The organism is Vibrio sp. B1Z05, assembly GCF_052955985.1.
Window position 1 is genome coordinate 634386 of sequence record NZ_CP130463.1, and the last position, 115343, is coordinate 749728.

101 protein-coding genes, 16 tRNA genes and 2 pseudogenes (1 of these 119 only partly in view) are annotated in these 115343 nt (G+C 42.6%); 49 read left to right on the top strand and 70 right to left on the bottom strand.

Going from position 1 to position 115343, the window contains the following annotated elements:
- On the bottom strand, positions 1–1444 hold the 5' portion of the coding sequence (locus tag QV280_RS03005) for a proline--tRNA ligase (protein WP_152821553.1). The gene continues 272 nt to the left of window position 1, outside the view; 1444 of the gene's 1716 nt are visible here — the first part of the coding sequence; the start codon lies at positions 1442–1444; its stop codon lies beyond the left edge, outside the window.
- 72 nt (positions 1445–1516) lie between these two features.
- The gene (gene tsaA, locus QV280_RS03010; RefSeq protein WP_152821555.1) at positions 1517–2224 is read right to left on the bottom strand and encodes a tRNA (N6-threonylcarbamoyladenosine(37)-N6)-methyltransferase TrmO; all 708 of its coding nucleotides are present in this window, start codon (positions 2222–2224) and stop codon (positions 1517–1519) included.
- Positions 2225–2648: 424 nt separating this feature from the next.
- Here tsaA and QV280_RS03015 point away from each other — a divergent pair, with 424 nt between their 5' ends.
- Positions 2649–4238 (top strand): AbgT family transporter, encoded by a 1590-nt coding sequence (locus QV280_RS03015; RefSeq protein ID WP_261823698.1) that lies wholly within the window; start codon positions 2649–2651, stop codon positions 4236–4238.
- Between the two features lie 379 nt (positions 4239–4617).
- On the opposite strand, the gene QV280_RS03020 is transcribed toward QV280_RS03015, so the two are convergent.
- Genes QV280_RS03020 through metN form a run of 3 tightly spaced genes read right to left on the bottom strand, consistent with a single transcriptional unit; the run spans position 4618 to position 7156 of the window.
- Positions 4618–5427 (bottom strand): MetQ/NlpA family lipoprotein, encoded by an 810-nt coding sequence (locus QV280_RS03020; protein WP_152821557.1) that lies wholly within the window; start codon positions 5425–5427, stop codon positions 4618–4620.
- Between the two features lie 27 nt (positions 5428–5454).
- A complete protein-coding gene (locus QV280_RS03025; protein ID WP_021714767.1) occupies positions 5455–6132 on the bottom strand; it encodes a methionine ABC transporter permease in 678 nt (225 codons plus the stop codon).
- Entirely contained in the window at positions 6122–7156 is a 1035-nt protein-coding gene (gene metN / locus QV280_RS03030) for a methionine ABC transporter ATP-binding protein MetN (RefSeq protein ID WP_152821559.1), read from the bottom strand. Before metN ends, QV280_RS03025 begins: the two co-directional genes overlap by 11 nt.
- A 182-nt stretch (positions 7157–7338) precedes the next feature.
- On the opposite strand from metN, the gene gmhB reads away from it, so the two are divergent.
- Entirely contained in the window at positions 7339–7893 is a 555-nt protein-coding gene (gmhB, locus tag QV280_RS03035) for a D-glycero-beta-D-manno-heptose 1,7-bisphosphate 7-phosphatase (protein ID WP_367869605.1), read from the top strand.
- Between the two features lie 150 nt (positions 7894–8043).
- Here the strand turns inward: gmhB and QV280_RS03040 are convergent, their stop codons facing one another.
- On the bottom strand, positions 8044–8643 hold the full coding sequence (locus QV280_RS03040) for a YitT family protein (RefSeq protein WP_152821561.1): 600 nt from the start codon (positions 8641–8643) through the stop codon (positions 8044–8046).
- 325 nt (positions 8644–8968) lie between these two features.
- Here QV280_RS03040 and glyA point away from each other — a divergent pair, with 325 nt between their 5' ends.
- A complete protein-coding gene (gene glyA / locus QV280_RS03045; RefSeq protein ID WP_152821563.1) occupies positions 8969–10219 on the top strand; it encodes a serine hydroxymethyltransferase in 1251 nt (416 codons plus the stop codon).
- A gap of 72 nt (positions 10220–10291) precedes the next feature.
- On the opposite strand, the gene QV280_RS03050 is transcribed toward glyA, so the two are convergent.
- From QV280_RS03050 to leuS, 16 genes are all read right to left on the bottom strand, one after another.
- Positions 10292–10783, bottom strand: a complete 492-nt coding sequence (locus tag QV280_RS03050) for a M48 metallopeptidase family protein (RefSeq protein ID WP_023405376.1) — start codon at positions 10781–10783, stop codon at positions 10292–10294.
- Positions 10784–11177: 394 nt separating this feature from the next.
- Positions 11178–11705, bottom strand: coding sequence for a hypothetical protein (locus tag QV280_RS03055; RefSeq protein WP_152821565.1), 528 nt, complete (start codon positions 11703–11705; stop codon positions 11178–11180).
- Positions 11702–13051 (bottom strand): nucleotide-binding domain-containing protein, encoded by a 1350-nt coding sequence (locus tag QV280_RS03060; RefSeq protein WP_152821567.1) that lies wholly within the window; start codon positions 13049–13051, stop codon positions 11702–11704. Before QV280_RS03060 ends, QV280_RS03055 begins: the two co-directional genes overlap by 4 nt.
- 486 nt (positions 13052–13537) lie before the next feature.
- Positions 13538–13867, bottom strand: coding sequence for a hypothetical protein (locus QV280_RS03065; protein WP_152821570.1), 330 nt, complete (start codon positions 13865–13867; stop codon positions 13538–13540).
- 257 nt (positions 13868–14124) lie between these two features.
- The gene (gene lipA / locus QV280_RS03070; protein ID WP_152821572.1) at positions 14125–15090 is read right to left on the bottom strand and encodes a lipoyl synthase; all 966 of its coding nucleotides are present in this window, start codon (positions 15088–15090) and stop codon (positions 14125–14127) included.
- Positions 15083–15730, bottom strand: coding sequence for a lipoyl(octanoyl) transferase LipB (gene lipB, locus QV280_RS03075; RefSeq protein WP_039971199.1), 648 nt, complete (start codon positions 15728–15730; stop codon positions 15083–15085). The genes lipA and lipB overlap by 8 nt, the downstream gene beginning before the upstream one ends.
- A gap of 222 nt (positions 15731–15952) precedes the next feature.
- A complete protein-coding gene (gene ybeD, locus QV280_RS03080; RefSeq protein ID WP_023405382.1) occupies positions 15953–16222 on the bottom strand; it encodes a DUF493 family protein YbeD in 270 nt (89 codons plus the stop codon).
- A gap of 173 nt (positions 16223–16395) precedes the next feature.
- Positions 16396–17577, bottom strand: coding sequence for a serine hydrolase (locus QV280_RS03085; RefSeq protein WP_023405383.1), 1182 nt, complete (start codon positions 17575–17577; stop codon positions 16396–16398).
- Positions 17578–17806: 229 nt separating this feature from the next.
- A complete protein-coding gene (locus tag QV280_RS03090) occupies positions 17807–18598 on the bottom strand; it encodes a septal ring lytic transglycosylase RlpA family protein (RefSeq protein ID WP_023405384.1) in 792 nt (263 codons plus the stop codon).
- The gene (rodA, locus tag QV280_RS03095; protein WP_152821574.1) at positions 18598–19719 is read right to left on the bottom strand and encodes a rod shape-determining protein RodA; all 1122 of its coding nucleotides are present in this window, start codon (positions 19717–19719) and stop codon (positions 18598–18600) included. Before rodA ends, QV280_RS03090 begins: the two co-directional genes overlap by 1 nt.
- Positions 19716–21614 (bottom strand): penicillin-binding protein 2, encoded by a 1899-nt coding sequence (gene mrdA, locus QV280_RS03100; RefSeq protein ID WP_152821576.1) that lies wholly within the window; start codon positions 21612–21614, stop codon positions 19716–19718. The genes rodA and mrdA overlap by 4 nt, the downstream gene beginning before the upstream one ends.
- Before the next feature lie 6 nt (positions 21615–21620).
- Entirely contained in the window at positions 21621–22091 is a 471-nt protein-coding gene (rlmH, locus tag QV280_RS03105) for a 23S rRNA (pseudouridine(1915)-N(3))-methyltransferase RlmH (protein ID WP_021713981.1), read from the bottom strand.
- Positions 22092–22094: 3 nt separating this feature from the next.
- Positions 22095–22412 carry a ribosome silencing factor gene (rsfS, locus tag QV280_RS03110; RefSeq protein ID WP_152821578.1) on the bottom strand — a complete coding sequence of 106 codons (318 nt, stop codon included), beginning with the start codon at positions 22410–22412 and terminating at the stop codon, positions 22095–22097.
- A 50-nt stretch (positions 22413–22462) separates the two neighbouring features.
- Positions 22463–23473, bottom strand: a complete 1011-nt coding sequence (gene holA / locus QV280_RS03115) for a DNA polymerase III subunit delta (protein ID WP_152821581.1) — start codon at positions 23471–23473, stop codon at positions 22463–22465.
- Between the two features lie 9 nt (positions 23474–23482).
- Positions 23483–24238 carry an LPS-assembly lipoprotein LptE gene (locus QV280_RS03120; RefSeq protein ID WP_447026272.1) on the bottom strand — a complete coding sequence of 252 codons (756 nt, stop codon included), beginning with the start codon at positions 24236–24238 and terminating at the stop codon, positions 23483–23485.
- Positions 24239–24363: 125 nt separating this feature from the next.
- Entirely contained in the window at positions 24364–26937 is a 2574-nt protein-coding gene (gene leuS, locus QV280_RS03125) for a leucine--tRNA ligase (protein ID WP_023405391.1), read from the bottom strand.
- A gap of 445 nt (positions 26938–27382) precedes the next feature.
- Here leuS and QV280_RS03130 point away from each other — a divergent pair, with 445 nt between their 5' ends.
- Positions 27383–27853, top strand: coding sequence for a zinc ribbon-containing protein (locus tag QV280_RS03130; RefSeq protein WP_023405392.1), 471 nt, complete (start codon positions 27383–27385; stop codon positions 27851–27853).
- 116 nt (positions 27854–27969) lie between these two features.
- Here QV280_RS03130 and lnt read toward each other — a convergent pair whose 3' ends face one another.
- From lnt to miaB, 5 genes are all read right to left on the bottom strand, one after another.
- Positions 27970–29493, bottom strand: coding sequence for an apolipoprotein N-acyltransferase (gene lnt, locus QV280_RS03135; RefSeq protein WP_172972826.1), 1524 nt, complete (start codon positions 29491–29493; stop codon positions 27970–27972).
- A gap of 53 nt (positions 29494–29546) precedes the next feature.
- Positions 29547–30443, bottom strand: a complete 897-nt coding sequence (gene corC / locus QV280_RS03140; protein ID WP_152821587.1) for a CNNM family magnesium/cobalt transport protein CorC — start codon at positions 30441–30443, stop codon at positions 29547–29549.
- Positions 30444–30502: 59 nt separating this feature from the next.
- Positions 30503–30967, bottom strand: a complete 465-nt coding sequence (gene ybeY / locus QV280_RS03145; protein WP_023405680.1) for an rRNA maturation RNase YbeY — start codon at positions 30965–30967, stop codon at positions 30503–30505.
- Positions 30968–32074: a PhoH family protein gene (locus QV280_RS03150; RefSeq protein WP_152821589.1), complete on the bottom strand. Its 1107-nt coding sequence runs from the start codon at positions 32072–32074 to the stop codon at positions 30968–30970.
- 150 nt (positions 32075–32224) lie between these two features.
- Complete coding sequence (miaB, locus tag QV280_RS03155; protein WP_152821591.1) at positions 32225–33649, bottom strand: tRNA (N6-isopentenyl adenosine(37)-C2)-methylthiotransferase MiaB; 1425 nt, start codon at positions 33647–33649, stop codon at positions 32225–32227.
- A gap of 329 nt (positions 33650–33978) precedes the next feature.
- On the opposite strand from miaB, the gene QV280_RS03160 reads away from it, so the two are divergent.
- Positions 33979–35136, top strand: coding sequence for an FAD-dependent oxidoreductase (locus tag QV280_RS03160; RefSeq protein WP_152821593.1), 1158 nt, complete (start codon positions 33979–33981; stop codon positions 35134–35136).
- 109 nt (positions 35137–35245) lie between these two features.
- On the opposite strand, the gene QV280_RS03165 is transcribed toward QV280_RS03160, so the two are convergent.
- From QV280_RS03165 to lolB, 20 genes are all read right to left on the bottom strand, one after another.
- Positions 35246–35330: transfer RNA gene (locus tag QV280_RS03165), tRNA-Leu, on the bottom strand.
- 200 nt (positions 35331–35530) lie between these two features.
- Positions 35531–35605, bottom strand: a tRNA-Gln gene (locus QV280_RS03170).
- Positions 35606–35640: 35 nt separating this feature from the next.
- Positions 35641–35725: transfer RNA gene (locus tag QV280_RS03175), tRNA-Leu, on the bottom strand.
- 125 nt (positions 35726–35850) lie between these two features.
- Positions 35851–35925: transfer RNA gene (locus QV280_RS03180), tRNA-Gln, on the bottom strand.
- Positions 35926–35960: 35 nt separating this feature from the next.
- Positions 35961–36045 (bottom strand) — tRNA-Leu (locus QV280_RS03185).
- A 54-nt stretch (positions 36046–36099) separates the two neighbouring features.
- A tRNA-Met gene (locus QV280_RS03190) sits at positions 36100–36176 on the bottom strand.
- 38 nt (positions 36177–36214) lie between these two features.
- Positions 36215–36299 (bottom strand) — tRNA-Leu (locus QV280_RS03195).
- A gap of 143 nt (positions 36300–36442) precedes the next feature.
- A tRNA-Gln gene (locus QV280_RS03200) sits at positions 36443–36517 on the bottom strand.
- 35 nt (positions 36518–36552) lie between these two features.
- A tRNA-Leu gene (locus QV280_RS03205) sits at positions 36553–36637 on the bottom strand.
- 143 nt (positions 36638–36780) lie between these two features.
- Positions 36781–36855, bottom strand: a tRNA-Gln gene (locus QV280_RS03210).
- Between the two features lie 35 nt (positions 36856–36890).
- Positions 36891–36975: transfer RNA gene (locus QV280_RS03215), tRNA-Leu, on the bottom strand.
- Positions 36976–37047: 72 nt separating this feature from the next.
- Positions 37048–37124, bottom strand: a tRNA-Met gene (locus QV280_RS03220).
- Positions 37125–37205: 81 nt separating this feature from the next.
- A tRNA-Gln gene (locus tag QV280_RS03225) sits at positions 37206–37280 on the bottom strand.
- Positions 37281–37288: 8 nt separating this feature from the next.
- Positions 37289–37373, bottom strand: a tRNA-Leu gene (locus QV280_RS03230).
- Positions 37374–37412: 39 nt separating this feature from the next.
- Positions 37413–37489, bottom strand: a tRNA-Met gene (locus QV280_RS03235).
- 384 nt (positions 37490–37873) lie between these two features.
- Positions 37874–38965 carry a redox-regulated ATPase YchF gene (gene ychF, locus QV280_RS03240; RefSeq protein WP_023402963.1) on the bottom strand — a complete coding sequence of 364 codons (1092 nt, stop codon included), beginning with the start codon at positions 38963–38965 and terminating at the stop codon, positions 37874–37876.
- 10 nt (positions 38966–38975) lie between these two features.
- The gene (gene pth / locus QV280_RS03245) at positions 38976–39566 is read right to left on the bottom strand and encodes an aminoacyl-tRNA hydrolase (RefSeq protein ID WP_023402962.1); all 591 of its coding nucleotides are present in this window, start codon (positions 39564–39566) and stop codon (positions 38976–38978) included.
- 231 nt (positions 39567–39797) lie between these two features.
- On the bottom strand, positions 39798–40745 hold the full coding sequence (locus QV280_RS03250) for a ribose-phosphate pyrophosphokinase (protein ID WP_023402961.1): 948 nt from the start codon (positions 40743–40745) through the stop codon (positions 39798–39800).
- Positions 40746–40771: 26 nt separating this feature from the next.
- Complete coding sequence (gene ispE, locus QV280_RS03255; RefSeq protein ID WP_023402960.1) at positions 40772–41665, bottom strand: 4-(cytidine 5'-diphospho)-2-C-methyl-D-erythritol kinase; 894 nt, start codon at positions 41663–41665, stop codon at positions 40772–40774.
- The gene (lolB, locus tag QV280_RS03260; protein ID WP_039970049.1) at positions 41662–42288 is read right to left on the bottom strand and encodes a lipoprotein insertase outer membrane protein LolB; all 627 of its coding nucleotides are present in this window, start codon (positions 42286–42288) and stop codon (positions 41662–41664) included. Before lolB ends, ispE begins: the two co-directional genes overlap by 4 nt.
- A gap of 114 nt (positions 42289–42402) precedes the next feature.
- Here lolB and hemA point away from each other — a divergent pair, with 114 nt between their 5' ends.
- From hemA to ybaK, 8 genes are all read left to right on the top strand, one after another.
- Positions 42403–43653, top strand: a complete 1251-nt coding sequence (hemA, locus tag QV280_RS03265; RefSeq protein WP_023402958.1) for a glutamyl-tRNA reductase — start codon at positions 42403–42405, stop codon at positions 43651–43653.
- Positions 43654–43670: 17 nt separating this feature from the next.
- Positions 43671–44759, top strand: a complete 1089-nt coding sequence (gene prfA, locus QV280_RS03270; RefSeq protein ID WP_023402957.1) for a peptide chain release factor 1 — start codon at positions 43671–43673, stop codon at positions 44757–44759.
- Between the two features lie 3 nt (positions 44760–44762).
- A complete protein-coding gene (prmC, locus tag QV280_RS03275; protein ID WP_367869606.1) occupies positions 44763–45629 on the top strand; it encodes a peptide chain release factor N(5)-glutamine methyltransferase in 867 nt (288 codons plus the stop codon).
- A complete protein-coding gene (locus QV280_RS03280) occupies positions 45620–46003 on the top strand; it encodes a SirB2 family protein (protein WP_152821595.1) in 384 nt (127 codons plus the stop codon). Before prmC ends, QV280_RS03280 begins: the two co-directional genes overlap by 10 nt.
- A gap of 3 nt (positions 46004–46006) precedes the next feature.
- Positions 46007–46816: a SirB1 family protein gene (locus QV280_RS03285; protein WP_152821597.1), complete on the top strand. Its 810-nt coding sequence runs from the start codon at positions 46007–46009 to the stop codon at positions 46814–46816.
- Positions 46817–46840: 24 nt separating this feature from the next.
- Entirely contained in the window at positions 46841–47692 is an 852-nt protein-coding gene (kdsA, locus tag QV280_RS03290; RefSeq protein WP_039970047.1) for a 3-deoxy-8-phosphooctulonate synthase, read from the top strand.
- Between the two features lie 115 nt (positions 47693–47807).
- Positions 47808–49454 (top strand): bifunctional UDP-sugar hydrolase/5'-nucleotidase UshA, encoded by a 1647-nt coding sequence (ushA, locus tag QV280_RS03295; RefSeq protein ID WP_023402953.1) that lies wholly within the window; start codon positions 47808–47810, stop codon positions 49452–49454.
- A 13-nt stretch (positions 49455–49467) separates the two neighbouring features.
- Positions 49468–49941, top strand: coding sequence for a Cys-tRNA(Pro) deacylase (gene ybaK / locus QV280_RS03300; RefSeq protein ID WP_152821599.1), 474 nt, complete (start codon positions 49468–49470; stop codon positions 49939–49941).
- 127 nt (positions 49942–50068) lie between these two features.
- On the opposite strand, the gene rluF is transcribed toward ybaK, so the two are convergent.
- Positions 50069–51091 carry a 23S rRNA pseudouridine(2604) synthase RluF gene (rluF, locus tag QV280_RS03305; RefSeq protein WP_023402951.1) on the bottom strand — a complete coding sequence of 341 codons (1023 nt, stop codon included), beginning with the start codon at positions 51089–51091 and terminating at the stop codon, positions 50069–50071.
- Between the two features lie 17 nt (positions 51092–51108).
- Positions 51109–51699, bottom strand: a complete 591-nt coding sequence (smrA, locus tag QV280_RS03310) for a DNA endonuclease SmrA (protein ID WP_373277880.1) — start codon at positions 51697–51699, stop codon at positions 51109–51111.
- Between the two features lie 409 nt (positions 51700–52108).
- On the opposite strand from smrA, the gene QV280_RS03315 reads away from it, so the two are divergent.
- Positions 52109–52185, top strand: a tRNA-Pro gene (locus QV280_RS03315).
- A gap of 248 nt (positions 52186–52433) precedes the next feature.
- A complete protein-coding gene (locus QV280_RS03320) occupies positions 52434–53429 on the top strand; it encodes a transporter (RefSeq protein ID WP_023402949.1) in 996 nt (331 codons plus the stop codon).
- A gap of 329 nt (positions 53430–53758) precedes the next feature.
- Here the strand turns inward: QV280_RS03320 and QV280_RS03325 are convergent, their stop codons facing one another.
- The 4 genes from QV280_RS03325 to QV280_RS03340 are packed head-to-tail and all read right to left on the bottom strand — an operon-like array spanning position 53759 to position 56071.
- Positions 53759–54301, bottom strand: coding sequence for a hypothetical protein (locus QV280_RS03325; RefSeq protein ID WP_023402948.1), 543 nt, complete (start codon positions 54299–54301; stop codon positions 53759–53761).
- Between the two features lie 8 nt (positions 54302–54309).
- Positions 54310–54993 carry a C39 family peptidase gene (locus QV280_RS03330; RefSeq protein WP_023402947.1) on the bottom strand — a complete coding sequence of 228 codons (684 nt, stop codon included), beginning with the start codon at positions 54991–54993 and terminating at the stop codon, positions 54310–54312.
- Between the two features lie 8 nt (positions 54994–55001).
- Entirely contained in the window at positions 55002–55325 is a 324-nt protein-coding gene (locus tag QV280_RS03335) for a hypothetical protein (RefSeq protein WP_023402946.1), read from the bottom strand.
- Between the two features lie 23 nt (positions 55326–55348).
- A complete protein-coding gene (locus QV280_RS03340; RefSeq protein WP_152821601.1) occupies positions 55349–56071 on the bottom strand; it encodes a hypothetical protein in 723 nt (240 codons plus the stop codon).
- 538 nt (positions 56072–56609) lie between these two features.
- Here QV280_RS03340 and QV280_RS03345 point away from each other — a divergent pair.
- The 3 genes from QV280_RS03345 to QV280_RS03355 all read left to right on the top strand — a co-directional run bounded on the left by QV280_RS03345 (position 56610) and on the right by QV280_RS03355 (position 61363).
- The gene (locus tag QV280_RS03345) at positions 56610–57254 is read left to right on the top strand and encodes a helix-turn-helix transcriptional regulator (RefSeq protein ID WP_023402944.1); all 645 of its coding nucleotides are present in this window, start codon (positions 56610–56612) and stop codon (positions 57252–57254) included.
- 206 nt (positions 57255–57460) lie between these two features.
- Positions 57461–58021, top strand: coding sequence for an outer membrane beta-barrel protein (locus tag QV280_RS03350; RefSeq protein WP_023402943.1), 561 nt, complete (start codon positions 57461–57463; stop codon positions 58019–58021).
- Between the two features lie 690 nt (positions 58022–58711).
- Complete coding sequence (locus QV280_RS03355; protein ID WP_152821603.1) at positions 58712–61363, top strand: beta-N-acetylhexosaminidase; 2652 nt, start codon at positions 58712–58714, stop codon at positions 61361–61363.
- Between the two features lie 167 nt (positions 61364–61530).
- Here the strand turns inward: QV280_RS03355 and QV280_RS03360 are convergent.
- Positions 61531–62002 (bottom strand): annotated as a pseudogene (locus tag QV280_RS03360) (IS30 family transposase); the annotation flags it as partial.
- 832 nt (positions 62003–62834) lie between these two features.
- Between QV280_RS03360 and QV280_RS03365 the strand changes: the two are divergent.
- The 4 genes and pseudogenes from QV280_RS03365 to QV280_RS03380 all read left to right on the top strand — a co-directional run.
- Positions 62835–63977 carry a porin gene (locus QV280_RS03365; protein ID WP_152821606.1) on the top strand — a complete coding sequence of 381 codons (1143 nt, stop codon included), beginning with the start codon at positions 62835–62837 and terminating at the stop codon, positions 63975–63977.
- A gap of 64 nt (positions 63978–64041) precedes the next feature.
- Positions 64042–64641: a YccT family protein gene (locus QV280_RS03370; protein WP_152821608.1), complete on the top strand. Its 600-nt coding sequence runs from the start codon at positions 64042–64044 to the stop codon at positions 64639–64641.
- A gap of 100 nt (positions 64642–64741) precedes the next feature.
- Positions 64742–65113, top strand: coding sequence for a DUF2799 domain-containing protein (locus tag QV280_RS03375; protein WP_152821610.1), 372 nt, complete (start codon positions 64742–64744; stop codon positions 65111–65113).
- Positions 65114–65233: 120 nt separating this feature from the next.
- Positions 65234–65512, top strand: a pseudogene (locus QV280_RS03380) (oligogalacturonate-specific porin KdgM family protein); the annotation flags it as partial.
- 100 nt (positions 65513–65612) lie between these two features.
- On the opposite strand, the gene QV280_RS03385 reads toward QV280_RS03380, so the two are convergent.
- On the bottom strand, positions 65613–66437 hold the full coding sequence (locus QV280_RS03385; protein WP_152821611.1) for a DUF2797 domain-containing protein: 825 nt from the start codon (positions 66435–66437) through the stop codon (positions 65613–65615).
- 631 nt (positions 66438–67068) lie between these two features.
- Here QV280_RS03385 and gltX point away from each other — a divergent pair.
- The 8 genes from gltX to QV280_RS03425 all read left to right on the top strand — a co-directional run bounded on the left by gltX (position 67069) and on the right by QV280_RS03425 (position 77880).
- Positions 67069–68496, top strand: a complete 1428-nt coding sequence (gene gltX / locus QV280_RS03390) for a glutamate--tRNA ligase (RefSeq protein ID WP_152821613.1) — start codon at positions 67069–67071, stop codon at positions 68494–68496.
- A 461-nt stretch (positions 68497–68957) separates the two neighbouring features.
- On the top strand, positions 68958–70259 hold the full coding sequence (gene tig, locus QV280_RS03395) for a trigger factor (RefSeq protein WP_023402930.1): 1302 nt from the start codon (positions 68958–68960) through the stop codon (positions 70257–70259).
- Between the two features lie 111 nt (positions 70260–70370).
- Entirely contained in the window at positions 70371–70994 is a 624-nt protein-coding gene (clpP, locus tag QV280_RS03400; RefSeq protein ID WP_023402929.1) for an ATP-dependent Clp endopeptidase proteolytic subunit ClpP, read from the top strand.
- Positions 70995–71065: 71 nt separating this feature from the next.
- Entirely contained in the window at positions 71066–72343 is a 1278-nt protein-coding gene (gene clpX, locus QV280_RS03405; protein WP_152821615.1) for an ATP-dependent protease ATP-binding subunit ClpX, read from the top strand.
- Between the two features lie 245 nt (positions 72344–72588).
- Positions 72589–74940, top strand: coding sequence for an endopeptidase La (lon, locus tag QV280_RS03410; protein ID WP_023402927.1), 2352 nt, complete (start codon positions 72589–72591; stop codon positions 74938–74940).
- Between the two features lie 184 nt (positions 74941–75124).
- Positions 75125–75400, top strand: coding sequence for an HU family DNA-binding protein (locus QV280_RS03415; RefSeq protein ID WP_021714028.1), 276 nt, complete (start codon positions 75125–75127; stop codon positions 75398–75400).
- A 156-nt stretch (positions 75401–75556) separates the two neighbouring features.
- A complete protein-coding gene (ppiD, locus tag QV280_RS03420) occupies positions 75557–77413 on the top strand; it encodes a peptidylprolyl isomerase (RefSeq protein WP_152821617.1) in 1857 nt (618 codons plus the stop codon).
- 158 nt (positions 77414–77571) lie between these two features.
- On the top strand, positions 77572–77880 hold the full coding sequence (locus QV280_RS03425) for a ComEA family DNA-binding protein (RefSeq protein WP_023402925.1): 309 nt from the start codon (positions 77572–77574) through the stop codon (positions 77878–77880).
- Here QV280_RS03425 and rrtA read toward each other — a convergent pair.
- Positions 77875–78420 carry a rhombosortase gene (rrtA, locus tag QV280_RS03430; protein WP_367869607.1) on the bottom strand — a complete coding sequence of 182 codons (546 nt, stop codon included), beginning with the start codon at positions 78418–78420 and terminating at the stop codon, positions 77875–77877. The two genes, QV280_RS03425 and rrtA, sit on opposite strands and share 6 nt — an antisense overlap.
- A 5-nt stretch (positions 78421–78425) precedes the next feature.
- Between rrtA and QV280_RS03435 the strand changes: the two genes are divergently transcribed.
- Positions 78426–79088, top strand: a complete 663-nt coding sequence (locus tag QV280_RS03435) for a tRNA-uridine aminocarboxypropyltransferase (RefSeq protein ID WP_152821619.1) — start codon at positions 78426–78428, stop codon at positions 79086–79088.
- Here QV280_RS03435 and QV280_RS03440 read toward each other — a convergent pair.
- The 3 genes from QV280_RS03440 to QV280_RS03450 are packed head-to-tail and all read right to left on the bottom strand — an operon-like array spanning position 79085 to position 82295.
- Positions 79085–80398 carry an anti-phage deoxyguanosine triphosphatase gene (locus QV280_RS03440; RefSeq protein WP_023402922.1) on the bottom strand — a complete coding sequence of 438 codons (1314 nt, stop codon included), beginning with the start codon at positions 80396–80398 and terminating at the stop codon, positions 79085–79087. The genes QV280_RS03435 and QV280_RS03440 overlap by 4 nt on opposite strands.
- A gap of 40 nt (positions 80399–80438) precedes the next feature.
- The gene (gene yfbR, locus QV280_RS03445) at positions 80439–81026 is read right to left on the bottom strand and encodes a 5'-deoxynucleotidase (protein ID WP_023402921.1); all 588 of its coding nucleotides are present in this window, start codon (positions 81024–81026) and stop codon (positions 80439–80441) included.
- Between the two features lie 54 nt (positions 81027–81080).
- Positions 81081–82295: a pyridoxal phosphate-dependent aminotransferase gene (locus QV280_RS03450; protein WP_023402920.1), complete on the bottom strand. Its 1215-nt coding sequence runs from the start codon at positions 82293–82295 to the stop codon at positions 81081–81083.
- Positions 82296–82520: 225 nt separating this feature from the next.
- Here QV280_RS03450 and QV280_RS03455 point away from each other — a divergent pair, with 225 nt between their 5' ends.
- The 6 genes from QV280_RS03455 to QV280_RS03480 all read left to right on the top strand — a co-directional run bounded on the left by QV280_RS03455 (position 82521) and on the right by QV280_RS03480 (position 89380).
- A complete protein-coding gene (locus QV280_RS03455) occupies positions 82521–83825 on the top strand; it encodes an isochorismate synthase (protein ID WP_023402919.1) in 1305 nt (434 codons plus the stop codon).
- Positions 83822–85552, top strand: coding sequence for a 2-succinyl-5-enolpyruvyl-6-hydroxy-3-cyclohexene-1-carboxylic-acid synthase (menD, locus tag QV280_RS03460; protein WP_152821621.1), 1731 nt, complete (start codon positions 83822–83824; stop codon positions 85550–85552). The genes QV280_RS03455 and menD overlap by 4 nt, the downstream gene beginning before the upstream one ends.
- Positions 85553–86425 (top strand): 2-succinyl-6-hydroxy-2,4-cyclohexadiene-1-carboxylate synthase, encoded by an 873-nt coding sequence (gene menH, locus QV280_RS03465; protein WP_023402917.1) that lies wholly within the window; start codon positions 85553–85555, stop codon positions 86423–86425. It abuts the gene before it with no gap.
- Positions 86426–86504: 79 nt separating this feature from the next.
- Entirely contained in the window at positions 86505–87500 is a 996-nt protein-coding gene (gene menC, locus QV280_RS03470; protein ID WP_023402916.1) for an o-succinylbenzoate synthase, read from the top strand.
- A gap of 3 nt (positions 87501–87503) precedes the next feature.
- Positions 87504–89021, top strand: coding sequence for an o-succinylbenzoate--CoA ligase (gene menE, locus QV280_RS03475; RefSeq protein WP_152821623.1), 1518 nt, complete (start codon positions 87504–87506; stop codon positions 89019–89021).
- Positions 89022–89179: 158 nt separating this feature from the next.
- The gene (locus QV280_RS03480) at positions 89180–89380 is read left to right on the top strand and encodes a hypothetical protein (RefSeq protein WP_152821625.1); all 201 of its coding nucleotides are present in this window, start codon (positions 89180–89182) and stop codon (positions 89378–89380) included.
- Between the two features lie 23 nt (positions 89381–89403).
- Here QV280_RS03480 and QV280_RS03485 read toward each other — a convergent pair whose 3' ends face one another.
- Entirely contained in the window at positions 89404–90330 is a 927-nt protein-coding gene (locus tag QV280_RS03485; RefSeq protein ID WP_152821628.1) for a YeiH family protein, read from the bottom strand.
- A gap of 242 nt (positions 90331–90572) precedes the next feature.
- Between QV280_RS03485 and QV280_RS03490 the strand changes: the two genes are divergently transcribed.
- From QV280_RS03490 to QV280_RS03500, 3 genes are all read left to right on the top strand, one after another.
- Complete coding sequence (locus tag QV280_RS03490; RefSeq protein WP_023402912.1) at positions 90573–91463, top strand: Tim44 domain-containing protein; 891 nt, start codon at positions 90573–90575, stop codon at positions 91461–91463.
- Between the two features lie 208 nt (positions 91464–91671).
- Positions 91672–91914 (top strand): GlsB/YeaQ/YmgE family stress response membrane protein, encoded by a 243-nt coding sequence (locus QV280_RS03495; RefSeq protein ID WP_023402911.1) that lies wholly within the window; start codon positions 91672–91674, stop codon positions 91912–91914.
- Between the two features lie 107 nt (positions 91915–92021).
- The gene (locus QV280_RS03500) at positions 92022–92330 is read left to right on the top strand and encodes a YkgJ family cysteine cluster protein (RefSeq protein ID WP_152821630.1); all 309 of its coding nucleotides are present in this window, start codon (positions 92022–92024) and stop codon (positions 92328–92330) included.
- Between the two features lie 98 nt (positions 92331–92428).
- Here the strand turns inward: QV280_RS03500 and pta are convergent, their stop codons facing one another.
- Together pta and QV280_RS03510 are read right to left on the bottom strand one after the other, a co-directional pair.
- Positions 92429–94561: a phosphate acetyltransferase gene (pta, locus tag QV280_RS03505; RefSeq protein WP_152821632.1), complete on the bottom strand. Its 2133-nt coding sequence runs from the start codon at positions 94559–94561 to the stop codon at positions 92429–92431.
- 96 nt (positions 94562–94657) lie between these two features.
- The gene (locus QV280_RS03510; RefSeq protein WP_152821635.1) at positions 94658–95854 is read right to left on the bottom strand and encodes an acetate kinase; all 1197 of its coding nucleotides are present in this window, start codon (positions 95852–95854) and stop codon (positions 94658–94660) included.
- 327 nt (positions 95855–96181) lie between these two features.
- Between QV280_RS03510 and yfbV the strand changes: the two genes are divergently transcribed.
- The 5 genes from yfbV (at position 96182) to malZ (ending at position 101718) form a co-directional block, all read left to right on the top strand.
- Positions 96182–96634 carry a terminus macrodomain insulation protein YfbV gene (gene yfbV, locus QV280_RS03515; RefSeq protein ID WP_039970079.1) on the top strand — a complete coding sequence of 151 codons (453 nt, stop codon included), beginning with the start codon at positions 96182–96184 and terminating at the stop codon, positions 96632–96634.
- 321 nt (positions 96635–96955) lie between these two features.
- Complete coding sequence (locus QV280_RS03520; RefSeq protein WP_152821637.1) at positions 96956–97921, top strand: ABC transporter substrate-binding protein; 966 nt, start codon at positions 96956–96958, stop codon at positions 97919–97921.
- A 91-nt stretch (positions 97922–98012) separates the two neighbouring features.
- A complete protein-coding gene (locus tag QV280_RS03525) occupies positions 98013–98930 on the top strand; it encodes an ABC transporter permease (protein ID WP_023402905.1) in 918 nt (305 codons plus the stop codon).
- The gene (locus QV280_RS03530) at positions 98927–99721 is read left to right on the top strand and encodes an ABC transporter ATP-binding protein (protein ID WP_152821639.1); all 795 of its coding nucleotides are present in this window, start codon (positions 98927–98929) and stop codon (positions 99719–99721) included. The genes QV280_RS03525 and QV280_RS03530 overlap by 4 nt, the downstream gene beginning before the upstream one ends.
- A 155-nt stretch (positions 99722–99876) precedes the next feature.
- A complete protein-coding gene (gene malZ, locus QV280_RS03535; RefSeq protein ID WP_152821641.1) occupies positions 99877–101718 on the top strand; it encodes a maltodextrin glucosidase in 1842 nt (613 codons plus the stop codon).
- Between the two features lie 132 nt (positions 101719–101850).
- Here the strand turns inward: malZ and dusC are convergent, their stop codons facing one another.
- On the bottom strand, positions 101851–102807 hold the full coding sequence (gene dusC / locus QV280_RS03540; protein WP_023402902.1) for a tRNA dihydrouridine(16) synthase DusC: 957 nt from the start codon (positions 102805–102807) through the stop codon (positions 101851–101853).
- 144 nt (positions 102808–102951) lie between these two features.
- Between dusC and QV280_RS03545 the strand changes: the two genes are divergently transcribed.
- Complete coding sequence (locus QV280_RS03545) at positions 102952–103554, top strand: YecA family protein (protein WP_152821644.1); 603 nt, start codon at positions 102952–102954, stop codon at positions 103552–103554.
- Between the two features lie 100 nt (positions 103555–103654).
- Here the strand turns inward: QV280_RS03545 and QV280_RS03550 are convergent, their stop codons facing one another.
- The 5 genes from QV280_RS03550 to QV280_RS03570 all read right to left on the bottom strand — a co-directional run bounded on the left by QV280_RS03550 (position 103655) and on the right by QV280_RS03570 (position 108319).
- Positions 103655–104626 (bottom strand): TRAP transporter substrate-binding protein, encoded by a 972-nt coding sequence (locus tag QV280_RS03550; RefSeq protein WP_152821647.1) that lies wholly within the window; start codon positions 104624–104626, stop codon positions 103655–103657.
- Between the two features lie 27 nt (positions 104627–104653).
- Positions 104654–105961, bottom strand: a complete 1308-nt coding sequence (locus tag QV280_RS03555) for a TRAP transporter large permease (protein WP_039970077.1) — start codon at positions 105959–105961, stop codon at positions 104654–104656.
- A gap of 47 nt (positions 105962–106008) precedes the next feature.
- Entirely contained in the window at positions 106009–106521 is a 513-nt protein-coding gene (locus QV280_RS03560) for a TRAP transporter small permease (protein ID WP_373277879.1), read from the bottom strand.
- A gap of 564 nt (positions 106522–107085) precedes the next feature.
- Complete coding sequence (locus QV280_RS03565; protein ID WP_367869608.1) at positions 107086–107577, bottom strand: RbsD/FucU family protein; 492 nt, start codon at positions 107575–107577, stop codon at positions 107086–107088.
- Complete coding sequence (locus QV280_RS03570; protein ID WP_023402896.1) at positions 107555–108319, bottom strand: SDR family NAD(P)-dependent oxidoreductase; 765 nt, start codon at positions 108317–108319, stop codon at positions 107555–107557. Before QV280_RS03570 ends, QV280_RS03565 begins: the two co-directional genes overlap by 23 nt.
- A gap of 705 nt (positions 108320–109024) precedes the next feature.
- Here QV280_RS03570 and QV280_RS03575 point away from each other — a divergent pair.
- The 3 genes from QV280_RS03575 to edd all read left to right on the top strand — a co-directional run bounded on the left by QV280_RS03575 (position 109025) and on the right by edd (position 112522).
- Positions 109025–110032 (top strand): substrate-binding domain-containing protein, encoded by a 1008-nt coding sequence (locus QV280_RS03575; protein ID WP_152821652.1) that lies wholly within the window; start codon positions 109025–109027, stop codon positions 110030–110032.
- Between the two features lie 197 nt (positions 110033–110229).
- Complete coding sequence (locus QV280_RS03580; protein ID WP_023402894.1) at positions 110230–110733, top strand: gluconokinase; 504 nt, start codon at positions 110230–110232, stop codon at positions 110731–110733.
- A 1-nt stretch (position 110734) separates the two neighbouring features.
- The gene (edd, locus tag QV280_RS03585; RefSeq protein WP_152821654.1) at positions 110735–112522 is read left to right on the top strand and encodes a phosphogluconate dehydratase; all 1788 of its coding nucleotides are present in this window, start codon (positions 110735–110737) and stop codon (positions 112520–112522) included.
- Positions 112523–112607: 85 nt separating this feature from the next.
- On the opposite strand, the gene dsbB is transcribed toward edd, so the two are convergent.
- On the bottom strand, positions 112608–113132 hold the full coding sequence (dsbB, locus tag QV280_RS03590; RefSeq protein ID WP_152821656.1) for a disulfide bond formation protein DsbB: 525 nt from the start codon (positions 113130–113132) through the stop codon (positions 112608–112610).
- Between the two features lie 142 nt (positions 113133–113274).
- Positions 113275–114870, bottom strand: coding sequence for a Na(+)/H(+) antiporter NhaB (gene nhaB / locus QV280_RS03595; protein WP_152821658.1), 1596 nt, complete (start codon positions 114868–114870; stop codon positions 113275–113277).
- Positions 114871–115343 lie beyond the last annotated feature (473 nt).

A 115343-nucleotide genomic window follows, 5' to 3' on the forward strand; every position in this document is an offset into this window, starting at 1 on the left:
TCATTGGCACAATCGCCACTTGGAACGGTGCAATAGCTTCTGGCCAGATGATGCCGTTTTGGTCATGGTTTTGTTCGATAGCCGCTGCTACTACGCGAGTACAGCCAATGCCGTAACAACCCATTTCAACGATAGCACTCTTACCATTAGCATCCAGAACTGTCGCGTTCATAGATTTAGAGTAGTTGTTACCAAGCTGGAAGATATGACCCACTTCGATACCGCGTTTTAGTTGGATAACACCTTTACCACATGGGCTTGGATCGCCTTCCACTACGTTACGTAAGTCTTCAACTTGAGCAAGCTCAACATCACGTCCCCAGTTGATGCCAAAGTAGTGTTGACCATCTACGTTTGCACCTGCGCCAAAGTCGCTCATTACCGCTACGCTACGGTCAACGATGAATGGCAGTTTTAGACCTACTGGACCTAGAGAACCAGGACCTGCACCAATGGCTGCGCGAATTTCTTCTTCGCCGGCCATTTCTAGTGGTTCAGCCACTTGTGGCAGTTTCTCAGCTTTGATTTCGTTGAGTTCGTGATCGCCACGGATAATCAGTGCGATGATCTCAAACTCAGACTCTTCAGAGGCTTTAACGAATAAAGTCTTCACTGTTTTTTCGATTGGCAGTTCAAATTGCTCAACTAACTCAGCGATGGTTTTCGCGTTTGGCGTATCTACCAAAGTCATTTCTTGAGTTGGCGCAGCCAGTTCAGTGGTTGGTGCAATAGCTTCTGCTTTTTCGATGTTAGCCGCAAAATCAGATTCAGTTGAGAAGGCAATTAAATCTTCGCCACTTTCAGCCAGTACATGGAACTCATGTGAAGCGCTACCGCCGATAGAACCTGTGTCAGCCAGTACTGGACGGAAGTCCAATCCCATACGGTTGAAGACATTGCAGTATGCTTGGTGCATTTCTGCGTATGTTTCATCTAGGCTGGCTTGGTCTAGGTGGAAAGAGTAGGCATCTTTCATGATGAACTCACGAGAGCGCATTACACCAAAACGTGGGCGAACTTCGTCACGGAACTTAGTTTGGATCTGGTACAGATTTAGAGGCAGTTGCTTATAAGACTTCACCTCGTTACGAATCATATCCGTGATTACTTCTTCGTGAGTTGGACCTAATACGAATGAACGTTGGTTACGGTCTTTAATACGAAGTAGCTCTGGTCCAAATTTTTCCCAACGTCCTGTTTCTTCCCACAAGTCAGAGGGTTGTACAACGGGCATTAGGGTTTCAACTGACCCTGCATTGTCCATTTCTTCTCGAACAATGTTTTCCACTTTACGCAATACGCGTAAGCCTGTGGGCAACCAAGTGTAAAGGCCTGAGGCCAATTTACGAATCATACCTGCACGAAGCATTAGCTGGTGGCTAACTACTTCTGCGTCGTTAGGCGTTTCTTTCAATGTAGAAACTAGGTATTTACTGGTACGCATTGATGCTTTCCGTTGTAGATTTATAGAGATGTTAGGGAGTTATTTCCCTAAAAATAGCCTCTATAATAACAGTCAATCGCCTTGTGCTAAAGGGGCAATGTTCTGCACTGCAATGCAATTATCAGTAGCGATAAAGCTAACGTTCCATTCAAATAAGCTCACTGCATACGTTTTGGGATCGGGTTTGCCTTTTTTATAAGCAGGTCTGGGATCTTGCGCCAAAATTTCACTCAACGCTTGTCTGCGATAGCGGCCGTCGTGGTGCTGTTGTAAAACCGCTTCTGCCGCAGTAGAAAAATGCACATCGACTGGGTTTGGCGCTGAATCGGCATAGCCTCCGATGGCATCAGGAATGCTATCTGAGTACGGAATATAGGGTTTGATGTCGATAATCGGGGTGCCGTCTACAAGGTCAACATTACCGAGTTTGATGACCACTTGTCCTTGTTGCAGTTCCACATCGATGAGCTCCACTGCAGACATGCCAATCGCGTTCGGTCTGAATGTTGAGCGACTGGCAAACACACCCACTCGTTCATTTCCCCCTAAGCGAGGTGGTCGCACGGTCGGCTTCCAACCGGATTCTATATTTTGGTCAAATAGAAACAGCAGCCATAAATGTGAAAATTGCTTTAACTCACGCACTGAGGCTTCGGTATTGGCTTCTCCGATAAGATGCAGCTCAGTGGTTACTGTTGGCGCAAGGTTTGGCTGTCTAGGAATCGCAAATTTCTCTTTATATGGGGTACGTATGGTGCCGATAGGCGAAATAGTGTGCATTGTTATTCATTCCTAGTCTTAATTTTATGCGCCAACAATGGCTTCTTTTGAGCGTTATTTTCCGCACAAGCACTGAGCTAGCACGACGTTCATATCTCGCAATGTAAGCTCTGCATCACTTTATTACAAACATATACTTTAAATGCTTCGTTAGTTTGTAACTTAATATAAATGGAGCTTACTCGTTAATTATTAAAGTTTTTTTGGCAATTAATCCCTTTGGATATTGTGATAAAAGCCACTGTTTAGTGGCTTAATGTAACTTGTCATAACTGCGTCATCTTTTCAATTTATAGCCACTCATGTATGTTTCCGCCTCCTTTTTGTCGCGCTCTAGGAATAACGCGTCATACGCTGCGTATAACAATATAAAGCAGCGCTTGAGAGCAAAAAGGGATATAAAAATAATTAAAGGAGAACTCAGGTGAATACATCTGCTTCACAGACACAACAACCGCCAAAAAAGCCGTTGTTTACCCGTTTTTTAGATACCGTTGAATACCTAGGAAACTTACTACCACACCCAATCACTTTATTTGCTCTTTTTTGTGTGGGTATTTTAGTCCTATCGGGCATTGCTGGATATTTTGATGTCTCGGTTATTGACCCTCGCCCAGAAGGAGCAGCAGGTCGTAGTGCCGATGGCATTATCGAAGTGGTTAGCTTGCTTAATGGTGAAGGGCTGCGCTTGATTGTGACTAACCTTGTCACTAACTTTACTGGGTTTGCCCCACTAGGCACCGTGTTGGTGGCAATGCTAGGTGTTGCTATTGCTGAGCACTCTGGCATGTTATCTGCGGCAATGCGTGGCTTGGTGATGAACGCATCACAGCGCATGGTGACCGTGACGGTTGTTTTTGCCGGTATCATCTCAAATACCGCCTCTGAGCTGGGCTATGTAGTCTTAATCCCACTTGCGGCAATGCTCTTTCACTCTTTAGGTCGTCACCCATTAGCCGGACTAGCAGCCGCATTTGCTGGTGTTTCTGGCGGTTATTCTGCCAATCTGCTGATCGGTACGGTTGATCCACTGCTGTCGGGGATTACCGAAACAGCGGCGCAGATGATTGATCCTAACTATTCGGTAGGCCCTGAATCAAACTGGTACTTTATGTTTGTTTCAACCTTCTTTATCTCGATCACAGGTGCATTTGTGACTGAGAAAATCGTTGAGCCTAAATTGGGCAAATACAATGATGAAGAAGCATCAGAAGATCTCTCCAATGACAGCATGGGCGCCCTAAAGCCAGAAGAGAAGCGCGGTCTTAAATTTGCCGCCGTTGCTGTGCTCGCCGTTAGTGGTTTGATAGCGCTGACCGTAGTACCTGAATGGGGCGCATTACGTCACCCTGAGACAGGCCTTGTGGCAGGCTCTCCATTTTTGAAGAGTATCGTAGCATTTATCTTTGTGTTCTTTGCCATCCCAGGTTTTGTATATGGGCGCGTAGTGGGCACGATGAAAAACGATCGTGATGTGATTGATGCGATGGCGAAGTCGATGTCGTCAATGGGGCTGTATATCGTACTGGTGTTTTTTGCCGCGCAATTTGTTGCCTTCTTTAAGTGGACCAATTTCGGGCAAGTGTTTGCCGTTGCTGGCGCGGACTTTTTACAAACCATTGGCTTAACAGGCCCAATGTTGTTCTTTGCGTTCATTTTGATGTGCGGCTTTATTAACTTAATGATTGGCTCAGCATCGGCGCAATGGGCGGTAACCGCGCCTATTTTTGTACCTATGTTAATGCTAGTTGGCTACGCTCCAGAGACCATTCAAGCGGCATATCGTATTGGTGATTCCACAACGAACATCATTACGCCTATGATGAGTTACTTTGGCTTAATATTGGCTGTGGCGACGCGTTATATGAAAAACTTAGGGATAGGCACTTTGATATCGACCATGTTGCCGTATTCGATTTGCTTCTTGTTTGGCTGGTCTATTTTATTCTACGTGTGGGTATTTGTATTTGGCCTACCGGTAGGGCCGGGAGCTGCCACTTTCTACACGCCTTAGGGTAGAGAGTGTCGAGATATTTAAACAGAAAGTCTAAACGAAAAAATGGTCAGCGATAGCTGACCATTTTCTTCTGGAGTTTAGCAACGAGCAACTACCAACATTCCTTATTGATTCCTTGTCGCAGCATTGCCCCAATAGATTATCCTATCTCGTATTCGCTGTGTTCCTTGCAAGATTAGATTTATCAATGTCTATTAAATTCAGTGCGTAAGCATTTGGTTTTATAGACATTTAACTATACTTAATTACCAACAGTTAGGGCGAAAACGAAAAAAGCGCCATTCAAAGAATGGCGCTTAAAAGGGGAGGCTTAAAGTAATTCTATTATTTCAAGAAAGATCTTATTTCAAGAAAAGGTATTACTTTAAAAAAGGTCTTACCAACCTTTAACTAGGCCACCTTTAAAGATTTCGTCAGCAGCTTTGTAAACTTCGTCAGTTTGGTACGCTTTAACGAAGTTTTTAACGTTTTCATCATTTACGTTTTCTTCACGAGCAACGATAAGGTTTACGTATGGAGATTCTTTGCTTTCTACAAAGATACCGTCACGTTGTGGAGTAAGGTCGATAGAGCTTGCGAATGTGTTGTTGATGATAGCAAGAGTCATATCGTCTAGAGAACGAGTTAGTTGCGCTGCTTCTAGCTCAACAATTTCGATTTTCTTAGGGTTTGCTGTGATATCACGAACTGTTGCTAGAAGACCTGCGCCTTCACGTAGCTCAATAATGCCTTGTTTTTGTAGAAGAAGAAGTGAACGACCTAGGTTAGTTGGATCGTTTGGTACTGCGATGCGATCGCCTTCTTTCAACTCATCAATAGATTTGATTTTTTTAGAGTAACCCGCGATTGGGTAAACAAATGTAGTACCTGCGATAGCTAGTTTGTAACCACGATCAGCAATTTGTTGGTCTAGGTATGGTTTGTGTTGGAATGCATTGATATCAACAGAACCATCATCAAGAGCAGCGTTTGGTGTAACGTAATCTGTGAAAGTTACTAGCTCAACATCTAGGCCGTATTTTTCTTTTGCTACTTTAGCTGCAATCTCAGCAACTTGTGCTTCAGCACCAGCCATAACACCAAGTTTGATTTTGTTGCTGTCTTGTTCTTTATCACCACAGCCTGCAAGGATTAGCGCTGAAGCCGCTACTGCAACCGTGAAAATTTGCTTTAGATTAAATTTCATGAGTTTCTCCGTGTAATATTTTGTTTCTTATCTGTGGTCAACTTTACTAACCAGTGCGTCACCCACAGATTGAATGATTTGCACTAATATAATGAGCATAACAATAGTCACAGCCATGATGATGATATCGTAGCGGTAGAAACCGTAACGAATGGCAACATCACCTAGACCGCCACCGCCAACAGTGCCTGCCATTGCCGAGTAGCTAACCAAGGTAACTAACGTAATGGTGACAGAGTTAATGATGGTTGGTAGCGCTTCTGGAAGCAGTACCTTAGTAATAATTTGCAGTGGCGTAGCGCCCATAGATTGCGCCGCTTCTACCAGTCCACTTGGAACTTCTAACAGTGCGCCTTCAATTAAGCGTGCCACAAATGGGATTGCGCCAATGGTCAAAGGAACGATTGCCGCTGTGGTACCGATAAAAGTACCAATTAGTAGTTTCGTTAATGGGATTATAGCTACCATCAATACAATAAATGGAACACTTCGACCAATATTGATGATTGCGCCTAATACAGAGTTAAGGCGCGGGCTTTCTAATAGACCACCACGTTTGGTGGTGTGCAGAATAACCCCTAGCGGGATGCCAACTAAAAAGCCAACAATGCCTGAAAACGCCACCATATAAAGTGTTTGCCATGTTGCCTTGAGCAAAAGGCTGTTATTTGCGCTGAACCAGTCAGCAAATACATCATAAGACATAGCCTAGAACCTCGACTTTAATTTTTTGTTCTTGAAGATAGTTAATCGCCGCATCGTAGGATTCTTCATCGCCATACACTTCTGCGACCATCATGCCGAACTTAACGCCGCCAGCATAATCAAGATCTGAACTTAGAATAGAAATATCAATATTGAATTTACGTGCAATTTGGCTGATAACCGGCGCATTCACACTGGCACCTGTAAACTCTAGGCGAACTAAAGCGTAGCTTCCTTCGCAGCGCTCTTTTTGCAGGCGTAACTCGTAATCTTCTGGGATAGAGAGATCTAAAGTGGATCGTATAAATTGGTGAGCCAGTTCTGTTTTAGGGTGCGCAAAAATAGTGCCTACAGTGCCTTTTTCGACCAGTTCGCCACCACCAATAATCGCCACTTCGTGACAGATGTTTTTCACTACATCCATTTCGTGGGTGATGATTAAAATGGTAATCCCCAGTTGACGGTTGATGGTTTTTAATAGCGCAAGGATAGATTGCGTAGTCGCAGGGTCAAGTGCGCTGGTGGCTTCATCACAAAGCAACACTTTAGGGTCACTGGAAAGCGCTCTCGCTATCGCTACACGTTGTTTTTGACCGCCACTTAGGTTGGCAGGGTAGGTATTACGTTTGTCAGCCAGTCCGACAAGACCTAATAGCTCAACCACTTTGTTTTCGATGTATTGTTTGTCTTTACCCGCAAGCTCTAATGGCAATGCGATGTTTTCGAACACAGTACGAGAAGAGAGCAAATTAAAGTGTTGAAAAATCATACCTATGTTGCGGCGTGCTTCTGACAATTCTTTTTTAGATAGCTTAGTCAGATCGATACCATCAACGATAACTTCGCCACTGGTCGGTGCTTCAAGCATGTTTACACAACGAATTAGAGTACTTTTACCAGCACCAGACGAACCAATAACACCAAAGATATTGCCTTTGGCGATGGTCAAATTGATATCTTTCAAGGCATTGATTGCGGTTTTGCCTTGGTAGAATACCTTGTTAACTTGCTTAATCTCTATCATCAAAAAGCCTGCTTGATTAGGGAGAGGATCTAAAATCTTTCAGAGATGCTAGATAGTTCACAGAATGAAGTCAATAGATATTTTTACGTCTAGACGTCTAAAGCTGAAAACGTAGGTGCGAGTGACCCCAAAGCGTGCGATAATTATCCCCATATCAAGCAAACAATGCAGAGTAATTTACCGTGTCTAAACCCGCTGTTTTTTTGGATCGTGATGGTGTCATTAATGTCGATCATGGTTATGTCCATGATGAGCATGATTTTGAATATATCCCTGGAGTTTTTGAAGCGACAGAGCAGCTACAAAAAATGGGTTATATGTTAGTGCTAGTGACCAATCAATCGGGCATTGCACGCGGTAAGTTCACCGAAGAGCGATTTGAATCGTTAACGCAGTGGATGGATTGGAATTTTTCTGATCATGGTGTGGAGTTTGATGGTATCTATTATTGCCCGCACCATCCTGAGCACGGTATCGGTGAATACAAACAAGATTGTGATTGTCGCAAACCTAAGCCGGGCATGTTTATTTCGGCGCGAGATTTTCTGAAAATTGATATGGAAAATTCGGTTATGGTTGGCGATAAAGCCGAAGATCTTATGGCAGCAGAAGCCGCTGGCGTTAAAACTAAGATTTTAGTGCGTACTGGTAAACCTGTTACCGACAGAGGCGAAGCGATTGCAACAGTTGTACTCGATAGCATTAAAGATGTACCCGCTTATTTATCGCAGCAATAAGGGGTAATTGGCGATTTAGTCGCTGAGCTTTTAAGTTGAAACTATGCTTCACAGGCTTTGACTATGTCAAAGCCTGTTTTGTATGTGCTTATATCTGACTACAGGTGTAAATCTTTCGCTGAGCGGTGAGTGCTTACCGTGAACGAAATACTATTGATAATGAACGGTATAGCGAGTGGGCTTATGGTTCATCCATAAAATCATATTGATAAAGACGGCGGCAACAATCGACCAAGCAATTAGCGTTAACGGAATAAAATACAGTGAGCAGATAAGGATAGTGATATCAAACAATAACTGACTCTTTCCAACCGACACGCCAAATTTATCCTGAATGACTAGGCACAATACGTTTGATCCCCCCAAACTCGCTCGATGACGAAATAGCACCAATAAGCCGAGCCCAATACACATCCCGCCCGCAATAGCCGCAAAAATTGGGGATAGAAATTCAAACTTAACCAAGTGATGCAGATTATCGGCCATTATTGAGACCAAAGAAACGCATATGACACTATTAATGGTGAAGCGTTTGCCTAATCGAAACCAAGCTAGAAAATAAAAAGGGATATTGACCAAAAAGTACATAGTACCGAAGCTGAGGTCGATAAACTGGGTAAACAGTAAGCCTAACCCTGCTGTGCCTCCCACGATCATTGATGATGACTTTAAAAAAAAGATCCCAATGGCAACCAACAAGGTGCCGGTAAAGATAGCTGCGCAATCTTCAAGAAAACTGTGTTTATTCATTGGAGTTAACCTCACAAAACCAGTCGCGAATAGTATAGGAAAAGTGCGCTTTATCGAATTGTTTCGGCAAAATTGTCGTTAACATCGTGTAATTTTTGATTTACACGGTGTAAAGTTGAAGGCCTCAAATAAGATAATCCCATATTAGACCTTTATTCTGTAGGAAAATTAGGTAAATATACCTATAAGAAACAGGGACAAAAAGAATTTGTGATACAAATTTATTTCGGTAAAATGCCGCCAATGCCGTGACGAAAACGTTTGCGTTTAGTCATTGTATGGCTTTTTTAGCTATTTACAGTTTAATCTGAGTCAGGAGATACAGATGCTAAAGCGTGATATGAACATCGCTGATTACGATGCGGATCTATTTGCCGCTATTCAAGAAGAGACAGTGCGCCAAGAAGAGCACATTGAGCTTATCGCTTCAGAAAACTATACAAGCCCACGGGTAATGGAAGCACAGGGTTCACAGTTAACTAACAAATACGCCGAAGGTTATCCGGGCAAGCGTTACTACGGTGGCTGTGAGTATGTTGATAAAGTTGAAACTTTAGCTATCGAACGTGCATGTGAATTGTTTGGTGCAGATTACGCGAACGTTCAGCCACACTCAGGCTCACAAGCCAACAATGCTGTTTATATGGCGCTGCTAAATGCTGGTGATACTGTTCTAGGTATGAGCCTTGCACACGGCGGTCACTTAACTCACGGTTCTCCAGTTAACTTCTCTGGCAAGCTATACAACATCATCCCTTACGGTATTGATGAGAATGGTCAAATTGACTACGAAGAAATGGAAGCACTGGCTGTTGAACACAAGCCTAAGATGATCATCGGTGGCTTCTCTGCTTACTCACAAGTGTGTGATTGGGCGCGTATGCGTGAAATCGCTGACAAAGTGGACGCGTACTTCTTCGTTGATATGGCGCACGTTGCAGGTCTTATTGCAGCAGGTGTTTACCCTAACCCAGTTCCACATGCGCACGTTGTAACAACTACAACGCATAAAACTCTGGCAGGTCCTCGTGGCGGCTTAATCCTTTCTAACGAAGGTGAAGCGCTGTACAAGAAACTGAATTCAGCGGTATTCCCTGGCGGTCAAGGTGGCCCTCTAATGCACGTTATCGCGGGTAAAGCGGTAGCCTTTAAAGAAGCACTAGAGCCAGAATTTAAAGATTACCAAGCTCGCGTTGTTGTTAACGCAAAAGCAATGGTTGCTGAATTCTTAGCGCGTGGATACAACATCGTATCTGGCTCTACTGAGAACCACTTATTCCTTGTTGATCTTATTGATAAAGACATCACAGGTAAAGAAGCTGATGCTGCTCTAGGCTCTGCGAACATTACTGTGAACAAAAACTCGGTACCGAATGATCCTCGCAGCCCATTTGTAACATCGGGTATTCGTGTAGGTTCACCTTCAATTACTCGTCGTGGCTTCACTGAAGAAGACGCGAAAAACCTTGCGGGCTGGATGTGTGACATCCTAGACAACCTAGGTGATGAGTCAGTTATTGAAGCAACTAAAGCTAAAGTACTAGAGATTTGTAAGCGTAAACCTGTTTACGCATAACGGGCAAAACAATAGTGAAAATGAAAGCGAGCCTTTAACGGTTCGCTTTTTTATTGCCAGCAAGATAGCGACTTAGCTTTCTAGATAGATCATAAACAAGCGCGCATCGAGCTCAAGTTGGTGATAGTTCGGTTCCATATGACAGCACAAAGCGTAAAACGCTTTGTTGTGCTCTTTTTCTTTGAGGTGTGCCAGTTCGTGCACGATCAACATACGCAATAAAGGCTCAGGCGCATTTTTAAATACGCTAGCGATACGAATTTCGTTCTTAGATTTTACTTTACTGCCTTGAACTCGTTGTACATAAGAGTGCAAACCCAGCGCATTGTTGATGAGATGAATTTTGTTGTCATAGATAACTTTACTCAGCGGCGCTGTTTTCTTTAAAAAACGGTTTTTAATTTGCATCGTGTACTCAAACAGGGCTTTTTCATGTTTGATACTATGTTGGGTAGGGTAGCGCTGCTCAAACCATTTTTTGAGATTGCCTGACTCGATTAGTTGGCTAACAGGCGTCACTATATGTTCGGGATAACCTTGAACATATCGAAGTAAAGGGTTCATCGTATTCCAATTGAAAGGCTAGAAGCGCTTTATTTTACCTGATTTTGTTACATGGCAAATAAAAAAAGTATCCACTTCATGCAAGGCATTGCGCATTTGTGGTGCTTTAACCGAGTAATTGCGCTCAAAACGCCTTAATGTATAGTCATCAGACTCATTGAGGCGTTGCTTTCTCGGACAGATATTTGTTCTAAGTCCCACTCTTTGGCACAGCTTTCTAATACATTATTGGACATAAATAATTTTGCTTAAAGACCAGTCAAGCCTAACGGCATTAGATTTAATTATGAATATTGCAGCGATAAGCACAGACTTTGAATGAAAACATGCATAGACATTCAAAAGGTAAGATATTCAGTTCAAAGAATTTCGCAGAAAACAAAGCCCCCTTAACTTAACTAAAAAATGTGGAATAAAAGGCCAGTATTGCCAAACCAAGCACAGAACTACCCAGAGCAAAAAATAGCCAAAGTAAACTAGATTTGAACGCCAACATTTTAGTGTTACAAATTTCAGCGCAGATCCAGTAGTTTTCTAGCAAATCTTTATCTAGATCAAAATTATCCTTCTTTAAGGATTCATAAGAACAAAAACAATCTAACATATCGTCGTGGTTATTAATCATTGAAGCGTATGAGATCACGGACTTACCCCCAGAAGATTTAAGTCGGGGTGTGAAAACAGTTTTTATTTTATAAAACCATACTGACCATATCACTAATAAAACACCAATAACCGATAATGTTAATTCATTTGGTATGGCTAAACTTTCATCTGAGAGAAATCCATAAAATAGTGAAGTATATATTCCAAGATAAGTCACCCCTGCTACTAATAAAAACGAAGCTTTTTGGTCTGCTGAAACAATGTATGAATCCGTTCTTTTTAAGGCTTCAAACAAAACCTGTTGGTCACTATTCATTTTATCATTACCCCAATCCAATCCCTAAAAACAAGGTCATTATTTTTATCATAAACCTCGCATTTCATCGTATGTAAGCCTCGATAGCTAGTTGACTCTGTCTCTTCAATTTTTACATATGGTGGAGTTATATGGCTAAATTTCTCACGACTAACAGTCAAATATTGAGGGCTCTTTATTTGCTCTTTACCATCTTCTAAATCAGGAACATCTGGCCCGAAATTAGTTTTTACAAGTTGAACCATTAAAGGGAACTGCAACCGAGTTCGTGTTGATGCTTTGATTTCAAACGTGAGGCCTAAATGTTTATCTAAATATCTTGATGCAGATATATATTTATTTTTAATACCATCCTCAATCACAAAGCATTCGAAATCTATATCTGGATTATGCCTTATGTTATTGTTCACCAATGCTCTGGATTGCCTAGGTAACGCACTTACTTCAATAAAATGCTCAAAGTTTAGTTCTTTCATGCGATAGTTGAGCGGTTGACCTTCAGCAGTAGTAATATTCGGTACTACAACTGGCTCATTTTGAAGGTTGCCAGAGACAGCCCTTTGCTTGAGTTTAGAATAATAATCTGGCCAAAAAACGTGATCTAATAAACCTTGCCCTAACATTGTACTATTTTTGCTAGCTCGACTTTGAAGTTTTGAGGCCATATCAACAGATAAACCAGTGGCAGAGACTTCACCAACAGAAGAATAACCAAAGCTTCCCCAGAGGACGTCCTTTTCTTTACCAAAGTCAATTCCGACACGAAACCCAAAATCTTTCGCATCAAAGCCATGACTTTCCATCCAAGGCTTAATTCCCTGTTCAAGCAATATCTTTAACGTTGCCGCACAATTAACCGCATCTGCAATAGAATCTTCTGTTGATTTACCTTTGCTCCCAAAGAAAGACATCACAGCATCACCCATTAGACGGTGCACATATCCATCAAAAGAGCGAACAACTTCAACACATGTTTGAATTACAGCATTTTTAAATCGAAAGACATCATCGAGGTCGTAAAGGAGAGAGAGCCTTGTGGACCCTTTTATATCCATAAACATCGTACAAGAATAATGACGAATTAAATCATTTGTTCCCTGCAAAGACAAAAAATCAGGATGTGTACCTATTTGAGATGTATTTAAATGCTGTTTACCGTAAATGGGGCGAATATATTTCTGTAATATATATTCTTCTTGAGGGCCTATTAGCGAAGTTGAAGCTGACTCTTGCGACCACGAGTCTTGAAATGATTCATTGCCAACTCTGCTTTCAGCATTTTTTTGAATGACAGAACTTGAAGGGGGCTGATTATAAACATCCTCGAATAAATCTTTAAAATTCATATAACCTCAGATACTGGGTACCAATAAGAAAGTGCCAAAACAATCATAATCAATTAGAATCAAACCATCAACGGCAAGTTATTGATACTATTGTTAATTCACTATAATAAAGAAGCTATTTGCAAAGGAAAGAACGAATCGATTAGGTTGAGAACACCAAGGTGCATTGGATATAAATTCATTTTATTCACATAAAGAGCATGCATTAGCATGAAGAATATTTGAGTGAAAATCACCACTAATCACGAGCTAGTTTGTTGCCCGAAAATGATAATGAGGCAAAGATGAGTTAGCGCTAGTCACCCCAACATGTCTCTGAATAAAAGTGAGCTTGCTAACATCCCCTATCTGTAGTTAAAAAGTACAAACTTAAAAACCTACAGAGCACTAAAAAGGAACTCCTACGAGTTCCTTTTGGTATGAGCACCACCAAAGCGCAATACCTTGCACTTCATAGTCTTTCTTATAGCTGTTAAACCAAGCTAATTATTGGTTTTTATTGATACTCAGTTGAGTTCCTGATTTGCAACGGAAAGTATAGTATCGGCGGCTTTCATTGAACTTTGACAGCCCTTCACCGGAACAATAATCCACGTTAATGTCGCGCATTATTTCTAATGTTTGCTGGTTATTTAAAGCAAACTTGGAGCCATCGGCGCAGATGATGCGCACTTTACCATCATCACTGACAGAGTAGAGTGAAACTTCGGTGTTACATAATTCAAATGAAGCATCTAAATAATTGTCTTCTTGTGTGTTTTTATCGGCACAACCCCAAACAAACAGAGTTAACACGGCGCATACTATGAGTCGCATGAAACGACCTCCCTTATAAAATTAAGCATTCCTTTACTGTATCTTAGTCCTTAATTGACCATCCTAGCGTGGTAAAACGCGCACTAATGGCGTTTTTCTGCCGCTATTTCTGTTCAGTTAATGACTGTGATTGTTATAAGCATAATTGGGATACTCCAGAAAGCAAAAAAGCACTCAAATTGAGTGCTTTTGTCACTTGTTGCCTGAGAAGTCATAGACGTAATCGTTCGGGCAATAGTTTGCGCAATAGAAAAGAGTTACTTAACTTCTTCGCCTTTTGCTTGCATATCAGCATGGTACGATGAACGTACAAATGGGCCACAAGCGGCGTGGGTAAAGCCTAGTTCAAGCGCAATTTCTTTTAGCTCATCAAACTCTGCTGGTGGCACGTAACGCTCAACCGGAAGGTGATGGCGGCTTGGTGCAAGATATTGACCTAGAGTAAGCATAGTCACGCCGTGCGCTCTAAGATCTTTAAGCACTTCAACGATCTCTTCTTTGGTTTCACCCAGTCCCATCATCAGCCCTGACTTAGTAGGAACATCTGGATGCTGCTGTTTGAATTTTTGCAGTAATTCTAAAGACCACTTGTAGTTAGCACCAGGGCGAACTCGACGATACAGGCGTGGCGCTGTTTCAAGGTTGTGGTTGAACACATCAGGTGGGTTCAGTTTTAGCTCATCCAGTGCCTTATCCATACGGCCACGGAAATCAGGAACCAGCGTTTCAATGCGAATGTTCGGGCTAAGTTTGCGGATTTCGGCATTACAGTCAGCAAAGTGTTTTGCGCCGCCGTCACGTAGATCATCACGATCAACAGAGGTGATCACCACATATTTTAGCTTCATGTCTTTGATTGTTTGTGCCAGTTTTTGCGGCTCATCGGCTTCTGGTGTTACAGGACGGCCATGGGCAACATCACAGAATGGGCAACGACGAGTACAGATGGCACCCAAAATCATAAAGGTAGCCGTGCCGTGATTAAAACATTCCGCCAAGTTAGGGCAAGAAGCCTCTTCACAGACTGAGTTTAAATTGTTTTTACGCATTGCAGACTTAATGTCTTGGATACGTTGACTATCGGCAGGTAGTTTGATCTTCATCCATTCAGGTTTGCGGAGCACTTCACTGCGCTCAACAGGTACTGTCTTGGTTGGGATCAGTGCCATTTTGTCTGCGTCACGGTATTTAACGCCTTTTTCCATTTGAATTGGTTTACTCATCGCTTTCTGCCATTTCTATTACGTCTGTGTACCCTAGTAGGACGCTGAGTTCCTTTACTAGAATACTTTGAATATTTGTACGTTGCTCTTCGGTGGTGAAGTCAGCAACCTGAGCCATTTCCAAGCCCGCATAACCACATGGATTAATGCGTAGGAAAGGAGAGAGATCCATATCGATATTTAAAGCAAGCCCATGGAAGGAGCAACCTTTACGGATCCTCAGTCCAAGTGAACAGATTTTCTTGCCGTCAACATAGACACCCGGCGCATCAGGACGAGCCGCAGACTGTATACCTAGCTTAGCTAGGGTCTGTATCACGATATCTTCAATATGTGTAACGAGTTTCCTCACACCTAAATTACGTCGACGTAGATTGAGTAGGAAATACACCACCATTTGACCGGGACCATGGTAGGTCACTTGTCCGCCACGATCACTTTTTACTACAGGGATGTCACCAGTATTGAGGAGGTGCTCCTCTTTACCTGCTTGACCTTGTGTAAAGACTGGGTTGTGTTCAACAATCCAAACCTGATCAACCGTATTTTCGTCACGTTCATCGGTAAATTGGTGCATTCGATCAAATACTGGCTCGTAGTCTTGAAGGCCAAGATGATGAATTTCCAATCGGTTTACCAATGAGAATGGCGTGGTAGTTTCTTGTTTTGCTATGTCGCTAGGCAATTCGTTATTTCCCTGAACCATCTATATCGATGTAGGCACATTACTAGCAAGTTGCTGCTATTTCTACTAGAAAAAGAGGATCTTGCTATATTTGTATGATTAAAGACCTAGCTAAGACAAGCATCACTTAAAGATCAATAGCTTAGACGTCGGTCGATAATAAGCTGTTAACTACTACTAAAGAACTACACGTACGATTTCGATATCGCTCAGCTCTTTATATAGGATTTCAACTTGTTCAATTGAAGTAGCGGTGATCGTTACAGAAATAGCGTTGTAAGTACCTTTGCCACTTGGCGTGATTGAAGGGCTGTAGTTGCCAGGAGCATGACGTTGGATAACTTCCAGCACTAGGTCTGGCAGTTCTGGTTTAGCATAACCCATTACTTTATAGGTAAATGTACACGGAAATTCCAACAGGTCTTTCAGTTTTGGCTGCTCTTGCATGGTTGCGACTCCAAATGAAAATGGTGTGAAAGGGTCATTCAAGGCGCGCATGTTACTTTGAATGAGCTAAAAACTCAATATGAGGTCGGGTTGGCTACATATCAAGCTAGCATCCAATAAAAAAGGAAGCCACTGATGCAGTAGCTTCCTTTTGTGTCTCTTAGTGCTTTATATTAGAACCAGCTGTTAAACAGCAGTACTAGGTAGTCAATCAGACGGCTAAATAGACCACCTTCATTGACGTCTTCTAAAGAAAGTAATGGGTATTGTGCAATGTCCTGACCATCAACTTGGTAGAATACGCGTCCAACTACATCGCCTTTCTTGATCGGTGCTTTAAGCTCTTTATCCAGTACGAAGCTTGCTTTTAGGTTTTTAGCTACGCCACGAGGAAGAGTCACGTATGTGTCTTCAGCTAGACCCAGTTTGACTGTGTCTTGGCTACCCATCCAGATTTTCTCTTCAGCGAACACTTCACCTTTTTTGTGAGGAGCAACAGTTTCAAAGAAACGGAATCCGTAGTTGAGTAGTTTTTTACTTTCTGCTTTACGAGCATTAGAGCTCTTAGTTCCCATCACTACGGCAACCAGACGCATTTGCCCTTCTGTACCTGAGCTGACTAAGTTGTACCCTGCGCCACTAGTGTGGCCAGTTTTGATACCATCAACGTGCATGCTCTTATCCCAAAGCAAACCGTTACGGTTGTATTGGGTAATGCCGTTGTAAGTGAATTGTTTTTGCGAGTAAATTGCGTATTCGTCTGGCACGTCACGAATCAATGCTTGGCCTAGTAGCGCCATATCGTAAGGTGTTGAGAATAAGCCATCGTTATCCAGACCATGAACATTCGCAAAGTGTGAATTTTTCATGCCGATAGATTTAGCCCATGCATTCATCAGATCAACAAATGCATCTTCTGAACCCGCAACGTGCTCAGCCATAGCCACACATGCATCGTTACCCGATTGGATGATAATGCCGTGGTTTAGTTTATCAACAGTAACCGTAGTGCCTACTTCGATGAACATTTTTGATGAATCAGGAAAGTTCTTCGCCCATGCATTCTTGCTGACAACAACTTCATCATCTTTAGAGATGTTACCGCGTTTTAGCTCTTGGCCGATAACGTAACTGGTCATCATCTTAGTTAAGCTCGCAGGGTGAAGCTTAGTGTTGGCTTCTTTTTGAGCGATGACTTTACCTGAGTTGAAATCCATCAGCACGTAGCCCTTAGCTGCAATTTGCGGTGCATCAGGTAGTACTATTGGTGCTGCTTGCGAAACTGCACTAAATGCAATTGACGCTAAAGCACTCGTTACAGCAAGAGATTTGAGTGATTGGGTTATTTTTTTCATCTGTATTGTGTAATGTCCAAAGTGAAGGCAAAACTGTTTATATAGTAGCCAAATCAATAGTCTAAACCTAAACCAGAGATACGGCTACTATGCTCGCCAAAGAGTGATTTTTAATCCGTTTCTGAATTATATCAATCATAGTAATTAACGTATCATGCGAGTAGGGTAAACGCTGGATAACGGCGTTTTTCCTACTCTGTGTCTGATCACTTAATTACTGTGATTGGCATTATTCAGCTTTGTGCTTTTTAATAAAAGCGCTCGGATGTCCATTTTTTTGTATTTTCTTTAGAATTTCTTGTGCCGTCATTGCGTTATCAATCGGGCCGATAAAAATTCTATTGATGCTATTGTTCTTTTCTACATAGCTAGGTTGCTTATACTCACTAGCAAGTTGATCGGATAACTTCTTCGACGAAGTGGCATTCCCAAGGCTCGCCACTTGAATGATATAGCGAGGATGAGTATTCGACGTTTTGTTTCCATTCGGTTCTGGTTTAGTGGAGATGTATTCAATCTCTACGTTTGCCACGCCGGTTTGTATTACTCCAAGCTTAGTCGCTGCAGCGTAACTCAGGTCAATAATTCGACCTTCATGGAAAGGGCCTCTATCGTTGACGCGCACGATAGCTGTCTTGCCGTTATCTAAATTTTTTACTTTGACGTAACTAGGAATAGGCAGGTTTTTATGCGCTGCACTCATTGAGTACATGTCATAAGTTTCGCCGTTAGAGGTTAAATGGCCATGAAATTTCTTGCCATACCACGACGCTTTACCTTTCTCCTTAAAACCCTGCGGATTATTTATCACAGAATAGGATTTGCCACGTACAGTGTAATCTTTGTTTCCACCTAAACTGTAAGGTTCATAGCGCGGAGTTGCATCTTCAATATGCTGTAAAGTGATCGGTGAATCCGGTGCCACATCTTGTGATATAGCATATCTATCTTCATTTGAACCTGAACATCCAGCAAGGATCATCAGGGGAATAGCCAGTATTAAACTTTTAAATAATTGCATTAATTTGCCTTTGAAAGCATTTTTCTATGGGTTTGAATAGACATCAAGATGCCAAAGCCGGCCATCAAGGTCACCATGGAAGTACCACCATAGCTGATTAAAGGCAGTGGAACGCCAACAACAGGTAAAATTCCGCTTACCATCCCCATGTTTACGAAAATATACACGAAGAAGCTTAGTACAATACTGCCTGCCATCATGCGACCAAAAGCGGTTTGTGCTTGGCTAGCAAGGTAAAGCCCGCGCCCAATAACAAAGAGATAGATACAAAGTAGAGCACTTACACCAATTAGGCCCCATTCTTCGGCAATAACGGCAAAGATAAAGTCAGTATGGCGCTCGGGTAGAAATTCTAGCTGTGACTGAGTGCCATGCAGCCAGCCTTTGCCCATCAAACCACCTGAACCAATGGCGATTTTACTTTGAATAATATGGTAGCCCGCGCCAAGGGGATCGGACTCAGGATTAAAAAGAGTCCGTACCCGAACTTTTTGATATTCCCGCATCAAGAAAAACCACAATATAGGGACAAATGCCCCGACCGCCAACGCCGCCGATAAAATGATTTTCCAGCTGATACCGGCTAGGAAAATAACAAAAATCCCTGAGGCTGCGATTAATATCGAGGTGCCTAAGTCCGGTTGTTTTGCAATTAAAATGGTCGGCAACATCACTAACACTAGTGAGGTGACTAACACTCTAAAACTAGGAGGCAGTGGGCGATTACCAATATAGCGCGCCACCATCAGTGGCACGGCAAGTTTCATTAATTCCGATGGCTGAAAGCGGATAAAGCCAAGGTTAAGCCAGCGCTGAGCCCCTTTGGATGCTTCACCAAAGAAGATAACGCCTAATAGCAGAATCAAACCTCCAGTAAAGAGCAGTGGAGCAAGTGTTTCATAGGTTCTGGGCGTAATTTGCGCCATTACCACCATCACACTCAGAGCCAATAACATACGCATCATCTGGCGTTCCATCATGGCAAGGTTTTGACCGCTGGCGCTATACATGATGACAAGAGCACATCCCATCAAGACTAAGATGCCCAAGATTAAGGGGAGATCTAAGTGCATGCGCTCAAATAGGGAGCGGTTTTTGCCTGTTTCTGGATCTAGTTTCATTTGTCAGGCCCAATATAGTGAGAGTTTTTATCTAATAACATATGGTCAAATATCTGTCTTACTACAGGGGCGCCGTGACTTGAACCGCCACCGGCATTTTCCAGTACTACTGTTACCACAACTTTTGGATTTTCATACGGAGCAAACCCTGTAAATAAGGCGTGATCGCGCAAGTGCTCGGCAATTTCATCAGCGTTGTATTTTTGGTCTTCGGCAAGACCAAATACTTGAGCAGTACCCGATTTTCCCGCGCTTTTATATTGCAAACCGTAGAAGGCGCGACGTGCGGTGCCTCGTTTACCGTGGTTAACCAAATACATGCCGTGTTTAGCGATAGTCCAAAACTCTTTTTTAACCCCAGTAATTGGTGGATAAAGCTCTGGCTGTTTAAACTCTTCGACGGTTTTATTATCGTCTGTGCGATGAATGGTCGAGCGCAGTAACTGCGGCGCCATTACCTTGCCTTCATTGACCAACACTGAGGTTGCTTTCGCAATTTGCAAAGGCGTTGCCGTCCAATACCCTTGACCGATACCAACAGGGATGGTGTCACCTTGATACCAAGGGGTTTTGTGGCGAGATCTTTTCCATTCACGAGTCGGCATATTCGCTTTACTCTCTTCAAAGATATCGATGCCAGTGTAGTCACCAAATCCAAACTCTTGCATCCAAGTAGATATGCGGTCGATACCTAAATCATAGGCAACTTGGTAGAAGAAAGTATCCACTGATTCTTCAAGTGCTTTATTGACATCCACTACGCCGTGTCCCCAACGCAACCAATCCCTAAATGGGCGGGTTTTAGAATTAGGAATACGCCAGTATCCTGGATCATTACGAGTGGTTTTAGGGGTGATGACTTTTTCTTGTAATGCCGCCACAGCCATAAATGGTTTCACCGTAGAAGCGGGCGGATAAATACCAAGAGTCGCTCTATTTACTAGAGGGCGATTAATGTCATTCAGTAGGGCGCGATAATCGTTACCTGATATGCCATTAACAAAAGCATTCGGGTCGTAACTCGGACTAGAAACCATCGCCAGCACACCCTCTGTGTGAGGGTCGAGGATGACGGCGCTGCCACGACGTTTATCCAATAACTTGAATAAATAGCTTTGCAATTTGATATCGATATTTAGAACAATGTCATTGCCAGGGATCGGTGGTTCATATTTTAAGGTGCGGATCACGCGACCTCGGCTGTTGACTTCCACTTCCTGATAACCGGGTTTACCGTGCAGGGTATCTTCGTAATAACGTTCAATACCTAACTTACCAATATCGTGTGTGGCGCGATATTCTTGCAGTTTTTCAGCGCGCGCGAGACGACGTAAATCACGGTCATTAATCCGAGATACGTAACCGAGTACATGCGTTAAAATTTCGCCGTAAGGATAAAAGCGTTTTAGGGTCGCATTGACTTCTACACCAGGGAAATCTTGCTGATGCACTGAAAATATCGCCACTTGCTGTTCGGTTAGCTGGTTGAGTAGCGGTACAGATTTAAAGCGTCGCGTACGTTTACGATCGCGTTCAAAGCGATGTATGGAATCTTCTGAAATAGGAAATAGCTTTTGCAGGCGTTGAATGGTTTCATCCAGATCAGAGACTTTTTCAGGAGTGATCTCAAGGGAGAAAACAGGTCTGTTCTCGGCCAGTACAATGCCGTTTCTGTCGTAAATTAAACCGCGGTTTGGCGCAATAGGCACAATCTTGATGCGGTTGTCATTAGAGCGGGTTTGATAATCTTTAAACTGGTTTACCTGAATGTGGTAAAGGTTGCCGATAAGTACGCCAATCAGTATTAAAATACCGATGAAAGCGACTAAAGCTCGATTACCAAATAATCGAGCTTCAAATTTATGATCTCTAAAATGAGAGCGTTTACGCATCATGCTGGATTACTCACGATGATAAGGGTGGTTCGCGTTAACGCTCCAAGCTCGGTATAGGCTTTCGGCCATTACCACTCGCACCAGAGGGTGAGGGAGTGTTAAAGGGGAAAGTGACCAACTTTGTTCTGCGGCTGCTTTACACGCTGGTGCTAAACCTTCTGGCCCACCGATAAGAATAGAAACATCACGAGCATCGAGTTTCCAACGCTCCAACTGTTGTGCGAGTTGCGGAGTATCCCAAGGTTTGCCTGGAATATCTAAGGTCACAATTCGGTTTCCTTTAGGTACTGCCGCCAACATGGCTTCGCCTTCTTTTTGTAAGATGCGCGCAATGTCAGCGTTTTTACCTCGTTTACCAGCAGTGATCTCAATCAGTTCCAGAGGCATATCGTTGGGAAAACGACGCTTGTACTCATTAAAGCCTTCTTCTACCCATTTTGGCATTTTAGTGCCAACGGCAACGAGTTGGATTTTCACAGATTAACCCCAAAGTTTTTCTAGTTGATAAAGTTCGCGGTGTTCTTCTTGCATCACATGAATCATGGTAGATCCCATATCTACGACAACCCATTCGCCTTCAAGTTCACCATCCATACCTAAAGGTTCGACGCCGATCTTTTTCGCTTCACTGGCAACATGCTCTGCAATGGAGGAAACGTGGCGCTTAGAGGTGCCTGTGCAGATAATCATGTAATCGGTCACGCTAGATTTTCCTTGAACGTCTAGGGTTACGATTTGTTGTGCTTTTATATCGTCTGCTTTATCAGCCAAAAAGTCTTTTAATTCCTTGCCTTGCAATGCAGGCTCCTTATCAAATTGTCATAGGTGGAAAGTATATCGCGTTGATCTTAAGCGTTTTGCGACATACTCATGTCGAGTGTTAATTGGGTCAGCATTGGCCATACGCTGGTGTCATAATCGGTTTTTGCTGTGTACTCGGCTTCTGCTAGAGTGCAGACCATCGAATACAAAGAGCGTGCAGTATGGCGATTAAGCGCTGCGGTATACAGTGGGCGCTTGTTGTTCCAAACGCGATATTGGTCAAATACTTGCTGTAAACTTTTTTGATTCAATTGTTGCTTGTAGCTCATTAAAGTATTGAGCTCTTTTTGCAATGTGCGCAGTAAGATAACCGCTTCGATACCTTCACCGTGCAATTCACGCAAAATACGCTGGCTACGCTTGGCTTTTCCTTCAAGCATAGCGTCAATCCAGTTAAACGCCGTAAAGTGGTTATGTCTACTCAGGGCTGATTCTATACGAATTAGCGTCAAGACTCCGTCAGGATAGAGTAAACAAAGCTTCTCTAAGCTCTGACTTAGGGCTAAAAGGTTCCCTTCATGCCATTGCGCCAGCATTTGCACCGCTTCTGCGTCGGGTTTTAGCCCTAATTTACGGCAGCGCTGCATAACAAATTGCGGTAAACGTTGTGCATCAGGGGTTAAGCAACTGACCCATAAGCCGTTCGCATTGAGTGCTTTGAACCACTTGGTGTTTTCTTGCGCTTTGGTGAGCTTGCTTCCGATGACAATCAATATTACGTCAGGGTTGAGCATTTGCTGTAAATTCAGCAACTCTTTACTGATGGTTTGATTGGTGCCTGATTCTGGTAACTCGAGTTGCAGGATCTTTTTTTCAGCAAAAAGACTCATTGAGTTACAGGCATTAAAGATCTCATTCCAATCGGTTTGCGCGCTAATGGCAAAGCGGAAGGTTTCACTAAAACCTTGTGCTTTGGCACTTTGTTCGATTTGATTTTGAGACTCTTGCACTAAAAGAGCTTCACCACCAAACACAAGATACACAGGGTGTAACTCTCTTTGTAAAGTGTTCTCTAGTTTGTCAGCAAAGATACGCATGATAACTGTCTACTCCGCAGCAGGCGTTTCAGCCTCTGTGGTTGTCGTATCCGTGGTTGCTGTTTCTGTTGTGTCACTCTCAGTAGTTGAAGAGGAATCATCCGTTTCACTTTCGTCAGTTGCGCTTGCTTGCGGTTTAACCGGTGCAGGATCAGATTTTTCAAATTCAGCTTCTAATGAAATTTGATCTTTTTTCTGCAAAGAAGGGTCAACGACCATACCTTCTTCATTCACTTCTAGTTGTTGTGAATCTTCATTATCAAGGCTATTACGCAGACGTGCTAGCTGTCGAATGATTTGTCGAGAGGCTTGCTTACGCATTTCATTTTCTAGCATTTCTTGCTCTACCGACTTCGCCAAAGCGGTGAGTGGGTTATCTAGATAGCTGCGGCTTACTTGAGTAGTAAAGGTTCGAGAATAAACTTCAGGTACGATAACTCGGTAAGTGACCACCAGTTTGATCTCTTTTTCGGCCGCGCGGCTGTTTTGATAGAGAGAAAGTGTGCGATCACTGATGCTTTCTGATAACAGGTGCAGGTTAGTGACATTAGCCGCAGGAGTCACAAGATCAATGTCGTTGTTTCTGAGCTCAGTGGTGACATCTCGGGTTAATCGAGAATAATCATCGTAACTGGTAAGGGACATCGAGCCTACTTCTTCAGGAACTAGGTAATTGCCACGTAAATGAAAACCACACCCACTGAGTAGTGATGCAAACAGTAGAGCAATAGTGAGACGTAAATAGGGTAGGCGTGCAATTTGAATCAAAAGAATACTCTCTACAGGAAGTTCGGTTTTTATGGTGCTTCTCTAAATAAAAAGTGAGTTAAAAAGCACTATAAAAAACGAAGTGTGAAGGCGAAATTTTTCGCCCTCACACTAAGGTTAGATTAGTTTGCTACAATATTCAGCAACTTACCTGGTACGTAGATCACTTTACGCACAGTTTTATCTTCAATGAATTTAACCACGTTTTCATCGTTTAGACCCAGTTCTTCAACTTGCTCTTTTGATGCGTCTGCAGCAACGGTTAGTTTGGCGCGAAGTTTACCGTTTACTTGAACAACGATAAGTTTTTCGTCTTCTACTAACGCTTTTTCATCAAAGGTTGGCCATTGCGCGTGATCGATGTCGCTGCCACCTAATGCTGTCCACATTTCAAAGCTGATGTGCGGAGTGATTGGGTAAAGCATAGTCACAACCGCTTTAAGTGCTTCGTCTAGGATGGCGCGATCTTGAGCTGATGCTTGTGGCGCTTTCGCCAGTTTGTTCATCAGTTCCATGATAGCGGCAATCGCTGTGTTGAAGGTTTGACGACGTGCAACGTCATCGGTCACTTTAGCAATGGTTTTGTGTACGTCACGACGCAGTGCTTTTTGCTCAGAAGAAAGCGCTTTAGCATCTACTGCTTCGGCTGCGCCTTGTGCAGAGTGCTCACGGACCAGTTTCCAAACACGCTTCAAGAAGCGGTTAGCCCCTTCAACGCCAGATTCTTGCCACTCAAGAGTCATGTCAGCAGGAGAGGCAAACATCATGAATAGACGTACTGTATCTGCGCCGTATTTGTTGACCATCTCTTGTGGGTCGATACCGTTGTTTTTCGACTTAGACATTTTGATCATGCCTGAGTGTTCAACGTCGCGGCCTTGGGTATCTACAGCTTTTTCAATGCGGCCTTTACCGTCACGTTCAACAGTCACATCAGTGGGTGCGATCCACTCTTTAGTGCCTTTTTCATTAGTGTGGTAGAAAGCATCTGCTAGTACCATACCTTGACAAAGCAGTTGCTTGAACGGTTCGTCTGAAGTGACGTAGCCCGCATCACGCAATAGTTTGTGGAAGAAGCGCGAGTACAATAGGTGCATACAAGCGTGTTCGATACCACCAACGTATTGATCAACAGGTAGCCAGTAGTTGGCTTTTTCTGGATCTAGAATATCGTCAGCTTGTGGTGAACAGTAACGCGCGTAATACCAAGATGATTCCATGAAGGTATCAAAAGTATCCGTTTCACGCAGTGCAGGTTCGCCATTGAATGTGGTTTTAGCCCATTCTAAATCGGCTTTAATTGGGCTAGTTACGCCGTCCATTACTACATCTTCTGGCAGGATAACTGGCAGTTGATCAGCAGGAACTGGGTGAACTTCACCGTCTTGTGTAGTGACCATTGGGATTGGCGCACCCCAGTAACGTTGACGAGATACGCCCCAGTCACGTAGACGGAAGTTAACGGTTTTAGTGCCTTTACCTTCTGACTCTAGTTTGGCTGCGATAGCATCAAACGCGGCTTGGAATTCAAGACCGTCAAATTCGCCTGAATCAAACAGTACACCTTTTTCAGTGTAAGCTTCTTCAGAGACATTAAGCTCAGAACCATCGGCTGGTTTGATCACAGGGATGATGTCTAGGCCGTATTTAGTAGCAAATTCGTAGTCACGTTGATCGTGTGCAGGAACTGCCATTACAGCGCCTGTGCCGTAATCCATCAGTACGAAGTTAGCCACGTAAACTGGAACTTCACGGCCGTTCAATGGGTGAATAGCAGTAAGGCCTGTCGCCATACCTTTCTTCTCCATTGTCGCCAGTTCAGCTTCGGCTACTTTCGTGTTGCGACACTCATCAATGAAAGCCGCAAGCTCAGGGTTAGTTTGAGCGGCGATATCAGCCAGAGGGTGACCTGCTGCGATGCCCACGTACGTTACACCCATAAGAGTGTCAGGACGAGTGGTGTACACTTCTAAGTCTTGTTGACCTTTAACTTCAAATTTAAGTTCAACACCTTCAGAGCGACCAATCCAGTTGCGTTGCATGGTTTTTACCATGTCAGGCCAACCGTCAAGGTTGTCTAGATCATCAAGTAGCTCTTGTGCGTACTCAGTGATTTTAATAAACCATTGTGGGATTTTTTTCTGTTCAACAGGGGTGTCACAACGCCAGCAGCAGCCGTCTTCAACTTGTTCGTTTGCTAGAACAGTTTTATCGTTTGGACACCAGTTAACAGATGAAGTCTTTTTGTACACTAGGCCTTTTTCGTACAGCTTAGTGAAGAACTCTTGTTCCCAGCGGTAGTATTCTGGAGTACAAGTGGCAAATTCACGGTTCCAGTCATAACCAAAGCCAAGTAGCTTAAGTTGGTTTTTCATGTACTCAATGTTTTCGTAAGTCCATGGTGCTGGAGCTGTGTTGTTCTTAACAGCAGCGTTTTCTGCTGGTAGACCAAAAGCATCCCAACCAATCGGCTGCATCACGTTTTTACCTTGCAGGCGTTGGAAACGAGATACTACATCACCAATGGTGTAGTTGCGCACATGGCCCATGTGGAGACGACCACTTGGGTAAGGGAACATTGAAAGACAGTAAAATTTTTCTTTGCTTGAGTCTTCAGTTACAACAAACGTTTTGTTGCTGTCCCAGTGCTGTTGAACTTTCTGTTCAATATCTTGCGGGTTGTATTGTTCTTGCATGGACGCTATCCGTTTTCTAGGAAACTATTAGAACGATTAAATCAGTTCATTAGAGATCCGCTTAGAATACCTAATGCAGCTAAAAGCAACAACCACAAAGCTAGCTTTAAACGAGGATATTTGCGTTTATGCGTCTCGATGACTGACTGTAATGACAATTTTAGTCGCTGAAATAGACGTTAGGTTAAGTTCTGTTAAAAGAGCAGGCAGCCCAATGAAAAGTTATAGAGAATAACTGAGCGTGGATTTCACAGATAACTTGACGATGCTATGCGAGAACCTTTTTTGTAAATTGTTTTAAATAATAATGACATAGCCGTTTATTTTTGAAAATTGTGAGTGGCACGACCTTTGTCTGAATCTACAGAGACTAAAATAATGGTATTCAAAAGGTATTTTTAGTGGTTATCTATTGTCATTAGATCGTCATAGAAAAGGAGTTGGTATGCCAAAACGCCAATCAGGATATGAAAAGTTATTGTCGAACGTTGTTGAATCTCTAAAAAATAGCCCAGAAGAAATTAACAACGTGATTGCCACTTCAGAGAAAGTTGTGGAAGCGGCCAATGACATGACAAAAGACGAACTGGCACTTGTTTCTGCCTATGTGAAATCGGATTTGCAAGAATTTGCCAACAGCTTTGAAAAAAGTAAATCAGGGCCTTTTTATCTCACCATCGCCAATACTCTTTGGCAATCGCTTTCAGATATTACCGATAAAACCAAAGTTGAGTGGGTCGAGTTCTTTAAAGACTTGGATCATCAAGGTGTGTACAAAAGCGGTGAGTTGATTGGACTTGGTGTGCTTGTGTGTGAAAAATGCGGGCATAAAACAACTTACAATCACCCCACTGAAATTATTGCATGTACTCAGTGTGGGCACGATGAGTTCACTCGTTTGCCTCTAAAACCTTAGATTCGAGTGTTTAAGTGCTAAGTACTAAGTGCTAGGTCAGCATTTCAAATTAAAAAGGCTAAGCGGATCATACCACTTAGCCTTTATTTTTAACCCTGTTCTTACTTGGATTGCCGCTATTTCAACTTACTGCGTTTCATTCTAAATAGTGCAATCAGCATAATCACTAATACCAATACTTTCAGTGGTAGACCACCAAATAGAACATATGGCGTTTTGCCATTTGTTGGCACGACGCTAGTGCGCAATACGTCTTCTTTAAACTGCGGAAGCTCAGCGGTTATCTTGCCTTTGTAATTCACAACTGCAGTCACGCCATTGTTGGTCGAGCGAATGACTGGCATGCCAAATTCTAGGGCTCTCATACGCGCTATTGCCATATGTTGCAGTGGGCCAATAGAGTCACCAAACCAAGCGTCATTTGATAGAGTTAGGATGTAATCCGTATCATTGGTGATGTTGTCTCGCAGCTGCTGACCAAAGATGATTTCATAACACAGCGCAACCACCATATGTGCACCATGCGCTACGATATTATTTTGAATGTAATCGCCACGATTAAAAGAAGACATTGGCAGATTAAAAAACGGTGCCAGTGGTCTTAGCAAATCTTCAAAAGGTACAAACTCACCAAACGGCAACAAGTGGTGCTTGTAGTAGTGTGGCTGAGTCACGTAGTCATAATCACCAGATGGGGTTACGCCTAAGGTGGTGACACTGTTGTAATAGGTTTGCTGACCTTCTTGAGTTAACACCCCAGTAATTACCGCCGAATCATTCATGCGCGCGGCTTTATCTAGGCTCTTCATAAACTCAGTCACTTCCCCTTCAAAAGCAGGAATTGCCGCTTCTGGCCAAATGATAATATCGGCATCCCAGTTTTGACGGGTATGATCCATATACATCATGATGGTTGGCCAGCGATGACTAGGAAGCCATTTAGTTTCTTGCTGAACATTGCCTTGGATAAGCGCCACGGTTTGTGTGCGGCTGTTATCAGGAGTGACCCAATGCGCAAAATAACTCAGAGTACAAACTGCAAATAATGCCACTGGCACCCATAGCTGTTTCCAGTCTTTGCGGATAATGGCCAGTGCCGCGCTGCTGGATATGGCAACAATGATCATGCTAACAAAATCAACTCCGGCGATAGGCGCAAGCCCCGCAATCGGTGCGTCGATTTGGCTATAGCCTAACAGTAGCCATGGGAAACCAGTAAAGACCCAACCACGTAACCAATCACAAATCAGCCAAAGGGCAGGGGCCACCAATAACGCGCCAAACCAACTTTTGTTGGCTTTAAGGCGAGTAAATAGTGCGCCGAACAGTGCTGAGTAGATAGCCAAATAGCCGACCAGCATACTCATAAGGAATACACTGGCAATCTTTGGCATGCCGCCAAAGGTATCTATGCTGACGTGAACCCAACTGATGCCTGTGGCAAAAAGGCCAAGTCCCCATAAATAGCTAAGTAGGGCAGAGTAGCGCCATGATTGACCGCTGAGTAATAAAAACAGCAGTAATGGGCTAATGTATGCCAAAGGCCACATGTTATAAGGGGCAAAGGAAAGCGTGGTGCTAGCGCCAACAAAAACGGCCGCAAGCGGCCGCATTAGGCGATGAGTCATCAATGATTTCATCTTAATATTTGAGTCTGTTCCCTAGAGGTTACAGCTTGTCCAAGAGTCGGCGATTATTCGCCGTGATCTTTTTCAGACACTTTGTCTGGGACAGTAACCTGGAGTTGAATAATACGACGGTTGTCAGCAGCAGTAACCTTAAAGGTGTACTCATCGATTTCGACAATTTCGCCTCGGCTTGGTAAATGACCAAATTGGGTCATAATCAAGCCACCTACAGTATCCACTTCTTCATCGCTGAAGGTAGTGCCAAAGGTATCATTGAATTCTTCGATAGTAGTCAGGGCTTTGACAGCAAAAGTGTGTTTACTTAGCTGACGGATTTCTAGCTCTTCTTCATCGTCAAATTCATCTTCAATCTCACCGACTATCTCTTCAAGAATATCTTCGATAGTCAGTAATCCTGATACGCCACCAAATTCGTCCACTACAATCGCCATATGATAGCGCTCTTCACGGAATTCTTTGAGTAAGCGGTCAACACGTTTACTTTCAGGGACAACAACCGCAGTACGGATAACCTGCTCAATGTCGAAAGGTGCACTGTCAGATCCAAGATATTTCAATAGATCTTTAGCCAGTAAAATGCCTTCAACATGGTCTTTGTCTTCGCTGATTACTGGGTAGCGTGAGTGCTGTGCGTCAGTAATAAGATTGACTAAGGTATCAAGATCATCGGTGCGTTCAACGGTCACCATTTGTGAACGAGGGATCATAATATCTCGAACTCTTTGTTCAGATATTTCCATAACACCTTCGAGCATATCTCTAGTGTCATGATCGATCAGATCGTTTTCTTCGGAGTCACGGATGACATCGACGAGTTCTTGACGGTCTTTAGGATCCACTTGAAAAAGATGGATTAGACGTTCAAAGAAGGATTTCCTACTCGGACCTTCTGATTTTTCCTTTGAACCCTCTTTAGAGGGCGAATTGTCTTCGCTGTTCATTGTCTCTCAACGGTTGGCGCTATCAGATGTGTAATAGCTCACTGTAACTTAGCTAAAAGTTACTCTTTTTCTGCTAGATAAGGGTCTTCAAACCCCAATCCTTGCATAATTTCAGTCTCTAAAGACTCCATTTCCTCTGCTTCATCATCTTGGATATGGTCGTAGCCTAGTAGGTGCAAACTACCATGTACCGCCATATGAGCCCAGTGTGCAAGCAGTGGCTTTTGCTGTTGAACAGCTTCATCTTCAACCACTTGCTTGCAAATGACAAGATCTCCAAGCAAATTAATTTCAACTTCTGGAGGTGCTTCAAATGGGAAAGATAACACGTTTGTTGGTTTATCTTTGCCACGATAATCGTGGTTAAGCTGGTGGCTTTCTTCCACTTCGACAATACGGATGGTTAGCTCAGCATCTGGTTGAAACTGGGTAATCGTGTATTCGAGCCAAGATTGAAAATCTTGCTCTGAGGGTAATTGACTGTCGTCTTCGACAGCCAATTGTAGATCCAGATAAATGGCCATTTATTTATTTACCAATTGTGATTGTTGCTGAGAATGAACGGCCGCTTCAGCGACGAGTTTAGCTTCTCGTTCTTCACGCTCTTGGCGGCGACGTTGTTCGATTGCCTTTTTCTCTTTTTGATCTTGAACTTCCCATTTTTCATAGGCGTTCACAATGCGAGCCACAACAGGGTGACGAACCACATCATCGGCAATGAAGAAATTAAAGCTAATGTCGTTCACATCCGAAAGCACTTCGATAGCATGACGCAGGCCTGATTTAGCCCCGCGAGGCAAATCGATTTGCGTCACATCTCCGGTAATGACGGCGCGAGAATTAAAGCCGATACGGGTCAAAAACATCTTCATTTGTTCAATGGTGGTGTTTTGGCTTTCATCCAAGATAATAAACGCATCATTTAATGTACGACCACGCATATACGCCAGTGGTGCCACTTCAATAACATTACGCTCAATCAGCTTTTCTACACGCTCAAAACCGAGCATTTCAAATAAAGCATCGTAAAGAGGGCGCAGGTATGGGTCGACCTTTTGGCTTAAATCACCTGGCAGGAAGCCCAGTTTTTCACCGGCTTCTACCGCAGGGCGAGTCAGCAAAATACGTCGAATTTCTTGACGCTCAAGAGCATCTACTGCTGCAGCAACGGCTAGGTAAGTTTTACCTGTACCGGCAGGGCCAACACCAAAGGTGATGTCGTGAGTGACCATGTTCATTAAATATTGTGCCTGATTTGGCGTGCGAGGTTTAATCACCCCTTTTTTCGTTTTAATGAACACTTCTTTACCGTGGGCAAATTCGGCTTCGGCCGCTTGCTCCAACACGCCACTTTCTTTTACTTCAAGGTGGATTTGCTCTGGTTCAATATCAGGGATATTGCCGCGAACAGGTGCCGTTTGAACATAAAGTCTTTTGACGATATCAAGCGCCGCAGAGGCGGTATGAGGCTGGCCGACGATAGAAAAGTGGTTGCCACGATAGTTGATTTCAACGCCAAGACGACGTTCTAGATGTTTGATGTTGTCATCAAAAGGGCCACAAAGGCTAGAAAGACGGTGGTTGTTTACTGGTTCTAGATCGATCTCTAGGGTAACAATTTTATTGCTCAATTGTGCCTCACATTCGCTGAACTAAAAGAGCCTAAATAGGCCCTTTTAGTATAGCTTGAGTGCTTTACCAACCGAAATAAAAATCTGTCATTGTTTTGAGTTGATCAACTCGAAACTCGAATCAGGGTGATTATTTCGTTTAGTCTTGCTCTAAGGTGTAAAGGTCGCTACACCTAGCTCATCTTCTTTACGAGTCTTAGTCATCATCTCTGTTGGAGAGACAGCGCTACGAAGATCCATTTCCGCTTCTGTGCGAACGAGCTCACCACGTAAAGAGTTAGCAAATACGTCCGTGATTTTCACATCAACGAATTGACCAATTAGGTCTGCACTGCCTTCAAAGTTAACAACGCGGTTGTTTTCGGTACGTGCACGAAGCTCCATAAGATCTTTCTTAGAAGGACCTTCGACGAGAACACGTTGCTCTGTGCCTAGCATTTGGCGAGAGTAACGCATTGCTTGAGCATTAACGGTTTGCTGTAGCTCGTACAAACGCTCTTTCTTCTCTTGCTCAGTCAGATCGCAAGGGTAATCCGCTGCAGGTGTACCTGGGCGTGGAGAGAAGACAAAGCTAAAGCTCATATCAAAATCAACGTCGCGAATAAGCTTCATCGTTGCTTGGAAGTCTTGGTCAGACTCACCAGGGAAGCCTACGATAAAGTCAGAGCTGATTTGAATATCAGGGCGAGCTTTACGCAGCTTACGAATAATTGATTTGTATTCGATAGCCGTATGTGGACGCTTCATCATAGTCAAAATACGGTCTGAACCGCTTTGAACTGGCAAGTGTAGGAAGCTCACAAGCTCAGGAGTGTCTTCGTAGACTGCAATAATGTCGTCAGTAAACTCAAGTGGGTGGCTAGTGGTAAAACGAATACGGTCGATACCATCAATGCTTGCCACTAAACGCAGTAAGTTAGCAAAGGAGCAGATTTCTCCGTCAAATGTTGGTCCACGGTATGCGTTTACGTTTTGACCCAATAGGTTAACTTCACGCACGCCTTGCTCTGCTAGTTGGGCGATTTCATAAAGTACGTCATCCATTGGACGACTGACTTCTTCACCGCGAGTGTATGGCACTACGCAGTAAGTACAGTATTTAGAACAGCCTTCCATGATAGAAACGAACGCGGTTGCGCCTTCTGCGCGAGGTTCTGGAAGACGGTCAAATTTTTCGATCTCTGGGAATGAAATATCCATAACCGGAGCATCGTTGCTTTGTGATTGTTTGATCATCTCAGGAAGACGATGCAAGGTTTGAGGGCCAAAAATCACATCAACATAAGGAGCGCGTTGACGGATATGATCGCCTTCTTGGGTTGCTACACAGCCGCCCACACCAATCACAACGTTAGGTTTGTTGTCTTTTAAAGTTTTCCAACGGCCAAGCTGGTGGAACACTTTTTCTTGTGCTTTTTCACGAATTGAGCAGGTGTTTAGTAGTAATACATCCGCTTCTTTCGGATCTTCTGTTAGCTCAAATCCATTAGCAGCATTAAGCAGGTCAGCCATTTTTGACGAATCATATTCGTTCATCTGGCAGCCCCAGGTTTTGATCAGAAGTTTCTTACTCATTGCATTCACACTCGTGTTAATTAATCACTTTTATACTGGCTAGGTTGCTCAGTATTTCGCCACTTACTGTTATGGCAAGCCGCGTATTGTACTGGCTAAATGACGCTGTGACTAGGGTTCAAGCTTAAATTCCGTACATTGTCAGTTAAGGCATTGTTTGTATTGAGCCGCCTTTTGCTACCTTATTCATCAATATGTGGACAATGTGATTAATAAACGCACTTATAGGCTGGCAAATTAAGCTCAGATGCAGGCATTAACGAGCACTTTTCAGTACAATCATTTGATTAGCGAACGATGTAATAGCGAACGATGTAATACAGCAAAGGATGACACGAATGCATTTTGATGTAGCTGTGATAGGTGGCGGTATGGTTGGGGCTGCAACAGCTCTTGGCTTGGCAAAACAAGGTAAGCGAGTTGCGGTGGTTGAGGGATATAAACCTGAGCCATTTTCTGCATCACAAGCACTGGATATTCGAATCTCTGCAATATCAAAGAGCTCGGTGGATCTACTGCAGCAGCTAGGCGCGTGGTCACATGTTCAGAGTAAGCGAGTTTTCCCTTATATGGGGCTAGAAACTTGGGAGTTGGATAACTGCCGAACTCGCTTTGATGCATCGTCCTTACAGCTACCTTTACTAGGTTACATGGTCGAAAATCGCGTGTTGCAACTGGGTATTTGGCAAGCGCTGCAGGCCTATTCTAACGTGAGCTTTTATTGCCCTGACGCTTTAGTGGATATGAAGACAAGTGAACTGGGTAAGCAAATTGAGTTGTCATCGGGCGAGCAGATTAGCACCAGTTTAGTCGTGGGCGCGGATGGGGCAAATTCAAAAGTAAGGCACATTGCAGGGATTGGCGTGACGGCGTGGGATTATCGTCAAGACTGCATGTTGATTAACGTAGAAACAGATTGCGCTGATACCGACGTCACTTGGCAATGGTTTACTCCGCAAGGGCCAAGATCGTATCTTCCTATGGGAGCAGGGCAAGGTTGTTTAGTGTGGTATGACTCCCCTAAACGAATTAAACAATTGAGCCAACTGACACCCGAAGCCCTAAAACTGGAAATAGAAGCGTGTTTCCCTGAGCGTGTTGGCACAGTCAGTGTGAATAACTTTGCTTCTTTTCCCTTAAAACGTCGTCACGCACAGCATTACTGTAAAGAGTCTGTGGTGCTAGTAGGAGATTCTGCGCATACCATTAACCCTTTAGCGGGGCAGGGCGTTAATTTAGGCTTTAAAGACGTGCAGGGCTTACTTGAGGTGTTAGAAGAGGGTGATTACTCACTCGATAACCTTAAGCGATATCAAAAACTAAGAAGAACCGATAACTTACTGATGCAAACAGCGATGGATGCGTTTTACTTGGGGTTTAGCAATAACATAGGCCCTGTAAAGCTATTGAGAAATATGGGATTAAAGTTGGCTGATCGTGCAGGGCCAATAAAAGACCAAGCATTGAAGTATGCGTTAGGGCTTTAGAGCTTAGTTTTTAAAGAAAGTGAAGGTCGCTTGGCAAGGGGCGGCCTTTTTAATGTCCATTTTCTATAGGCAATAAAAAACCCGCCTAAAAGACGGGTTTCTTGAATGATGGTGCGGAAGGAGAGACTTGAACTCTCACACCTTGCGGCGCCAGAACCTAAATCTGGTGCGTCTACCAATTCCGCCACTTCCGCATCAAATCTGTAGTTAGAGAGATGATTGGTTAATCTCAATAACGTTGTAATGTGACTGAGCTACTTAGAGCTGAACCAGGGAAAATAACGAGGCATCAAATGCTTTTATCTCACCCATTTGTAATGTGGCTGAGCTACTTAGAGCTGAACCTGGGGAAATAACGAGGCATCAAGTGCTTTTATCTCACCCATTTGTAATGTGGCTGGGCTACCTGGATTTGAACCAGGGAATGCCGGCATCAAAAGCCGGTGCCTTACCGCTTGGCGATAGCCCAATAGAAACAGTTCTAAGAACTATATCTTTAAATAATGGTGCGGAAGGAGAGACTTGAACTCTCACACCTTGCGGCGCCAGAACCTAAATCTGGTGCGTCTACCAATTCCGCCACTTCCGCAACAAATCTGTAGTTAGAGAGATGATTGGTTAATCTCAATAACGTTGTAATGTGGCTGAGCTACTTAGAGCTGAACCAGGGGAAATAACGAGGCATCAAATGCTTTTGTCTCACCCTTTGTAAAGTGGCTGGGCTACCTGGATTTGAACCAGGGAATGCCGGCATCAAAAGCCGGTGCCTTACCGCTTGGCGATAGCCCAACAGAGAAAGTTCTATGAACTCAATCTTTAAATAATGGTGCGGAAGGAGAGACTTGAACTCTCACACCTTGCGGCGCCAGAACCTAAATCTGGTGCGTCTACCAATTCCGCCACTTCCGCAACAAATCTGTAGTCGTAACTGATAATTGGTTAATCAATTAGACGTTGTATATATGGTGGCTACTGCGGGATTTGAACCTGCGACCCCATCATTATGAGTGATGTGCTCTAACCAGCTGAGCTAAGTAGCCACTCTGTTTTAGAGACAATCTAATCTCTAAATTAAATATGGTGCGGAAGGAGAGACTTGAACTCTCACACCTTGCGGCGCCAGAACCTAAATCTGGTGCGTCTACCAATTCCGCCACTTCCGCATTGCTTGTTTAATCTCTAAGCCAGAGTGTAGTTAAAGAGACGATTGGATAATCTCTAAAACGTTGTAATGTGGTTGAGCTACTTAGAGCTGAACCAGGGAAATAACGAGGCATCAAATGCTTTTGTCTCACCCTTTGTAAAGTGGCTGGGCTACCTGGATTTGAACCAGGGAATGCCGGCATCAAAAGCCGGTGCCTTACCGCTTGGCGATAGCCCAACAGAGAAAGTTCTATGAACTCAATCTTTAAATAATGGTGCGGAAGGAGAGACTTGAACTCTCACACCTTGCGGCGCCAGAACCTAAATCTGGTGCGTCTACCAATTCCGCCACTTCCGCATTGCTTGTTTAATCTCTAAGCCAGAGTGTAGTTAAAGAGACGATTGGATAATCTCATTAACGTTGTAATGTGGTTGAGCTACTTAGAGCTGAACCAGGGGGATAACGAGGCATCAAATGCTTTTGTCTCACCCTTTGTAAAGTGGCTGGGCTACCTGGATTTGAACCAGGGAATGCCGGCATCAAAAGCCGGTGCCTTACCGCTTGGCGATAGCCCAACAGAGAAAGTTCTATGAACTCAATCTTTAAATAATGGTGCGGAAGGAGAGACTTGAACTCTCACACCTTGCGGCGCCAGAACCTAAATCTGGTGCGTCTACCAATTCCGCCACTTCCGCATCGCTTTGTTTAATCTCTAAGCTAGAGTGTAGTCTTAGCTGACGATTGGATAATCAACCAGACGTTGTAAATGGTGGCTACTGCGGGATTTGAACCTGCGACCCCATCATTATGAGTGATGTGCTCTAACCAGCTGAGCTAAGTAGCCACTTTAATTTTGAGCGAGAGAGGATAAACCAATCTTGCTCTTATTCCAATGATTTTTTAATAAAATCATGAAATAAATAGTTGGCTGGGCTACCTGGATTCGAACCAGGGAATGCCGGCATCAAAAGCCGGTGCCTTACCGCTTGGCGATAGCCCAACTTAATATGGTGCGGAAGGAGAGACTTGAACTCTCACACCTTGCGGCGCCAGAACCTAAATCTGGTGCGTCTACCAATTCCGCCACTTCCGCATATTTCCTAATAACTCTCAAAAGAAAGCATTTAGGAAATGGTGGCTACTGCGGGATTTGAACCTGCGACCCCATCATTATGAGTGATGTGCTCTAACCAGCTGAGCTAAGTAGCCATTACCATATTGTCATTTCTCAACCCTGTTAGACAGTGTCGAGAACGGAGCGCATTATGCGTATATCACAGGAAAGCGTCAATAGTTTTTTTAAAGATTTCGCCAGTTATAGCCTGTTCGAACTTTTTTTAAACAAAGCGCCCTGTTTTTATGCAGAAAACATCTAATAATTCACAAAATTAGACAGTATGGAAATAGGTTTGATTAGCATTTAATCGTAGAGGGTTTTGTGCCGGGCGAGATTAAAAAAATTGTTTTAATAATATTGAGCTGATAAAGAGCGGGGATTGAAATGTGTATGAATAAGGTAATTGTAACGCCAATAAAAAAGATCGCCGAAGCGATCTTTTTTTGCACAATCTTACCTGCTATCGAAGCGTAGAATTATACGTTGAAGCGGAAGTGGATAACGTCACCATCTTTAACGACGTAATCTTTACCTTCTAGACGCCATTTACCGGCATCTTTAGCGCCACTTTCACCTTTGAACTGGATGAAATCATCGTAGCCTACAACTTCAGCGCGAATGAAGCCTTTTTCGAAGTCAGTATGGATCTTACCTGCTGATTGTGGCGCAGTAGCGCCTACAGGGATCGTCCATGCACGTACTTCTTTCACACCAGCGGTGAAGTAAGTTTGTAGGGTAAGTAGATCGTAACCTGAACGAATCACGCGGTTTAGACCGGGTTCTTCAATGCCCATATCGGCTAAGAACTCAGCGCGATCTTCATCGTCTAGTTCTGCCATTTCTGATTCGATAGCCGCACATACAGGTACAACAACGTTGTTTTCTTTGGCTGCGTATTCACGAACAGCGTCTAAAAATGGGTTGTTTTCGAAGCCGTCTTCAGCCACGTTAGCAATGTACATGGTTGGCTTAAGCGTTAGGAAGTTTAAGTAACCTACCGCAAGTAGCTCTTCTTTGCTTAGCTCAACAGTACGAGCCATGCCGCCTTCAGTAAGAATTGGTAGCAGTTTTTCTAAAACAGCCAGTTCAAATTTAGCGTCTTTATCGCCACCTTTTGCTTTTTTAGCATTACGGTGCATTGCGCGTTCACAGCTATCAAGATCGGCCATTGCTAGCTCAAGGTTAATCACCTCGATGTCTTCGATAGGCGATACTTTACCTGATACGTGAACGATGTTTTCGTTCTCGAAACAGCGAACAACGTGTCCGATAGCGTCAGTTTCGCGGATGTTAGCTAGGAATTTGTTACCTAGACCTTCACCACGAGATGCGCCCGCAACCAGACCTGCAATGTCTACAAATTCCATTGTAGTTGGCAGAATTTTTTGTGGATTTACGATTTCAGCAAGAGCGTCTAAACGTAGATCTGGCACAGGAACAACGCCTGTGTTTGGTTCGATAGTACAAAACGGGAAGTTTGCCGCCTCGATACCTGCTTTGGTAAGCGCATTGAAAAGAGTTGATTTACCAACGTTTGGAAGACCAACGATGCCACATTTAAAACCCATGATTAAAACCTTATTCTGCTTTGAACGTGTGTAAGCGATTTTGTGCTTTAGTTAAACCGTCTTTTAGCAATATGTCTAAACTGCGGACGGATTCGTCGACTACGGCATCTAGGCATTCTTGCTCTTTGGCCGGGGCTTTGCCTAATACATAGCCCGCCACACGGTCTTTATGACCAGGGTGTCCGATGCCGATGCGTAGTCGGTAAAAATCTTTATTGTTGCCTAATTTGCTTATGCTGTCTTTTAGTCCGTTATGCCCACCATGACCACCACCTTTTTTGAACTTGCCGACACCTGGAGGTAAGTCTAGTTCATCGTGCGCAATCATTATCTCCTCGGGTTTTATTTGATAAAACTTAGCCAGAGCAGAGACTGATTTGCCTGAAAGGTTCATGAAAGTGGTTGGGATAAGCAAGCGAAGATCTTGGCCGTGGACCAAAATTCTGCCAGTTAAACCAAAAAACTTAGGCTCATTTTTTAGTGTCACATTATGTACTCGAGCTAATTCTTCGATTACCCAAGCGCCTGCGTTATGACGTGTTCTAGCATATTCAGGACCTGGGTTAGCCAGGCCAACAAGTAATTTAATTTCTTGGCTCAAGATTTAACTCTCGTAAATGTAGGTGACAACAAAAAGCGCGATATGATAGCACGCAATATTGGTAAGAGTAAAAAGTAAGTAACAGTAAAAAATCCCGGTGCTTAATAATAAGTACCGGGATTCTTGGAATTATTCTGGTTCTTAAGAACCCCATTCATACTCAAACAATCAGATGTTGAATATTGAATGACTTAACTTTTAGCGGCTATTGCTTAGCTTAGAAACTAAAAATTAGTTACTAAACATCGCAGAGATAGACTCTTCGTTGCTGATGCGACGAATCGCTTCAGCTAGCATGCTAGATAGAGTTAACTGAGATACTTTACCTGTTGCTGCCATTTCTTTGCTTAGTGTAATTGAGTCAGTGATGATCACTTGGTCAAGTACTGAGCTCTTAATGTTTTTCGCAGCAGTGCCAGAGAATACAGCGTGTGTTGCGTAAGCAAATACACGTTTAGCGCCACGCTCTTTTAGAGCTTCAGCTGCTTTACATAGTGTGCCACCAGTATCGATCATGTCATCAACGATCACACAGTCACGACCTTCAACGTCACCAATAAGGTTCATTACTTCAGAAACGTTAGCGCGTGGACGACGTTTGTCTACGATAGCGATATCAACATCACCAAGAGCTTTTGCTGTAGCGCGAGCACGTACAACGCCGCCTAGGTCAGGAGATACAACAACAGGATCTTCTAGGCCACGGTTTTTCATATCTTCAAGAAGAACTGGAGTACCGAAGATGTTATCTACTGGTACGTCGAAGAATCCTTGAATTTGCTCTGCGTGTAGGTCGATAGTTAGAACGCGGTCAACACCAACGTTAGATAAGAAGTCAGCGACTACTTTTGCCGTAATTGGCACACGAGCAGAACGCACGCGGCGATCTTGGCGAGCATAGCCGAAGTAAGGGATTACAGCTGTAATACGGCCGGCAGAAGCACGACGCATTGCGTCAATCATTACTACCAACTCCATCAGGTTGTCATTGGTAGGAGCACAGGTAGATTGAATGATAAATACATCGCTACCGCGAACGTTTTCATTAATTTGTACAGCGACTTCGCCATCAGAAAAACGGTCAACGACAGCATCACCTAGAGAAATATATAGGCGGTCAGCAATGCGTTGGGCTAGTTCAGGTGTAGCGTTACCAGCAAATAGCTTCATATCAGGCACGGTGGAAACCTCGAGGTTGCGTCCAGTTAATTGGGTAGTGTTTGGGCAGATAACTGCGCCAATGTCAGGTGCAAAGGAGAAATGTTGTTTCCTTGTGCAACAAATGCTGTTGTATTTTCGGGAAGTTGTCTTAATATGTTTTGTGCTTCTAATTGAGTATCAAACTCAGCAAAAACGCAAGACCCTGTTCCCGTCAATCTTGACGGCGCATATTGTAACAGCCAAGAAAGTTGCTTATCAACCTCTGGGTACAGTAAACGCACTATTTTTTCGCAATCGTTTTCGTAGGGGCTACTTTTTAGCTCTTCCCAACTGCGTTTTTGTGTATCTCTTGTTAGATTTGGGTGACAAAATATCTCAGCTGTGGAAATACTTTGGTTTGGTCTGACGACTAAATACCACTTTTCTTCTGGTTCAACTTTAGTCAAAGACTCCCCAACACCTTCGGCAAATGCTGCAAAGCCTTGCACAAATACAGGAACATCTGCCCCTAAACTTAGTCCTATCTTGGCTAAGTCTGGCAAAGATATATCAAGTTGCCATAAATAATTGAGCGCGACCAAGGTAGTAGCGGCGTTAGATGAACCGCCACCAATGCCGCCGCCCATAGGCAAGACTTTATTGATATGAATGTCAGCGCCTAATGAATGATTGGCAGCAGCTTCGGAGTTTTTAAGTACCGCTTCTTTTAATGCAACTGCCGCTTTCCAGATAAGGTTTTGTTGGACAGGAACACCTTCAAGTTCAGGGGTAACGGTGATTTTTCCACTATTGTTAGCGGTAATAGTGAGCTCATCACCAAAGTTAATAAACTGAAAAAGTGTTTGTAGATCGTGGTAGCCATTGTCTCGGCGTCCAGTGATGTACAAAAACAGATTTAGCTTGGCTGGCGATGGCCAGGTTGTGGTGCTGGTTATCATTGTATATTCCACTTACTGATAACAATGTTCAGTTTGATTGGGTCTCTCGAAAGGGTCATTTTGTTTGGTAAAATGAGGTCATTGGTTTCTTGATAGCTTTTATAATCCATCAACCAAGTCTGCCCACCGCGAGTTTGTTGTAAAGAGGCCAAAGTGCCATTCTCTGCAACTTCAAAGTGATCGGCTGCGGTTGGCTGTCCTTTGATCCAGTCTTGCATATAAACAATCGGTAAGCGCATGCCGGTTAATTGGTAAAACAAAAGATCGGCATCTTTATCAAAATAACGTTTTCCATGGATATCGGTTACTGTAGCGCCTTGCTCATCAATACTTAAATTGAGCACAGTCTTGCCTAAAAAAGTCGACAGTCGTAACTGGCTTTGTTGTGGCGATTGCTTCCAATGGAAGTTTAAACTTTGGCGTTGGGTAGGGTCGATATAACCGAGTTTTCCTGAAAGACTAAAATTGGTCAGTGTGGCAAGTTTTGCTTGATGGGTTTGATATTCGACACTGTGAGTCGGAACATGTTGCGTAGTCTCACAACCAAACAACAATAAAATAAGAAAGAAGGGTGTAAACCTAAGCAAGCATTTCAAAATAGAAGATGTTTGAGTGATTTGCATGTCAAGAATTAGAGCTCTGATTCAAGGTTTGAGCTAATGATACAATAAAGCCTCTTTTATTGCTGTAGTGCTTCAAGTAAAATTGCGTTTTTATTTTGTATGTCTAAGTAGTAAATGCCTTTATTGACCATAGGAATCAATCACAATACCGCTTCGGTGGAACTGAGAGAGAAAGTCGCGTTTTCTCCAGATAAGATGAGCGATGCCTTGCAGCAGTTACATTCTATGTCTGAGGTCAAAGGTAGCGTTATTCTATCTACCTGCAATCGTACTGAACTTTATATTGATGCTCCGTCGGCAAATAATATTGTCGATTGGCTTATCGATTTCCATCAAGTTAAAGATGATGACTTAAAACCTAGCCTCTATCATTACAGTGACGAAGAAACGATTCAGCATTTAATGAGAGTCTCATGTGGTTTAGACTCTTTGGTGTTGGGTGAGCCTCAAATATTAGGCCAAGTAAAACAAGCCTATGCCGACGCTAAAGAAAGAGGCGTGGTAAAAGGTAATTTAGATAAGTTATTTCAAAAAGCCTTCTCTGTTGCTAAGCGAGTACGTACCGAAACGGATATTGGCGGGAATGCGGTTTCCGTTGCTTATGCGGCTTGTACTTTAGCTAAACATATTTTTGAATCACTAGAGCGCTCTAAAGTATTATTGGTTGGTGCGGGCGAAACCATTGAGTTGGTTGCGAAACATTTATCCGATACTGGCTGTCATAATATGACGGTGGCCAACCGTACCCGCGAACGTGCGGCAGGTTTGGCGGCGCAGTTTAATGGGCAAGTAATCAGTTTAAGTGAGATTCCACAAACTTTAGTCGATACCGACATTGTAATAAGCTCTACCGCTAGTCCGTTACCCATTATAGGTAAAGGCATGGTAGAAAGTGCGCTAAAAACGCGTAAACATAAACCTATCTTGTTTATTGATATTGCCGTGCCTAGAGATATAGAGTCAGAAGTCTCTGAACTCAGTGACGCTTATCTTTATACTGTGGATGATCTGCAAACCATTATTGATAAAAATATTGAACAGCGCCGAGCCGAAGCGGTTCAAGCTGAAAAAATCATTGCCATTGAGAACAAAGAGTTTAAAAGCTGGCTACGTTCTCGAAAGGCTGTGGAAAGCATTAGGGATTATCGCCGCGCCTCAGATTGCGTTCGTCGCGAGCTGTTAGAAAAAAGCTTACAAGCGTTAAGCGTTGGTGGTGATCCAGAAAAAGTATTACTAGAGTTAAGCAATAAATTGACCAATAAACTCATCCATATCCCCACCAAATCGCTTCAAGAAGCGGCTGAGCAGGGCGCATTGGATGATTTAGCTGTAATAAGAAAAAGCCTTGGTCTTGAAGACCTATAACTATTTTTAAGAAGAATATGAAAGCATCGATATTAGTGAAATTGGAGACGTTAGTTGAGCGTTATGAAGAAGTGCAACACCTACTTGGTGATCCGGGCGTTATCGGCGATCAAAACAAGTTCCGTGCACTATCAAAAGAGTACTCTCAACTAGAGGAAGTCACCAAGTGCTTCCAAGCTTATCAGCAAGCTCAAGAAGATCTTGAAGCTGCACAAGATATGGCTAACGAAGACGATCCTGAGATGAAAGAAATGGCTCAGGAAGAAATTAAAGATGCAAAAGCGAACATTGAGTCTTTGACCGATGAGCTACAAATTCTATTGCTACCAAAAGATCCTAACGATGAACGTAACTGTTTCTTAGAGATCCGCGCCGGTGCTGGTGGTGATGAAGCCGGTATCTTTGCGGGCAACCTTTTCCGCATGTACTCAAAATTTGCTGAGAAGAAAGGTTGGCGCGTAGAAGTCATGAGCGCCAATGAATCAGAGCAAGGTGGTTACAAAGAAGTGATCGCTAAAGTGTCGGGCGATGGCGTATACGGCACCATGAAGTTTGAGTCTGGCGGTCACCGCGTACAACGTGTTCCTGAGACTGAATCTCAAGGTCGCGTACATACTTCGGCGTGTACCGTGGCGATTATGCCTGAGATCCCAGAAGCTGAGCTTCCACAAATCAAAGCCAGCGATCTAAAAATTGATACTTTCCGTTCATCGGGCGCAGGTGGTCAGCATGTTAACACCACTGACTCTGCTATTCGTATTACTCACTTACCAACCGGCACAGTTGTTGAGTGTCAGGATGAGCGTTCACAGCATAAAAACAAAGCCAAAGCGATGTCTGTGCTGGCAGCTCGTATTACCCAAGCTGAAGAAGCTAAGCGTGCGGCTGAAGTGTCAGATACTCGTCGTAACCTGCTAGGTTCTGGTGATCGTAGTGACCGTATCCGTACTTACAACTACCCGCAAGGGCGTGTATCGGATCACCGCATCAATCTGACCTTATACCGTCTAAATGAAATTTTAGAAGGTGATATGCAGTCACTGATCGACCCTGTGATGGCAGAACATCAAGCTGATCAGCTTGCCGCTCTATCTGAAAATAACTAAGTCGTGTCTTTACCTAGTGTACAAGAGTCGCTGAATGCAGCGACTCTGCGTTTACTTGAATTAGGCATTGATTCCGCAAAGCTTGATGCGTCGGTATTGCTGTGTCACGTACTACAAAAGCCACGCAGTTATTTGCTAACTTGGCCTGAGAAACTACTGACAGATCAGCAGCACCAAGATTTTAATGCCCTTATGCAGCGCCGCATTAATGGTGAACCCATCGCTTATATTACTGGCGAGCGTGAGTTTTGGTCATTACCTCTTAATGTATCGCCAACCACCTTAATCCCACGCCCTGACACTGAGCGTTTAGTCGAATTGGCTTTGGATAAAATCGGTACAGCTCCCGGTAAAGGGCTTGACTTGGGGACAGGTACAGGTGCAATTGCTTTGGCTTTAGCTTCTGAATGTCCGCATTTTGAGTTTATTGGTGTTGATATCCAAGATGATGCGCGCATTTTAGCGACTGGCAACGCCAACAAGTTGGGCATTAAAAATGCACAATTCTTACAAGGCAGCTGGTTTGAACCTGTGGTCAATGCAGGGCATTTTCAGATCATTGTCTCAAACCCGCCTTATATCGATGAGCAGGATCCTCATTTGGTGATTGGCGATGTTCGCTTTGAACCTGATTCGGCGCTGGTGGCGGCGGAGAATGGATTAGCAGACTTACGGCACATTGCTAAACATGCCAGAGATCACCTTGCCGATGGTGGCTGGTTATTGATGGAGCATGGCTTTGAGCAAGGCGAACAAACTCGACAAATATTATTGGATATGGGCTATCAGCTAGTATCTACCGAGCAAGACTACGCAGGTCAAGACAGAGTGACCTTAGGTCAATTTAAAGGAAGAAATGAATGTACGTAGCATTAAAAAATATCCACCTGATCTTAATTGCATTGAGTGCAGGATTATTCATCACTCAATACATTTTGATGGTGAGTAAATCACCATTACAGAACAAGAAGTTTATAAAAGTGACACCGCATGCCGTGAATGGTTTGCTCATTTTATCCGGCATCCTGCTGCTACTTGTGACTGGTTGGGTTCCATTTAAACCGGGCTCTGAGTGGTTAACAGAAAAATTCACCTGCGTTTTAGCGTATATCGCATTGGGTGTATTTGCTCTAAAAATGGGTAAAAACCAGCTTCTACGCGGTTTTGCTTTCTTAGGTGCTTTAGGTTGGTTGTTAATGGCAGCTAAGATCGGCATGACAAAAATGCCAATACTTATGGGGTAAAAGATGTCAGATCTGTGGTTTAAAGGTCTCGATGATTTGGAATTAGTCGAAGGTGCTTTGCGTCTTTGTGCTCAAGTCGACCCTAGTGTTAATGCGACATGGGTAGAGTTACAGTTAGAAAAAATGCTTGATGAAGCGGAACAAGTTTTATCAAGAGAAACAAACGAAAAAGCGCGCTTTGATGCCTTATTGCGTCTTTTTTACCAGCAATGGGGCTTTAAGGGTGACTACGAGAATTACTTCTCGTCTGAAAACGCCTTTATAGAAAAAGTCCTAGAACGTAAAAAAGGCATTCCGGTTAGCCTTGGCGCTCTATTATTATTCTTAGGGCGTAAGTTAGGTTTTCCGATCAAAGGAGTGAGTTTTCCCACTCAATTCTTGTTGGTAGTTGAATGGACAAACGCACAACACGACTATGTAAACCCTTTTAATGGTGAGTATGTAGCGAAACATACTTTGCTATCTTGGCTTAAAGGCGCGGAAGGCAACTCAGCGATGCTAAAGCCAGAGCACTTAAAAGTGGCGGATACCTCGACCATTATTGGACGCTGGTTAGGCGTACTCAAAGGCGCATTGATGCGAGAGGAACGCTATACTCAAGCTCTAGCATGCAGTGATTTAGCATTGAGTTTGGTGCCAGAAGATCCGTACGAGATCCGCGACCGAGGCTTTATTTATCAGCAATTAGATTGTTTTCAAATTGCGCGTAAAGACTATGAGTTCTTTATTGAGAACTGCCCTGAAGATCCTGCGGCTGAGATACTTAAGCTACAGCTAAAAGCAATTAATGACGAGCCAGTGGTTTTACACTAGCGCTCAATAAAAAGAGAGATGGATATGGAACAAAAAGTCGTTCAGGTTGGTGATATTTCAGTTGCTAATGACAAGCCTTTTACGCTATTTGGTGGGATCAACGTTCTTGAATCTCGCGATCTGGCAATGCGTGCTTGTGAACAGTACGTAGAAGTGACCGATCGCTTAGGGATCCCTTACGTATTTAAAGCGTCATTTGATAAAGCAAACCGCAGCTCAGTACACTCTTATCGTGGTCCTGGCCTTGAAGAAGGGATGCGCATCTTTGAAGAATTGAAGTCTACTTTTGGCGTTAAGATCATCACTGATGTACACACAGAAGCGCAAGCTCAACCTGTATCGGAAGTGGTTGATGTGATTCAATTACCTGCTTTCTTAGCACGCCAAACTGATCTTGTTGAAGCGATGGCAAAAACAGGCGCCGTGATCAACGTTAAAAAACCTCAGTTTATGAGCCCAAATCAAGTGGGTAATATCGTTGATAAATTTGCTGAGTGTGGCAACGACAAGATCATCTTATGTGAGCGTGGCGCTTGCATGGGTTATGACAACTTAGTGGTTGATATGCTAGGTTTTGGCGTGATGAAAAAAGTGTCTAACGGCAGTCCTATCATCTTTGATGTGACTCACTCACTGCAAATGCGAGATCCAAGTGGCGCAGCCTCTGGTGGTCGTCGTGAGCAAACAGTAGAGCTTGCTAAAGCAGGTCTGGCTACTGGCATTGCAGGTTTGTTTATCGAAGCGCATCCAGATCCGGATAAAGCGCGTTGTGACGGCCCTTCAGCGTTGCCACTGGATAAACTTGAGCCGTTCTTGGCGCAGATGAAATCTTTGGATGATTTAATCAAAAGTTTTGCACAGATAGATATTAAATAGAGTTTCTACTCACAACTCTGTGATACTTTTAATAAAAACGGGCTTTGCATTCGCAAGCCCGTTTTTTTGTTGCTATTTTTTGCATACACATCTAATTGAATAGTAATGGTTGCAAATGAAATCACTCGTATTAGCAATAGCAGTAGGGACACTAGTCGTAGGTTGCGCCTCAGACGATATCGTGGTCAGTAATAATGATGACGTGCAAAAACTGACCATCCTACATACCAATGATCACCACGGTCGTTTTTGGCCAAACAAATACGGTGAATTGGGTATGGCAGCCAGAAAAACGCTGATTGATCAAATTCGTCAAGAAGTTGAATCTGAAGGTGGCGCGGTGTTGCTACTCTCTGGTGGTGACATCAATACGGGTGTACCAGAGTCGGATCTTCTGGATGCGGAACCTGATTTCAAAGGCATGACCTTACTGGGCTACGATGCGATGGCGATTGGCAACCATGAATTCGATAACCCATTATCGGTATTAGAAAAACAGCAACAATGGGCTAAGTTCCCGATGCTGTCGGCCAATATTTACGAAAAACAGAGCCAACAGCGAAAATTTCAGCCTTATCAAATGTTTGATAAAGACGGTTTAAAAATTGCTGTTATAGGCTTAACCACCGAAGACACCGCCAAAATAGGTAATCCCGAATATATCCAAGGCTTAGAATTTAGAGATCCTAAATCTGAAGCAAGACAACTGCTAAAAGAGATAGAAACTCGCGAACAACCGGATATTACCATTGCTGTCACGCACATGGGGCACTACCAAAACGGTCAACATGGTGGCAATGCGCCGGGCGATGTAGCCCTTGCTCGTTACTTGCCTGAGGGCGCACTTGATATGGTGATTGGCGGTCACTCACAAGAGCCTGTGTGTATGGAAGGCCCAAACTTGGTGAAAAAGAACTTTAAGCCGGGAGATGCTTGTCAACCAGACCAACAAAATGGCACTTGGATCATGCAAGCCTTCGAATGGGGTAAATACGTTGGGCGTGCTGATTATGAATATTCTGATGGTGAGCTAGAGCTTGTTCATTATGCGTTAGTGCCGATTAACCTGACGAAAAAAGTGGAAGTGGATGGCAAAAAACAGCGCGTAATTGTTGGTGAAAAAATCGAAGCTGATTCAGATGTAGAAGACTTTTTAACGCCATACCAAGAGCAAGGGCAAGCCAAACTGAATGTGAAAATTGCGCAGTCCAACGGCAAGCTGGAAGGAGACCGTAATAAGGTTAGGTTTGAACAAACTAACTTAGGTCGCTTAATTGCTACCGCGCACATGCAACGTGCTAAAGCGGACTTTGGCGTCATGAACTCAGGTGGCGTGCGTGACTCTATCGCCGAAGGGGATATAACTTACAAAGACGTACTGACAGTACAGCCATTTGGCAACATCATTACTTATGTCGATATGAAAGGATCTGAGATTTTAGATTACCTAAATGTAGTCGCGACTAAGCCAACCGACTCAGGTGCGTATGCGCAGTTCTCTGGTATTTCGATGACAGTGGCAAAAGATGGGGTGAAAAACGTCAAAATTGGCGGGAAAGTGCTAGAAGAAGATAAAATGTATCGCTTCAGTGTACCAAGCTTTAATGCCGCTGGTGGAGACGGTTATCCTGTCATCAAAGATCACAGCGGTTTTGTCAACACCGGCTTTGTTGATGCCGAGGTATTGAAGGAGTATCTTGAGACGAATAGCCCCATTGATATTAGAAGTTATGAATCTCGTGGGGAAATGACTTACGAATAGGACGAAGAAGATTATGACACCTGCGGTACGTTTATTGAAAAAGAACAAGGTTCCCTTTGAACTTCATCAATACAAGCATGACCCTAACCAACACAGCTTCGGACAAGAAGCCGTTGAAGCTACGGGAAAGCCTGCAGAACAGGTGTTTAAAACCCTTCTTTTCTCAGTGGATGGCACAGCCAACGGCCTAGGGGTTGCTGTCATCCCAGTAAATACTAAGCTCAATCTAAAATGGGCTGCTAAAGCCAACAAACTGAAAAAAGCCGCTATGGCAAATCCCGATCTTGCGCAAAAAGTCACAGGCTATTTGGTGGGGGGGATCAGCCCTCTAGCGCAGAAAAAACGCTTGCCGACCTTTATTGACCAAAGCGCCGAAAACCTTGCCTCTATGTGTATTAGTGGCGGTAAACGTGGGCTGGAAATTGAGATTTGTCCTAAGCATCTGGCAGAGCAGGTGCAGGGGAGTTTTGTGAATCTTGGGGAGTAGGTAGAACTCACCCAATAAAGGTCAATTTTGCTTAACTGATGTATCTGCAAAAATAGTGACTTTCTATAACAACAATGCCCGAATGTTGAGTTCGGGCATTGTTGTTTTTATTGCATGCTAGGTTTAATTACTTCTTTAAACTCAACTTACCTTTGATGCGAGTCTTGCTCGGTTGCTCAGCAGAAGCAGGCTTTGTTTTTGGCATGACGTAGTGTTTGTTGCCTGATGGTTTGCCGCCTGAGGATTTTTGGCTTGCCGGCTTGCCATTTGGACGGTGCCTGCTTGGGGTGAACTTGCCATCAAACACTTGTTTTTGCTCATCACGGTTACGGCGCGCTCTAGAGGCTTGGTTTTCTTCTCGACTGTCGTAGAGTTTAGCGTCGGTGGCTTTTCTGATGCGTCGGCCTTTTACGTCTTTGGTGGACGCTTCTTCGGTGCCCACAGAGTCGCCACTTAGCTCAAGCAGTACTTTTACTTCATCATCGGTTAAGTAGCGCCATTTGCCGTTAGGGATGCCGTCAATGGTGATGTTCATGATGCGCACGCGGCGCAGTTTGAATACGCGGTAATCCAAAGCTTCACACATACGTCTTATCTGGCGGTTTAAGCCTTGAGTCAATACGATACGAAAGCTGTATTCTGATTCTTTAGTAATTTTACACGGCAGAGTGACGGTATCTAAAATGGATACGCCATTGGCCATCTTTTGCAAAAATTCAGGAGTGATGGCTCTGTCGACGCGCACTACATATTCTTTTTCGTGGTTGTTGCCTGCGCGTAAGATCTTATTCACGATGTCACCATCGTTGGTCAAGAAAATCAGTCCATCAGAGGGCTTATCTAAGCGGCCAATTGGGAAGATGCGCTCTTTGTGTCCAATAAAGTCAACAATGTTACCTTGTATGTCTCGCTCAGTTGTACACGTGATACCGGTTGGTTTGTTGAGTGCTATATAGATCGGCTTTTGTTTGGTTCGAAGTGATTTACCATCCACTAGAACTTCGTCCCCAGAGGTGACTTTGGTGCCCATTTCTGGGATTTGACCATTAATAGTCACTCGGCCTTGTTCAATCAGTCGGTCTGCTTCTCTGCGAGAGCAAAAACCCGTTTCACTGATGAATTTATTTAATCGCTTTGCGTTGTCGGACATAGTTCTCTCTGTTTGAGTTAACCAAGACGCTTTTGATGTCGTTCTCGATTCTCTAGTTTTTTTTCTGTGTTTTTTTTCAGCATTACATACACGGCGCCACTTCCGCCATGAAAGGTTTGAGCTGAATGCACACAGAGCACTTCATTAATTTGTTGTAGCCAAAAAGCTACGTAGCTTTTCATTAATGCCGGTGGCGTTGATTTATGACCTTTGCCATGCACAATGATTATAGTTCTGGCATCGAGCTTTAAGCACTGCTTGAGAAAGTGTACAACCTCGTCTCTGGCTTGAGTCAGGGTTCTGCGGTGCAAATCTAACTTAGCTTGGATTGGGTACTTACCCAGTCTTAACTTACGGTAGACACCGTCTTGTACGCCACTACGTTTAAACTCAATAATATCGTCAGGCTTTAGCATTGGCGCATTATCAAGTGTTAGGTATTCTGGTAATTCTTCTTCAATACTCACTGCCGCTTTTTGTCTCAACAGATGATTTTCATCAACAGTGTGAGATTTTTTATGTACCGCAGTATCTTGAGGGAGAGGTTTTACATCGCCCATCATCTCCTGGAAGGAAAAATCGTTTTCAAATTCTTCAGACATAGACATCAAGAAATTGTTTGAGATAGGGAGATTATAATTGGAAAAAACGGAACGTCACTTAAAAAAGAAAAAACCGAGGCAATTCAAATTGACTCGGCGCAACAAATTAGCTGCAATGATCTAGTGAGGAGATACATCATTCATTGCTGAACGATTTCCCTATGTTAGATTGCTACAAAAATGCTGTAATGATCTAAATCAATTGTTGCTCGTATGTAATAAAAATATATATATTTTTAATGTGTGCATGTGTATTGATGTGTGATAGGACGAATAATCGCCACTTGAAACCAACAAATGACAAATTATAAAATTAGGTGTTGCACAGGGAAAAAATATCCGTATTATACGCCTTCTCAGCAGGAAACAGTTCTTGCGGAGTAGTCATGAAGTGAAAACTTTATTGATGAAATCTCGGTGAATAGCGCAGCTTGGTAGCGCATCTGGTTTGGGACCAGAGGGTCGGGGGTTCGAATCCCTCTTCACCGACCATCTTTAGAAACCCCGCAACTTTGTTGCGGGGTTTCGTCGTTTCTGGCTACTTAAAACCCTACCTAAATATGATCTCTTTGTGATTCATTGACTTTCTCTTTCTAAGATTGGCCTGTTTTAACCGACTTTACTAGCATGATTTGCTCAATATGCTAGGGTGCCTTATCTGCTTATTTTTTGTGCAATAGTTGCTATATAGAGAAAACTTGTCTAAAAATTATACACCGTACGTAAGTAAGGATCTTGTAATGTTAGGCAAACTAAATCTTTGGTGTGGTGCTGCTTTACTGTGTGTAGGACCCAATATCTATGCTCAAGAGAGCGCAGAAGAGAAGAGTGATGTGACGTTAACTGTAGGTGATGTCATTGATAAGCCAGGGGTCTTGTCTCCTAAAGGAACGTGGTCATTAGAAGGTTCTTTAAGTTTTACGCAAAACTCATCCAACAGAGTTTCGGTAGTGGGTTACACCGTATTGCCCACGTTAATCGTAGGCCGCATAGAAGTCAGTGATGCGGATTTTGTTACCACTACCTTTGGTTTAACCGCTAGGCTTGGTTTGACCAATGCCACTGAGTTTGAAATTCGTTTACCGTATGTATACCGAAATGATCAGGTGGTTGTAAGGCCGATACAAGACGGATCGCCCGACGTGATCAATCGCTCAACAAGTGGCGGTGCGATTGGGGATCTTGAGGTGGGGTTGCGTCATCAATTTAATTTTAACACTACGCCATATTGGATAGGCGGATTACGCGTTAAAACTCGAACGGGGCGTTCTCCCTATGATATTGAGATAGATGAAAGCACCAATACCCTAAAAGAGGTTTCTACAGGCTCTGGGTTTTGGAGTATCGAGCCAAGTCTAACAATGCTTTATCCTTCCGATCCTGCAGTATTGTACGCCAATGTTGGGTATATCTTTAATATAGAAGACACAGTACAAATCGGCTCTGAAGAGCAGAAGATTGAGCTAGGGGATACGATTTCTATCGGCGGAGGAATGGGTTTTGCAGTAAATCCAGACTTGTCATTCTCTTTAGGTGTTAGCCACAAAACCATTTTAAAAAGTAAGGTCAACGGACAACAATCTGACGATGCCAAACTTCTTCATCTAGATTCTTTGACTATGGGCGTTAACCTTAAAATGAATGATCGCTCGTCAGTGAATATCAGTGCTCAAGCTGGATTAACGGAAGATACGCCAGACTTCCAACTTTCTTTAAGAGTGCCTTATTACTTCTAGGCTGATAGGCTGATAGGCTGATAGGCTGATAGCTTGGTTCTAATCCACTGAGTTAAACCACAAATACAGGCAAACAAAATCTTTGTATCTTCTGCCCTAAAACGCGTTGAAGTAACGAGTTGGTTCCCGCATAAATTGTGCTGTGAGCATAGGGATTAGTGCGAACACACATGATAGAACTACAGTGAGGCATCAGTCGAGTAACTGATTCATTGGAAGGAAAAAGGCTTTATATTGATCTGCTGTGGTTACCGGATTTTTAAAACATGACTATAAAGGCTGCTTTTGAAAGTAGCTTTCACAACATTATTTTTATGCACGGTTAACCGTTAGTAGTGATGGTTGAGTAATGCCCCTTTAAGGCGAATATCGTCTCTTATTTGTTTGTTTACCCCTTCTACTCGAGCATCAATATCCACGACTGTATCTAACCCCAGCACACTATTATCGAGTGTATTCTGAATAATGTTAATCAGGCTAGGTGTAGAAATTGTTTGGCTTACGTAAGGTTGATCTGGCTGGCTATTTACATCTTCAACAATGTTTCCATCACCTGCTTTTACGATATTAATTAACCCAGAGTTACCTTGGGGAATAGCAGTGTTCGGTTTTGTTTCAGCGGTGAGTGTGCCATTTCTAAACACTAAATTAGCAATGGTGGTACGGTAGAATTTCTCTCCATTAACAGCAGCACTAATGCTAATGCCAATATCAACAATGTAGTCGTTTGCAAGTTGAAAACCACCGCGTAGCTCTGACAGTGCCGCATTATCTAAAATATATGCATTAGGCAGGTCTATTTCATCGGCGAGTGTTGGGGCGCTGTGCATCAAGCATAAGGCGCAAGCTAAAGCTAATTTCTGGCTTGTCATAGGTGCTCCTAGTAGTCTCCAGAAACCGGTAAGGTAATACTAAATATCCCTAGAGAGTCTCTTGATATCCCCGTATCTAAAGGGGAGGACTGATAGATGGAAAAATTATCATTTTGAATAAAGCTTTCTCTTCCTATATTGGCTTCACTACGAACTAATAAGATTAACCCTGAGTAGTAAGGTTGAAACTCTTCAATAGACATAATGAGTGTGCCTCGTGAAGGATCACCTAAAATAACCTTGTCTTTGGTTATTCCCTTGATTACAACAAAATGCATGTACCCCTCGAAGTTGACCAAGGTAATTCCAGGTACACCTATATCTCGTATTTTATTTAAGCTTAATTTAAAACCATCAGACTTTAAGCCAATAGATTGTAGATAGAACTTCATATCAAGGAGGGAAAACCCTTTTTTGTTGATCACCTCTTTATTGCCCTTGTCATACATGACTTTGAAAATCTGTTGTTCTTTTATCGGGCGTTGATAGTGGAAGTGTAAAAGTGATGCCAGTGCGGCAGAGCCACAACTGAAGTCATACTGTTGAAGATAGACATCGCCAAACAGAGTCTCTTTATAACTTTTTACAGGGACAGAGTAATTGGCTCTGTGGGGTAAAAAGTCAATAGCAAAAGTTGATGCTGAATAAATCAGCACCAACCCAACTAGACATTGTCGTATTATCTTTAACATGACATTTGCTACTTAATACTTAGGTTTATAACAGTTGAGTTCTGTATGAGCACGTTATTGCCGGTGTTTTGTATAACACTTGAAATACCAGAACTGTCTGCAAATGCACCTGAAGCCATTATGTTACTCCCACTTACTGTATTGTCGGCTACGTTACCATCTATAGCACCATCGATATCTGAAGTTAAACTAGTGACATCAAGCTCAACATGCTTTTGTCCCCTAGATTGCTCCATGATATCAATGGCGACTGCGGAGCTAGGTAGCGCGATTTCTTCAGCCTGTATAGAGAAGGTTAATATCAAACTTATTGTACACAGTGCCGAGCGCATCTTTACCTCCTAGCTAGTAAGGCTTAGTTGCCGTGAATACTGGCGTTGGTATTTACAGATTGTTGCACTAGTGAGTTTGCACCCGCATTTTGCGCAACCGTTGTGATACCCGCAATATCAGACATACCGTCAATGCTGTTTACAGCACGTATATTCAGTGCACCAGCTGTACCGTTGTGTCCTTTACGGCCTTGATGACCACTGCTGCCACTACCACCAAGCTCGACATCATTATCGTCGACTTCACCTTTTAGCTCAGAGTTTGCTACAACAAAGTTGGCTTCGATTTTTAACTCATAATTGGTGTCAGTGTTGAAACTGTCGTCAATTTTCATTGTTCTACTAGAGTCAGAATCGATATTGAAACTATCAGCAACGTCTAGGCTTTGACTAGAGTCTTGATTGTGGCTATCGGTATAGTCATTTTCGGTACTTGAATCAGAGTCAACCTTAAAGCTATCAGTCACACTCGCAGTGGTTCTGCTGCTATTATCTTCTGTTGATCTGGTGCTGTTATCTTCTGTGGTGCTACTGTTATTCGCACTGTCCGACCATTGACGATTACCATTACCATCTTCAACATAGTTTTCAACTTCGTGAGAGGCTGATGTTGAAGGTACTACGTCATCGGCTGGATCTTCAGCACCGCCACCACCACTACCGCCGCCACCGTGTCGAGCTAAAGCACTACCACTAAGTAACATTGCCGCAAGCGCTATTGCGATATTCGTTTTGTAGAAATTCATAATTAAGTTCCCCGTTTCCTTTCTTTTTCAGTTAAGGGTTATTGCAAAATACTGAACTACTCCCACCGCTCCTCGAGAGTTCTGAGATTATAGGTAAAGAAAAAAACTCTGGGAGTAGGTCTATGAGGTGAAGAGTGTTGAGTGTCGTTAAAAGCAAAAAAAAGCGTTTTATATCAGTCTCTTATTGACTAATTCTGTTAAGGTTGCTTTGAGTATGAATAAAAGTGTTAAAAAAGGCTGAATAAAGATGAGTGCTATTAAAAGTAGTCGCTGTGTTTAAAAATAAGGTCTGACATTAGTTTGAAATTTACTCTAATAAAAACAGATTCTTAAAATTTAAATGATGAAAGTTTGCATAATAATTTAAGGTGCTAGGTACTACATTTGCAGGAGAATATGAGTAGGTAACTCAGCCTTAGGTAGGCATTTCATCTTTCTAAATTACCACCTGTAGACTATATTTCTGTATGAATAATCATCAACAAGGGATGGTGGCATCGCTAGTTATTTATTGAAGCCACTACAAATAGCACTACAGATGAGCTCTCGAAATGTAATGATCCTTGCGGAGAAGAGTCTCCAAACAAGCCTATTAGAAAAACAACTCACAGCTAGCCTTAATCTCAATGTTTTTACTTATCTTCCTGACGAGGCAATATCAAAAAGCCACAATTTAGTGGCTGATCTTGTTTTGATTGAATATGACTATTTACGCAAAATTAAGGACGAACGTGTATTGCCTGATTTTGACATGTTGAATTGGCCTTTAATGGTTCATGATGTACCGCCCGACGAGGTCGACGAAGATATTTTGCGTTGGAAGTTCTTAAAAGGGGTACTTTTAAAAAATGCATTAGTAAAACATATTCATGAAAGTATCGATTATATCTTTAGTGGTGGTTTGTGGTTGCCCCGTATTTATATGGAACGCTTAGTGCGTAGCTACCGCACCACCGACCTTTCCATAGAGCAACAAGATTCAGGGCTGACTTCTAGGGAAAAACAAATACTAGAGTTGCTGGCGTACGGAATTTCAAATCAACAGATTGCCTCTCGCTTATTTTTGTCAGAAAGCACGGTAAAAAGCCATATCTATAAGCTGTATAAAAAACTGAATGTGCATTCAAGACATGATGCGGTGAGATACGCTCGAATGAATGACTATTCGTTGACCAAATCCTAAATAATTAAAGCAATAAGAGAGGGTACCTTTGAAAGTGCCTTTGCGTAGTTTGAGGGGATGCGTACGCTTGACAGTAATCTTGATCACATTTTTTACTCAAAGATCGTTTTGCGACTACAATTAAATCAATGTTTTACGGTTTGATAGATAGCAAGGTCTAATATTAAATCAGATCTGGATGAAGCTTAAATAAGGATATGAAGCTAATGAATAAACGTTTTCTCACCGTCCCATTGATCTTGGCGTTTTCCTCGACAGCATTTGCCGCCGAGTCAGACAAGATCACTTTTTCTCATTTTTATGGCGGTATTAAGCTAGGCACAGCAAATTATGGAGATTTAGGTCCAGCGGTCACTGACGTTACTGGAGTCGATGACTCACCTTTTTCTTGGGGAGCTTATTTTGGTATCCAAGCGTTACCTTGGTTGGCGTTTGAACTTGGGTATCATGATTTAGGAGAGGCAGATTTAAAAGATGTTTCTGGTAGTTATGATGCGAAAACTTTGGATCTAACCGCCAAAGCTTCTTATGAATTTGCTGAGAAATTCTCCGTTTTCGGTAAAGTTGGTTTTCAAGCTTATGAATGGAATGCCAATGGTGAGAATGTTTATGAAGATGATCAAGGTTGGACGCCTCACTTAGGCGCAGGAGTTGAGTACCAATTCCATAAAAATTGGTCTGGAGCAATTGAGTACACTTGGTACAACGATATTGGCGGTCCTGATATTAATTACTATGGTGTCTCGGCTACTTATCATTGGTTCTAGCTTCTTTATCGAAGCTTGACTATCAACATAAATCTATAAAGTTTCTATTAGCACGCATTGGTTATTTACGATCAATGCGTGCTTTATTTTGTCTGTTTTTTGCTGCTTAAAGCCTCTTATCAAAGCGAAATGCTCAGTTTGTTTTATTTTTACGTGTTTTCTAGCGACCAAATAGCATGGTTATTTTTTGATGTGAATTTAGTATTGTTGTGAAATGGTGCGTTCAATGACCACTATTTTAAAAAGGTTATTAAAGTTAGAGAGTTAATGGTTGTCTTGCTTTCCAATATCTACCTGAGGATGAGCTGAAGATTTATTCTATATTTTATAGAGAGTTACATTTATTAAGGTTTACTCTTTCGCTCAAAGATTTCTCTGAACCGTAATTGTGATCTCATCGCTATTTGTTGTTGATATCGATAAAAAGCACTTTTAACGTTTTTAACGTAGCCGTGTTGTTAATCACATTTTTGATATAAAAAAGTTGCATATAAGTCATGAAAAGTAACATTCAATAACAGTCCTGTTTTATTTTTACTTTTAAAAACAATAAGTTAAAATGATTTCGTTAATAAAAATCAGGTTTTTTGGCTCTAGCCACTAAATTTGCAATGAAAATTAACTCCCTTTAGATTGTAAAGAGTCCAATTTAAATCAACTTAAAAATTAAAATATAACAAGGGATTTACAATGCTGAAAAAGAGTCTTATTGCTACCTCTGTAATAACCGTGCTCGCTGGGTGTGTATCTATGAAGGATTCTCCTCAGGATACCGTTGATAAACTAGCGAATAATCTTGATATCAAATACGAAGTATTGACTAACCATGGAGCAAACGATGGTCTGAAGTGTCAAGACCTAGGTGCTGAATGGGCATCATGTAATCAAGTTAAGATGACGCTGACCAATGATGGTGAAGCAGTAGATTCAAAAGACTGGGCTATTTATTTCCATAGCATTCGTTTGATTCTAGATGTCGATAGCGATCAATTTAAGATCACTCGTATTACCGGTGACCTACATAAACTAGAACCAACCGATAAATTTGCTGGCTTTAAAGCGGGCGAAAGTGTGGATGTTGTCTTTACTGGCGAATACTGGCAGTTATTTGAAACTGACTTCTTCCCAGGCGCATTTGTTGCAGCCGACGATGCAACGCCAAAACAGTTAGTGTCTCTAAGCAACGTAGACATGACGGACTTTGTTAGCGGTCTTGAAGGCGATAATCTAAAACGTACTCCTGGCGATAATAATGTCTTTGCTACTGCAGCAACACGTTTTGATAAAAACAGCGACGTGAAAAAAGAAGATGTTTCAGCAGCTATCATTCCTGCACCTGCATACACTAAAGTAAAAGAAGGCACTTTAGATATCGCTGGTGGTTTGAAGCTAGATACAGCGGCATTCTCTGCTGATCAGGTACAAGCATTACAAACTCGCGCTGACCTATTAGGTGTGAACTTACAAGGTAAAACGCCACTTAAAGTGGCTATTGCGCCAGCTGAATTTAAAGGCGAATTCGCTAAAACAGGTGCATACACTTTAGATATCGATAAAGATCATGTTGAAATTAAAGCATTCGATGAAGCCGGTGCTTTCTACGCAATGCAATCTATCTTTGCTTTAGTGAACCTTGATGCACCAACGCAGCTTCCTCTACTTGATATCAAAGATGCTCCACGCTTTGATTACCGTGGTGTGATGGTTGATGTTGCACGTAACTTCCACTCTAAAGACGCTATTTTGGCAACGCTTGATCAACTTGCGGCGTACAAAATGAATAAACTTCACCTTCACTTATCTGATGATGAAGGCTGGCGTTTAGAAATTCCTGGTCTACCAGAACTAACGGATATCGGTTCTAAGCGTTGTTTCGACCTAGAAGAGAAAACGTGTTTGTTGCCACAGCTAGCATCTGGTTCTACGACAGACAACTTTGGCTCAGGACACTTTAGCCGTGCGGACTACCTAGATATCTTGAAGTATGCGAAAGCGCGTAACATCGAAGTTATCCCAGAAATCGACATGCCAGCACACGCACGAGCAGCTGTTGTTTCTATGGAAGCACGTTACGACCGTCTAATGGCAGAAGGCAAAGAAGAAGCCGCTAACGAATATCGCCTAATGGACCCGCAAGATACGTCTAACGTTACTACGGTTCAGTTCTACGATAAGAGAAGTTTCATTAACCCATGTTTAGATTCATCATCTCGCTTTGTAGACAAAGTAATTACTGAAGTTGCTGCTATGCATAAAGAAGCTGGCATGCCACTAACAACTTGGCACTTCGGTGGTGATGAAGCTAAAAACATCAAGCTAGGCGCTGGATTCCAAGACATTACTGCAGAAGAAAAAGTGGGCTGGAAAGGTAATATTGACCTAACAGTACAAGACAAGCCATTTGCTAAGTCTCCACAGTGTCAGGCGCTCATTAACAGCGGCGCAGTTAACGACTTCGAACATATCCCAAGTCACTTTGCGGAAGAAGTATCAAAACTGGTTGCTAAGCACGGTATTCCAAACTTCCAAGCTTGGGAAGATGGCTTGAAATACAGTGAAGGTCCAGAGTCATTCGCGACTGAAAACACTCGCGTAAACTTCTGGGAAACACTGTACTGGGGCGGCGCAACTAACGTTTATCAGTGGGCAGACAAAGGCTATCAAGTAATCGCTTCTAACCCTGATTACGTATACATGGACTTCCCATACGAAGTTGATGCAAAAGAGCGTGGTTACTACTGGGCGACACGTGCAACTGACACTCGTAAGATGTTCACATTTGCACCTGAAAACATGCCACAAAATGCTGAAACTTCAGTAGACCGTGATGGTAATGGCTTTGCTGCGAAGGGCGAAGTTGAAGCGAAACCTTTCTTTGGTTTATCAGCGCAACTTTGGTCTGAAACCGTTCGTACCGACGAGCAATATGAATACATGGTATTCCCTCGCGTACTGGCAGCTGCAGAGCGTGCATGGCATGCCGCTAGCTGGGAAAATGAGTACAAAGCAGGCGTTGAATATTCACAAGAAACTAACCTTGTAAATAAAGATGCATTGCTAACTGATTGGACTCGTTTTGCCAACGTTATGGGACAGCGTGAATTAGCTAAGCTTGAAAAAGCAGGCATCGATTACCGTTTACCTGTACCGGGTGCTGCGATTGTTGATGGCAAACTGGCTATGAACATTCAATTCCCAGGCGTTGCACTACAGTACTCAACCGATGGTGAGAACTGGGTAACGTACCAAGACGATCAACGTCCTGCTGTTTCTGGAGATGTTTGGATTAAGAGTATTTCAGCAAGTGGAGATAAAGAAAGTCGAGTTACACTAGTGAAGTAATAGAAATGTAGGGTGTTTACTTCCTTTTTTTGGCCAGCACATGTTGCTGGCCTTTTTTGTGTCTGTCGTTTGGGAATATATTTGGTTTGAATTCAGATAGAAATAGCCAATAGGTTTGCTAGCAAACAAGTCGATAACACTGTTAGATAAGTCCTATTGTTAGTGTTTTTCAAGTCAGCGTCTTTTTTAATGTATTGTCTCATAAGAACATTGTTATTTGTGCTGCGCTTCCAAGAACTATAAGGATGTGCAAAGTGGACTTTCGCATCTAGTGCTTCAGCTATATTTTGATGACCAGCGAACTATCTTCCGTTGTCTACTGTTATAGTATCTAGTTGATTTTTTTAGAAGGCATAAGCATTTCTATCGTTGCTTTAGTCATATCTGATGCTGATATCGATACTACTTTCTTTGCCAAATAAAATAGGGTTTTTCGTTCTAAAGTAGTAACGATAACACATGTTCCGTGCTTTCCGAAGACAGTATCAATCATCAATAGTTCTCGATCATCAACAATAGTAAGCCTGACTTTTATTGAACCGAATTTTTGATAGTGAGAGTCTTATCCCTCTTACCTCGGCGATACCTTTTATGACCTTACCTCAAGTGGCAATATAGTTTGCCACCTAAGCATTTGTTCTAATTACTTCGACGTCAGACTGACGACTGATGTGCCTCTTTAGTTTAGGGGGTATAGCAATCTTTGCTATTTTCTCTTTTAAGTTCACAATATATCGTAGAACGATGATATTTTATCTTTTTCTCTCGTTCAACTGCTGATAACTCATAGTAGTACTGCTTGTTTCTTTGGCGAGAAGAGCGTACCACTTTCAGTAGTTGGCTTCCTCTTCTACGTCTTTCTATGAGTGTCGTACTTATTATCTATATTCGGGATCGGGATTCATAACGATTTGTGGTATTACTCTGATAATACATAGTGATATCCATTTTTGATATAGATAATATTCTTATCGTTTTAAGTTAAATATTAAATATTATGGTTTATTACCTTTACTTATCTTAAAAATTTAATTTAGCTATATGTTTTCGTTTACTATTGTTGTTAAAAATGAAATTGACGAGAGTTCTGTTATTAAATTGAGCTAACAAATAAAAAAAGATATTCGATTTACATCACATTTTCTTAATCTATAGGGAACTTCATCAAACTAAAAATCTAAATTTAGTTTGATGAAGTTCATGTTTTTTGTGGGCATGACACTTAATTTGTACGTTTTTGACGTTTTTGACGTTTTTGACGTAAGCTAACTTGTTGATTTTTAAGGGTTTAATTCTATAGTCTTTACTGGGAGTGAACCAGATCATAAAAAATCAACATTCTTATTTCGTGAATCAAAAAATCTGCAAAAATGAAGTTGAAACAAAACAGTACCGGAAGTACTGATCATATAAACAAATATAACAGTACCTTAAGTACTGGTCTTATAAATATAAATACAAGGGGTTTTCCATGTCTCGATTAAAGAAGTCTTTATTAGCAGTTGCAATATCTACTTTGTCATTTAGTGGTATAAGCGTTGCTGCTGGTATCCAAGGTGAGAATGCTGCAGAAAAATTTTTAACAAAGAGTGATTTTTCATACCAAGTTTACGGCATCATCGCTTTGCAAGCAGCATACCGTGATTATGATTCTGGTAATTCAGCTACAGACGATGACTTGAGTGGCATGCAGTTGAATAACGAATCTCGTATTGGTTTTCGTGGTAAGAAACAATTTAAGAATTTTAGCCCTACCTTCTTATGGCAAATTGAAGGTGGTTACGTAGATCCAAGCTTTGGTGGCTCAGGTGCTGGTCTTGGTGAACGAGATACTTTCGTTGGTTTTGAAAGTGATAATATGGGGCAGGTTCGTCTAGGTCGTGTTTTGACTCCTATCTACGAACTGATTGATTGGCCAGCATCTAACCCTGGCTTGGGTGATGTTTATGACTGGGGTGGGTCAATAGGCGGTGCAAAATATCAAGATCGTCAATCAAATACAATTCGCTGGGATACGCCTAAATATTTTGATGCACTATCTTTTGACCTAGCGATGGGTGCTGGTGATGATGCCGCTTTGGGTCAAGGCGATTCCTACTGGTTTGGTGGTGCGGCACATTATAATGTAGGTCCTTTTCAGTTTGATTTAGCTTATGAGCGAAATGATAACTTTGAATCAGAGAGTACAACTTGGACCAATGACACGTATTTAGCTGGTATCCAGGCTTGGTTTGATAATGGCGTTTCATTCTTTGCTCAGTATAAGCACATGGAAGCATCAACGACTTCCGGCATTGATGAAACTCAGGGCGCTATGTCAACCGGTCTTATCTACACTACAGGTGACTGGCAGTACAAATTAGCGTATGCGATGAACTTCGAGTTAGAGCGTGACGGTCAAACAATTGATAACTCGGATGACAATGTGATCTCTGGTCAGATTCTTTACTTTGTCGACCCATCAGCAGTTCTATATGCTCGTGCACGTACTTTAGATTTTGGTGACAAAGTTAACTTTAGCGATGGCTCACTAGATGATGATGGAAATATTAATCAACGTTGGAAATCAGCCGACTTTATGGAGTTTTCTGTAGGTGTTGAATACTACTTCTAATTAAGTCAGTTTAATAAGGGCGCTTTGCGCCCTTATTATCATTAGAATTTTAGGAATTATTTTTATGAAAAAGTCATGTCTAGTCCTAGTTACTAGTATCTTCATTAGTTTTAATGCATTTGCAGATAGTTTGTTGTCTTTTCAAACTGAGATAGTTCCTCAAGTTGTTAATAGTATGGCTGTGGACAGTGGTATCTTTACAAATGTTGATCAGATAAAAATAATTGAAGGAAGTAACCAAATTGGTGTAACAATTGGTCAAATTGTCTTTGAAGACAGTAAGCGGCGCAAATTTGATTCAAGCTTAATGTTGATAACATTTAAAGCAGCAGATGAAGACAGCTATCAACTTTCGTACAAAAAAATGCGGACGATTGAAGAAGCAAACAAGTTTGATAAATCGCCAACATTTACGTTGACTGATGGCTCGGGTGAACCTGTAGATTTTGATTTAGTAGTATTACCAAAAAGTGGTTTTCAAGGCTTTAATGACTATGAAAAACAGGTCGTTTCATATAATAAACTAGTTGATTCTGGAACGGCGCTGACAGTGGCTCCAGTATCTGCTGATAGCATGACTTCAGCCATAAAGAGTCAATTCTCAAAGCTTTCTCGAGAAAAACAACAACAATTTATGCAATGGGCGATGCAGAATCTTAAGTAAAAAGTTTTTTTCGTCTGAAATTTAATCTTCGGTTTCTCTTTCTACCGTATAGATAGTGGTCAATGGGTAGAGATCATTTCTGTGATTGAGAGAGGACCTTATGAGATTATTTGTTATTACTGTGTTTGCTTGTCTGCTTGTTGCATGTGCTGAGACGCCATCGAATTCTTCTTGGCAAGAGATAGGTTATAAGCAAGGTGCAAAGGGCCTGCAAATGCAAACCACTAGCGATCTACAGCAGCGCTTTGACCGTGAGATGGTCCAAGAGGAGGAGTATGCAGAATACGTTGTTGGCTTCGAGCAAGGAAAGAAGAAATTCTGTAATCCAGTACAAGCGTATGAATATGGTACTTGGGGTAATAGATACAAAGGCCAATGTAGTGGACTTCCTGATGAAGCGAGAATTGCTGAACAAATGAAGTTAGGTTATGAAAGATACATCTTTAGTGACAGTGAGGGACGTTATCCTTAATATAATTGTATTAAGAAATTATTAATAGTAGTTATGGTAAAGGCATTATTTTCAGCGGACATATTTAATATATCCAGAACGTAATCCAATAATGCTTTGCTATGTTGAACCCGTATGTTTCGTGCGCACATTGATGCCACAGATTTAGATGCTGATACTGATTACCGCATGGATAACCGCATCGCTTATGATTTTGCGGATATGGATCTGGCTTTAAGCTATAACAACGTTTATATGATTGAAGCGGAAACTATGGATCACGAGATCCGTGCGACGTGGACACGTAAAGGGGTTCAACCTTATTTCGAGTTCCGTAGCCAAGCAAATGGGCTTGAAAATGCAGCGGGAAGCAGCTTAGTGAATAACGCCTTCGTCTTTGGTGCATCTTACGGTTTCTAATGGCGTATTCATTGTAACGAGCGCAAATAGCTCGAAGCAAGAGTAAGTACTAACATAGTGCCGGACTCACAATAGAAATGTGTAGTCCGGCTTTTTATGCTTAAAATTCAGCGTAAATCTCGTAAGAGGTGAATTTACGCATATTGATCACTCCAGTATCAAAGTACAAGTATTGCCCCTTGATACCTAACAGCACGCCACCAAGCTCAGGTGTTTTATCAAAATTTAAAGAGGTAATTTTGGTTGGGTATTGAGTGACGGGGTAATCAATCTCTACCACCTCAGCATTGAGCTTTTCAATAGCATCTTCACCAAAACGTAATTGAAGCTCAGAGAGTTTCTCTTCAATTAATGGGACCAGCTCATTTGCCTTTTGCTGTAAATCGATAGGTTGCGCTTTGCCTTTTAGCATGTTGCGCCAGTTGGTTTTATCCGAAATGAACTCTGCTAACGCAATTTCAACTAACCCAGATTGTAGACGCGAACTGACTTTAAAAAGAGGCAGTGCTTGGTTAGCACCTTGGTCAATCCAGCGGGTCGGGATTTGTGTATGACGGGTGATACCTACTTTTATGGCTGTGGTATTAGCCAAATAGACATAATGAGGTACAAAGCAGTTCTCTTCCCCCCATTGCGGTTCACGGCAAGTACCATTATCAAAATGGCAGGTTTCTGGCTTCATTATGCACATATCGCACTTGGCAAGCTTCGTCATACATGGATAACAAAAACCTTGTGAATAACTTTTCTTTGTCTTCTTACCACACTCTTGGCAATGAATATGACCAGTATGTTTGAGGATCAGTTTTTGCCCAATAAGGGGCATAAGATCTAACTGCTGATCATCTAATGGTAAACGATAGCTAACTTGCCCATTTTCTAGGGAAGACGTCATTTTTCGAATATGACCTAAAAGTTGAGTCATTCTTTGTGAGTTCCTTTTGTATCCAGTTTATTGCACGTTTCCCTCTAGTATACCGAGTTAATTTTTACTGTAGCGAGAAAGTTTTTATAAAATGTAGGCTGCGGTGAGTTATTGAATTGATTGAATATTAATCGAAACGAATGTAAATCATCACTGTATTTATGTGATCTATATCACATAAATACAGTGAATAGCGTCTAGTGTCATAATATTGAAATATTTACATTGTAACGCGGCGCAATGTGAACGATATTAGGGGTGGTTGTTAAATACTTATTAAAAAAAGGAAAGCCTATGCACCATAACACTACAATGATCGAACACTCTGAATTTGGCCTAATTGGTCGTATCGCTCTATTTTCTCTAGCTTCTCTAGTGGGTATTGTTAGCTTCGTTATGTAATAACGGTTGAATGAGAATGAGAATGAGATTCTCATGGCTTAACTCACTTTAAATGCTCACTTCATTACTATTGAATGCATTTAATGTTGTTCGCTTCTGCGAAAATGTCATTAATCTAAAGGTCTTTACCTAGATCCAGTCCCTTTCCGTTGTACATTTGCACTTCGGTGCTAAAATAGCGGCAAATTACACGCTTATTCAAGCGACTGGACTGTTAAAGGTAAATTCAATGACGGTAAAAACTCGTTTTGCCCCAAGCCCGACTGGCTATCTACACGTAGGTGGTGCGCGTACAGCACTGTATTCTTGGCTTTTTGCTAAAAACCAAGGTGGTCAATTTGTACTGCGTATCGAAGATACTGACCTAGAGCGCAACTCACAAGAAGCGGTAGACGCAATTCTTGAAGGGATGAAGTGGATGGGGTTAGATTGGGATGAAGGTCCATATTACCAATCTAAACGTTTTGACCGTTACAACGAATGTATTGATGTCCTGCTCGCAGAAGACAAAGCATACAAATGTTACGCTTCTAAAGAACTGCTTGAAGAAATTCGTGAAGAGCAAGAAGCGAACAAAGAAATGCCTCGTTACGATGCTAATCATCCTAAAATTGTTGCTGCAAACGCGGCGGCAAAAGAAGGCGATGATTACGTGGTACGTTTCCGCAACCCTAAAGAGGGTAGCGTAATTTTTGATGACCAAATCCGTGGTCATATCGAAATTAGCAACAGCCAACTTGATGACCTTATCATTCGTCGTACTGACGGCGCACCAACTTACAACTTTGTGGTTGTGGTTGATGACTGGGATATGGGCATTACTCAAGTGGTTCGTGGTGAAGACCATATCAACAACACCCCTCGTCAAATCAACATTTACAAAGCACTAGGCGCACCAGTACCTACTTTTGCTCACTGTGCAATGATTTTGGGTGATGATGGCGCAAAACTGTCTAAGCGTCATGGCGCTGTATCAGTGATGCAATATCGCGACGAAGGTTACTTGCCAAATGCTCTAAATAACTACTTAGTACGTCTAGGTTGGTCTCATGGCGACCAAGAAATCTTCTCTGAAGAAGAAATGATTAAACTATTTAGCCTAGACGCCGTTTCTAAGTCTGCATCAGCTTTTAACACTGACAAATTGTTGTGGCTAAACAACCACTACATCAAGACTTCTGAGCCTGAATATGTAGCGAAATACCTACAATGGCACTTAGATCAACAAAACCTAAACACTGACAATGGTCCTGCAATCACCGACGTTATTCAGCTTGTAGGTGAGCGTTGTCATACATTGGTTGAACTGGCTCAGCAAATCCGCTACTTCTACGAAGACTTTAGTGAATTTGAAGCAGGCGCAGCTAAGAAACACCTTCGCGGCGTAGCAAGAGGTCCACTTGAGCTAGCACTAGCAAAAGTAGAGGCACTGTCTGATTGGTCTACTGAGTCAATTAAAGAGGGTGTTATTGCTGCCGTTTGTGAAGAGCTTGAAATTGGCATGGGTAAAATCGGTATGCCACTTCGCGTTGCGGTAACTGGCGGCGGTCAATCTCCATCTGTTGATGCAGTAATGGCATTAATTGGCAAAGAGCGCGTTATCGCTCGCATTAAGCTGGCTCTAGAGTTTATTACAGCTCGTGAAGCAAACGCTTAACGCTGGGTTCATCACTTTGCAATTTAAATGATTTATAAACCGTTAACCTTGCCGTTAGCGGTTTTTTTTATTTGAACAAGATCTCGTTTTTCAAACTTGAAAATCAATTTTGATGATTACCGTTGATTTTGCCGAACATGCCCCCATTGTATTGCTACGAGATATTCCTATTACAGGACTCTATCTACAATAATTGAAGAGGGTTTAGGCTCATCTCTCGACAGGGCAAGCCTATGTCGGTAGAATGTCGCGTCAATTTATTACTCTGAGGTCAATTGGAGATGTCTTAAATAAGGTATCGCTAATTGATTCGTTGTTACCTGATTAGCTTAATTATGTAACAGCGGCACTCTTTTTGTATTTAGGTGCCTCTTTGGGGCACACACTAGGATGTTGTCACCTGTATTAAAACGGTGACGCTATGCTCAGGAAACTGAGCTTTTGTTGAGGTTTATAAAATAATGCAAGCTACTGTTGAAACTCTAGAAGGTCTTGAGCGCCGTCTAACTATCACTGTTCCTGCTGCTAACATTGAAGATGCAGTGACAGCTGAACTACGTAACATCGCTAAAAATCGTCGTTTCGACGGTTTCCGTAAAGGCAAGGTGCCTTTGAAAATGGTAGCGAAAATGTACGGTAACGCGGTACGTAACGACGTTATGGGTGAAGTGATGCAGCGTCACTACATCGAAACTATCGTTAAAGAAAAGATCAACCCAGCAGGTGCACCAACTTTCGCACCAGTAGACACTACTGCGGGTCAAGATCTTGTATTTACTGCAACTCTAGAAGTTTTCCCTGAGATCGAACTTAAAGGTCTTGAAAACATCGCTGTTGAGAAAGCAGTAGTTGAAGTTAAAGATGCAGACGTAGACAACATGATTGAAACTCTACGTAAGCAACAAGCGACTTGGACTGAAGTTGATTCAGCAGTTGAAGAAGGTTCTCGCGCAACTATCGACTTCGTTGGTTCTATCGACGGTGAAGAATTTGAAGGCGGTAAAGCTGAAAACTTCCCTCTAGAAATGGGCCAAGGTCGCATGATCCCTGGTTTCGAAGACGGTATCGCTGGTAAAACAGCAGGTATGGAATTTGAAATCGACGTAGCTTTCCCAGAAGACTACCACGCTGAAAACCTAAAAGGTAAAGAAGCTAAGTTCGCAATCAAAGTGAACAAAGTTGAAGCGCGTGAACTTCCTGAGCTAACTGACGAGTTCGTTGCTAAATTCGGCGTAGTTGAGGGCGGCATCGACGCACTTAAAGCTGAAGTTCGTAAGAACATGGAACGTGAACTTAAGCAAGCGCTTAAGAGCCGTATCAAAGAGCAAGCGATTGACGGTCTAGCTAAAGAGAACGACATCACTGTTCCTGCAGCACTTATCGAGCAAGAAATTGGCGTTCTTCGTCAACAAGCTGCTCAACGTTTCGGTGGCAACACTGACGCTGCTGACCAACTACCTCGTGAGTTGTTCGAAGAGCAAGCTCGCAAACGCGTAGTTGTTGGTCTTCTACTTGGTGAAGTTATCAAAGCAGAAGAGCTAAAAGCAGACGATGAGAAAGTGAAAGCACTTATCACTGAAATGGCTACAGCATACGAAGATCCTTCAGAAGTTATCGCTTACTACGAAAGCAATGAAGAAATGATGAACAACATGCGCAACGTTGCTCTAGAAGAGCAAGCTATCGACGCTATCATCGCTAAAGCACAAGTGACTGAGAAAGAAGAGTCATTTGATGCAATTATGAACCAACAACCAGCTTAATGGCGTTTGGTCTGCGTAGAGGGTTGACTTTTTAGTCACTCTTCTACTAATAATGGTCCGTATGAGATAATCATTCGGGCCATTTGTTTTTAGGGATAGGGATATAACACTATGAGCTACCAAGAAAAAAATGTAATGTCGCCAATTATGGATGCACTAGTACCTATGGTGGTAGAGCAATCATCACGAGGTGAGCGTTCTTACGATATCTATTCTCGCTTGCTGAAGGAGCGAATCATCTTCTTGACTGGACAAGTTGAAGATCACATGGCCAACCTTGTAGTGGCCCAATTATTGTTCCTAGAATCAGAGAATCCAGAAAAAGATATTTTCCTATACATCAACTCACCGGGCGGTAGTGTTACTGCGGGCATGTCAATTTATGACACTATGCAGTACATCAAACCAAACGTAAGTACAGTATGTATGGGACAAGCATGTTCTATGGGCGCGTTTTTACTAGCGGGCGGCGCTAAAGGTAAGCGTTTTGCGCTACCAAGCTCTCGCGTAATGATTCACCAACCATTAGGTGGATTCCAAGGACAAGCGTCTGATATTCAAATTCATGCTCAAGAGATTTTGACTATCAAGAAAAAACTCAACACGCTTCTTGCTGAACATACTGGTCAGCCAATGGAAGTGATTGAGCGCGATACCGATCGTGACAACTTTATGTCTGCTGAACAGTCTGTTGCATATGGCTTGGTAGATTCAGTATTGTCTCGCGACAATTAAGTCGTCGGTTCAAGTTTTTTTGATGTAAACTTTAATAGATAAATTAAAGTTTAAAGCTAAGAGGTTAGCGAATGACAGATAAAAGCAAAGAGAGTGGCAAGCTTTTGTACTGCTCTTTCTGCGGTAAAAGTCAGCATGAAGTTCGCAAATTGATCGCGGGCCCGTCCGTATACATCTGTGACGAGTGTGTTGATCTTTGTAACGATATTATTCGTGAAGAGATCAAAGAGGCGCTTCCGAAGAAAGAGTCTGAGGATTTGCCGACTCCGCGAGATATTCGTGAACACCTTGACGAATATGTAATTGGTCAAGAATTTGCGAAAAAAGTGCTTTCCGTAGCAGTATATAACCACTACAAACGTCTGCGTAACGGCGATAAAACCGCTGATGGCGTTGAACTTGGTAAGAGTAATATTTTACTTATTGGCCCTACGGGCAGTGGTAAAACATTACTAGCTGAAACGCTGGCTCGTCTTCTAGACGTACCGTTTACCATGGCAGATGCTACCACATTAACTGAAGCCGGTTATGTGGGTGAAGATGTTGAAAACATCATTCAAAAACTTCTGCAAAAATGTGATTACGACGTAGCGAAAGCTGAGCGCGGTATTGTTTACATCGATGAGATTGACAAGATCTCTCGTAAAGCAGAAAACCCATCAATTACTCGTGATGTTTCTGGTGAAGGTGTGCAGCAAGCACTACTTAAACTGGTTGAAGGTACCATTGCTTCTGTACCACCTCAAGGTGGTCGTAAGCACCCTCAACAAGAGTTCTTGCAGGTTGATACTTCGAAGATCCTATTTATCTGTGGCGGTGCATTTGCCGGCCTAGATAAAGTGATCGAACAACGAGTAGAAACAGGCTCTGGTATTGGTTTTGGCGCTGAAATTCACGCTAAAGACGAACAGAAGAGCGTCAGTGAAATGTTCAAACAGGTTGAGCCTGAGGATCTAGTCAAATATGGCTTAATTCCTGAGTTTATCGGTCGTCTTCCTGTAACAACAACACTGACAGAGCTTGATGAAGCGGCATTAATTCAGATTCTTAGCCAGCCTAAGAATGCGCTGACTAAGCAATACGCTGCTTTGTTTGACCTGGAAGATGTAGAGCTAGAGTTCCGCGAAGATGCACTTAAAGCAATCGCTAAACGTGCAATGGAGCGTAAAACAGGTGCTCGTGGTTTACGTTCTATTCTTGAGAACGTACTCCTTGAAACTATGTATGAACTGCCTTCAAAAACAGACGTCAGCAAAGTGGTTATTGATGAGTCTGTTATCAATGGCGAGTCTGAACCACTGATGATTTATGATGGTGGTGACAATCAGGCTGCGATTGCTGAATCATAATCGTTAACTCGATATAACAAAAAGCGAGCTTTGCTCGCTTTTTTTGTTTCTGATGATCTAAGCTAACTAATCAAGCGTAGTAACGATAGCCATCACTTAATGGTTTTTTGTGTTTAATTTTAATTAAATACAGTAAAACGAACACTATTTGACTAAGTTAAGTGATTCTTATTGTTACAGGTATTGATTCTATTTAAAGTGACCTTATATAAAGACCATAAGCCGAAAACGGAAGAGAGATAATTATGAACTTGGAGCGTTCCGAGCGTATTGAAATACCCGTGCTGCCATTACGAGATGTGGTCGTTTACCCACATATGGTCATTCCTCTGTTCGTTGGTCGTGAGAAGTCGATCAACTGCCTTCAATCTGCAATGGACAATGATAAGCAAGTTCTCTTGATTGCCCAAAAAGAAGCGGATACAGAAGAGCCGACCAAAGAAGATTTATTCCAAGTAGGTACTGTTGCGACCATTCTTCAATTGTTGAAGCTACCCGACGGCACTGTAAAAGTGCTGGTTGAAGGTCAACAGCGCGCAAAAGTTCACTCGATTCGCGAAGATGACTTCTTTGTGGCAGATGCTGAATTTCTGACTACCCCACAAATTGATGATAAAGAAGAAGAGGTGGTAGTACGCAGTGCTATTAACCAATTTGAAGGCTTTATTAAGCTCAACAAAAAGATCCCACCAGAGGTATTAACCTCATTAAACGGTATCGATGATGCACCGCGCCTAGCGGATTCAATCGCAGCTCATATGCCATTGAAATTGGCTGAAAAACAGCGCGTGCTAGAAATTATCGACGTCAACGAACGCCTAGAATTTTTAATGGGAAGCATGGAGTCAGAAATTGACATCCTGCAAGTTGAAAAGCGCATTCGTGGCCGTGTTAAAAAACAGATGGAGAAATCCCAGCGCGAGTACTATCTGAATGAGCAAATGAAAGCGATTCAGAAAGAACTGGGTGATATGGACGATGCTCCGGATGAGTTTGAAGCACTGAAGATCAAGATTGAAGAATCTAAAATGCCAAAAGATGCTCGTGAAAAAACCGAGCAAGAACTGCAAAAGCTAAAAATGATGTCTCCGATGTCAGCAGAAGCGACCGTGGTTCGTAGCTACATCGATTGGATGGTAGGCGTGCCTTGGACTAAGCGTTCAAAAGTGAAAAAGAACTTAGCTAAAGCCGAAGAAGTTCTAAATGCCGATCACTACGGTCTTGAGCGCGTTAAAGAACGTATTTTAGAGTATTTGGCGGTGCAAACTCGCATCAATAAACTGAAAGGCCCTATCTTATGTTTGGTTGGTCCTCCTGGTGTGGGTAAAACCTCGCTGGGTCAGTCTATTGCGGCAGCAACCGGTCGTCAGTACACTCGTATGGCGCTAGGTGGCGTACGTGATGAGGCTGAGATTCGTGGTCACCGTCGTACTTACATTGGTTCTATGCCGGGTAAACTTATTCAGAAGATGTCTAAAGTTGGGGTTAAAAACCCACTGTTCTTGCTCGATGAAATCGACAAAATGTCTTCAGACATGCGTGGCGATCCGTCATCAGCACTGCTAGAAGTACTGGATCCTGAGCAAAATAATGCCTTTAACGATCATTATCTGGAAGTCGATTACGATCTGTCAGATGTTATGTTCGTGGCAACATCGAACTCAATGAATATTCCGGGTCCATTACTTGATCGTATGGAAGTGATTCGTCTATCGGGTTATACCGAAGATGAAAAACTGAACATCGCCAAGAATCACTTGCTTGAAAAACAAATCAAGCGCAACGGTCTAAAAGCGCATGAGATTGAAATCGACGACTCCGCGATTATCGGTATTATCCGTTACTACACTCGTGAAGCGGGCGTGCGTAGCTTAGAGCGTGAAATTTCGAAGATTTGTCGTAAAGCGGTGAAAAATATCTTACTGGATAGTTCACTGAAACAAGTGGTGGTTAACCAAGATAACCTTAAAGAGTACTTGGGCGTGCAACGTTGTGATTACGGCAAAGCTGACGATCATAATCGCGTTGGTCAAGTGACAGGTCTGGCGTGGACTGAAGTGGGTGGCGATCTATTAACCATCGAAACTGAGTCTATGCTAGGTAAAGGTAAGTTGACTCAAACTGGTTCGCTAGGCGATGTTATGCAAGAGTCTATCCAAGCAGCAATGACGGTAGTAAGAAGCCGTGCTGACAAGCTAGGCATTGCACCAAACTTCTACGAGAAACGTGATATTCACGTTCACGTACCAGAAGGTGCCACACCTAAAGATGGCCCAAGTGCGGGTATCGCAATGTGTACTGCGCTTGTCTCTAGCTTGACGGGTAATCCAGTTAAAGCAGAAGTTGCTATGACAGGTGAAATTACCCTGCGTGGTGAAGTACTGCCTATTGGCGGTCTTAAAGAGAAGCTATTAGCGGCGCACCGTGGCGGCATCAAAACGGTACTTATCCCTAAAGATAACGAACGTGATTTGGAAGAAATTCCTGAAAACGTGAAGAAAGATATCACGGTGAAACCGGTACAATGGATCGATGAAGTGCTAGCAATTGCATTGCAAAATGACCCAAGTGGGGTCACTTTCCAAGCGGAACAGTGATAAATAGCAAAAAATAGCATGTAAATTAAGCTGATAGGTATAAATTACTTGTCAGCTTTTTTATTGGACGCTACTTTAACAGTTGAGGCTATATCCCTTTCATACCAAGGGCATGGCTAGATTCATACAATAATGGAATTGACTTACTCTAAACTTCACATGAGTAGTAATAGGGGAATACATAGTGAACAAAACTCAGCTTATCGAAAAAATCGCAGACAACGCAGACCTATCTAAAGCTTCTGCTGGCCGTGCGTTAGATGCAGTGGTTGAAACAATTAGTGAAACTTTGCAAAGTGGCGACCAAGTTGCTCTAGTGGGCTTTGGTACCTTTAGTGTCCGTACTCGTGCAGCTCGTACTGGTCGTAATCCAAAGACTGGTGATGAGATTCAAATTGCAGAGGCAAAAGTACCTGCATTTAAACCAGGTAAAGCTTTGAAAGACGCAGTTAACGAATAATCTGTCTTCAAATCGTATCAGATAGCAAATTATCGCTATCAAACCCTGTATTTATGCGCATCCTACTGGTGCGCATTTCTTTTTCTGATATTATCGAGGCAAAGATTTTTAGAGCCTGAATAGTATACAGGCCACATTTCGGAGTTTCGCACTATTATGATGGAAAGATTACGCGAAGGCGTAAATAGCATAGCCGTTAAGATCATTCTAGGTCTGATCATTCTCTCTTTCGTTTTCACTGGCGTAAGTGGCTATTTAGGTGGCGGACACAGTTCTGCTGCAAAAGTGGGAAATACTGAGATTTCTCGTCCTGAGTTTGAACAAGCGTATCAAAATGAACGCAACCGAGCTCAACAACAAATGGGTGATTACTTTACAAGCCAACTGGGCGACCCTGCATTCGTGCAATCGTTCCGTCAGCGCGTATTGGATCAAATGGTCAACCAAATTTTGCTAGAGCAATACGCTGAATCTTTGGGCCTACGTGTTAGTGACCAAAAGGTACGTGAAGTGCTATTGAGCATGCCTCAGTTCCAAACTGACGGTAAGTTTGACCAACAAGTTTACCAAGCGGCACTTCGTCGTGGTGGTTATGACGCAGATAGCTTTGCGGAATACCTACGTAGTGACCTTGTTCGCCAAAAGATTTTGGGCGCTGTTGAACAAAGTGAATTTGTACTTCCACAAGAAGTGGCTCACGCTTCTGGTCTTTTAACTCAGACTCGTGACATTCGCACTATCACTATTCAACCGAGTGAAATGGCGAAAACAGTGGCTCCAACCACTGAACAGCTACAAGAATTCTATAAGAACAACCCAGCTAACTTTACTCGTCCTGAACAGTTCAAGATTTCTTATATTGAACTTTCTGCAGAGCAGATGAAGAAAAGCGATTCTGTATCGGATAAAGACGCGAAAGACTTCTATGAGAAGAACATCGATCGTTATTCTACTCATGAGCAACGTAGCCTTAGCCACATCCTGATTCAAGATGAAGCGAAAGCAAAAGATATTCTTAGCCAACTTAAAGCGGGTGCAGACTTTGCAACGCTAGCTAAAGAAAACTCTGAAGATATTGGTTCTGCAGAAAACGGTGGTTCTTTAGGTCTGGTTGAGAAGGGTGTTATGGACCCTAAATTTGAAGCAGCAGCATTTGCTCTACAAAACGTAGGCGATTACAGTGATGTTGTTAAATCAGATTTTGGTTACCACATCATCAAGCTAGACGGACTGAAGAGTGCGCAAGCTAAACCATTTGCTGAAGTTGCGGCTGAAATTAAAACAGAAGTGGCTGAGCAAGATGCGGTTAACCGTTTCTACGAACTGCAAAACAAACTTGAAACAGTGGCATTCGAATACCCTGATTCTCTAGATGATGCTGCAGAAGCCGTAGGCCAAAAAGTGGTGACAACTGATTTCATCTCAAATGCAGATGCTCCAGCGATTCTTAAGTCGCCAGCGGTAATGCAAGAGCTACAAACCCCTGAAGTAAGCGAAGATGGTTTGAACTCTGCAGTAGTTGAAGTTGATCCTGAACATATTGTTGTTGTTCGTATCGATGATTCTCGCCCACAAACTGTACTTCCTTACGAAGAAGTTGCAGCGCAAGTTAAAGACCAATACCAACAAGTTGAAGGTCGTAAACTGGCGACTGAATTAGCGGATAAAGTAGTCACTACTCTTGAAGCTGGTGATGATTCAATCCTTGCGGCTAACAAGTTGAGCTTTAGCGATATTGAAACAGTGAACCGTAGTTCTGAACTATCACACACTGTGTATGCTATCCCTCATCCTAGCAAAGAAGCGCTGCACTACGCTAAATCTGTTGATGCCTCAGGTAACATTGTGGTTATCGAATTAGCGAAAGTGAACACTGCTATTGATCCTCAGTACAATAACCAAATTGGTCAGCAACTGAAGAGCGCTAACGTTCAACAAGATCTGATGGGCGTATTGCAAACACTGCGTAACAAGACTGATATCGAGTACTACATCTCTGAAGGTGCACAGTAGTTGATCATTCGTTGATACATAGTTTCACGGGCCGCATTTAGCGGCCCGTTCTAGTTTTAGTCCTGTCACATTTTCATTAAAACCGTTTTCTTCTAGGTTAGTCGATGAGGCTATGAGTTTGGCTCGTAGCAAATTTGATTGAAACAAAGGAGATAGGGATGACTTTTGCAAACTTAAAACGATATGTCAGCATCGTACTTTTAGCGTTACTGCCTTTTGCTGTGTATTCTGCGGAAGAAACAAAAAAAGCTGACCACTATGAAGGGATTGAGATAGAGGTAAACATCAATACCGCTTCTAGCCATGAGCTTGCGACTTTGTTACTGGGCGTGGGAGAAAAGAAAGCACAACAGATAGTAGCGTACAGAGAAGTGCACGGTGAGTTTAAACATGCTGATGATTTACAGCAAGTAAAAGGGATAGGGCAGGCGACCGTTGATAAAAATCGTTCGCGTATCAGATTATAGTTTTCTGAGTTTCAGTATCTTAGGGGCTAGCAATGCGATGGCTAGCCCTGTTATTGAACCAATCAGGTGTGATTCGGTAGACACCCTTGCATTTATCAACTCCGCGGTAGAAATCGATACCAGTCCGCTATTTTCCGCGGTGAGTTTTATGGCTAAACCGGCCAACAAAAACCAACTGCTACGCTTACCGGCGGCGATTTCTTGATAAGCATACATAGCAAACAGTCCATGTAGCACGCCGGAAAGTCCGTAATAGATATTGGTATCGGTAAAGAGTAGCCCAACCCCAATGGCTATTGATAGAATTACGATGGCGCTAGCCAGTGGTTTCACTTTAGCTTGAAACAGGTGACAAATAACCCATAATCCAGCTAGATTCATTCCTAGATGATAAGTATTAGTGTGGGTGAAGTTTCCAGTAAGCAAACGCCACCACTGATGAGAGGCCATTAAGTCCTGCTGCCAACGCAATGCTTCGGCAAGCGAAGGAATCATAAACACAGCTAAGATTAAGCTAAAAGCAATGAGGAATTTATACACGTTTTATGTCCCGATACTGTGAGCGATGTGGTCGCGCTAAGAAAGCCTGTCTATGCCAATGGATAGAAACGGTTGAAAGCTCTGTTGAAGTTGTCATTTTGCAGCACCCAAGTGAGGTGAATCAAGCGAAAGGTACCGCTAAAATCATTGAGTTATCTGTTTCACCCAGTCAGTTACTCGTCGGTGAAGATTTTTCGGATCACCCCAAGGTTAATCAATGGGTTTCTGAGCCTAACACATTGAATCTCCTTATGTACCCTTCTCCCGACTCTGTAGAGCTCAATGCTGACTATTTATCTGCGAATCTCGCTTTGCATATGCCAAATCAAGGTAGCCAAAGTTTGGATGTGAAGACGCAGTGTAAAACTCGCTTGTTTCTTATTGATGGCACTTGGAAAAAAGCGTTTAAAATCTTTCAGCTTTCACAAAATCTGCATGCGCTTAATCAGGTACATTTACCCACTCACTTGCAAGGCCGATACACCATTCGCAAAGCGCCTAAAGAAAACGCCTTATCGACCTTAGAGGCGGCCTATCATGCGCTAACGTTATTAAAAGCCTGCGATGCAACGCCTTTAATTACCGCTTTTGATAAAATGATTGAATTCCAAATAGCGCAATTACCCAGTGGCAGTTATGACAAGTATCTCGGCGGTCGTAATCGTTAACTGGCAAACATCTTGGAATGCAGTTTTTGCGCATAGCCATCAGTCATAGCAGAGATATAATCACACAGCACTCTAAAGCCCTGATCTTGTTGATCTCTAGCCAGTTGCCATTTCTTCTTAGTAGCATCAGGAAGCAGACGCTCAGGGTCGCCGCTAAAGGCTTCAAACAAATCAATGATCACTTGCTGGCCTTTATATTCGATTAACTGTACCTCGGTGGCTTGAATCACATAGTTACTGACAAAGTCTTTAAACACTTTCAGTATCTCTAACATAGGCTCGTGTAAGGTGGCGTTATATCTAAGGAGTGGCTGGGCAAAGTTCGGCGTGGTGATTTCTTTGATCTCAGCGCTGGTGAGCAATGCATTGACTATGCTGCCAATGGCATCTTTACGTAGGTAGTGCTCACCGGAGAACAGTTTTTCGGTGAGTTGTTGTATTTCGCTCTCCATCCATGCATGTCCACTATGGGCAAGTTGATGTGCTGCAGACTCTAGCCACTGCGGCTTTGACACCAAGCCGAGTACGATGGCATCTTCCAGATCGTGCACCCCATAGGCAATATCGTCAGCCAGTTCCATGATGGAGCAGTCTAAGGATTTAAACTGTGTTTTCTTAGTCATAGAGCGCTGACCTGAATGGGGCTGTAATTGGCAAAATGCTTGTTTATCTTGCTCTGATAGTGGCTGTAGCACCCAATCAAAATAGCTTTGGTCAACATCAAATACGCCTTTAGCTGGCATCCAGCGACTGGCTTTAAGCTGTCTAGGGTTGTCAACGCCATCTGGAATCGAATCTCGTTCAACTCGGCTGAGTAAAGAGGGGTATTTTAATAGCCCAAGTAAGGTGCGGCGGCACAAATTCATACCGTGGTGTTGTGTGTATGGTTCTAACTGGCTGACGATGCGAAAGGTTTGTGCGTTGCCTTCAAATCCGCCATGTTCACGCATCATATAATTAAGCGCAACTTCGCCACCATGCCCATACGGAGGGTGTCCAATATCATGGGCAAGGCAGAGCGTTTCTATCAAGCTGGTGGTGGGCAGTATTGAATGCAGGTCAGCGTGTTTTGATTGCAGCTGCGCCAGTATTCCTGAGCCAATTTGCGCCGCTTCTAATGAGTGAGTTAATCGAGTTCGATGAAAGTCGTTACCTCCAGTGCCATGCACTTGGGTTTTAGCTTGTAAACGCCGAAATGCCGCCGAATGTAGAACACGCGCCCGATCCCTTTGGTAAGGGTCACGGTGATCATTTAGACGTACTTTTTGTTCGTTATTAATGCGTTGTTGCCAGAGATTATCGACTTCCATGTGATTTAACTATTCGTCCTCGTTGTTTTAATTAAAACGATTAACTGATCTCGTCCAATGTTAACTCAAAACTGGCAGAAAAAGTTTTGAGGAAATAGCACATTTCAGGAGAATCTCTGTCTTGTAGTGTCTGCTCTAAACGTCGTTTAGCGGCGGCAAATTCGTGGTTGCCTGCTGACAGTTCTTCTAAACATTTAAGGTAGGCACAGATGCAATCTGCTTGCTTGACCAAGCAGTGCTCTTCTTCTGTAGCCTCACCGCTAATCAGAAAAGGTTTAAAATCTTCTACTAGCTCTTCTGGCACCATAGACAGTAGTTTTTCTTCCGCGGCGGCTTCGATTTTTTTGTATTCTTTCGCAATATAAGGATTGTAATATTTGACTGGGGTTGGCAGATCGCCCGTAAGCACTTCGCTGCTATCGTGGTACATCCCCAATACAGCGATACGCTCAGGGTTTAATGTACCGTTGAATTTTTTATTCTTAATGATGGCTAAAGCATGCGCCACAAACGCCACTTGCAGGCTGTGTTCAGAAATATTCTCATTCGAAACCGAACGCATTAATGGCCAGCGTTGGATAAGCTTCATTCGGGCTAAGTGTGCGAAAAAATGGCTTTCTTTGTGCATGCTAATCATCCTTAAAGGTGTAAAAAAAGAGGCGCTAGGCCTCTTTAATATAAATTATTGTGTGTATTGAGTAATGAAACGCTCAAAGCGACTGATGGCAATTTCGAGGTCCTCTGCATAAGGCAGTGTCACTATTCTAAAGTGATCCGGTTTTGGCCAATTAAACCCTGAACCCTGCACCAGCAACACTTTTTCTTGTTGTAAAAAGTCTAGCACCATTTTTTGGTCGTCATGGATCTTATAGATTTTAGGATCTAGTTTAGGGAAAAGGTATAACGCGCCCTTAGGTTTAACACACGAAACCCCAGGTATTGAGGTGATCATGTCATAGGCTTTATCACGCTGTTCGAGCAGGCGTCCGCCCGGTAAAATCAGCTCATTAATACTTTGATAGCCACCGAGCGCTGTTTGCACCGCATGTTGCATCGGCACGTTAGCACACAAGCGCATTGAGGCGAGCATATCTAAACCATCCACATAGCCTTTGGCGATATGTTTTGGTCCACTAATAAACATCCATCCGCTGCGGAAGCCACAAATACGATACGCTTTCGATAGACCGTTAAATGTCACCATAACTACGTCATCGGCTAATGTCGCAATAGAGGTGTGCGTTGCACCATCGTAAAGGATCTTGTCGTAGATTTCGTCGGCAAAGATAATCAACTTATGTTGGCGCGCAATCTCAACGATTTGTAATAGAAAATCTCGGCTGTACACCGCCCCAGTAGGGTTGTTTGGGTTAATCAGTACAATGCCGCGAGTCTTAGGGGTGATCTTGGCTTTAATATCTTCAAGGTCTGGAAACCAATCGGATTCTTCATCACAAATATAGTGAACAGGGGTTCCGCCGGATAGGGATACCGCTGCACTCCATAAAGGATAATCTGGAGCAGGAACCAACATTTGGTCACCGTTGTCGAGCAATGCTTGCATCGCCATAACAATCAACTCAGACACACCGTTACCCATATAGACATCTTCAACATCTAACGACAATAAGCCTTTCTTTTGATAATGCTGAACAACGGCTTTACGGGCAGAGTAAATCCCTTTTGAATCGCAGTAGCCTTGAGAGGTGGGTAGGTGTCTAAGTACATCAACTAAGATTTCTTCTGGCGTATCAAAGCCAAATGGGGCGGGGTTACCAATGTTGAGCTTAATTATTTTCTGCCCTTCTTCTTCCATACGCTTAGCATGTTTCAGTATCGGACCACGAATGTCATAGCATACATTATCGAGTTTTGAAGACATCTCGATATTTTTCATTGTCAACCCCTAGATTCAATCGGTGAGAATAGTATCAAATTACACTAAATTGATGTTTTTGAGTAGAAAAATCTATGCTTAAACAATTGAGTTATCAAGAATTACGAGCTTAAATTTATGTTTACTCTACAATTGTAGTTGTCTCGCTTGATTTGGCTAATCACTCGCTCTAGAGTAAGCCAATTATTCGGTAATCATAAGAGAAATAGAGGGTTAGAGGTCACATTGTCTTATTTTGCAAATGCTATAAAACAGCTCGCCCAGCATGTTGAAACTGCGCCGATTGACGCTTGTCGTATTGAGGTGCCAGTAGAGGAAGTGTGCGTTGATTCCGTTCTTCCTTGGATGGAAAATCAGCCTATTTTTCCAAAGTTTTATTGGCAGTCTAGAGATACCACAGAAGAGGTGGTCGCTTTAGGTCAAGCCCGAACGTTTAATGAAATTAATCCTGCTTATTCAATGCTTAACGAAAATCAACGCATTTGGGGTGGGTATGCTTTCCCCTATAAGAATAAGAAAGGACGTTGCTTAAAATCGTTCTTCTTTTTACCGCATATAGAATTGGTTCGCCGTAATCAAGATTGGTTCTTGGCGGTTAATTTAATGCAAGATAGAGACGCGGTGCGTCGTGCGGTACATCTGCTTAATAACGATACCTTATCTTTTTCAACCCCACTGCCTGCCGTTACAAAAGTGACGCATACCCCAGATCAAGCGTTGTGGACACGCAATGTTGATTTAGCGTTAGAATCGATAAGCAGCAGCGAATTGAAAAAAGTGGTATTGGCTCGCAAAACTACTGTCAAACTTGATTCGACTTTAAAAGGGGTTGAATTATTAGCCCTAAGTCGTGAGCAAAATCGTCACAGTTTTCACTTTTTATTGCAGCTAGAAGAAGGTCATTCTTTTATTGGTTCTACACCAGAAAGATTGTACAGCCGTCGCGGACAACTTATTGAAACAGAAGCGTTGGCAGGTACTATCGGCCGACACAGCAAACCGTCTCAGGATCTAGAGTTAGCCAATTGGTTGATTCATGACAAAAAGAACCTACAAGAAAATCAATATGTTGTAGATGATATTGTCGATAGCTTAGCCCCATTTTGCTCCAATGTTGAAGTTGAAGATGAAGCTCGTTTAGTTAAGTTACGTCGTGTACAGCATTTAAAAAGACATATTCAAGCCGAGCTATCTAAACACGCGGATAAAAGCAAGCTGTTACAAGCACTGCAACCTACCGCTGCTATCGCTGGGTTACCGCGTCATCTAGCTCTTGAATTTATTGAACAAAACGAACCTTTTTCTCGATCATGGTACAGCGGTTCAGTGGGTTACATTAGCGATCAAAGTGCTGAGTTTTGCGTTGCAATTCGCAGTGCCATGGTGCAAGGCGACGATCTACACTTATTTGCCGGTGCAGGCATTGTGCCGGGCTCTGAAGCTGAACATGAGTGGCAAGAGCTGGATAAAAAAATGTCGACTTTATTAAGCCTAATTACCGAGCAAAGCGTGTTGGAACAAGCTTCATGAGCAAGCGACCATCACAGCAAATCTCTTTAAAACAACTTTCTCAAGCACAGATTAATCGAGTTTGGTCATCGGTATTGTTAGAAGAAGCGAGCCGATTTGGTGCTAAACACGTGTGTATTGCACCGGGATCTCGTTCTACGCCATTGGCATTAGAAGCCATAGAGCATAATGAGCTTGTGCTACACACTCATTTTGATGAACGCGGGCTTGGTTTTTTTGCGTTAGGTATTGCGAAATCGACGCAGCAACCTGTGATTGTTATCGTCACCTCCGGCACTGCGGTCGCTAATTTACTTCCTGCAGTAGTTGAAGCCAATCTCACGGGCGAAAAACTGATATTACTCACTGCCGACAGACCGGTTGAGTTAGTCGGTGTGGGTGCCAATCAAGCGATTGTTCAACAAGGGATATTTTCTACTCATGTCAGTAAAGCCCTAGCGCTGCCAAGCCCTAGTGCTGAGATTGATGTTGGTTGGTTATTATCTAAGTTTGATGAAGCACTAGCCACGCAAGCTCAATTAAAAGGGCCTATTCATATTAATTGCCCCTTTCCAGAGCCTTTGTATGTTGCCGAGAGCCCGCGATTAGCTGAAGTGAAAGAGCTTGCTGAATATTGGCTTTGTTCAAAAAAAACATACTTAACACAAACCGTAAATGCGATCGATGATAGCGACACATTATTTCACTTTGTGCAGAAACATCGCCATGTTAAAGGGTTGATTATTGTAGGCAGGTTAGCATTTGAGAAAGCTCAGCAAGTTAAAGCCCTTGCTGAGCAATTAGGCTGGCCGATTTTGTGTGACCCTCAGTCAGGCATAAGCTCAGATTGGAGCTGTTATGATGTTTGGTTGCAAAACCAAACTAACCTACAACAACTTGCGCAGTGCGAAGCCGTGCTGCAGTTTGGCGCTAGACTGGTGTCAAAACGCTTACTCAGCTTTATAAAGCAAAAAGCAGTTGACGTTGATTTTAAACAATACGCATTAGTGTGTGATGAACCAGGGGAATTAAACCCCGATCATTTGCCAATGCAACGTTTTTCCGGAAAGTGGTCACTGCCTTTAAGTTTTGTTGAATCATCAGACAATGGTGGATGGGCTGACGGACTTAAAGCGGCACGTGTGATGGTGGTTGAAGAGACTCACAGTTTAATTTCAGAAACGCTTACCGAGCTTGAAGTTGCCACTAAATTACATGAGATCACCCAAGGCTATCCGCTATTTTTAGGTAACAGCTTAGGAGTGCGTTTAGTTGATATGGCCTGCGCCAACTTACACTGTGAGGTGTTTTCCAACCGCGGTGCATCAGGCATTGATGGCATCGTGGCAACTAGCGCCGGTGTTGGCGCCGGTTTGAATAAACCTACGTTGACATTTATTGGTGATACCTCATTACTACACGATTTAAATTCATTGTCACTACTAGCAAATAGTGGCGGTATTGTGCTGCTATTAAACAATGATGGCGGAGCCATTTTTGATATGTTACCCGTGGATGAAAACCATAAGCAGCGCCTATACCAAATGCCACATGCTTATCAATTTGCCCATGCCGCTCAGCAATTTAATATGGACTATCAGCGCCCAACAACATGGCAGAAATTAAAGCAAGCCATGACTGACTTTGAAGCAAATTCATCTCGTTCATTATTGATTGAGGTGGTCACTCCTGCAGGGCAAGCCTCAGCACATATTAAATCGCTCTGTTCAACAATTCAGGGGCTATAAATGCCCCTAAATATCCACTCAGGCAAGTCACTAAACTCTTCGCAACTGAATGCGCTTCGTCCCGTACAAAATAAGCCTGCATTACGTCTGTTATTTGTGCACGGCTTTTTAGGCAGCAGTCAAGATTGGCTGTCGCTGGTGGAGTATTTGCCTGCCACGTGGGATCTGTATGCCCTAGACCTTCCCGGACATGGCCGTGCTAGCGATATGCCTATCCCGAGTGATTTTGATGGTTTTGTTGAAAATATCTGCCAACAATTGCAGCGACTGCCCGATAGCCAAGCATTAGAAAATCCAGTGCCTGATGAGCAAGTGCCGGTGTTTTTAGTCGGTTATTCGCTAGGCGCTCGTTTACTCATGCACTTAGCACTTCAAATTCAGCAACGTAATATTGCCATTGCAGGATTTGTGTTGGAAGGAGGAAACTTTGGCCTACAACTAGGGTCAGAGAAACAGGAGCGTTGGCAAAATGATTGTCGCTGGATTGATCGTTTTGCACAACAAGCGCTTCCTGATGTATTGCATGATTGGTATCAACAGCCGGTGTTTTCTTCTTTAACCAGTGAGCAAAAATCTCGGTTGGTCGAGGAGCGCTCACGCAATGATGGTAAAGCGTTAGCGAAAGTCATGGCTGTGACGTCATTGGCTAAGCAGGAATATTTATTGCCCGAGCTACACTCTGCAGGGCAAAGCACCCAATACAAGATTTACTATGTTGTGGGAGAGCATGATGCAAAGTTTTCTCACTTGTACGCACAAAACAAAGTGCCTTATGAAGTGATATCAGGGGCTGGACATAACACACATAAAGAACAACCTCACATATATGCACAAAAATTGACACAGCTCTTATCCATTGCACAGACAAACTAGATATTATGCCCCTCGCATGATGCCGTCATTAACGTTGGGTTAAATGTTGGCTTAAATGTTGGCTTAGGAAATTATAATTATGAGAAAGGCAAGTTTATATCGTTATCAGCTTGAGATGGATAGCGGTGTTATTTTACGTGAACAAAAACTGACGAGTCGAGAAGGCTGGATAGTCGAGTTATCTGAAAACGATCGCATTGGTTATGGCGAGGTGGCACCTTTGATAGGGTTTAGCCACGAAACGATGGACCAAGCATTTGTAGAAGTGGTTGCTCGACTAAAGAAATGGACGCAGGGAGAAGAGTTAGACTGCCATTCTCCTTACCCTTCGGTTGCTTTTGGTTTATCCATGGCGCAATACGAATTAAATGGATTATTGGGCGCAGAAGGAAACTATCAAGCAGCTCCTTTTTGCCACGGCGATCCAGACGATCTATTGCCTGCATTAAATGCCATGCAGGGTGATAAAGTGGCAAAAATCAAGGTTGGCTTGTATGAGCCGATCCGTGATGGGATTTTAGTTAACCTATTTTTAGAAGCGACTCCAGACATACAGTTAAGACTGGATGCAAACCGAGTTTGGAACTTAGAGAAAGCCAAAAAATTTGCCAGTAAAATTAATCCTTCTTTGCGCTCCCGTATTCAATATATTGAAGAGCCGTGCAGTGCACCGGGTGACAGCTTAACGTTCGCCATAGAAACCGGCATTGCCATTGGTTGGGATGAAACCCTACAAAATGGTGTGATGAACCCAGACTTTGATCTTGAGTTTCTTACTGGCGCAAAAGCGATTGTGATTAAACCCATGTTAATTGGTAATCTGCAGCGCTGTATTCAATTGATAGAAAAGGCTCAAGCATTAGGGCTTATCGCTGTAATCAGCTCGAGTATCGAATCCAGTTTAGGGCTGTCTCAGTTAGCTCGTCTAGCGCATCAATTCACCCCAATGACCACGCCGGGTTTAGATACCTTACAGCTGTATAAAGAGCAGCTGCATACGCCGTGGCCGGGGAGTGAATTACCCGTCAGAAGTCTAAGCTCTCAAACCTTAGTTTGGCAGCAGAGCTCGGAATAAACTTTGCCGCTTAACACGCCTTTTTCTCATCAATCCCCACTTTGTTATTGGAGCGAATGCTCTGATAACAAAGCTACTGCAACTTCAACTTCAACTGCAACTTTAACGTCAACTTCAAGGCCAACTCTAACAACAGCGGTAAATGGCTGTGCTCTAGAATGTAATGATGGGCGCTATTCATGGTCAGAATTGACGAGTTATGTCACTAGTGTACGACAGCAATTGTCAGCGATGGGGTTAGGTGATAATGATGTGCTCATGTTGGTGACTGCGCACAGCTCATTGCAAAGTATTATCGTGTATCTTGCGGCACTAGAGGCCGGAATAGTGGTTTCGATAGTGCCTCTATTACCTGAATCTGAGCTTGTGAAGCGCCAAGCATTACTCGGTTGTTCACATTGTTATTTATGCCCAAGTGTGGAGCCAGAATTAACGGGTTCAATTGATACTATCTATTTAGAATTTACAACTTCTGACTATAGCTCAGAGGATTGTTCATCCTCTCATTCACATTTTTCAGTGTCGAATATCGCGAGTCTAATTTTTACATCAGGCTCAACGGGCGACCCCAAGGCAGTTGCGCACAGCGTGACAAATCATTTGGCTTCTGCCATTGGGTTACAGCAGCAATTTAGTTTTGATGCTTCTAGCACTTGGCTTTTGTCATTACCGCTGTTTCATGTTTCAGGTTTAGCGATAGTGTGGCGTTGGCTACTCTGTGGCTGTTGCCTGCGCTTAAAACAGGGCAAGGGATTAAACTTGCAAGGGGTAAGCCATACTTCGATGGTGCCAACCCAACTGCAACACGCATTACAACAAATAGAAGAAGGAACACTGCAAACGCCTTTAACATTACAACGGGTGTTGTTGGGGGGCGCTATTATTCCTCATCCGTTGGCAAATGCGGCGCGCAAGTATGGCATCGATACTTGGGCGGGATACGGGTTGACCGAAATGGCATCCACAGTGACGGCTAAAAGAGTGGATGAGGCGGATAGTGCAGGGCAAGTACTGGCTAAGCGTGCGATAAAAATTGACAATCAAACCATCTTAGTTGCGGGTGAGACCTTAGCGGTTGGCTATTGGCAGAAAGGAATATTATCGCCGTTAGCAATGCATGATGGCTGGTTTGATACTAAAGATCTTGGTCGTTGGCAAAATGATGAACTGGTCATTATGGGGCGAGCGGATAACCTGTTTATTTCTGGCGGTGAGAATATCCACTGTGAAGAAATTGAGCGGGTACTAATCAAACATTCATCGATTATGCAGGCATTTATTGTACCTGTTGTTGACCCAACATTTGGCCATAGACCAGTGGCGCTATTGACATTGTCGCAAGGCGCACTTAACGGCGAGTTAAAGCGAGAGCTCAACGAGCTTTGCTTATCCCATCTACAAAAATTCAAATGTCCTATCGATTACCTACCGATACCGAGCACCTTATTAAATCAAGGAATTAAGGTTTCTCGAGCTAAACTCAAAAACTGGTTATCAGAGCAACACATCGAACGTTTCTAGCGCATCTATTATAACGAAAATTCACAGTTTCAATTTTTATAGAATCATTTAGTTATGATATAGAGCAAAACGGTTTTTCTCAAAGCACAACGATAGCGTCATAATCCTAGCCAATGAACAGGGTAATTAATTTACCAATTAATATAACGGAATGGACTATGTATTTTCTTTGGGCGTTGGTTGCAGCATGTTTAGGCGTAGCGATAGCGGATCATGGCTTGCTAGGATCAATTGCGCAGGCGCTGGGTTTTGCGTTAGTGGTGGGAATAGCATTTAACCAAAGTGGTAAGTCGGTAAAGAAAAGCAGTGACTGGCTACTGTCGAGAGTAAAGCCAAGTCACTATGATAAGGTGTTATAGGAAATAAGCGGTCTATTTGCCTATCAATGTAGAAGCCACAATAAAGTCCCGACAGAAATTGTTAACCATAAGCCGACACCAAATAATAAGGGTTTAACCCCAGCCTCTTTCACTTGCTCTAATGAAATAGCAGAACCAATCAAAAATAAACAAGCCACCAAGGTTTGTTTTGCCACCGAAAAGGTCATGTGATAAAACGCATCAAATTGTGGCAATAAATCACTAATAACCACTGCCGCAATATATAAGAAGATAAAAGTCGGTACTTTTATTTTGTGTTCTTTTCCTCTACCAAAATACCAAGCACTGCCAATGGTTACAGGAATAATCCACAAAGCACGAGCCAGTTTCAGTGTGGTTGCAGTACGCAGTGCTTCTTCACCGTAAGCACTGGCAGCGCCTACCACTGATGATGTATCGTGAATCGCAATTGCCGCCCAAACCCCAAAAGTGTGCTGATCTAAATTTAAAGCATGCCCAATCACCGGAAAGACAAACAGCGCAATGGAGTTAAGAATAAAGACAGTAGCAAGCGCTAAACCCGTTTGATTGGCGTTAGCATTAATAGCAGGCGATACGGCTGCGATGGCGCTTCCGCCACAAATAGCGGTGCCACTTGAAATGAGATAACCGGTTTTCTTATCTATGCCCAGTTTAATCGCTACCCATGTACCGAGCAGTAAGGTAACGAAAATCGTGGTCATGATCAGACCTATGCCACTGGACGTTGCTTTAAAGGCTTCTGCTAGAGAGATGCCAAAGCCTAAACCGATAATAGAATAGCTCAGTAATTTTTTGGTCCATTTTGCGATAGGTAAGTGAGTAGGCACTAATCCTAGTTGAGACAAAATTAAACCTAAAATTAATGCAGATGGAGACTGCAATAAAGGTGTAAAGCAAAGGACGAGCACAATAAAAAATGGGATGTGCTTTTTAGTAAATAACGACATAGGATTAGTAATCTTTAAATTTGCGCTTATGATAACTATCTCAAGCTAAATACACATAATTAATGTAGGGTTTAGCACTGATTGTTCTATTGAAAACACTGTATATGCTATCTGGTGATTAAAAAGAGTGTGATGCAGTGCTAGATTGCAATAAACTTTAACAACTCTATGTGCAAACTCTGTTCATTTATTCGATGCTAATAGGTAGTATTGCACTGACTCATAAAAATCAAAGAGAGATTATGAAACGCATTTTTTCGATTATGGCTGTATTGCTAGTATCAGTAGCTATGGTGTATGCACCTGTTACTGAAGCAAAGCGATTTGGTGGTGGTAAATCTTTTGGTAAGAGCTTTAAAACGGCTCCGGCACCGAAAGCAAAACCAACAAACACTAATTCTTTAAACAATAAAGGCACGCAAAATCCAACTAGAAAAGGCGGATTAATGGGCGGTCTTATGGGAGGCTTACTTGCGGGTGGTCTGCTAGCGGCGTTTTTTGGCGGGGCGTTTGAAGGTATCCAGTTTATGGATATTCTTATTATCGGTTTGATTGCGTTTTTTGCCTTTAAATTCTTGCGCGGTATGCTGGGAGCAAAAGCAGGCAGTATGAATCAGCAGCGTCCTGCGTATTCAAATGGCCCTCAAGCAAGCAATACTCAATTTAGACAGCAAGAGTCACAATCGTTTACTGAGCCAACATCAGGCGCAGCTGCGTCAAATACTGGCTTTGGTAGCTCTGCACATTCAGATGTGCCACATAACTATCCACCGGGTTTCGACCATGCCGCTTTCGTTAACGGTTCACGTGAACATTACCGTATTTTGCAAGGCGCATGGAATCACAATGAGTTAGAAACGATTCGTGAATACGTATCGACAAGCTTGTTTGATGATCTACAATCGGAGCGTGCTTCACTACAAGGTGAACAGCATACTGACGTTATGTATGTAGACGCTGAAATTGTACGTGCCGATTACGACGCGAGCAAAGCGCAACTTAGCTTACAGTTTACGGGTCGCTACCGTGACACAGTAGAAAATGTAGAAGAAGACATCAGCGATATCTGGCACCTTGAGCGCGATCTTACTCAGCCAAATGCACCTTGGTTGATCGTAGGTATTCAAGTGTAATCTCTTTTGCAAAGCAAATATGAATGTAAGGTCGGAACTGAGTTCCGGCCTTTTTTTTGCTTGCTCGATAACTTTGATTGATATGAATAATTAGAATTCAATAAACAGAAATGCTTATCAGCACGTATACTTTATTGCACTCAGTGGGCAGAGGAATAGCGATGTTTTCCTTCGCACATATTTAAAAAAAGTAAGAGGTACAAAGTATATGAACATTATCCTATTTTTGTTGATCGGTGCGGTTGCAGGTTGGTTAGCCGGTAACTTTATGAAAGGCGGTGGCTTTGGCGTGGTTGGCAATATTGTGGTTGGTGTTTTAGGTGCTGTCGTTGGTGGAACGGTATTTAACGCTATTGGCTTAGCCGCAGGTGGCATTATTGGTTCTTTGGTTGTGTCGACTGTTGGCGCAATACTGCTACTGTACATTGTTGGCTTTATTAAGAGACTTTAATCCCCATATATCAATTATTACGATTGGTATTTCGCGTCTTCTAGTGAGCGTATATTGTTTAGTGTAAATGACGTACTATATGCTCACTTATCTTGATATAGACCCTTATGACTAACATCCCAATCAAACAAATCTCTGAAAAACAGGTGAACGAACCTGAAGTGGCGTGCAGTACTTGCTGCGCCAGTTGTTGCCGTTTAGAGGTGATGATCATTACCGATACGGGAGTTCCAGAAGAGCATATTGCTACCGATAAATGGGGCGGGGAAACCATGTTACGTCTAGAGGACGGGTGGTGCTCAGCGGTAGATAGAGACACTATGTTGTGCACTATTTATGAAAATCGTCCTTGGATCTGTCGAGAGTTTGAAATGGGTTCTTATGAGTGTCGTAACGAATGGGAGACTCGTAATTAGACGTTATTGACGCTCTTATAATTTGCTTAGCGCAACAGACAAAAAAAGGCCGGTATTTAAAAATACCGGCCTTTGTTATTTTAGTCAGTGAGCAACGATTATTGAGTTGCTTGAATTGCTGTTAGAGCAACTGTGTAAACGATATCGTCTACTAGTGCACCACGAGACAAGTCATTTACAGGTTTGCGCATGCCTTGCAGCATTGGACCGATAGATACTAGGTCTGCTGAACGCTGTACCGCTTTGTAAGTTGTGTTACCAGTGTTTAGGTCTGGGAATACAAATACAGTTGCTTTACCTGCTACAGGAGAGTTAGGTGCTTTAGAAGCTGCTACGTTCTCCATGATTGCTGCGTCGTACTGTAGAGGACCGTCGATCACTAGATCAGGACGTTTCTCTTGAGCAAGTTTAGTTGCTTCACGTACTTTATCTACGTCTGCACCTTTACCTGACTCACCAGTAGAGTAAGAAATCATTGCAACGCGAGGGTCGATGCCGAATGCCGCTGCAGAATCTGCAGATTGGATAGCGATTTCAGCCAATTGCTCTGCTGTTGGATCTGGGTTGATTGCACAGTCACCGTATACCAATACTTGATCAGGCAGAAGCATGAAGAAGATTGAAGAAACGATAGATGCATCAGGTGCAGTCTTGATGATTTGGAACGGAGGAACGATAGTGTTTGCTGTGGTGTGAACCGCACCAGAAACAAGACCGTCAACTTCGCCATTCTCAAGCATCATAGTACCTAGGAATACTGAATCTTGTAGCTTCTCACGAGCAACAACTTCAGTCATGCCTTTCTTAGAGCGAAGTTCTACAAGACGAGCAACGTAGTTTTCACGTACTGCATCAGAATCGATGATTTCAACGCCGGCGCCTAGCTCAACACCTTGTTGTGCTGCAACGCGACGGATTTCGTCAGGGTTACCAAGAAGTACACAGTTAGCGATACCGCGCTCAGCACAGATAGCCGCAGCTTTAACTGTACGTGGCTCATCACCTTCTGGAAGAACGATACGCTTGTTAGCACGACGAGCAAATTCAGTTAGTTGGTAACGGAACGCTGGTGGGCTTAGACGACGAGATGCAACAACACCTTCAGTTAGAGTATCAATCCAAGGACCATCGATGTGGCTTGCAACGTGTTCGTTAACGAACTCGATACGCTCTTTATCATCTGCTGGTACTTCAACGCTGAAGCTTTGAAGGTTTAGAGATGTCTGCCAAGTATTACCTTGTGCTTTGAAGATAGGTAGACCTGAGTCAAATGCTGGCTGACATAGACCACGAATTTCTTCAGGGATGTCGTAACCGCCAGTCAATAGGATTGCACCGATTTCAACGCCGTTCATTGATGCAAGAGCGGCTGCTACGATTACATCTGGACGGTCTGCTGAAGTTACAAGCAGTGAACCTGGTTTGAAGTGCTCAATCATGTTTGGTAGAGAGCGTGCACAGAAAGTGATGCTCTTAATACGACGGCTAGAGATTTCGCCTTCGTTGATGATATCAGCGTTTAGGTGTTTAGCCATATCGATAGCACGAGTAGCGATAAGCTCTACACTCCAAGGCACACAACCTAGTACGCGTACTGGGCTAGTGTTGAAGATTTCCATTGACTGGATATTCGCTTGTTGAGCTGCATCAGAATCATCAAAGATTTCAGATAGGTCAGGGCGAGTACGGCCAGCTTCATCCACAGGAGCGTTAAGTTTGTTGATGATAACGCCTGAGATGTTTTTGTTTTTCTTGCCACCGAAGTTAGATACTGCAACTTCGATACGCTCTTTAAGTTGAGATGGGTTGTAAGTGCCTGGAGTAGCAACGAACACGATCTCAGCGCCAAGAGTTTTAGCAATTTCTTCGTTCACTTGGTTAGCAAACGGGTGCTTACGAGTAGGAACAAGACCTTCAATCAGGGTCACATCTGCGTCGTTAATTTGGTTGAAACGCTCAACGATTGTTTCTAGCAAAACGTCAGTTTGCTCGTTACGGATAAGCGATTGCGCTTCGTCCATTGGCGTTGGAGTACCAATCTTAATATCATTGTTTGATTTAAGAATAGTAGATGTTAGATCTGGTTGGTTGCCGCCTGTACGTGGCTGAGCGATAGGCTTGTAAAACGAAACGTTTACACCTTTGCGCTCCATGGCACGAATAACGCCCATGCTAACACTAGTAAGACCAACACCGGCGCTAATTGGGACAAGCATAATGGTACGAGACATAGTCTGAAGACCTCGAAATGTATGAAAAAGTCTCAGCTGGGGGAGCAGCTGAACCAAAACTAAACAGGTGAGGAAATCCTCACCTGTTTAAAGTAATTAAAGACCAGCTAAACGTGCTGTGTCTTCTGCAATAACTAACTCTTCGTTAGTAGAGATAACCATTGCTGGGATACGGCTGCTAGCAGCAGTGATAGTACCTTCGCCGCCGAAACGTGCTTTAAGGTTAGCTTCACCATCTACTTCGATGCCGAATACGCCAAGACGATTTAGAACCATCTCACGAATAGGAGCAGAGTTTTCACCGATACCACCGGTGAATACGATAGCGTCTAGACGACCTTCTAGTGTTGCTGTGTAACCTGCAACGTATTTCGCTAGACGGTGACAGAATACGTCCATCGCACGAGTCGCTTCTTCTTTCTTACCGTAGTTGTCTTCAACAAAACGACAATCAGAAGTCACTTCTGTTAGACCTTGTAGGCCAGACTCTTTAGTTAGCATAGTGTTGATTTGATCCACTGTGTAACCTAGAGAGTCGTGTAGGTGGAAGATGATAGCTGGGTCGATGTCACCACAACGAGTACCCATTACTAGACCTTCTAGAGGAGTAAGACCCATAGAAGTATCTACACACTTACCGTTTTTAATTGCACAAACAGAAGCACCGTTACCTAAGTGACAGTTGATGATGTTTAGTTCGCTTTCTGGCTTACCTAGTTGCTCAGCTGTTTCACGAGCGATAAATAGGTGAGAAGTACCGTGCATGCCGTAACGACGGATGCTGTGCTCTTTGTATAGGCTGTATGGAAGAGCGTATAGGTACGCTTCTTCAGGCATTGTTTGGTGGAAAGCAGTATCAAATACAGCTGACATTGGTAGAGCAGGGAATGCTTTTTGCGCTGCTTTAATACCAACGATAGCGGCAGGGTTGTGAAGAGGAGCTAGTGCTGCACAGTCTTCAATACCTTTAACTACGTCATCAGTAATCAATGCTGATTCAGTGAATTTTTCACCGCCGTGAACAACACGGTGGCCAACAGCACCAAGCTGCTCTGATAGTTCAGGTTTAGAAGCTAGGATAGTGTCTACGATAAAAGTTAAAGCTTCATCGTGAGCTGCACCATTACCTAGTGCTGCTTCGTGTTTGCCGTCCAATTTCCACTTAATACGTGCTTCAGGAAGGTGCAGGCACTCTGCAAGACCAGTAAGATGCTCTTCACCGTTGTCCGCGTCAACGATGGCGAATTTAAGAGAAGAACTACCGCAGTTTAAAACTAAAACTAGCTTTGACATGTTTGTTTCCTGTATTTCATCTGATTTCTTCAGAAAGAATGAATTTAGTCATTATGAGTAGTCACATATTCGATGTAGGATGCTACTCAGTTTCAATTGCAACAATTTCCCTTTGTTGACCGTATTACCTTTCAGGATACGTTTTCAATCCTTGCTAACTGGCCTCTCTCTCGCCTAATATGTAGTTAAAGGCGAAGCTATAGATGAGACGCTGACAAGGATAGCGATAATAGGCAAATATAACAAAAAAAATTGAAATTACTTTATCATTTATCAATTTTTTATGTTTATTTTTTAATTTTTAAAATAATTTTTAGCGATTTAGTCATGGTTGGAAAGATTGGAATGTTTCATAGATTGAGAGATGGGCAGATGTACATGGATCTGTGGCCGATGAGAAAAGAACTCTCGCCTATGTTCCCAGAGCATCGCGTAATTACGGCGACTCGATTTGGTATTCGAGTGATGCCTGCAGTTGCGGCTATCAGCGTATTAACTCAATTTACTTTTCATAATGGATCCGGCTTACCGCAAGCTATTGTGGTGGCACTGTTTGCGATTAGTTTACCTATTCAAGGCTTTTGGTGGTTAGGCACGCGTTCAAACACACTTTTGCCGCCGAGTTTAGCCAATTGGTATCGTGAAATTCATCAAAAAATCTTAGATTCTGGCACCTTGCTTGAACCGCCTAAAGCTAAGCCTCGCTATAAAGAGCTCGCACAACTGTTAAATAGAGCCTTTAGACAGTTAGACAAAACCGTTCTAGAACGCTGGTTTTAATTCCTTTTACTCCTCGCTCCTACCATTTTGTTAAATGAACGTAATCCCTCGAGGTTACGTTCAATGATTTCCCTCGCACTAAATCTTTAATCTGCCGTTACATCCCCTTTTGTGACATTTATTTAACATCCTGATGAGTGCGAGAGATAAATCACATTCTTTACTTTTATTTTACATCTCATACTGGTAATAATGGATCTCTAGAGTTTTAAGTGAAACCAGTTTCACTTTTTAGTCTGTCATGGAATTGAATGATGGATATGACTTAAGTACAGAAATGGATGTCAAACTCAGCTTTGTTTGCTGAATCAAGGAGTGAATATGAAAGTAAATAAGATGATTGTTACCGCCTGTCTGGTGGGTGCAACCTTGCTATCAAGTGCCAGTGTCATGGCAAAAACAGCCAAAGTAGCCGTATCGCAAATTGTTGAGCACCCAGCTTTGGATGCCACGCGTCAAGGTCTGCTGGACGGTCTAAAAGCAAAAGGCTACGAAGAAGGTAAAAATCTAGAGTTTGATTATAAAACCGCGCAAGGTAACCCTGCGATTGCGGTGCAAATAGCGCGCCAGTTTGTCGGTGAAAACCCAGATGTATTAGTGGGTATTGCAACGCCAACGGCGCAAGCTTTGGTGTCTGCCACTCGTGATATTCCAGTGGTGTTTACGGCAGTGACTGACCCTGTTGGCGCAAAACTGGTTTCTCAGTTAGAAAAGCCGGGCAAAAACGTAACGGGTTTATCTGACTTATCGCCTGTCGCTCAGCACGTCGATCTGATTAAAGAAATTCTACCAAACGCCAAAACCATTGGTGTGGTGTACAACCCAGGTGAAGCCAACGCGGTGAGCCTTGTTGAGCTATTAAAAGTGGCAGCCAAAGAAAAAGGCTTAATGGTGGTTGAGTCTACAGCGCTAAAAAGTGCGGATGTACTCTCGGCAACTCAAGCTATCGTGTCTAAGGCTGATGTGATTTACGCACCTACCGACAATACCGTAGCCAGTGCTATAGAAGGCATGTTAGTTGCGGCAAATCAGGCGAAGAAACCGGTATTTGGCGGCGCAACTTCCTATGTGAAAAAAGGCGCAATTGCTAGCCTAGGGTTTGACTACTACCAAGTCGGCGTGCAAACTGCAGATTATGTAGCGGCTATTTTAGACGGTAAGCAACCGGGTTCTCTGGACGTTAAAATCGCTCAAGGTTCTGATCTGGCCATTAGTGAAACGGCGGCGAAAAAGCTTGGCATTACTATCCCTCAATCTGTCGTGGCACGTGCGACCGAAGTTAATTAAATAAATGGGCCAGCCTTAATCGGCTGGCTTTTAGTTTTACGGTATGTATTTGTAAGAACATTTATTTTTGGTATTTGGCAGAGGAGTATGTATGTCTGCTTTTGCATTTTTTGGGGCGCTAGAGTTGGGCTTAGTCTATGGCCTTGTCGCACTGGGCGTTTACCTGACTTTCCGCGTTTTAGATTTCCCTGATCTGAGTGTTGATGGCTCTTTTCCAATGGGAGCTGCGGTGGCGGCAACCGCTATTGTTGCTGGAGTAAACCCTTGGCTAGCAACCGGTATGGCCATTGTTGCGGGCGGTGTTACTGGGTGGGTGACGGCTTTTCTAGCGGTGCGTTGCGGTATTTTACACTTGCTGGCGTCCATTCTTACTATGATTGCCGCTTTCTCTATTAATATCCGCATTATGGGCAGACCTAACATCGCTTTGCTCGGTGAAGAGACTATTTTGACGCCATTTGAGAGCGTTGGTGACCCTATGCTAGTGCGCCCTATAGTAGTGGGCATCTTAGTATTGCTAGCGGCGTTTTTTATTGTGCGTTTACTCAATAGTGATTTTGGGCTTGGATTACGAGCAACTGGCGTAAATGCGCGTATGGTGCGAGCTCAAGGTGGAAGCACTTCGTTTTATACTTATTTTGGTTTGGCATTATCCAATGGTTTGGTTGGCTTTGCCGGCGCTTTGTTTGCGCAAACCAATAGCTTTGCTGATGTGACATCCGGCGTAGGTACCATAGTCGTAGGTTTAGCAGCGGTAATCTTAGGGCAAACATTAATCCCTGGACGTAAAATCTGGGTGGCAGTGGCGGCGGTAATTGTTGGCTCTGTGCTATATCGATTGGCGGTGGCGTTTGCGTTAAGTTCAGGAATGTTTGGTCTGCAAGCGTCCGATCTGAACTTAGTGACTGCTATTTTGGTGGCAGTGGCATTAATTGCTCCTAAGATGAAAGCCAAATACAAAGCTAAGCAACAACTTCAACAAGCACGCAGTGATAAGGAAGTGGCATGATTGAGTTAAAAAATATTCAGGTCACTTTTAATCCGGGCACTATCTTAGAAAATAGAGCTCTGCGCGGCGTGGATCTTGTGGTGCCAGAACATGAGTTTTTGACCGTAATTGGCTCTAATGGGGCCGGTAAATCAACCCTTTTGGGAGCGGTGACGGGGGAGACACCTATGGTTGGCGGTAGCGTTATTATCGACAACCTTGATGTCACTCGTCGCAGTGTCGATCAAAGAGCCAGTTTATGTGCGCGCGTGTTTCAAGACCCTTTAGCTGGCACTTGTGGCGATCTGACTATCGAAGAAAATATGGCATTGGCGTATCGCCGTGGGCATCGTCGAGGTTGGAATTTAGCGCTGTCGAGTAAACGCCGAAAACTCTTTCAAGATCGCATCGCCATTTTGGGCTTAGGTTTAGAGGACAGGCTTGGTGATAGCATTGGGCTACTTTCAGGCGGTCAAAGGCAGGCAGTGAGCTTGGTTATGGCAACTCTATCGGACAGTAAACTGCTACTGCTTGATGAGCATACTGCCGCGCTTGATCCGCGCATGGCGGCATTTGTGATTGATTTGACTAAGACGGTAGTCAAAGAGTTTAATCTCACCGCAATGATGGTGACGCACTCAATGAAGGACGCTTTAGCCTGTGGCGATCGCACTGTGATGTTGCACCAAGGAGAGATAGTCTTGGATGTGGCAGGAGAGCAACGAGCAAATATGGGAGTGCCTGACTTGCTTGAAATGTTTAGTAAGGTTCGAGGTGAAGAGCTTTCAGATGATGGCTTACTGCTTAGTTAACCCATTGCCTAGTAAACCCATTGCTTAGGTAACCAATAATTCGTCTTTACATCGCTACAAAGCGTGATCTTACTTATATATGCAGTGGGTCACGCTTTTTTATCGACGAATAATTCTCTAACTTTGTGGGCAATTGGTTCCGTTTCGGAGTTCGTATGCAAAGCCCATTTCTTTTCCATCCTCAATCCGGCTGTCACCTCAAGTTTGATGGCACTCATTTAACCGCTACTTTGTATGTTGAACCATTTAATGATGTTCAACAGATCGTGGTTAGGCATGAGCCTGATAACGAGCAGGCTTATGTCCCTATGTTTCAAATAAAAGAAACGTTATTGGGGCGACTTCAAGTATGGCAAGCTCGCTTCCCGATCAATGAAGACAGAGATGTTACTCACTACGTATTTAAGGTTCAAACTCGCACAGCGCAATATTGGCTTGATGCTAGAGGGGTTTCTAAGCGAATTCCAGCAAAGGAATACCATTTCAAATTTAATGCCCGTCATCGTCCGGCGCCGTGGGTACAAAGCCAAGTGTTCTATCAAGTGTTTCCTGACCGATTTTGCAATGGTAACCCTAAAATAGGGGTGGAGAGTGGTGAGTACAGCATTAAAGATGGCACTATTCCAACCATTAAATCGGATTGGGGTGATGCTATTGAAAATAACGATTCAATGTCAGTGCAGTTTTTCAATGGCGATATAGCAGGGATCCATTCCAAGCTCGATTACTTACAAGATTTAGGCGTGACCACTTTGTATCTTAATCCTGTATTTAGCTCCTTGAGCAATCATAAGTACGACACGACGGATTATTTTAATGTCGATCCACATATTGGTAATAACGAAGAACTTGCAGAGTTATGCCAAGAGGTGCATCGCCGTGGCATGCGCATCGTGTTAGATGCGGTATTTAATCATACGTCTGCGGAACATCCTTGGTTTGATAAGCGTGGTAAAGGGGAGTGCGGGGCTTACCATAACCTAGATTCGAAATATCGTGAGTATTATTTTTTTGATGGTCAGTCGCATGCTTACGAAGCATGGAATGGCGTCCAAAACCTGCCAGTTTTGAATTTTGAACATCCTGAAGTACGCGACTATATCTATGATTCTGACTCCGCGGTGATCAAGCATTGGTTACGTCCACCGTACAGTATTGATGGTTGGCGATTTGATGTGATTCATATGCTAGGAGAGGGCAAGGGTGCTTACCACAATGCACACTATGTGCAGGCATTTCGCAGCGCAACTAAACAAGAGAACCAAGAGGCATTGGTTCTTGGTGAACACTTCTTTGAAGCAACATCATGGCTGCAAGGAGATCAAGAAGACGGTGCAATGAATTACTATGGGTTTGCCCATCCAGTACGTGCGTTTTTTGTTAATCAAGATATCGCTTATGATCCTATCTCTTTGACCAGTGGCGAATTTCAACAGTGGCTATTAGAAGCGAAAGCTAAGCTTCCTTGGCACAATCAATTGGCGCAGTTAAATCAATTAGATAGCCATGATACGGCACGTTTTATCACTTTGTTGAAAGGTAATGAAGATAAAATGCGCCAAGCCGCCTTATTCTTGATGGCTTATATCGGTGTTCCTTGTCTCTACTATGGAACGGAAGTCGGTCTTGAAGGTGAAAACGATCCTGATAATCGACGTTGCTTTCCATGGGAGCGTGTTGAAAGCTCTCAATGGGTACCGTTCTTTAAGCAGATGTTGGCTTTAAGACACCAATATAAAGCGTTGCAAAGTGGAGACTTGCTGTTTTTTGAAAGTCGAGATGAGCAAATAGCTTTTGCACGATGTTATGGCGAAGAACGCCTATTGGCTGTGTTCAATACGGGTGATAAAACCGGTGAGATTCGAGTGCCTGTGTGGCAATTAGGCATAGAGAAGGGGGGGGCCAAAAGCGTACTTTCTCATCAAAAAACACGAATAGAAAAGGGCGAATTGGTTCTTTCTCTTACAAGCCGAGGCTGCGATTTGCTCAAGTTATAATTGACGATGTGACAGAATAAAAACGACCTTTAATCGCAATGAATAAAGGTCGTAAGATGATTGTCATACTGCTGGCTAAGAAACCTAGTAGTTAAGAAACCTAGTAGTTAAGAAACCTAGTGGTGAAGAAATCTAGGCGCTGATGAGTAATTCTTGTTGATAACGCTGGATATAATCCACGATAGGTTCAGCGGTATTGAACTTGCGAATATTGTGAAATAACTCTTTTGCTTCAGGGTATTGCTGACGCAGGTACGAGAACCATTGTTTAACACGATTTGGGTAATAGAGCCCTTTATCGCCTTTCATTTCGTATTCAGAGTATTTCAATAGTAAAGCGACTACTTCCACCCATGGCATGACCGCATGGTTGTGTTTGACTACATTACCAAGGTTGGGCACATTGAAAGAGCCACGACAGACCATCAAAGAGTCAATGCCCGTGGTTTCTTGGCAACGTTGACCATCGGCGTAGTTCCAAATTTCACCATTGGCAATTAATGGCATTTTGGTGTGTTGGCGAATTTTTTGTAAATAGTCCCAACGAATTTGGTCGGCTTTATAACCGCCTACTTTAGTACGAGCATGAATGGTGAGTTCACTGGCGCCGGCATTTTCAACAGCGTCCACAATTTCAAAGCAATCATCAGGGTTTTCCCAACCCAGACGAATTTTTGCGGTCACTGGGATCTCACTGGGCACTGCGGCTCGACAAGCATTGATGATTTGATACATCAGCTCAGGCTCTTTTAATAAAACCGCGCCACCTTTACTTTTATTGACCAAACGAGCCGGACAACCAAAATTAAGGTCGATACCCGCCGCACCTAGGTTATAGGCCTTAAAGGCATTTTCCGCCATCCACTGTGGATGCTGACCTAAAAGTTGCAGATGCACGGGCGTGCCCGATTTAGTTTTTGAGCCTTGCAGCAGTTCAGGGCACAGCTTGTAGAAGGAGCGATCCGGTAACACTTGGTCGCTGACACGAACGAATTCGGTGACACATAAGTCAAAGTCGTTGATATCAGTAAGGATTTCTCGCATTAGATGATCGAGAACACCCTCCATAGGGCCAAGTACAAGACGCATTATTGATTCTACCTTTGTGTGCAAGAGGCGGGATTTTAGTGGGTTTTGAGTAAAATGTCACCGACAAATATAGCGAACCGGCAGTAGTGTAGAAGCTGAAGTCATTTTCACTCATACTATAGAAAAATTAGTAGAGTACATTTTATGAGTGATTTAATTAATCTCCCACCACAGATACAAGAAAGTCGCTATTTTTGGGAAGGGGCAATACTGGCCGCAAACCTGACTGTCAAACCTTTAGAGCCGGAAGCATGGGCACAGGAATTGTGTGGCGAGGGATTTATTGAGGCAAGACCGACGATTGTTGAACACATCAATGCTCAGTATGCGCACTTAAAAGCCAATCAATATTCAGCACTTGAGCTGACCGAAAACAATACAGAGCATTTAGCGGACTTAGCAGAAGGTTTTCTGTCTGTTTGGCCTATTGTTGAGCAAGAGTGGCAACCTCTTGAACTGAACGACGGCACAGCCAGAATGTTATCGGCATTGCTGACCACCTTGTCATTGCTGGTGGACGAAGAGCAAACGCATGCGCAGATGAAGCAAGCAGGCTATACTGACCTTCCACAACGAGCTGATTTACAACCGCAACTGGATTTAATGATCAATGAAGTCGCACAAGCGGCCGATGAGTTGATGGTGGGTAACAAAAGCCAAACGCTAAACCCTTATAAAGACGTAGGGCGCAATGACATTTGTCCTTGTGGCAGTGGAAAAAAGTTTAAAAAATGTTGTGGCGCTTAATGGTGGGAAGAGATTCGGGTAATATCATTGATTGAGTTTCGGTAATGGTTATGAGGTTTCCCATATCCATTACCGATATCCGTATTATCTATATGCCGAGTTAGTAGCTTTGAAGTTCGTTAAGAATTTGCACTAAATCTGGGTTATCTTTCTTGAATTTATCGTAAACGCTAGAGACTTTGCCTTGAAACGCAGCAACGTCAACGTTCACAATTTCACCACCATTTTTGGTGATTTCACCTTTTGCGTAATCAGAGTATTCATCCCACGCTTTATCTTGAACCGCTAAGGTTTCTTTGGCTATTTGGCGAATTGTTGCCTGGTCTTCTTTAGAAAGGCCGTTCCAAATTTCACTAGAAACCACAAGTAAGTCAGGGATCATTGTGTGCTGATCTAAAGTATAATATTTGGCAACTTCATACTGACGAGTTGAGAAGTATGTTGGAATATTATTTTCTGCGCCGTCCACTACACCTTGTTGTAATGCTGAGTAAACTTCACCAGATGAGATAGGTACAGGACTCACTCCAAGTGCTTTCATTGTATCGATATCGATAGGAGAGTTTTGCACACGGATTTTTAAGCCCTTAAGATCTTCTGGTTTAGTTATTTTTGTTTTGGTATAAAAGCCGCGAGAGCCACTAGACAAAAAAGCTAAACCAATAAATCCATCTTTTTCTGATGATTGCAGGATCTCTTGCCCAACTGGGCCGCGTAAAATGCGTTTTGAGTCGGCTTCATCTTTATATAAGTAAGGCAAAGACAACACTTTATACTCAGGCGAAAATGATGCGGCTAAACCACCACCCACTTTAGCAAATGCTAAGGTGCCATTTTGAACCATCTGCAAAGTAGACTCTTTATTCCCTAGTGTTAGGTTTGGGTAGACTTTAACTCGCATACTTGTTCGTTTTGTCACTTCTTTAGCAAACCAACTTAATGATTTATGTACTGGGTGATCCAGTGGCATAGCGTGAGCCAGTTTCTGCGTTCTGGCGGATGCATTAAACGACATGGATAACAACACTAATCCAGCGCATGATAATAAGGTACTTAATTTTATTATTTTCATTTTACTTTCCTAATTAAATTTAAAGGTTTAATAACCAGCTAGTCGAGGAAGCCACATAGTTAAATTTGGAAACGCGGTAACTATGATTAAGGCTAAGATGATCAGACAATATATAGGTAATAGTTTTGGTACAACATCACCTATTTTTCTATTAGAAACACTACATCCAACAAATAAAGCTGTTCCAACTGGTGGAGTACAAATACCAATAGATAAGTTAAATACCATCATGATACCGAAGTGAATAGGATCCATACCTAAATGAATACCAATAGGTAAAAGAATTGGTGTGAATATCAATATAGCAGGAGACATATCCATAAATGTGCCTACAACTAAAAATATAATATTCATTGAAATTAAAATTATGATTGGGTTGTCAGACAGATTAAGAATAAAGTCAGCGATATATTGAGGAATATCAGCATTTGACATTGCCCAAGACATAGAGCTAGACGTTGCTATCATTAATAAAACAATAGAAGTAATAATGACACTGTCGATCACGATAGGTGTTAATTTCTTGAATTTTAGTTCTTTGTATATGAAACCAAGAACCAAACTATATACAACAGCAATTGCGGATGCTTCTGTTGCAGTGAAAATACCACCAACAATGCCACCCATGATTAAAACAACCATGAACAAGCTAGGAATTGCTTCTAAAATCACTTTATGTGCGCTTTTAGTCGATGTTACTTTATCTTGTGGAACATTGTACTTTTTACCGAACAGTAGTACCCCAGCCATTACCGCTAGACCCATTAGTATCCCAGGGAAATAACCCGCTAAGAATAAGTACTGAACAGAGGTGCCACTTACCAATGCATATAAGATCAATACATTTGAAGGTGGGATCAGCAAGCCTGAAGGACAAGAAGCAATGTTGACAGCGGTAGAAAAATCTTTTGGGTATTTTTTTTCATTTTGTAACTCACCCATAAGGCCACCTACAGCCGCAGCGGACGCTGTAGCAGAGCCAGATAGAGAGCCGAACATCATATTAGCAATTACGTTAACATGACATAGCGCGCCGGGTAGACGACCACCAAGTAGCATAGCAAAATTAATAAGTCTTTTAGCTATGCCTCCTGAATTCATGAGATTCCCTGCAAATATAAAAAAGGGCAGAGCTAATAGTCCAAAATTATCTAGCCCTCCTAGCAACTGTTGCGAAGCTAAGCTAGCAGATTTCTCTATTGGAAAATCAATGAATATTGTCAATAAAGAGGCTAAACCAATACCAAATGCTATTGGCATTCCTATGACAAGAAAAACAAATAAAGAAGCAAATAAAACTATAATCGGTAGTAGATCATAAATAGCATCGGGCATTACAGCAAGATAATGGTCTGTGAAAATTAAATTTAGCAGTGTCATAACTAATTACCCATTCTTTGACTATACATATCATGTGATAGTTTCATAATGTCGTTTACAGCAAATAGATTTATTAGTACACCAGCGATAGGAGCAACTAAATAAATATATCCCATTGGTAGATTTGAACCAAATACACTTAATGTTGGAGATACTTGATTATATTGAAGAGTTCTCATTACGACGCTAGAGCCGCCATAGATTAAAACTAAGCTTGAAAATACAATAACCATTAGGCTGATCATAATCGTTAACAAGTTTTTGTTTTTTACTTTGGTAATCAATAACTCGATAGCAAGGTGGCGCTTTAACGAATAAGTATATGCTCCCCCTAGGATACCAATCCAAATTAATAGGTATCTAGATAGTTCATCGGTAAAGGTTGATGGAGAATTTGTGAAAAAACGAGTGAACACCTGCCAAACAACAGTTGCTACTATTAACCACATTAAAACTACTAGGAGCCTACCTAGTATCTTTGTTATTTTATCAATGATGTATGAAAATAAAGACACCCACATATTCCTTTTGATAATTTACAGGTTAATTCAATATTTATCGCCATATAGTTACAGCGTATTGTCCAATGGAGAATTTGTTACAAAATGCTTCCAATGAGCTTATGTTATGCGTAACACTGTTGCGAGAAAAGCTTATTTTGTGAAAAGTGAGGCACAAGTCATGAAATTTATATAGATATTGAAATGTATTGCTTAGTCTATTTTTTAATTACGAAAGCAGCTAAATAGATATATTATTTATATGTTTAAAAATAATATGAAATCAGTCGGATAATACATGGTTATCTTCTGCTATATATGAAATTATTAATTCCACATATATACTTTTAAAATTATTAACTTTTATTTTTAGAGTATTTACTCAAATGCATTGTTTACGTCTTTAATTTCTTTTTAGAGGGGTAGAACGGATTTATTACAGTGTGTCTGGAGGTAAGGTGTTGATTTTATTGGTTTTTTTCGCGCGATTAGCATAGGATGTGGTGAGGAGATAGATTATCTGACTTAATGATTATTGGTTGGAAATTAAGCCAGATATGACATGATAAACGGTGGTTTTTATTTTACAGCACCGACGGTCAGCATTAGATTTGCAAAGCGACGAGTCTCACCTGTAGCAATAACTAATAAAGTGTTTGGTGATTTAGCTGTCGAATAAAAATCTTCTCTTTCCTGAAACTTCATCTCTGTTCCTTGCGGAAGAATACGGACATATTCAGAGTGGATAGTGTTATCAAAATCATCAGGCCATGCCATCATGGATGTAGATTCAACATTAATTAATTGAATAACGCCGTTGAGCACATCGGTAGCATTTAGCATATCTGGTGCAAAATTTAGATATATAATTTCAGATCTCGGGTTTGAATTTATTACGAATGAATGATTGCTATCAGCAATTAGAATTTGAGTTTTGTGTCCACATCTCGCGAGTATAGACAGTAACTCAGGATGGATGATGCTCGATTTTATCATAGAGAGATTCCTAAAAAATGGCGCAGATAATAGCTGCGCCATTTGCTTTAAATTACATGCGGTATACGCCACCATTAATGTCTAGCGTAGCGCCAGAAACAAAACCGTTATACTCAGAAGCCAAATAGGTGATTGCTTTCGCAACATCTTCTGATGTACCAGCGCGACCTAGAGGAATACCACGAACAGTCTCTTCTGCAGATTCTTTTGTTGTGTGTTGGTCGTGGAAGCGCGTACCTAAAATAAGGCCAGGAGCAACGGCATTCACACGAATACCAAATTCACCAAGTTCAGCCGCAAGTGAACGAGTCCAAGTAAGAACAGCACCTTTGGTCATAGAGTAAGTCAATGAACCTGAGTGACCACCAGAACGACCTGCAAGGGAGGCTAGGTTTACGATACTAGCGCCTTCGGTGTTTTCTTTTAAGTAAGGAAGAGCGGATTGAGTCACGTTTTTCATGGTGGTCATGTTTACGTCAAACACGGTTTGCCAGTAGTCAGATTCGATTTCACCAAGCCATTTGCGCGCAATAATGCCACCCACATTGTTGATAACAATATCGATACCACCAAGAAATTTAGCCGCTTCATTAACACAAGCAATAGTGTCATCTTCATTGATGAGGTTGGCAAATCCAAAACTGGCTCTTTGTCCACGAGATTCAGCGAGTTTAACTAACGCTTCAACGCCTTCAGTACCACTAAAGTAATGAGCAAAAACGTCACATCCAGACTCAATCAGTGCTTTGGCTGTTTCATAACCAATCCCTTGCTCAGCACCTGTAATGAACACTTTCTTGTTTTTTAAACTTCCCATTTTAGATCCTTAATAGAGTTATTCGCGGTATTAGATACCTGCAAGTTAAAGGGCTAACTCTAACTTGCTGTAAACCGGTCCCAATATGCGCTTTAAAAGAAGAGCAACTAATACCAATCGTACTAAATAACTGGTCATTCTAGCTTGTTAAAATACTCGATAACGGCGTTAGAATTTTTGATTGTAGAATAACTACTTATCGAAAAATTCTGCCTTGTTCTCGAGCATTTTTCCTGCGCTAGTTCTGATCACTTACTTAGTGTGATTGGTATAACTAGTGCTCTTTTCTTTTTGTTTAGTCATAGGTTCGCGTGATTAGCTATTTCTATGATTTATATGGTTCTTTTTGCTTATTTTGGTTTTGAAGTTACTTGATGTTATCGGTAACTATTTGCGCCTAGTATAAATAATCAACGACATAATACAAACACTCATTGTAAAAACGTGAGCATGATCAAAGTACTAAAGTAAAGTATCAATAAACATTAGCTTACATTTTATGGGTATTTCCTATGACTAACGCTATGTTTTTGGGAAATAAGAAAGGGTTTAACTCGATCTTTTCTTGAATTTCACAACCCAATGAGTTGGATTATTTTTAGTTATGTATCCATTAATATTGTGCGTTGCCTCTACTATTGTAGAGTTAACTTAAACTACTTTTTATGTTACTGTAACAACAGTTTTTTATGTAGGCATTAGATAATGAGTGACAATAAGCGGAAGCCTCGAGCGACACTACAAGATATTGCAGATCGTGTAGGCGTGACCAAAATGACGGTGAGTCGTTTTATGCGTAATGAAGAATCAGTATCAGTAAAGACCCGAGCCAGAATCAAGAAAGTGGCCGAAGAACTGGGGTATATTCACAACCGTGCCCCAGCTTTGTTATCGAAGTCTTCCAGTCGGTCGATTGGCGTATTGCTTCCTTCATTATCTAACCAAGTATTTGCAAAGGTCGCTCAGGGTATTGAATCAGTGACAAACAGACGTGGCTATGAGGTGTTATTAGGGCACTATAGCTATGAAAGTGAAATCGAAGAAAGAAAAATAGCGACACTGTTATCTTATCAAGTTGATGGCTTAATTTTGACGGGTACAAGTCATACTAAAAAGACATTGAAGATGCTAGAAACTGCAGGTGTTCCAGTGGTTGAAGCGATGGAACTCCCTGAATCACCTATTAACATTGCCGTTGGGCTTGATCATAGAATGGCAGCTTATGATGCAGTTAACTTGATGATAAATAAGGGCAAAAATAATATTGCTTACTTTGGTGCTCGACTAGACAGCCGTACTAAGTTGCGTATGGAAGGTTATGATGAGGCCATGGTTGAAGCGGGTCTTGAAAAAAATCATTTCTTAACGTCAAGTCGTTCTAGCTTTACGATTGCGCGTGATCTATTAACTCGAGCTTTAGATGATTGTCAGTATCTTGATGGCATATTTTGTACCAATGATGATATTGCAATTGGTGCTATTTTAGCTTGCCATGAGATGGGAATTGCCGTTCCAGAACAAATCAGTGTTGTTGGCTATAATGCCTTTGATATTGGTCAAGCTATTACCCCAAAATTAACCAGTGTGTATACACCAAGGTATGAAATTGGTGAGCTCTCCGCTGAACTATTGCTAAATGCAATCGAAGGTAAAGAGCCTGAAAAACGTGTTCACGATCTCGGATATACCATCACTAATGGTAAGAGTTCCTAATATCCTATGAGTGATTTTGCCCCGTAAATTGTGCTCGAAATCACTCTTTTCACCTCAAAGCCTCACTTCTTCCCTATAATATATTCACAAATAACAAAGTTACATGTACCATGTTACCCATAACATAAATAATGTTACCGATAACACTTAATATTGCTTATTGAGTCCATGACCAAAAGCTTACTGAAGAGGTTTAAATGGAAGGTAAAAGCATTGTAATTATGGGCGTTTCCGGCTCAGGTAAATCAACCATTGGTGAGCTTCTTGCTGCTAGATTGTCAGCCAAGTTTATTGATGGCGATGATCTACATCCAAAATCCAACGTTATCAAAATGTCCTCAGGAATCCCACTCAACGATGATGATCGTACTCCATGGTTAGAAAGAATTAACGACGCTATTTTTAGCATTTACTCTAAAAATGAAAGCTGTGTCTTTGTTTGTTCTGCATTAAAGAAAAATTATCGTGATGCGATTCGTTGTGGAAATGAGAAAGTACGATTTATTTTTTTAGATGGTTCTCAAGAGTTAGTCCTTAAACGAATTCGTATGCGAAATAGTCATTTCATGAAATCTGACATGCTAGCCAGTCAATTTGCCATTTTGGAACAACCAGTGGATGAGGATGACGTAATTACTATTGATATCTCTATGTCGATAGAGGAGATGTTAGATGATATTTGTATTCGCTTAGGGGTATAGAATGAACAAGGTAGTTAAACAAGTAACGGAAAATCTTATCGAAAGAAGTCGCCAGACTCGTAGCGAATTCTTAAACCGAAGCCGCTCTCAAGCAGCGCATGGTAAAAATCGCGCCGGTCTTTCTTGCGGTAATTTAGCGCACGCTGTTGCGGCTAGTTGCAATAAAGAAACCATACTCAATTTGGTTAATTCAAATGTGGCAATAGTAAGTGCCTATAACGATATGGTTTCAGCTCATGAACCTTATCGTCATTTCCCCGATATCATTAAAGGTGCACTGACTAAGTTAGGTCATTCTGCGCAAGTGGCTGGTGGGGTTCCTGCTATGTGTGATGGCATCACACAGGGGCAAGATGGCATGGATATCTCATTGTTTTCCCGAGACTTAATTGCTCAAGCGACGGCAGTATCTCTGAGTCACAATGTGTATGATTCAACTTTGCTATTGGGTGTGTGTGATAAAATCGCCCCTGCAATGCTAATGGGCGCAATGTCGTTTGCGCACTTGCCAACCGCATTTGTCCCGGTAGGACTTATGTCGACAGGTATTAGCAACGAAGAGAAAACCAGTGTTCGTCAGAAGTATCTGGCGAAGGAAGTGGGTATTGAAACGCTGCAGAAAATGGAGTGCAGTGCTTACCATTCTCACGGAACATGCACCTTCTACGGAACCGCCAATACAAACCAACTCGTTTTCGAAGCTATGGGTTTGATGCTACCGGGTTCTGCGTTCGTACCGCCGGATAGTCAGCTTCGACAGTTATTAACCGAAGAAGTCGCAGTAAAAGTGGCTTCCTCTACACTAGGTTCATCAAACTATCGTCCTTTGTATGATGTGGTGACTGAGAAAAATATCATCAATGGTATCGTTGCGCTGCTCGCCTCTGGAGGGAGCACCAACCATACTATTCACATGGTGGCGATTGCGCGTTCGGCGGGGATTTTACTTAACTGGGATGACATTAGTCAGCTTTCAGGCGCAGTACCTTTATTGGTGAACGTCTATCCAAATGGCTCAGAGGACATGAACGCATTTCATCGATCTGGAGGCGTACCTGCATTGCTGAAACGCTTAAATGAAGGTGACTTCTTAAATCGAGATGTGCTGACCTCTTTTGGTCAGTTTAATGATCAGTTTAAAACGCCGTATATTGAAAATGACCGCTTATGTTGGAATGACAGTCAAGGCAGTAATAATGGTAGTGTCATCGCGTTAAGTGGCGAGTGTTTTCAAGAGACTGGGGGCATTAAAGTCTTAGATGGCAATATTGGTCGCTGCGTGATCAAGGTTTCTGCCATTGCAAAAGAGTGTAGAAAAGTGAAAGCGCCAGCCAAAGTCTTTACTTCGCAACACGATGTCGAAAAAGCTTATCAAGCAGGAGAGCTTAATCAAGATTGTGTTGTCGTGGTCTCGCATAATGGCGCTGCGTCTAATGGTATGCCTGAGCTGCATAAGTTGATGCCTATTCTAGCCAATGTGCAAAAGGCAGGCTTTAATGTCGCCTTGATTACCGATGGTCGATTGTCAGGCGCGTCGGGTAAAGTGCCTTCGGCTATTCATATGTCTCCAGATGCGGCTAGAGGCGGTGCTATCGCACTTATTCGTGATGGCGATATAGTGAGTTTAGACTGCGAAACAGGAAGCGTGAATAACCTATCGGATGTGACAGGTCGTGAGCCGCTGAAAGTGGATACAGAGAGTCAACAGTTTACTTTTGGGCGTAACTTATTTGTACTGGCGAGAAATAATGTTTCTTCGGCGGAGGAGGGCGCAAGCTTTATTGTTTAGCTGGCCCACTGAGTCTGATTCATGCATAAAAAACGGGAACTGATGATGTCAGTTCCCGTTTTTATTTTCTTAATACTATTAGTGCCTAAATACGATTTTTCTTTAAGCCAACCACTTGTAGTAAGGTAAATAGAGTAGCAACCACAAGACTTGCTCCAAAAATAATCACCAGCCATTGTGGCATGGATAAGTCTAAAAATGTCCAAACGATTTTGCTACAAGTACCAGTCGGTAGGAACATCCACGGAACCCATTGATCAAGGGGTGCCCAATTTGGGAAATTGACAAAAATATCGCAGGTATTAAAAGGAGACGGATCAAATTGGTAGCTCACATGCTCTAGAGCCAGTGATAAACCTTTGGCACTGGCCGCAATCCAACCGACTAATCCTAAGCCGCGCAGAACGGAGTTTTTAGGTTGGCATAGGCCGACCACACCCGAGACTGCAATTCCCAGCATTGCTACGCGCTCATAGATACACATCACACAAGGTGAAAGTAGCATCACGTGTTGGAAGTAAAGAGCGCAAAGCTCGAAGGCGACCATGGCAATAATTAATAACAGCCATGAAGTGCGAGAGCGAGAAAATTGGTATAAGTTCTCGAGCATGAATCTATTTCCTTATGTGTACATCTATATATGCGCAAAAAAGCCAGCGAGGACTGTCGTTCGCGCTGGCTAATAACAGTAAGTTCTTTTTACCCCTTTAAAGGTGGCAAATCAATAGAGTGTTAATAAGGGAATAAGTTCCCTAATGATGCACTACAGAACTTGATACATCGATAAGTTGCATGGGTGGATCGGTAATCCAGCCGTAGTCCATAAAAGTTGCAGTCATCGGTTCTAAGAAGAACATAATACCGATCATTCCCACTAGAGCTAAAACAACGGTATATGGAAACGCCATAATAACCATTCGGCCATAAGAAAGGCGAATTAATGGTGCAAGAGTTGACGTAAGTAGGAATAAAAATGCCGCTTGACCGTTTGGTGTTGCCACTGACGGTAAATTGGTACCGGTATTAATAGCTACCGCAAGAAGGTCAAATTGTTCACGGTTAATTACCCCGTGCAGTAAGGCCTCTTTAACCTCATTGATGTATACCGTACCGACAAAGACATTATCGGAAATCATGGACAGTACACCGTTGGCGAGATAGAACAGAACTAACTGTGTTCCTTGATCTTCTACGGCCAATACTGCGTCGATTATAGGTTCAAAAAGGTCTTGCTGAATGATAACGGCAACAATGGCAAAAAAGACGGCTAACAATGCAGTAAAGGGTAGGGCTTCTTCAAACGCTTTGCCTAATGCATGCTCTTCAATGATGCCGGTAAAAGAGGTGGCTAAAATAATCACAGATAACCCGACTAAACCTACCGCGGCTACATGGAAAGCGAGGCCAACAATAAGCCATAGCGCAATTGCGCCTTGAATCCAAAGTTTGGCGATATCTTGTTTAGTTCGACTCTTTTTCTCTTCTTCGTTGTAATCTTCGAGAATTTTTCGTACTTGAGTTGGCAACTCTGATCCGTAGCCAAATATTTTCAGTTTTTCGACCGCGACAGTGGTGAGCAATCCCATAACCAAAACGGGTAAGGTAACCGGCAACATGCGGATGATAAACTCGCCAAATAACCATCCGGCTTGATCGGCTATGATCAGGTTTTGAGGTTCACCAACCATTGTCATAACGCCACCAAGCGCCGTACCTACGCCAGCGTGCATAAGCAGTGAACGTAAGAACGAACGGTATTCGTCTAGATCATCACGAGTAAGCTCGGTTAAATGCCCATCTTGAGTATGGTCGTGTTGAGTACCATGACCTTTTCCTGAAACAACTTTATGGTAAATTGCATAGAATCCAACCGCCACACTGATCACTACCGCGATAACGGTTAAAGCATCTAAAAATGCAGATAAGAAAGCGGCTGCGGCACAAAAAGCAACGGATAACAGTGCTTTAGATCTAATGCCTAATAGGATTTTGGTAAAAATAACCAGTAGTAGCTGCTTCATAAAGTAAATGCCCGCCACCATAAAGATCAGCAGTAACATTACTTCTATATTGGCCACCAATTCATGTTTCACCATTTCAGGAGTGGTCATGCCAATTGCCACAGCCTCAATCGCCAGTAGTCCTCCGGGTTGCAATGGATAGCACTTGAGAGCCATTGCCAGAGTAAATATGAATTCAATGACGAGTAGCCAACCAGCAACAAACGGGTCAACTAGAAAGAAGACAAATGGGTTAATGATTAAAAAGGCCACTATGGCTAGTTTGTACCAGTCTGGGGCTTTTCCGAGAAAGTTTTTGACGAAGGCGTTTCCTTGGCTCAAAGGCATGGTGCTTCTCTCTTAAAAGTATTTAAATCTGATCGAGTCGGTTCTATACGACCTATCCATGTGACAATCGGATTTAGCAGGTGGATAAGCTTACGGTATATTTTTGGGTGAGATATAGATTGAAATTTAGCGTGTAGAACGTGTTTCGTTCTCAGTTTACATTCTGTAACACTCACTTTGTTGGCGCAATATTTACTCTAATCACTTGGATAGTCAATCAATTAGTGTGATTTACATCGTGTTTACAGTAAAAAACCATATAAAGTGCAGTTCATATGTAAGTTGCGTGTTTTTAGTGATGCTTTGGTTATATAAGGCCAATATTATTGTATGAGAAATAATATCGGTGCATAAGTTGATGTTTTTAAAGTGCTAATCAGAAAGCTAACACTAACCCACAATAAGAAAATGGTGGCATATGTATGGGTTGTTGATTTAGTTCATAGGATGTTGAGCTTAGTTTCATTAAAAAA

Excerpts from the sequence above, each read along its gene's own strand:
- tsaA (WP_152821555.1), bottom strand. The coding sequence starts at position 2,224 with ATGCACACTATTTCGCCTATCGGCACCATACGTACCCCATATAAAGAG.
- QV280_RS03020 (WP_152821557.1), bottom strand. The coding sequence starts at position 5,427 with ATGAAATTTAATCTAAAGCAAATTTTCACGGTTGCAGTAGCGGCTTCA.
- QV280_RS03025 (WP_021714767.1), bottom strand. The coding sequence starts at position 6,132 with ATGTCTTATGATGTATTTGCTGACTGGTTCAGCGCAAATAACAGCCTT.
- metN (WP_152821559.1), bottom strand. The coding sequence starts at position 7,156 with ATGATAGAGATTAAGCAAGTTAACAAGGTATTCTACCAAGGCAAAACC.
- QV280_RS03040 (WP_152821561.1), bottom strand. The coding sequence starts at position 8,643 with ATGAATAAACACAGTTTTCTTGAAGATTGCGCAGCTATCTTTACCGGC.
- glyA (WP_152821563.1), top strand. The coding sequence starts at position 8,969 with ATGCTAAAGCGTGATATGAACATCGCTGATTACGATGCGGATCTATTT.
- QV280_RS03050 (WP_023405376.1), bottom strand. The coding sequence starts at position 10,783 with ATGAACCCTTTACTTCGATATGTTCAAGGTTATCCCGAACATATAGTG.
- QV280_RS03055 (WP_152821565.1), bottom strand. The coding sequence starts at position 11,705 with ATGAATAGTGACCAACAGGTTTTGTTTGAAGCCTTAAAAAGAACGGAT.
- QV280_RS03060 (WP_152821567.1), bottom strand. The coding sequence starts at position 13,051 with ATGAATTTTAAAGATTTATTCGAGGATGTTTATAATCAGCCCCCTTCA.
- QV280_RS03065 (WP_152821570.1), bottom strand. The coding sequence starts at position 13,867 with ATGCGACTCATAGTATGCGCCGTGTTAACTCTGTTTGTTTGGGGTTGT.
- lipA (WP_152821572.1), bottom strand. The coding sequence starts at position 15,090 with ATGAGTAAACCAATTCAAATGGAAAAAGGCGTTAAATACCGTGACGCA.
- ybeD (WP_023405382.1), bottom strand. The coding sequence starts at position 16,222 with ATGCAAGAGCAGCCAAAACTGAAAGACCTGTTGGAATTTCCGTGTACA.
- QV280_RS03085 (WP_023405383.1), bottom strand. The coding sequence starts at position 17,577 with ATGAAAAAAATAACCCAATCACTCAAATCTCTTGCTGTAACGAGTGCT.
- QV280_RS03090 (WP_023405384.1), bottom strand. The coding sequence starts at position 18,598 with ATGCAATTATTTAAAAGTTTAATACTGGCTATTCCCCTGATGATCCTT.
- rodA (WP_152821574.1), bottom strand. The coding sequence starts at position 19,719 with ATGAAACTAGATCCAGAAACAGGCAAAAACCGCTCCCTATTTGAGCGC.
- mrdA (WP_152821576.1), bottom strand. The coding sequence starts at position 21,614 with ATGATGCGTAAACGCTCTCATTTTAGAGATCATAAATTTGAAGCTCGA.
- holA (WP_152821581.1), bottom strand. The coding sequence starts at position 23,473 with ATGCGTATCTTTGCTGACAAACTAGAGAACACTTTACAAAGAGAGTTA.
- leuS (WP_023405391.1), bottom strand. The coding sequence starts at position 26,937 with ATGCAAGAACAATACAACCCGCAAGATATTGAACAGAAAGTTCAACAG.
- QV280_RS03130 (WP_023405392.1), top strand. The coding sequence starts at position 27,383 with ATGCCAAAACGCCAATCAGGATATGAAAAGTTATTGTCGAACGTTGTT.
- lnt (WP_172972826.1), bottom strand. The coding sequence starts at position 29,493 with ATGAAATCATTGATGACTCATCGCCTAATGCGGCCGCTTGCGGCCGTT.
- corC (WP_152821587.1), bottom strand. The coding sequence starts at position 30,443 with ATGAACAGCGAAGACAATTCGCCCTCTAAAGAGGGTTCAAAGGAAAAA.
- ybeY (WP_023405680.1), bottom strand. The coding sequence starts at position 30,967 with ATGGCCATTTATCTGGATCTACAATTGGCTGTCGAAGACGACAGTCAA.
- miaB (WP_152821591.1), bottom strand. The coding sequence starts at position 33,649 with ATGAGTAAGAAACTTCTGATCAAAACCTGGGGCTGCCAGATGAACGAA.
- QV280_RS03160 (WP_152821593.1), top strand. The coding sequence starts at position 33,979 with ATGACACGAATGCATTTTGATGTAGCTGTGATAGGTGGCGGTATGGTT.
- ychF (WP_023402963.1), bottom strand. The coding sequence starts at position 38,965 with ATGGGTTTTAAATGTGGCATCGTTGGTCTTCCAAACGTTGGTAAATCA.
- ispE (WP_023402960.1), bottom strand. The coding sequence starts at position 41,665 with ATGATAACCAGCACCACAACCTGGCCATCGCCAGCCAAGCTAAATCTG.
- lolB (WP_039970049.1), bottom strand. The coding sequence starts at position 42,288 with ATGCAAATCACTCAAACATCTTCTATTTTGAAATGCTTGCTTAGGTTT.
- hemA (WP_023402958.1), top strand. The coding sequence starts at position 42,403 with ATGCCTTTATTGACCATAGGAATCAATCACAATACCGCTTCGGTGGAA.
- prfA (WP_023402957.1), top strand. The coding sequence starts at position 43,671 with ATGAAAGCATCGATATTAGTGAAATTGGAGACGTTAGTTGAGCGTTAT.
- QV280_RS03280 (WP_152821595.1), top strand. The coding sequence starts at position 45,620 with ATGTACGTAGCATTAAAAAATATCCACCTGATCTTAATTGCATTGAGT.
- QV280_RS03285 (WP_152821597.1), top strand. The coding sequence starts at position 46,007 with ATGTCAGATCTGTGGTTTAAAGGTCTCGATGATTTGGAATTAGTCGAA.
- kdsA (WP_039970047.1), top strand. The coding sequence starts at position 46,841 with ATGGAACAAAAAGTCGTTCAGGTTGGTGATATTTCAGTTGCTAATGAC.
- ushA (WP_023402953.1), top strand. The coding sequence starts at position 47,808 with ATGAAATCACTCGTATTAGCAATAGCAGTAGGGACACTAGTCGTAGGT.
- ybaK (WP_152821599.1), top strand. The coding sequence starts at position 49,468 with ATGACACCTGCGGTACGTTTATTGAAAAAGAACAAGGTTCCCTTTGAA.
- rluF (WP_023402951.1), bottom strand. The coding sequence starts at position 51,091 with ATGTCCGACAACGCAAAGCGATTAAATAAATTCATCAGTGAAACGGGT.
- smrA (WP_373277880.1), bottom strand. The coding sequence starts at position 51,699 with ATGTCTATGTCTGAAGAATTTGAAAACGATTTTTCCTTCCAGGAGATG.
- QV280_RS03320 (WP_023402949.1), top strand. The coding sequence starts at position 52,434 with ATGTTAGGCAAACTAAATCTTTGGTGTGGTGCTGCTTTACTGTGTGTA.
- QV280_RS03325 (WP_023402948.1), bottom strand. The coding sequence starts at position 54,301 with ATGACAAGCCAGAAATTAGCTTTAGCTTGCGCCTTATGCTTGATGCAC.
- QV280_RS03330 (WP_023402947.1), bottom strand. The coding sequence starts at position 54,993 with ATGTTAAAGATAATACGACAATGTCTAGTTGGGTTGGTGCTGATTTAT.
- QV280_RS03335 (WP_023402946.1), bottom strand. The coding sequence starts at position 55,325 with ATGCGCTCGGCACTGTGTACAATAAGTTTGATATTAACCTTCTCTATA.
- QV280_RS03340 (WP_152821601.1), bottom strand. The coding sequence starts at position 56,071 with ATGAATTTCTACAAAACGAATATCGCAATAGCGCTTGCGGCAATGTTA.
- QV280_RS03345 (WP_023402944.1), top strand. The coding sequence starts at position 56,610 with ATGAGCTCTCGAAATGTAATGATCCTTGCGGAGAAGAGTCTCCAAACA.
- QV280_RS03350 (WP_023402943.1), top strand. The coding sequence starts at position 57,461 with ATGAATAAACGTTTTCTCACCGTCCCATTGATCTTGGCGTTTTCCTCG.
- QV280_RS03355 (WP_152821603.1), top strand. The coding sequence starts at position 58,712 with ATGCTGAAAAAGAGTCTTATTGCTACCTCTGTAATAACCGTGCTCGCT.
- QV280_RS03365 (WP_152821606.1), top strand. The coding sequence starts at position 62,835 with ATGTCTCGATTAAAGAAGTCTTTATTAGCAGTTGCAATATCTACTTTG.
- QV280_RS03370 (WP_152821608.1), top strand. The coding sequence starts at position 64,042 with ATGAAAAAGTCATGTCTAGTCCTAGTTACTAGTATCTTCATTAGTTTT.
- QV280_RS03375 (WP_152821610.1), top strand. The coding sequence starts at position 64,742 with ATGAGATTATTTGTTATTACTGTGTTTGCTTGTCTGCTTGTTGCATGT.
- QV280_RS03385 (WP_152821611.1), bottom strand. The coding sequence starts at position 66,437 with ATGACTCAACTTTTAGGTCATATTCGAAAAATGACGTCTTCCCTAGAA.
- gltX (WP_152821613.1), top strand. The coding sequence starts at position 67,069 with ATGACGGTAAAAACTCGTTTTGCCCCAAGCCCGACTGGCTATCTACAC.
- tig (WP_023402930.1), top strand. The coding sequence starts at position 68,958 with ATGCAAGCTACTGTTGAAACTCTAGAAGGTCTTGAGCGCCGTCTAACT.
- clpP (WP_023402929.1), top strand. The coding sequence starts at position 70,371 with ATGAGCTACCAAGAAAAAAATGTAATGTCGCCAATTATGGATGCACTA.
- clpX (WP_152821615.1), top strand. The coding sequence starts at position 71,066 with ATGACAGATAAAAGCAAAGAGAGTGGCAAGCTTTTGTACTGCTCTTTC.
- lon (WP_023402927.1), top strand. The coding sequence starts at position 72,589 with ATGAACTTGGAGCGTTCCGAGCGTATTGAAATACCCGTGCTGCCATTA.
- ppiD (WP_152821617.1), top strand. The coding sequence starts at position 75,557 with ATGATGGAAAGATTACGCGAAGGCGTAAATAGCATAGCCGTTAAGATC.
- QV280_RS03425 (WP_023402925.1), top strand. The coding sequence starts at position 77,572 with ATGACTTTTGCAAACTTAAAACGATATGTCAGCATCGTACTTTTAGCG.
- QV280_RS03435 (WP_152821619.1), top strand. The coding sequence starts at position 78,426 with ATGTCCCGATACTGTGAGCGATGTGGTCGCGCTAAGAAAGCCTGTCTA.
- QV280_RS03440 (WP_023402922.1), bottom strand. The coding sequence starts at position 80,398 with ATGGAAGTCGATAATCTCTGGCAACAACGCATTAATAACGAACAAAAA.
- yfbR (WP_023402921.1), bottom strand. The coding sequence starts at position 81,026 with ATGCACAAAGAAAGCCATTTTTTCGCACACTTAGCCCGAATGAAGCTT.
- QV280_RS03450 (WP_023402920.1), bottom strand. The coding sequence starts at position 82,295 with ATGAAAAATATCGAGATGTCTTCAAAACTCGATAATGTATGCTATGAC.
- menD (WP_152821621.1), top strand. The coding sequence starts at position 83,822 with ATGAGCAAGCGACCATCACAGCAAATCTCTTTAAAACAACTTTCTCAA.
- menH (WP_023402917.1), top strand. The coding sequence starts at position 85,553 with ATGCCCCTAAATATCCACTCAGGCAAGTCACTAAACTCTTCGCAACTG.
- menC (WP_023402916.1), top strand. The coding sequence starts at position 86,505 with ATGAGAAAGGCAAGTTTATATCGTTATCAGCTTGAGATGGATAGCGGT.
- QV280_RS03480 (WP_152821625.1), top strand. The coding sequence starts at position 89,180 with ATGTATTTTCTTTGGGCGTTGGTTGCAGCATGTTTAGGCGTAGCGATA.
- QV280_RS03485 (WP_152821628.1), bottom strand. The coding sequence starts at position 90,330 with ATGTCGTTATTTACTAAAAAGCACATCCCATTTTTTATTGTGCTCGTC.
- QV280_RS03490 (WP_023402912.1), top strand. The coding sequence starts at position 90,573 with ATGAAACGCATTTTTTCGATTATGGCTGTATTGCTAGTATCAGTAGCT.
- QV280_RS03495 (WP_023402911.1), top strand. The coding sequence starts at position 91,672 with ATGAACATTATCCTATTTTTGTTGATCGGTGCGGTTGCAGGTTGGTTA.
- QV280_RS03500 (WP_152821630.1), top strand. The coding sequence starts at position 92,022 with ATGACTAACATCCCAATCAAACAAATCTCTGAAAAACAGGTGAACGAA.
- pta (WP_152821632.1), bottom strand. The coding sequence starts at position 94,561 with ATGTCTCGTACCATTATGCTTGTCCCAATTAGCGCCGGTGTTGGTCTT.
- QV280_RS03510 (WP_152821635.1), bottom strand. The coding sequence starts at position 95,854 with ATGTCAAAGCTAGTTTTAGTTTTAAACTGCGGTAGTTCTTCTCTTAAA.
- yfbV (WP_039970079.1), top strand. The coding sequence starts at position 96,182 with ATGGTTGGAAAGATTGGAATGTTTCATAGATTGAGAGATGGGCAGATG.
- QV280_RS03520 (WP_152821637.1), top strand. The coding sequence starts at position 96,956 with ATGAAAGTAAATAAGATGATTGTTACCGCCTGTCTGGTGGGTGCAACC.
- QV280_RS03525 (WP_023402905.1), top strand. The coding sequence starts at position 98,013 with ATGTCTGCTTTTGCATTTTTTGGGGCGCTAGAGTTGGGCTTAGTCTAT.
- QV280_RS03530 (WP_152821639.1), top strand. The coding sequence starts at position 98,927 with ATGATTGAGTTAAAAAATATTCAGGTCACTTTTAATCCGGGCACTATC.
- malZ (WP_152821641.1), top strand. The coding sequence starts at position 99,877 with ATGCAAAGCCCATTTCTTTTCCATCCTCAATCCGGCTGTCACCTCAAG.
- dusC (WP_023402902.1), bottom strand. The coding sequence starts at position 102,807 with ATGCGTCTTGTACTTGGCCCTATGGAGGGTGTTCTCGATCATCTAATG.
- QV280_RS03545 (WP_152821644.1), top strand. The coding sequence starts at position 102,952 with ATGAGTGATTTAATTAATCTCCCACCACAGATACAAGAAAGTCGCTAT.
- QV280_RS03550 (WP_152821647.1), bottom strand. The coding sequence starts at position 104,626 with ATGAAAATAATAAAATTAAGTACCTTATTATCATGCGCTGGATTAGTG.
- QV280_RS03555 (WP_039970077.1), bottom strand. The coding sequence starts at position 105,961 with ATGCCCGATGCTATTTATGATCTACTACCGATTATAGTTTTATTTGCT.
- QV280_RS03565 (WP_367869608.1), bottom strand. The coding sequence starts at position 107,577 with ATGGTGGCGTATACCGCATGTAATTTAAAGCAAATGGCGCAGCTATTA.
- QV280_RS03570 (WP_023402896.1), bottom strand. The coding sequence starts at position 108,319 with ATGGGAAGTTTAAAAAACAAGAAAGTGTTCATTACAGGTGCTGAGCAA.
- QV280_RS03575 (WP_152821652.1), top strand. The coding sequence starts at position 109,025 with ATGAGTGACAATAAGCGGAAGCCTCGAGCGACACTACAAGATATTGCA.
- QV280_RS03580 (WP_023402894.1), top strand. The coding sequence starts at position 110,230 with ATGGAAGGTAAAAGCATTGTAATTATGGGCGTTTCCGGCTCAGGTAAA.
- edd (WP_152821654.1), top strand. The coding sequence starts at position 110,735 with ATGAACAAGGTAGTTAAACAAGTAACGGAAAATCTTATCGAAAGAAGT.
- dsbB (WP_152821656.1), bottom strand. The coding sequence starts at position 113,132 with ATGCTCGAGAACTTATACCAATTTTCTCGCTCTCGCACTTCATGGCTG.
- nhaB (WP_152821658.1), bottom strand. The coding sequence starts at position 114,870 with ATGCCTTTGAGCCAAGGAAACGCCTTCGTCAAAAACTTTCTCGGAAAA.